The sequence below is a fragment of the Enterobacter cloacae complex sp. ESBL7 genome (genome assembly GCF_041679625.1).
Classification (GTDB): Bacteria; Pseudomonadota; Gammaproteobacteria; order Enterobacterales; family Enterobacteriaceae; genus Enterobacter; species Enterobacter asburiae_B.
The window spans coordinates 690749-806091 of the sequence record NZ_JBGORN010000001.1 but is presented as its reverse complement, the minus strand read 5'-3'; the positions used below and the strand labels follow the sequence as shown (position 1 = coordinate 806091).

Annotated in this window: 96 protein-coding genes and 1 tRNA gene (2 of these 97 running past the window's edge); 42 read left to right on the top strand and 55 right to left on the bottom strand. The window is 55.2% G+C overall.

Annotated features, from left to right (window positions below):
- The 4 genes from ACERY3_RS03835 to ACERY3_RS03820 form a co-directional block, all read left to right on the top strand.
- Nucleotides 1-236: the 3' end of an MBOAT family O-acyltransferase gene (locus tag ACERY3_RS03835; protein WP_373225546.1), read on the top strand. 883 nt of this gene lie to the left of the window's left edge; 236 of the gene's 1119 nt are visible here — the last part of the coding sequence; its start codon lies off the left edge, out of view; the stop codon is at nt 234-236.
- Complete coding sequence (locus ACERY3_RS03830; protein WP_058840871.1) at nt 233-1666, top strand: AMP-binding protein; 1434 nt, start codon at nt 233-235, stop codon at nt 1664-1666. The genes ACERY3_RS03835 and ACERY3_RS03830 overlap by 4 nt, the downstream gene beginning before the upstream one ends.
- Before the next feature lie 17 nt (nt 1667-1683).
- The gene (locus ACERY3_RS03825) at nt 1684-1902 is read left to right on the top strand and encodes an acyl carrier protein (RefSeq protein ID WP_047061519.1); all 219 of its coding nucleotides are present in this window, start codon (nt 1684-1686) and stop codon (nt 1900-1902) included.
- Nucleotides 1903-2152: 250 nt separating this feature from the next.
- Nucleotides 2153-2989 carry an alpha/beta fold hydrolase gene (locus ACERY3_RS03820; RefSeq protein ID WP_032658141.1) on the top strand — a complete coding sequence of 279 codons (837 nt, stop codon included), beginning with the start codon at nt 2153-2155 and terminating at the stop codon, nt 2987-2989.
- Nucleotides 2990-3088: 99 nt separating this feature from the next.
- Here ACERY3_RS03820 and ACERY3_RS03815 read toward each other — a convergent pair.
- Together ACERY3_RS03815 and ACERY3_RS03810 are read right to left on the bottom strand one after the other, a co-directional pair.
- Nucleotides 3089-3176, bottom strand: a tRNA-Ser gene (locus ACERY3_RS03815).
- A gap of 130 nt (nt 3177-3306) precedes the next feature.
- Nucleotides 3307-4935, bottom strand: coding sequence for an ABC transporter substrate-binding protein (locus tag ACERY3_RS03810; RefSeq protein ID WP_087822293.1), 1629 nt, complete (start codon nt 4933-4935; stop codon nt 3307-3309).
- 269 nt (nt 4936-5204) lie between these two features.
- Here ACERY3_RS03810 and yccA point away from each other — a divergent pair, with 269 nt between their 5' ends.
- Nucleotides 5205-5864 carry an FtsH protease modulator YccA gene (gene yccA, locus ACERY3_RS03805; protein WP_023335168.1) on the top strand — a complete coding sequence of 220 codons (660 nt, stop codon included), beginning with the start codon at nt 5205-5207 and terminating at the stop codon, nt 5862-5864.
- A gap of 54 nt (nt 5865-5918) precedes the next feature.
- Here the strand turns inward: yccA and ACERY3_RS03800 are convergent, their stop codons facing one another.
- Together ACERY3_RS03800 and ACERY3_RS03795 are read right to left on the bottom strand one after the other, a co-directional pair.
- A complete protein-coding gene (locus tag ACERY3_RS03800) occupies nt 5919-6395 on the bottom strand; it encodes a hypothetical protein (RefSeq protein WP_033145135.1) in 477 nt (158 codons plus the stop codon).
- Nucleotides 6392-7147 (bottom strand): transcriptional regulator, encoded by a 756-nt coding sequence (locus ACERY3_RS03795; protein ID WP_373225069.1) that lies wholly within the window; start codon nt 7145-7147, stop codon nt 6392-6394. The genes ACERY3_RS03800 and ACERY3_RS03795 overlap by 4 nt, the downstream gene beginning before the upstream one ends.
- A 309-nt stretch (nt 7148-7456) precedes the next feature.
- Here ACERY3_RS03795 and ACERY3_RS03790 point away from each other — a divergent pair, with 309 nt between their 5' ends.
- The 6 genes from ACERY3_RS03790 (at nt 7457) to tusE (ending at nt 13692) form a co-directional block, all read left to right on the top strand.
- Nucleotides 7457-8200, top strand: coding sequence for a fimbrial protein (locus tag ACERY3_RS03790; protein WP_045142968.1), 744 nt, complete (start codon nt 7457-7459; stop codon nt 8198-8200).
- A gap of 75 nt (nt 8201-8275) precedes the next feature.
- Nucleotides 8276-8782: a CS1 type fimbrial major subunit gene (locus tag ACERY3_RS03785; protein ID WP_021240847.1), complete on the top strand. Its 507-nt coding sequence runs from the start codon at nt 8276-8278 to the stop codon at nt 8780-8782.
- Between the two features lie 72 nt (nt 8783-8854).
- Complete coding sequence (locus ACERY3_RS03780) at nt 8855-11572, top strand: TcfC E-set like domain-containing protein (RefSeq protein WP_373225067.1); 2718 nt, start codon at nt 8855-8857, stop codon at nt 11570-11572.
- Between the two features lies 1 nt (nt 11573).
- Nucleotides 11574-12731, top strand: coding sequence for a CfaE/CblD family pilus tip adhesin (locus ACERY3_RS03775; RefSeq protein ID WP_064672239.1), 1158 nt, complete (start codon nt 11574-11576; stop codon nt 12729-12731).
- A gap of 10 nt (nt 12732-12741) precedes the next feature.
- Nucleotides 12742-13293 (top strand): LuxR C-terminal-related transcriptional regulator, encoded by a 552-nt coding sequence (locus tag ACERY3_RS03770; RefSeq protein ID WP_047061513.1) that lies wholly within the window; start codon nt 12742-12744, stop codon nt 13291-13293.
- A 69-nt stretch (nt 13294-13362) separates the two neighbouring features.
- Nucleotides 13363-13692, top strand: a complete 330-nt coding sequence (gene tusE, locus ACERY3_RS03765) for a sulfurtransferase TusE (RefSeq protein ID WP_008499913.1) — start codon at nt 13363-13365, stop codon at nt 13690-13692.
- Here the strand turns inward: tusE and yccX are convergent.
- The 3 genes from yccX to ACERY3_RS03750 are packed head-to-tail and all read right to left on the bottom strand — an operon-like array spanning nt 13689 to nt 15338.
- The gene (gene yccX / locus ACERY3_RS03760) at nt 13689-13970 is read right to left on the bottom strand and encodes an acylphosphatase (protein ID WP_032658146.1); all 282 of its coding nucleotides are present in this window, start codon (nt 13968-13970) and stop codon (nt 13689-13691) included. The two genes, tusE and yccX, sit on opposite strands and share 4 nt — an antisense overlap.
- Before the next feature lie 11 nt (nt 13971-13981).
- Complete coding sequence (locus tag ACERY3_RS03755) at nt 13982-14770, bottom strand: AraC family transcriptional regulator (RefSeq protein ID WP_039261622.1); 789 nt, start codon at nt 14768-14770, stop codon at nt 13982-13984.
- Between the two features lie 10 nt (nt 14771-14780).
- Entirely contained in the window at nt 14781-15338 is a 558-nt protein-coding gene (locus tag ACERY3_RS03750; RefSeq protein ID WP_039261620.1) for a kinase inhibitor, read from the bottom strand.
- Between the two features lie 173 nt (nt 15339-15511).
- On the opposite strand from ACERY3_RS03750, the gene rlmI reads away from it, so the two are divergent.
- Nucleotides 15512-16702: a 23S rRNA (cytosine(1962)-C(5))-methyltransferase RlmI gene (gene rlmI / locus ACERY3_RS03745; protein ID WP_032658151.1), complete on the top strand. Its 1191-nt coding sequence runs from the start codon at nt 15512-15514 to the stop codon at nt 16700-16702.
- 60 nt (nt 16703-16762) lie between these two features.
- Nucleotides 16763-17080: a heat shock protein HspQ gene (hspQ, locus tag ACERY3_RS03740; RefSeq protein WP_008499919.1), complete on the top strand. Its 318-nt coding sequence runs from the start codon at nt 16763-16765 to the stop codon at nt 17078-17080.
- A 37-nt stretch (nt 17081-17117) separates the two neighbouring features.
- Here hspQ and ACERY3_RS03735 read toward each other — a convergent pair whose 3' ends face one another.
- Complete coding sequence (locus tag ACERY3_RS03735) at nt 17118-17531, bottom strand: CoA-binding protein (protein ID WP_028012609.1); 414 nt, start codon at nt 17529-17531, stop codon at nt 17118-17120.
- Between the two features lie 173 nt (nt 17532-17704).
- Here ACERY3_RS03735 and ACERY3_RS03730 point away from each other — a divergent pair, with 173 nt between their 5' ends.
- Together ACERY3_RS03730 and mgsA are read left to right on the top strand one after the other, a co-directional pair.
- The gene (locus ACERY3_RS03730; protein WP_373225065.1) at nt 17705-18367 is read left to right on the top strand and encodes a DUF2057 family protein; all 663 of its coding nucleotides are present in this window, start codon (nt 17705-17707) and stop codon (nt 18365-18367) included.
- A gap of 80 nt (nt 18368-18447) precedes the next feature.
- Nucleotides 18448-18906 carry a methylglyoxal synthase gene (mgsA, locus tag ACERY3_RS03725; protein WP_033145124.1) on the top strand — a complete coding sequence of 153 codons (459 nt, stop codon included), beginning with the start codon at nt 18448-18450 and terminating at the stop codon, nt 18904-18906.
- Nucleotides 18907-18963: 57 nt separating this feature from the next.
- Here the strand turns inward: mgsA and helD are convergent, their stop codons facing one another.
- Nucleotides 18964-21018, bottom strand: a complete 2055-nt coding sequence (helD, locus tag ACERY3_RS03720; RefSeq protein ID WP_373225064.1) for a DNA helicase IV — start codon at nt 21016-21018, stop codon at nt 18964-18966.
- A 123-nt stretch (nt 21019-21141) separates the two neighbouring features.
- Here helD and ACERY3_RS03715 point away from each other — a divergent pair, with 123 nt between their 5' ends.
- Nucleotides 21142-21588 (top strand): YccF domain-containing protein, encoded by a 447-nt coding sequence (locus ACERY3_RS03715; protein ID WP_373225062.1) that lies wholly within the window; start codon nt 21142-21144, stop codon nt 21586-21588.
- A gap of 19 nt (nt 21589-21607) precedes the next feature.
- Nucleotides 21608-23770, top strand: coding sequence for a YccS family putative transporter (yccS, locus tag ACERY3_RS03710; protein WP_033145122.1), 2163 nt, complete (start codon nt 21608-21610; stop codon nt 23768-23770).
- On the opposite strand, the gene ACERY3_RS03705 is transcribed toward yccS, so the two are convergent.
- Entirely contained in the window at nt 23727-24353 is a 627-nt protein-coding gene (locus ACERY3_RS03705) for a TfoX/Sxy family DNA transformation protein (RefSeq protein ID WP_373225061.1), read from the bottom strand. The two genes, yccS and ACERY3_RS03705, sit on opposite strands and share 44 nt — an antisense overlap.
- Nucleotides 24354-24570: 217 nt before the next feature.
- Here ACERY3_RS03705 and sulA point away from each other — a divergent pair, with 217 nt between their 5' ends.
- Both sulA and ompA read left to right on the top strand, forming a co-directional pair.
- Entirely contained in the window at nt 24571-25080 is a 510-nt protein-coding gene (gene sulA / locus ACERY3_RS03700) for an SOS-induced cell division inhibitor SulA (protein ID WP_033145120.1), read from the top strand.
- A gap of 354 nt (nt 25081-25434) precedes the next feature.
- Nucleotides 25435-26490 carry a porin OmpA gene (ompA, locus tag ACERY3_RS03695; RefSeq protein ID WP_023311028.1) on the top strand — a complete coding sequence of 352 codons (1056 nt, stop codon included), beginning with the start codon at nt 25435-25437 and terminating at the stop codon, nt 26488-26490.
- Nucleotides 26491-26553: 63 nt separating this feature from the next.
- Here the strand turns inward: ompA and matP are convergent, their stop codons facing one another.
- Nucleotides 26554-27006 (bottom strand): macrodomain Ter protein MatP, encoded by a 453-nt coding sequence (gene matP / locus ACERY3_RS03690; protein ID WP_032658161.1) that lies wholly within the window; start codon nt 27004-27006, stop codon nt 26554-26556.
- 186 nt (nt 27007-27192) lie between these two features.
- Here matP and ACERY3_RS03685 point away from each other — a divergent pair, with 186 nt between their 5' ends.
- Nucleotides 27193-28953: an AAA family ATPase gene (locus tag ACERY3_RS03685; RefSeq protein WP_373225060.1), complete on the top strand. Its 1761-nt coding sequence runs from the start codon at nt 27193-27195 to the stop codon at nt 28951-28953.
- A gap of 68 nt (nt 28954-29021) precedes the next feature.
- Complete coding sequence (gene fabA, locus ACERY3_RS03680; protein WP_008499931.1) at nt 29022-29540, top strand: 3-hydroxyacyl-[acyl-carrier-protein] dehydratase FabA; 519 nt, start codon at nt 29022-29024, stop codon at nt 29538-29540.
- 71 nt (nt 29541-29611) lie between these two features.
- Here the strand turns inward: fabA and rmf are convergent, their stop codons facing one another.
- The 6 genes from rmf to rlmKL all read right to left on the bottom strand — a co-directional run bounded on the left by rmf (nt 29612) and on the right by rlmKL (nt 37538).
- Nucleotides 29612-29779 carry a ribosome modulation factor gene (rmf, locus tag ACERY3_RS03675; protein WP_013097261.1) on the bottom strand — a complete coding sequence of 56 codons (168 nt, stop codon included), beginning with the start codon at nt 29777-29779 and terminating at the stop codon, nt 29612-29614.
- Between the two features lie 255 nt (nt 29780-30034).
- Nucleotides 30035-30601, bottom strand: a complete 567-nt coding sequence (gene pqiC, locus ACERY3_RS03670; RefSeq protein WP_319875646.1) for a membrane integrity-associated transporter subunit PqiC — start codon at nt 30599-30601, stop codon at nt 30035-30037.
- Nucleotides 30598-32238 (bottom strand): intermembrane transport protein PqiB, encoded by a 1641-nt coding sequence (gene pqiB, locus ACERY3_RS03665; RefSeq protein WP_033145117.1) that lies wholly within the window; start codon nt 32236-32238, stop codon nt 30598-30600. The genes pqiC and pqiB overlap by 4 nt, the downstream gene beginning before the upstream one ends.
- 4 nt (nt 32239-32242) lie before the next feature.
- Entirely contained in the window at nt 32243-33496 is a 1254-nt protein-coding gene (gene pqiA / locus ACERY3_RS03660) for a membrane integrity-associated transporter subunit PqiA (RefSeq protein WP_023311024.1), read from the bottom strand.
- A 13-nt stretch (nt 33497-33509) separates the two neighbouring features.
- Nucleotides 33510-35417: an ABC transporter ATP-binding protein gene (locus ACERY3_RS03655; RefSeq protein WP_033145115.1), complete on the bottom strand. Its 1908-nt coding sequence runs from the start codon at nt 35415-35417 to the stop codon at nt 33510-33512.
- Between the two features lie 12 nt (nt 35418-35429).
- Complete coding sequence (gene rlmKL / locus ACERY3_RS03650; protein ID WP_039261606.1) at nt 35430-37538, bottom strand: bifunctional 23S rRNA (guanine(2069)-N(7))-methyltransferase RlmK/23S rRNA (guanine(2445)-N(2))-methyltransferase RlmL; 2109 nt, start codon at nt 37536-37538, stop codon at nt 35430-35432.
- Nucleotides 37539-37636: 98 nt separating this feature from the next.
- Here rlmKL and ACERY3_RS03645 point away from each other — a divergent pair, with 98 nt between their 5' ends.
- Nucleotides 37637-38746, top strand: coding sequence for a YcbX family protein (locus ACERY3_RS03645; protein WP_058840879.1), 1110 nt, complete (start codon nt 37637-37639; stop codon nt 38744-38746).
- On the opposite strand, the gene zapC is transcribed toward ACERY3_RS03645, so the two are convergent.
- Nucleotides 38743-39285, bottom strand: a complete 543-nt coding sequence (gene zapC / locus ACERY3_RS03640; protein ID WP_023311020.1) for a cell division protein ZapC — start codon at nt 39283-39285, stop codon at nt 38743-38745. The genes ACERY3_RS03645 and zapC overlap by 4 nt on opposite strands.
- A gap of 165 nt (nt 39286-39450) precedes the next feature.
- Nucleotides 39451-40461: a quinone-dependent dihydroorotate dehydrogenase gene (pyrD, locus tag ACERY3_RS03635; RefSeq protein WP_058840880.1), complete on the bottom strand. Its 1011-nt coding sequence runs from the start codon at nt 40459-40461 to the stop codon at nt 39451-39453.
- 248 nt (nt 40462-40709) lie between these two features.
- Here pyrD and ssuE point away from each other — a divergent pair, with 248 nt between their 5' ends.
- Genes ssuE through ssuB form a run of 5 tightly spaced genes read left to right on the top strand, consistent with a single transcriptional unit; the run spans nt 40710 to nt 44950 of the window.
- Nucleotides 40710-41285 (top strand): NADPH-dependent FMN reductase, encoded by a 576-nt coding sequence (gene ssuE, locus ACERY3_RS03630; protein WP_058840881.1) that lies wholly within the window; start codon nt 40710-40712, stop codon nt 41283-41285.
- Nucleotides 41278-42240: a sulfonate ABC transporter substrate-binding protein gene (locus ACERY3_RS03625; RefSeq protein ID WP_039261603.1), complete on the top strand. Its 963-nt coding sequence runs from the start codon at nt 41278-41280 to the stop codon at nt 42238-42240. Before ssuE ends, ACERY3_RS03625 begins: the two co-directional genes overlap by 8 nt.
- Complete coding sequence (gene ssuD, locus ACERY3_RS03620) at nt 42237-43382, top strand: FMNH2-dependent alkanesulfonate monooxygenase (RefSeq protein ID WP_039261601.1); 1146 nt, start codon at nt 42237-42239, stop codon at nt 43380-43382. The genes ACERY3_RS03625 and ssuD overlap by 4 nt, the downstream gene beginning before the upstream one ends.
- 9 nt (nt 43383-43391) lie before the next feature.
- Nucleotides 43392-44183 (top strand): aliphatic sulfonate ABC transporter permease SsuC, encoded by a 792-nt coding sequence (gene ssuC / locus ACERY3_RS03615; protein WP_058840882.1) that lies wholly within the window; start codon nt 43392-43394, stop codon nt 44181-44183.
- Nucleotides 44180-44950, top strand: a complete 771-nt coding sequence (ssuB, locus tag ACERY3_RS03610; RefSeq protein ID WP_032658179.1) for an aliphatic sulfonates ABC transporter ATP-binding protein — start codon at nt 44180-44182, stop codon at nt 44948-44950. The genes ssuC and ssuB overlap by 4 nt, the downstream gene beginning before the upstream one ends.
- A gap of 96 nt (nt 44951-45046) precedes the next feature.
- On the opposite strand, the gene pepN is transcribed toward ssuB, so the two are convergent.
- Nucleotides 45047-47659: an aminopeptidase N gene (gene pepN, locus ACERY3_RS03605; RefSeq protein WP_023311014.1), complete on the bottom strand. Its 2613-nt coding sequence runs from the start codon at nt 47657-47659 to the stop codon at nt 45047-45049.
- 254 nt (nt 47660-47913) lie between these two features.
- On the opposite strand from pepN, the gene pncB reads away from it, so the two are divergent.
- The 4 genes from pncB (at nt 47914) to aspC (ending at nt 53824) form a co-directional block, all read left to right on the top strand.
- Nucleotides 47914-49116: a nicotinate phosphoribosyltransferase gene (pncB, locus tag ACERY3_RS03600; RefSeq protein ID WP_047061505.1), complete on the top strand. Its 1203-nt coding sequence runs from the start codon at nt 47914-47916 to the stop codon at nt 49114-49116.
- 166 nt (nt 49117-49282) lie between these two features.
- Nucleotides 49283-50683: an asparagine--tRNA ligase gene (asnS, locus tag ACERY3_RS03595; RefSeq protein ID WP_033145107.1), complete on the top strand. Its 1401-nt coding sequence runs from the start codon at nt 49283-49285 to the stop codon at nt 50681-50683.
- A gap of 605 nt (nt 50684-51288) precedes the next feature.
- Nucleotides 51289-52449, top strand: a complete 1161-nt coding sequence (locus tag ACERY3_RS03590) for a porin (RefSeq protein ID WP_039261591.1) — start codon at nt 51289-51291, stop codon at nt 52447-52449.
- A 184-nt stretch (nt 52450-52633) separates the two neighbouring features.
- Entirely contained in the window at nt 52634-53824 is a 1191-nt protein-coding gene (gene aspC / locus ACERY3_RS03585; RefSeq protein WP_033145106.1) for an aspartate transaminase, read from the top strand.
- A 48-nt stretch (nt 53825-53872) separates the two neighbouring features.
- Here the strand turns inward: aspC and ACERY3_RS03580 are convergent, their stop codons facing one another.
- The 7 genes from ACERY3_RS03580 to cmoM all read right to left on the bottom strand — a co-directional run bounded on the left by ACERY3_RS03580 (nt 53873) and on the right by cmoM (nt 64510).
- On the bottom strand, nt 53873-54520 hold the full coding sequence (locus ACERY3_RS03580) for an MBL fold metallo-hydrolase (protein WP_058840884.1): 648 nt from the start codon (nt 54518-54520) through the stop codon (nt 53873-53875).
- A 20-nt stretch (nt 54521-54540) separates the two neighbouring features.
- The gene (locus ACERY3_RS03575; protein ID WP_033145104.1) at nt 54541-55092 is read right to left on the bottom strand and encodes a YcbK family protein; all 552 of its coding nucleotides are present in this window, start codon (nt 55090-55092) and stop codon (nt 54541-54543) included.
- Between the two features lie 174 nt (nt 55093-55266).
- Nucleotides 55267-57090: a L,D-transpeptidase gene (gene ldtD, locus ACERY3_RS03570; RefSeq protein ID WP_058840885.1), complete on the bottom strand. Its 1824-nt coding sequence runs from the start codon at nt 57088-57090 to the stop codon at nt 55267-55269.
- A 178-nt stretch (nt 57091-57268) separates the two neighbouring features.
- Nucleotides 57269-61720: a chromosome partition protein MukB gene (gene mukB / locus ACERY3_RS03565; RefSeq protein ID WP_058840886.1), complete on the bottom strand. Its 4452-nt coding sequence runs from the start codon at nt 61718-61720 to the stop codon at nt 57269-57271.
- Nucleotides 61720-62424: a chromosome partition protein MukE gene (mukE, locus tag ACERY3_RS03560; RefSeq protein WP_008499954.1), complete on the bottom strand. Its 705-nt coding sequence runs from the start codon at nt 62422-62424 to the stop codon at nt 61720-61722. Before mukE ends, mukB begins: the two co-directional genes overlap by 1 nt.
- Nucleotides 62405-63727, bottom strand: coding sequence for a chromosome partition protein MukF (gene mukF / locus ACERY3_RS03555; RefSeq protein ID WP_033145101.1), 1323 nt, complete (start codon nt 63725-63727; stop codon nt 62405-62407). The genes mukE and mukF overlap by 20 nt, the downstream gene beginning before the upstream one ends.
- 3 nt (nt 63728-63730) lie before the next feature.
- On the bottom strand, nt 63731-64510 hold the full coding sequence (gene cmoM / locus ACERY3_RS03550; RefSeq protein WP_023311004.1) for a tRNA uridine 5-oxyacetic acid(34) methyltransferase CmoM: 780 nt from the start codon (nt 64508-64510) through the stop codon (nt 63731-63733).
- A 124-nt stretch (nt 64511-64634) separates the two neighbouring features.
- On the opposite strand from cmoM, the gene elyC reads away from it, so the two are divergent.
- Nucleotides 64635-65414 (top strand): envelope biogenesis factor ElyC, encoded by a 780-nt coding sequence (elyC, locus tag ACERY3_RS03545; RefSeq protein ID WP_058840887.1) that lies wholly within the window; start codon nt 64635-64637, stop codon nt 65412-65414.
- Here elyC and ACERY3_RS03540 read toward each other — a convergent pair.
- The 13 genes from ACERY3_RS03540 to ACERY3_RS03480 all read right to left on the bottom strand — a co-directional run bounded on the left by ACERY3_RS03540 (nt 65391) and on the right by ACERY3_RS03480 (nt 80319).
- Nucleotides 65391-66284 carry a YcbJ family phosphotransferase gene (locus ACERY3_RS03540; protein WP_047651301.1) on the bottom strand — a complete coding sequence of 298 codons (894 nt, stop codon included), beginning with the start codon at nt 66282-66284 and terminating at the stop codon, nt 65391-65393. The genes elyC and ACERY3_RS03540 overlap by 24 nt on opposite strands.
- A 142-nt stretch (nt 66285-66426) precedes the next feature.
- A complete protein-coding gene (gene kdsB / locus ACERY3_RS03535) occupies nt 66427-67173 on the bottom strand; it encodes a 3-deoxy-manno-octulosonate cytidylyltransferase (protein ID WP_373225059.1) in 747 nt (248 codons plus the stop codon).
- On the bottom strand, nt 67170-67352 hold the full coding sequence (gene ycaR / locus ACERY3_RS03530) for a protein YcaR (RefSeq protein WP_006174474.1): 183 nt from the start codon (nt 67350-67352) through the stop codon (nt 67170-67172). Before ycaR ends, kdsB begins: the two co-directional genes overlap by 4 nt.
- 45 nt (nt 67353-67397) lie before the next feature.
- Nucleotides 67398-68627 carry a winged helix-turn-helix domain-containing protein gene (locus ACERY3_RS03525; protein ID WP_058840888.1) on the bottom strand — a complete coding sequence of 410 codons (1230 nt, stop codon included), beginning with the start codon at nt 68625-68627 and terminating at the stop codon, nt 67398-67400.
- 44 nt (nt 68628-68671) lie between these two features.
- Nucleotides 68672-69649, bottom strand: a complete 978-nt coding sequence (lpxK, locus tag ACERY3_RS03520; RefSeq protein ID WP_058840889.1) for a tetraacyldisaccharide 4'-kinase — start codon at nt 69647-69649, stop codon at nt 68672-68674.
- On the bottom strand, nt 69646-71394 hold the full coding sequence (msbA, locus tag ACERY3_RS03515) for a lipid A ABC transporter ATP-binding protein/permease MsbA (RefSeq protein WP_033145094.1): 1749 nt from the start codon (nt 71392-71394) through the stop codon (nt 69646-69648). The genes lpxK and msbA overlap by 4 nt, the downstream gene beginning before the upstream one ends.
- A 36-nt stretch (nt 71395-71430) precedes the next feature.
- On the bottom strand, nt 71431-73695 hold the full coding sequence (locus tag ACERY3_RS03510; protein WP_058840890.1) for a ComEC family protein: 2265 nt from the start codon (nt 73693-73695) through the stop codon (nt 71431-71433).
- Nucleotides 73696-73910: 215 nt separating this feature from the next.
- The gene (gene ihfB / locus ACERY3_RS03505) at nt 73911-74198 is read right to left on the bottom strand and encodes an integration host factor subunit beta (RefSeq protein ID WP_008499965.1); all 288 of its coding nucleotides are present in this window, start codon (nt 74196-74198) and stop codon (nt 73911-73913) included.
- Between the two features lie 170 nt (nt 74199-74368).
- Complete coding sequence (rpsA, locus tag ACERY3_RS03500) at nt 74369-76042, bottom strand: 30S ribosomal protein S1 (RefSeq protein WP_014169387.1); 1674 nt, start codon at nt 76040-76042, stop codon at nt 74369-74371.
- Nucleotides 76043-76153: 111 nt separating this feature from the next.
- Entirely contained in the window at nt 76154-76837 is a 684-nt protein-coding gene (cmk, locus tag ACERY3_RS03495) for a (d)CMP kinase (protein WP_013097305.1), read from the bottom strand.
- A gap of 185 nt (nt 76838-77022) precedes the next feature.
- Nucleotides 77023-78306, bottom strand: a complete 1284-nt coding sequence (aroA, locus tag ACERY3_RS03490) for a 3-phosphoshikimate 1-carboxyvinyltransferase (RefSeq protein ID WP_029739498.1) — start codon at nt 78304-78306, stop codon at nt 77023-77025.
- 69 nt (nt 78307-78375) lie between these two features.
- The gene (serC, locus tag ACERY3_RS03485; RefSeq protein ID WP_058840891.1) at nt 78376-79464 is read right to left on the bottom strand and encodes a 3-phosphoserine/phosphohydroxythreonine transaminase; all 1089 of its coding nucleotides are present in this window, start codon (nt 79462-79464) and stop codon (nt 78376-78378) included.
- A gap of 162 nt (nt 79465-79626) precedes the next feature.
- On the bottom strand, nt 79627-80319 hold the full coding sequence (locus ACERY3_RS03480) for a DUF421 domain-containing protein (protein WP_023310994.1): 693 nt from the start codon (nt 80317-80319) through the stop codon (nt 79627-79629).
- Nucleotides 80320-80446: 127 nt separating this feature from the next.
- On the opposite strand from ACERY3_RS03480, the gene ycaO reads away from it, so the two are divergent.
- From ycaO to pflA, 4 genes are all read left to right on the top strand, one after another.
- Nucleotides 80447-82207 carry a 30S ribosomal protein S12 methylthiotransferase accessory factor YcaO gene (ycaO, locus tag ACERY3_RS03475; protein WP_373225055.1) on the top strand — a complete coding sequence of 587 codons (1761 nt, stop codon included), beginning with the start codon at nt 80447-80449 and terminating at the stop codon, nt 82205-82207.
- Nucleotides 82208-82613: 406 nt separating this feature from the next.
- Nucleotides 82614-83471 carry a formate transporter FocA gene (gene focA, locus ACERY3_RS03470; protein WP_008499974.1) on the top strand — a complete coding sequence of 286 codons (858 nt, stop codon included), beginning with the start codon at nt 82614-82616 and terminating at the stop codon, nt 83469-83471.
- 51 nt (nt 83472-83522) lie between these two features.
- Nucleotides 83523-85805 carry a formate C-acetyltransferase gene (gene pflB / locus ACERY3_RS03465; protein ID WP_029739495.1) on the top strand — a complete coding sequence of 761 codons (2283 nt, stop codon included), beginning with the start codon at nt 83523-83525 and terminating at the stop codon, nt 85803-85805.
- A gap of 204 nt (nt 85806-86009) precedes the next feature.
- Nucleotides 86010-86750: a pyruvate formate lyase 1-activating protein gene (gene pflA / locus ACERY3_RS03460; protein WP_373225053.1), complete on the top strand. Its 741-nt coding sequence runs from the start codon at nt 86010-86012 to the stop codon at nt 86748-86750.
- A 35-nt stretch (nt 86751-86785) separates the two neighbouring features.
- Here the strand turns inward: pflA and ACERY3_RS03455 are convergent, their stop codons facing one another.
- The 10 genes from ACERY3_RS03455 to lrp form a co-directional block, all read right to left on the bottom strand.
- Nucleotides 86786-87307, bottom strand: a complete 522-nt coding sequence (locus tag ACERY3_RS03455; protein ID WP_023310990.1) for an anti-virulence regulator CigR family protein — start codon at nt 87305-87307, stop codon at nt 86786-86788.
- 123 nt (nt 87308-87430) lie between these two features.
- Entirely contained in the window at nt 87431-88579 is a 1149-nt protein-coding gene (locus ACERY3_RS03450) for an MFS transporter (RefSeq protein WP_048979716.1), read from the bottom strand.
- 275 nt (nt 88580-88854) lie between these two features.
- Nucleotides 88855-89718, bottom strand: coding sequence for a dimethyl sulfoxide reductase anchor subunit family protein (locus ACERY3_RS03445; protein ID WP_033145086.1), 864 nt, complete (start codon nt 89716-89718; stop codon nt 88855-88857).
- A 1-nt stretch (nt 89719) separates the two neighbouring features.
- Entirely contained in the window at nt 89720-90337 is a 618-nt protein-coding gene (locus ACERY3_RS03440) for a DMSO/selenate family reductase complex B subunit (protein ID WP_021240882.1), read from the bottom strand.
- 10 nt (nt 90338-90347) lie between these two features.
- Nucleotides 90348-92792 carry a dimethylsulfoxide reductase subunit A gene (gene dmsA, locus ACERY3_RS03435; RefSeq protein ID WP_373225051.1) on the bottom strand — a complete coding sequence of 815 codons (2445 nt, stop codon included), beginning with the start codon at nt 92790-92792 and terminating at the stop codon, nt 90348-90350.
- Nucleotides 92793-93003: 211 nt separating this feature from the next.
- Nucleotides 93004-94296 carry a serine--tRNA ligase gene (gene serS / locus ACERY3_RS03430; RefSeq protein WP_008499983.1) on the bottom strand — a complete coding sequence of 431 codons (1293 nt, stop codon included), beginning with the start codon at nt 94294-94296 and terminating at the stop codon, nt 93004-93006.
- A 92-nt stretch (nt 94297-94388) separates the two neighbouring features.
- The gene (rarA, locus tag ACERY3_RS03425; RefSeq protein WP_033145084.1) at nt 94389-95732 is read right to left on the bottom strand and encodes a replication-associated recombination protein RarA; all 1344 of its coding nucleotides are present in this window, start codon (nt 95730-95732) and stop codon (nt 94389-94391) included.
- Nucleotides 95733-95741: 9 nt separating this feature from the next.
- Nucleotides 95742-96356 (bottom strand): outer membrane lipoprotein chaperone LolA, encoded by a 615-nt coding sequence (gene lolA / locus ACERY3_RS03420; RefSeq protein ID WP_023310983.1) that lies wholly within the window; start codon nt 96354-96356, stop codon nt 95742-95744.
- A 128-nt stretch (nt 96357-96484) separates the two neighbouring features.
- The gene (locus ACERY3_RS03415; protein WP_058842106.1) at nt 96485-100195 is read right to left on the bottom strand and encodes a DNA translocase FtsK 4TM domain-containing protein; all 3711 of its coding nucleotides are present in this window, start codon (nt 100193-100195) and stop codon (nt 96485-96487) included.
- A 135-nt stretch (nt 100196-100330) separates the two neighbouring features.
- Entirely contained in the window at nt 100331-100825 is a 495-nt protein-coding gene (gene lrp / locus ACERY3_RS03410; protein WP_000228469.1) for a leucine-responsive transcriptional regulator Lrp, read from the bottom strand.
- Between the two features lie 544 nt (nt 100826-101369).
- Here lrp and trxB point away from each other — a divergent pair.
- From trxB to infA, 5 genes are all read left to right on the top strand, one after another.
- Entirely contained in the window at nt 101370-102338 is a 969-nt protein-coding gene (gene trxB, locus ACERY3_RS03405; protein WP_058842107.1) for a thioredoxin-disulfide reductase, read from the top strand.
- A gap of 114 nt (nt 102339-102452) precedes the next feature.
- The gene (cydD, locus tag ACERY3_RS03400; RefSeq protein WP_221702549.1) at nt 102453-104219 is read left to right on the top strand and encodes a cysteine/glutathione ABC transporter permease/ATP-binding protein CydD; all 1767 of its coding nucleotides are present in this window, start codon (nt 102453-102455) and stop codon (nt 104217-104219) included.
- Complete coding sequence (gene cydC, locus ACERY3_RS03395) at nt 104219-105940, top strand: cysteine/glutathione ABC transporter ATP-binding protein/permease CydC (RefSeq protein ID WP_048979707.1); 1722 nt, start codon at nt 104219-104221, stop codon at nt 105938-105940. The genes cydD and cydC overlap by 1 nt, the downstream gene beginning before the upstream one ends.
- A gap of 45 nt (nt 105941-105985) precedes the next feature.
- Nucleotides 105986-106690, top strand: coding sequence for a leucyl/phenylalanyl-tRNA--protein transferase (aat, locus tag ACERY3_RS03390; protein ID WP_373225045.1), 705 nt, complete (start codon nt 105986-105988; stop codon nt 106688-106690).
- A gap of 284 nt (nt 106691-106974) precedes the next feature.
- The gene (gene infA / locus ACERY3_RS03385) at nt 106975-107193 is read left to right on the top strand and encodes a translation initiation factor IF-1 (protein WP_002211347.1); all 219 of its coding nucleotides are present in this window, start codon (nt 106975-106977) and stop codon (nt 107191-107193) included.
- A 171-nt stretch (nt 107194-107364) separates the two neighbouring features.
- On the opposite strand, the gene ACERY3_RS03380 is transcribed toward infA, so the two are convergent.
- Nucleotides 107365-108891, bottom strand: coding sequence for an aryl-sulfate sulfotransferase (locus ACERY3_RS03380; protein WP_373225044.1), 1527 nt, complete (start codon nt 108889-108891; stop codon nt 107365-107367).
- A gap of 22 nt (nt 108892-108913) precedes the next feature.
- Nucleotides 108914-110467: a bifunctional UDP-sugar hydrolase/5'-nucleotidase gene (locus ACERY3_RS03375; RefSeq protein ID WP_373225043.1), complete on the bottom strand. Its 1554-nt coding sequence runs from the start codon at nt 110465-110467 to the stop codon at nt 108914-108916.
- Nucleotides 110468-110589: 122 nt separating this feature from the next.
- Here ACERY3_RS03375 and ACERY3_RS03370 point away from each other — a divergent pair, with 122 nt between their 5' ends.
- Complete coding sequence (locus ACERY3_RS03370) at nt 110590-111864, top strand: hypothetical protein (protein WP_373225042.1); 1275 nt, start codon at nt 110590-110592, stop codon at nt 111862-111864.
- A 144-nt stretch (nt 111865-112008) separates the two neighbouring features.
- Here the strand turns inward: ACERY3_RS03370 and ACERY3_RS03365 are convergent, their stop codons facing one another.
- From ACERY3_RS03365 to clpS, 3 genes are all read right to left on the bottom strand, one after another.
- Entirely contained in the window at nt 112009-112461 is a 453-nt protein-coding gene (locus tag ACERY3_RS03365) for a hypothetical protein (protein WP_058842115.1), read from the bottom strand.
- A 467-nt stretch (nt 112462-112928) separates the two neighbouring features.
- Nucleotides 112929-115208 carry an ATP-dependent Clp protease ATP-binding subunit ClpA gene (gene clpA / locus ACERY3_RS03360; RefSeq protein WP_023335109.1) on the bottom strand — a complete coding sequence of 760 codons (2280 nt, stop codon included), beginning with the start codon at nt 115206-115208 and terminating at the stop codon, nt 112929-112931.
- A 27-nt stretch (nt 115209-115235) separates the two neighbouring features.
- Nucleotides 115236-115343 carry the 3' portion of an ATP-dependent Clp protease adapter ClpS gene (gene clpS / locus ACERY3_RS03355; protein WP_006174393.1) on the bottom strand. 213 nt of this gene lie beyond the right edge of the window, so 108 of the gene's 321 nt are visible here — the last part of the coding sequence; its start codon lies beyond the right edge, outside the window; it ends in the stop codon at nt 115236-115238.

Below are 115343 nucleotides of genomic sequence, written 5' to 3'. Positions count from 1 at the left end.
TTTGCACCTTATTCTGCATGGGGGCATGGAATGGCCTGGAACGCCATTACGTCATCAGCGGCGCGCTGTTTGGCGCGATTTCCGTCGCTCACAATATGCTGCTGTGGTCAGCCAAACGCAGCCCGGCATTGCACCGCGGCCTGCAGTATCCGGCCGTTGCGTTTTTAGGGCGAATTCTGACGCTGGGAAGCGCCGCGGGATCCCTTTACATCTTTAGTGGAATGTCACCTCTATGAAAAATCACTCCGATCTTCAGGAACTGCAGGATTTCTTACGTGCGGCATTGTGCGATCCCGCCTCCCCGCAGCAGCTGGCCATCAGCGGCAGCGACGAAGCCTTAAGCTGGCTACAGCTTTCCGCTGCCGTGACGGACTGGGCGCAGCGCTTTCAGCGCTGCCAGCCTGTTGCCGGTACGCCGGTCGTATTGTACGGTCACCAGCAGGCCGAGTTCGCCGTGGCGATTTATAGCTGCCTGCTGCACAACATTCCGTACATCCCGGTGGACTGCATCTATCCGCAGGAGCGCCTCCGGGAGATCTGCCATCTGGCCAGCGCCCCTTACTATTACGACGTCGCGACCCGGCAGTTCATCGCCACCGGGGAACCGGGCAAGGTACTGGAGGAGCAGGATCTGGCCTACATCATGTTTACTTCAGGCAGCACCGGTAAACCTAAAGGCGTACAGATTGGGCGTGAAAGCGTATGGCACTTCATGAAATGGGTCAGCCAGGACTTTTCACTGCCGGAAAAACCGGTCCTGATGAACCACGCGGTATTCAGCTTTGACCTCTCCCTGATCCCTTTGCTGGCGAATCTGGCGATGGGCGGACACATCGTGCTGAACGCCAAAGAAGACATTCAGAAAGAGAACTGGCTGGAGCGACTGAAAAGCAACGCGGTCTCCGCCTGGGTTTCCACCCCTTCTTTTGCATACCAGCAGCTGCTTTCCCCGCAGTTCAACAGCGAGTATTTGCCCGCACTCAACGTCTTTATCTTCATTGGTGAAGTGCTCAATAAAGCGCTGGTTAAACAGCTTCGCCGCCGCTTCCCGCAGGCCAAAATCATAAACTCCTATGGCCCTACGGAAGCGACGATTGCGACGACCGTGGTTGAAATCACGGATGCGATCCTGAACAGCGACAGCGCCGTGCTGCCGGTGGGGGTCATGATGCCTGAGAGCAAAATGGAAATTTCCGCCGACGGCGAGCTGATTATCTGGGGTAAAAACGTCATGCGCGGCTATCTCGGCCTGCCGCAGGAGAACGCGGCGAAATTACTCCGTCGGGAAGATGAAGCGTTTCGCGGCTACCGGACCGGCGATCTAGGCTATGAGGCGGGGCTGATCTACTGTCAGGGCCGCAACGACAGCCAGGTCAAACTGAACGGCTACCGTATTGAAATCAACGAGATCGAGAACCGCCTGCTGGCCATGTCCGGCATCAACGAAGCGGTGGTCCTGCCGCTGATGAAATCCTGCGGAAGCGTGCTGCGCATTGCCGCGTTCTGCGTGACGGATATGGCGCCGGACACCATCAAAACGTCGCTGTCGAAGGTCGTTCCGCACTATATGGTGCCTTCACAAATTATCGTAAAAGACGCTTTGCCGCTGAATCCTAACGGCAAAATTGACCGCAAGCTGCTGGACGCTTACGCCCGCACAAATTAATGACTCCAGGAAAAATTATGGAACAAGAAATTCTCGCCCTGTTCGAAAAAGTGTTATCCCGTAAGGTGGGCTTTCACGATGAACTGATTGAATCCGACATTCTCGACTCCATCCTGGCGGTCGATATGGTGCTGGAAGTGCAGGACATTTACGGCTGCATGATCCCACCAACTGACGTGGCGACGGTGCTAAAAACCCCGGCGGACCTGGCCCGCTATATTGAAGAAAACCGCTAAACGCCCCTGCGGTTAATGCTGCCCTGAAGGCTCAGGAGGATCTCTCCGGAGCCTTCATTCGTTCCCCCTCCCCCTGAACGCTGTCCTGCCCCTTTCACAGGAATGAAACCGACTGCTTTTACTATTTCTCCTACACTTTAGGAGTACTGTCGGTACGGGAAACAGAAAAAAGCCAACTTAATTAAGGCATTAATGATTCGCTGTGCGCTCAGCCGGGGAACGTTTTGCCTTTAACAGAGGAGTCTGCGGTATGGCATTCGTAACAACGAAAGACGGCGTCAATATTTACTACAAAGACTGGGGCCCAAAAGAGGCTCAACCCATCGTTTTCCACCACGGCTGGCCGCTAAGTGCCGATGACTGGGATAACCAGATGCTCTTCTTCCTCGCTGAAGGCTATCGCGTTATCGCTATCGATCGTCGCGGTCACGGGCGTTCGGACCAGGTGAGTGAAGGCCACGATATGGATCATTACGCGGCCGACGCGTCGGCCGTGGTTGAAAGCCTGGACCTGCGCAATGCCGTGCACGTCGGTCACTCCACCGGCGGCGGACAGGTCGCCCGCTATGTTGCGCAGTACGGGCAACCGCAGGGGCGCGTCGCCAAAGCGGTGCTCGTCAGCGCCGTCCCGCCGCTGATGGTCAAAACGGACAGTAACCCCGGCGGAACGCCCATCGAGGTTTTCGACGGCTTCCGCAAAGCGCTGGCGGCTAATCGCGCCCAGTTTTACCTCGACGTCGCCAGCGGCCCTTTCTACGGCTTTAATCGGGATGGCGCGGACGTTTCACAGGGCACGATTCAAAACTGGTGGCGTCAGGGAATGATCGGCAGCGCCAAGGCCCACTACGAGGGGATTAAGGCGTTTTCAGAGACCGACCAGACGGAGGATCTAAAAACCATCACGGTTCCCGTTCTGGTGTTGCAGGGCGATGACGATCAGGTCGTGCCGTATAAGAATGCAGCCCTGCTGCAGGACAAGCTGCTGGCGAACAGCGTACTGAAAATTTATCCGGGCTTCCCCCACGGGATGCATACCACGCACGCGGATACTATCAACGCGGACATTCTGGCCTTTATCCGCTCTTAAACGTCGCCTTTATTGCCGGGTGGCGCTGCGCTTGTGTGAGGCGGATCGGCAAATCCAAAAGAAAAACCCCAGGTTAACGAGTAACCTGGGGTTTATATCTGGCGGAAGCGCAGAGATTCGAACTCTGGAACCCTTTCGGGTCGCCGGTTTTCAAGACCGGTGCCTTCAACCGCTCGGCCACACTTCCTAAGTGAGGCGAACTATAAACACCTCACCGCGAGCTGTAAAGAGTGGCTGCACTCGTTCGCTGTAAAAATAGTCAAAACGTGTTTAATCGGTTGAACTGACGACACATCGACGATTTTATCAGCACAGGCCTAGTGTTTTTTGATGTACATGTCTTTCGTGAAATAGTACCCCAGCTTATCCGGCGTAAATCCGCCTACCCACGGTTTCACCAGGTGCGTGCGGACGTAGTGATAAACCGGAATAGCCGGCACATCACGCCCCAGCAGATCTTCCGCCTGCTGGTAGAACTTACCCCGCTCTTCCGCTGATTTGGCTTTTGCGGCATCGAGCAGCGCCCGATCGTATTCCGGATTGCTGTACTGGCTGGTGTTTTCGCTGTCTCCCGTGCGGAAGTTGTTCAGGAAGGTCGCTGCATCGTCGTAATCGGCAATCCACGCGTACCGCACCGCATCAAAGTTGTGGGTGTGCATGGTATCCAGCATGGTTTTCCACTCCTGGTTTTGCAGCTTTGCCTCCACGCCAAGGTTTTTCTTCCACATGGAGCTGGCCGCAATCGCGATGCGCTGGTGCGATTCAGAGGTGTTGTAGAGCAGGTTGAAGCTCAGAGGATGGCTGGCGTTATATCCGGCCTCGTTCAGCAGCTTTTTCGCCTCGGCGATGCGCTTGTCCAGCGGCCAGCTGGCGTAATCCGGGTTCTGTAACTTCACGCCGCCAATATCCGGCTGGCTGATGAGCCACGCCGGGCGCTGCCCCTGCCCTAATACTTTTCCGGCAATGATGTCTTTATCCAGCGCCATGTTCAGCGCCTTACGCACGCGCGCGTCGTTGAACGGCGGCCGGGTGGTATTGAATTCGTAGTAATAGGTCGCCAGCTGAGGTGAAACGTCCAGCTCGCTGCCCAGGGTTTTCTTGAGCTGGGCAAACTGGTTTATCGGCACCGTATACACGATATCAATTTCGCCCGCCTTATAGCGGTTCACGTCCGAGGCCTCGGACGTGATGGGCAGGTAGGTGACTTTGTTAATCACGGTATGCGCGTTATCCCAGTAGCGCGGGTTGCGCTCCGCCACGATGCGTTCGTTGACCACCCACTGCGACAGCTTATACGCCCCGCTGCTGACGAAATGCTCCGGCTTGGTCCACTTATCCCCGAAGCGGCCAATCAGCACTTTATCCACCGGCACCAGCGACGGGTGCGCCAGCATCGCCAGGAAGGCCGCGTTTGGCTGCGTGAGCGTCACTTCCAGCGTAGTGTCGTTAATCGCTTTTACGCCCAGCGTATCGGGCGCTTTTTTCCCCTGAGCAATATCGGCCGCGTTGACGATATGCATGTTGCCCGGATAGCTGGCATACGGCGAAGCCGTTTTCGGATCGATCAGGCGCTGCCAGCTCCAGACCACATCCTCAGCGGTAATCGCCGTGCCGTCGCTCCAGGTGATGCCCGGGCGCAAATGGAACGTCCAGACGGTGTTGTCCTTGTTCTCCCATTTTTCCGCCAGTCGCGGTTGGACTTCGCCTGTTGGGGAGACGCTGACCAGCCCTTCGAATAAATCGCTGATAATATTGAATTCGACATCGCTTTCGACTTTATGCGGGTCGAGCGAAGCCGGTTCACTGCCGTTGTTTCTGACCAGTTCCTGTTTGTCGGCCAGCGCGGTTCCTGTCGGCACGTTAGCCGCCCAGGCTGCCGTGCTGGCGCACAGGATCCCTGCGGTTAACAAAGAGAGCGTAAAGTGAGTGCGTGTTTGTGGTTTCATTTCCTTCGCCTTATAGTCTGTTTTATGACGATCCGGAAATAACTCTTAGCGTTCGAATGGTAATAACGCAATATTTTTCAGTAACCTATAAGAGCTTGATCTGGTAAATTGTCGCAAACCGCTGTTCATACTGGCGAAACGGATTTCTGCAGAAGAAATAACCGCCTCCAGCGCTAACGTGCTGAGTAAAGATGGGTAAAACCACTTTGAGACTGGCGTGCCGTTTCCTATTCTTTCCACTAATTACATCTGTCATAAGAGAGTGACTCATGGATCGTATAATTACTTCTTCACGCGACCGCACATCGCTACTCAGCACCCACAAGGTGCTGCGCAATACCTATTTCATGCTCAGCCTGACGCTGGCTTTCTCGGCGATCACCGCCACCGCCAGCACCGTGCTGATGCTGCCGTCTCCGGGGCTGATCCTGACGCTGGTGGGTATGTATGGTCTGATGTTCCTGACCTACAAAACCGCTGACAAGCCCGTCGGCATTCTGTCCGCGTTTGCCTTCACCGGCTTCCTGGGCTACATCCTGGGGCCGATGCTGAATGCGTATCTGTCTGCCGGTATGGGCGATCTTATCGGCATGGCGCTGGGCGGCACCGCGCTGGTGTTCTTCTGCTGCTCGGCCTACGTGCTGACCACGCGCAAGGACATGTCCTTCCTCGGCGGTATGCTGATGGCGGGTGTTGTGGTAGTGCTGGTGGGCATGGTGGCAAACATCTTCCTGCAGCTGCCTGCCCTGCATCTGGCAATCAGCGCCGTGTTTATTCTGATTTCTTCAGGCGCGATCCTGTTTGAAACCAGCAACATCATTCGCGGCGGCGAGACGAACTATATCCGCGCCACCGTGAGCCTGTATGTGTCGCTGTACAACATCTTCGTCAGCCTGCTGAGCATCCTGGGCTTCGCCAGCCGCGATTAAGCACAACGGATACGAAAAAGGAGAATGCCTGTGGCATTCTCCTTTTTTTATGCCCTACTCACCCCGGCAAATATAGGTGGGATAGCGCCGGTCCTGAATCAGCCACACGGAAGGCGAGAGTTCAGAGATCGTCAGGTAGTAGCGTGCGGTCGGATTGGCGAAGCTACCCCACTGAGCATCAGGCGTATTGTCATTGTGCCGACGCCAGGTTTTGGTGTAGCTCAATACGATGACGTTATCATCGTCCCGCTGCTGCCAGGTAAAATCCACATCCCTGTCAACGATCAAACATTGCCCGCCAGCCCTTGCCGCGCCTTTATAGGTGGTCAACCCGGTACCGTCCCGATGAAAATAGAACTGGGCAACGGTATTGACCTTCACTTCACTGGCTTTTCCCTCATTGCGCGTGAAATTAAATTCAGTGCTGCAGGCCAGCACATCCTTTTTACCCACGCTGCCGGAATAGTAAAAAAATGCCAGCGAACAACCAACCAGTACACCGCCCACGCCAAAAAGAAGTTTTATTTTCATTTTTGTGCCCCGCTTTTATAACGTATGGTTTTACACAGGCTGGTTTTGCTGACCGGACAGGCACCAATAAACACCTCATCTGCAGCGGAAATAGTAAAGCGGGCGCTGAAATAATAAATGTCGTACGCCTCACGTTCGCACGCTACGTTATTAGCCTCCAGCCGCTCCGCTAATTTCGATAGCACCAGCGGTCTTCCGTGATCGTTGATAATCCAGATGCTGCAACGCGCGATTTTTTCCTTAACTGGCCTGAGTTTCGCCGGAACGTAAATCCCCTGCTGTCGGCTAAAGTAGAGACTCGTCCCCAGCGCAGCGACGATCAATACGGCCACAATCGCCCATTTTTTCATGGAGGCGCGTTGAGGCTTTACTTCTTGCGGCGCGAACGAGGGCTGCGGATCGACGGATGGAATATTCTCTCCGGGCTGAAAAATCACCTCAGCATCAAAACGAAATCCGTAACGGGGCACGGTCACGATAAATTCGTGCCCCTCTCCCAGAGACTGGAAGCTTTTACGTAATTCGCTTACCGCTTTATTGAGATTATTTCCCGATGGCGTAAAGCCAAATTCCTCCCAAACGCGAGTGATCAATTCCTCCCGACTCAGGTCGTGCCCTTTATGTTTTATAAATTCCTGCAAAAGCCGCACGGCTGGCGCCGAAAGCGTTAATACAGATTCTGGTTGTCCAACAAGACTTATTGCATGTGCTTCAGGATCGAATAACAACGAATTATTGCATATAAAAAACATCTTTTATTCTCGGCTGTTACCGCATGCTTTTTTAATCCCTGGTACATCGACATGAAAACCGCCTCCTGATCTGCTTATTTTTTCATCAGAAGGAATTTTCTTCCTATCCCTGGCCGCGGTATTTTCGCTTAACTATACAACCTTAAAGACAGAAAAGCAGGATAAAAACCTGTATTTAACGAGTTAATTAATACAAATTTTCACAAACCGCTGTTCTGGTTAAAGTTTCCCTGCCCTGAAGCAATACGAAAGCAGACGGTGTCCTGGTGTTAACGCGCCGCCGATGAACTCAGAGCAGGCAGACTGAATGTGAAACAGAAAAATAGAGTGAACATGACAACCGCCTTTTATGTCGCCGCGCTGTCATTGCCATTTTTCTCAGAAATGGCAATGGCCAATATGAGCGTGTACCCCATGGAACTGAATGTGGACAGGTCCGGTGCGGCGCAAATTAAGGTAGCGTCGAAAACGGATGATATTCAGTTCATTCGGGTGAGGCAAAAGAAAATTCTTAATCCCGGCACGGCCCAGGAAAAAGAGATTGATGTGGCCTCGTGGAAAGAAGGCGGCGTTGTTGTCACGCCCGAAAAATTTGCCCTCGCGGCAGGCGCCATGCGCGTCGTTCGTCTGGTATCGCTTACGCCACCGGAAAAAGAGACCACCTGGAGAGTCTATTTTGAAGGAGTAAAGCAGCCTGACAGCATTATTCCCGGCAAGGCAGAAAGCCCGGCTGCGACGGCGACATTGGGCGTCAATGTGATCTGGGGCGCCCTGATCCACCTCGCCCCGGAAAAAAGTGTGGTTTCACTCTCGATAGACCCTCGCAGGGGCACGTTAAAAAACAACGGTACGCTGCGCGTGCCGCTGAGAGAGATCGGTATTTGTGACGCAGATTCGTCGTGTAAATGGGTGAAAGAAGACGCGACGATTTATCCGGATACCGAACGGAAATTAAAAACGCTCACAAATACACAAGGCCAGAAATATAAATTCCGCTACTTCAACTGGGTGAATAAAACCGCTGAAGAAGCTGATTTACCCGTCGTGCAATAACACGACGTTACCGTAAAGACCCCAAAGGGTTTGTTTAAAGAGCCAGGGTGCTCATTTGTAAATATGGAGATATCAATGCGTAAGTACTTTAAACCTCTGATGATTGTTGCCGCGATGACCACGTCCGTTAGCGCGCTGGCGATCCAAAAAGATATTACCGTCAACGCCAGCGTTGATTCACAGCTGGACATGACCCAGGCCGATAACACGCCGCTGCCGGCAAGCATCGATATGCAGTATCTGCCTGGCCGCGGTCTGGAAAGCTATCGCCTGAATACCAAGGTGTGGTCTAACTCCGCCACCAGCAACGTGAAAGTCCGTCTGGTAAGCGCCGCGAAGCTGGCAAACGCCGACGGTGCTGAGACCATCCCAATGACGGTGAAGTTGGGCGACAAAACCCTCTCTACCGCCGATGTGGAATATACCGGTACCGAACTGTTCCCGGGAAGCATTGAAAACGGTTCAGCGGTACTGCCGCTGACCATTTCTCAGACCACCAAAGGCATTCTGAAAACCGGTCAGTACAGCGGCGTTGTCAGCCTGATGCTGACGCAGGCGACTACCACGGAAGGCGGTGCGTAACACCACAGCACCTAAGGAATAACGTCAGAGGGTGCCCACCCTCTGACGTCAGGATGATGTCGAGGCTCGTTCATGGCGTTTCACAGAAATACTCTCCTCTTTGTTGCTTTGTTACCCGCATCCATCCAACTCGCCTGCGCCGGGATGGCCGTCCCGGCAGGTTTTGAAGATCTGGCTAAAACGCAGCGCCTGTGGACAGAGGTCAACCTCTACGGCGAGTCGCTTGGACTTTTTGAAACGGATATCACGCTTGAAACGGTCAGTTTTGTCGCACCTGAAACCGTGGTTGCGGCCATCAAACGTCGGTTTAACGACGACCCTGCTCTCGTTGGCACCGTGTCTGCCGCGCTGGCCGTTCCGCTTGCCCGTAACGGCAACCTGGCCTGCAGCAGCAACGGCTCCGCAGCGGGCTGCGATTACATTGATACCGACCGCGCGGCCATTATCTATGATGAGAATAACGCCCGTATTAGCCTGTTTTTGGACAAGAAATTTCTGCCTAAAGCCACCGCGGAAAATCAGTGGTATCAGCCCACGCAGGACACCGAAAATGCGCTGATCCATCAGCAGAATATTAACTTCGTTGCCGACAGGGATTATCAGTCGGCTACCGTGCAGGGCAACGGCGCGCTGGCGCTCACGCAGGACGGCTATGTTAATCTCGACTGGACCTGGCTGGGACAGCGTTCACGGCGTCAGCAGCAGCAGGAAATCACCGTCAACAACGCCTGGTTCCGCCAGGATATCCTGCGTCAGTACTATGTCCAGCTGGGCGAGATGGATACCCGCGATCTGTTCAGTAATGCCGGCGGGAATATCAACCTCAGCCAGCTGCCGCTGGGCAAAATTCGCGGTCTGCGCACGGGTTCAACACGGGCGTGGATTAATCCGGTTCAGCAGTCAAAGGGAACGCCTGTCACCGTACTGCTTTCCCATGACGCGCGTATCGACGCCCGCCGTGGCAATCAGCTGCTGGCCAGCTTTTATCTGAATGCCGGGGCGCAAACCCTCGACACGCGATCGTTTCCGGACGGGAGCTACACCGTGACGCTCTCCATCTATGAAAATAACCGGCTGACGCGTACCGAGCAGGTGCCGTTTACCCGAACCGGCATTACGCCATTTGACCGCGTCGAGTGGTTCCTGCAGGCGGGTGAAACCGACAATAGCGATCGGAACGAAGAACGCAGCGCGGTTGCGCAGGCGGGTGTGCGCCTGCCCGTCACCCCGACCCTGGCGCTGACCAGCGGAGCAACGATAAAGAAAAACCAGCGTTTCCTGGAAAATGCGCTCGACTGGAGCCGGGGCTTCAACGCGGGCCCGATCGACGGCGTGCTGAGTACCCGGTTTAGCTACCTTTACGGCAGCGAAGGCCAGCGCGGCAATATTCAGCAAATCAGCTACAACGACGGTTTTTCGCTGAGCCTCTATCGCAACGCGCTATCAGCGGAAAACTGCAACACCCGAAGCGCGGGGTTTGACGCCGTGAACGGCTGCTATCGCACCCTCTCGGTGATGTTTTCCGTCCCTGTCGGGGCCTGGTATGCGAGCCTCGGATATTCGGATAACCGCAACGAAGGACGGTACGTTTCACGTCGGGAGCTCCCGGACAGCGACGATCGCCACGATGCGGGTTTGCCGTGGGAATCGGTCTATATGACCCGCTCGCGCTCGCGCGCCTGGCAGGGAGGGCTGAGCAATGCCTTTAGCACCCGAGGCCTCAACATTAACAGCAGCATTAACCTGTTCATGCGTCACGATGACGCCCGCGACGGCAGGGACAAAGGCGGCTACCTGAGCGTGAGCCTGTCCATGGCGCATAACCGTCAGGGTGATGCCTCGAGCTATACCTCTATGGGCGCGACCTGGCAGCACCAGCAGCATGAAAAAAATCAGCTGAGCTACAACGTGGCGCATAACTGGTACGCCGATGCACGCGGCGAAAACGAGTATGGTCTGAGCGCGTCGGGCATTAACAGCGACTCGCTGAATACCTCAGCCTATACGCGCCAGGGCGGGCGATACGGCAACGGCAGCCTGACCGTCAGCGACGCCTGGGATCGTCAGGACAGGCGCCATACGCTGAGCAGCAGCGGCAACTACAGCTCGACCCTTGCGCTGTCGCGTTCTGGCCTGTGGCTGGGACGCTGGAGCGACGGTCGTCCTGCTTCCGCCGTCGCGGTTAACGTTGCCACACCGGAAGATACCCAGGCTCCTAGCGTTGCCGTGTCGCTGGATAACAGCGGGAGCGCAGACATTCCGGGCAATAACCGCGCCCTCTTCGCAGTGCCGGGCTACCAGCAGACAACGTTGACGATTAACGAATCGCTGGACGTGTCCCGGGGAGCCAGCAGTGAGATCACGCAAGGTTCAGGCAGCAGAACGCTGTTTATGGTGCCTGGCAAACTGCTGCGTCGGGATGTGCAAACCACCGCAAGCTACACCTGGCTCGGCCAGTTAACCGACGAGCGTCATTCGCCGTTTATCGGTGGCGTGCCGCTGAACGTTAACGGCTGGAGCGATCTTGGCAATGGCGGATTCAGCGCCCAGAGCGATGCCCTGCTGCATAACCTCTACCTGGTGCGCCAGCAGCAGTTTTATCAGTGCGAACTCAACGTGAAAAGTATGCGCGACGTGGTGCGCTATGTCGGCTCAATTCCTTGCCGGGAGTTAACCTTCTCCGCCCTGCCGGATGCCGTCCAGCAGCAGGCGCAGCTGATGCTCGCCGGACGATCGGTACTTGCCGGTCCAACTGCAATGAACGCCGACAACCTCACTAAAGGGAAATGATGTGATTAAGTGCTTCTTTATATTACTGTTCTTAAGCCTGTGGACAGGCCAGGCGCTGGCGGGCGCCCCTGCGGGACGAAACACCAGCGTTGGGATCAGCTTCGATCGTACGGCACCGCCTGCGCGTTTCGATATCTGGTTTCATGAATCGGGCGGCTATGACCTCGCCGACCCGCAAAAGTGGGGACGTAATACCCTGACCTGTGAGTCCCGAACTGATACCACGAATGGGGCCTGCATGAACTCACCGGTCTGGTTCTCAGCTAACCCGGCCGCGCCCTATGCCATCAATTTACGTTTCACGCATGCCCTCACCAGCAAGACGGTGGATATCAAGGTATATGGCGATCACTACATGTTTATCAACAATAAAGTCTTTACCTTCGCCAGTTTTGTCACAGGGGGAACGGGCGATCTCAGCGCCTGGAACAGAGAGCCCTATTTCGATTTCTATATTGTGAAAAGCGAACTGGATAAGCTCGCCCTGCCGGGGATCTGGACCGCAACGCTGAAGCAGAACCTGCGTCAATGGGGGAGCGCCGACTGTGGCGGAAACTTCAATGACGTCAACGTCGGATGCCCTGGCTACCTCACCATCGCCAGGTGGCAGGCAAACATTCGCATTGAGGTGGTCGATCCGGGTAATCAGCAGATTTATCTGCCGGCATTTCCGCACTCAACGCCCATCGTTAACCTCAACCTGACCAACTTCCCGGGGCGGCCGGGAGGTAGTGAGATCCAGGGTGAAAACTCGCTGGATATGTGCCTGTACGACGGCAAAAACAGCACCAGCACCCGCGCCTATCTTCGCTTTGAAGATGACGGACTCCCCTCAGCGGATCGTGCCGAAGGCGCGTTTTCTATCAGGCGACGCGGCGGTAGCCAGACCGATGCGCGGGATCGTCTCGATTATCGGGTCTCCGTCACCAATCCAATAACAGGCGCAACCGAAGCCGTCGCGAACGGTAAAACCCTGGTCTGGCAAGGCACGAACGATCCGCAGCATCTGCGTCAGGTCGTGCTGCCCGGCGGACGCGAGAGCGTATTGTGCATTCCTGCCCCTATTATCCTGAAAACCCCCGCGTTTGCCGCCAGCAGCAAAAACGCGGGCGACTATACCGGCACGCTGCGCGTTATCTATACGCCCAGCACGTTATAACGAGGTCACCGTGAGTTACGCTATTCTCGACAATAATCGATTTTACGCCGAAGGGTTGCGCTACGCGCTGCTGCGTCGGGGCGTTCAGCCAGAGGTCCAAAGCGACACCGTGCAATGGCAGCCAGCGCTGCTTACCCGCCGCGTGGTTGTCGTACGCTGCCGTTTTTCCGTGGCGGGTACGCATCAGGCATTGATAAACATTTTGCTCAGACTGGAAGCCGCCCGCTGGCAAGGCAGCCTGTATCTGGTCTGCAATGAAAAGGGGTGGGCGCTGGCGACGCATTTACGCAAGCGTTTCAGTACGTTGACCCTTTATATCATCGATGACCGGATCGCCGTCGCTGATGCGGCATATTTGCTGGCAAAAGAGCCTCGCCGCGTCCGAAGTCTTGACTGCTGTCTTACCGGCCTTGAATTCAACGTGCTCGATCTGATGCTTACCGGCTTGCCGGTACGCCACATTGCCATCGTGACGCGTATGTCTGAGAAGCAGGTTTCGACCCATAAATGCAACGCGCTGAAAAAGCTTAATGCCAACAATCTGCTGCAACTGCTCCTGTAGGGCACGGCTTATCCTTCGGCGGCTTTTTTGCTACACTGTCGCCGTTTTTTTCACAGACGACAGAAGATTATGTTCATTTTTGCAGGCCAGGAAATTGAGACCGATAGCGAAGGCTATCTGAAAGATACGACGCTCTGGAGCGAGCCGCTGGCGGAGAAAATTGCGGAAAACGAAGGGATTACCCTCTCCCCCGAACACTGGGAAGTGGTGCGTTTTGTTCGCGAGTTCTATCTTGAATTCAACACCTCTCCGGCGATCCGCATGCTGGTCAAAGCCATGGCCAATAAGTTCGGCGAAGAGAAAGGCAACAGCCGCTATCTGTATCGTCTGTTCCCGAAAGGCCCGGCAAAACAGGCCACCAAAATTGCCGGCCTGCCTAAGCCGGTGAAGTGTATTTAATACCGAATCCCGAAGTTTACGTATTCCCGCCCGGGTTGATGCGGTTCCGTTAACACCTTATCAACCCGTGCGCTGCGCGGCCCGCCCGCTTTCAGCCACGCCACCAGCTTGTCGACCTGCTCCGCTTCGCCGCAGGCGACCACCTCAACGCTGCCGTCGTCCCTATTTCGCGCGTATCCCGTGAGCCCAAGCTCAACCGCTTCGCGCTGGGTGCTGTAGCGGAACCCCACGCCCTGAACAACGCCGTGAACCCAGGCAATAATGCAGACTTTGGACATTTTTCTTCTCCTTAACGTAGCGTTTTCGGCAAACAGCCATAGTGCTGCCGGAAACGGGCGGTGAAACGAGAGCTGGAAAGATACCCACATTGTAATGCGATTTCGCCAATCGGTAATCGGGTTGACTGGAGCTGTGACAAAGCAACGGCCATCCTCACCTCCTCCACGATCTGGCGAAAACTCTGCGACTCTTCACGCAAGCGTCTGCGCAGCGTCGGCACGCTTAAGGCCAGACGGCTGGCAACGTCCTGCGCGGTCCAGTCTCTGGCGGGCGACAGCATAATGAACTGCCGCACCTGCTCGGTCAGGTTACTGTTGCGCTCAACAAGCAGCGGACCCGCCACGCCATCGTGCAGCAGGGCCAGCAAAAGGCCGAAAGCCTGATGCTTTTGTAGCGCCTCCGGTAAATCCTGACGCACGGCGTGCAGCAGATTGTCCCACATAAACGCCAACCCCTCGCTCAGCGGGGCGCAGAGCGAATGCAGCGTCGTGCGCGGCCAGGATTTCAGGTAATGCGCCTTAAACTCGGCGACGATCTCCGGGGATAACATCAGCAAATCCGAGTGAAACAGACCGTTTACAGGCTGATTGATAATCTCCATCGCCGTATTGGCCGGGATAATGATGAGCTCATCCCGTGTCGCCTCCAGGCGGTTATCATCCTGAACTATCACCTTAGTGCCGTGAGTGATATGACAAATAGCCGGAAAAAAGAGCTTAACCTGGTGCAGGCGATGCATTTTGCTGGCAGTCACTTCACCCGCGGTAAGATGGTTATGTCGAAAATGAAACTCCTGCACCCTGCCATCCTTATCTGCTGTAGGTTGCTGTTAACTGAGCCTTTGCCAGAACGTGACTATTGAGCATAAAACCGACCAGCGCGCCGCTGGCATTGTTGTCGACGGGCAGTTTATCCACGTCCAGGGCCCAGACGGTAATCTGATAGCGGTGAGGCTTGTCCCCTTCGGGTGGACATGCGCCGCCGAATCCAGAATAGCCGAAATCATTACGCCCCTGCACAACGCCGGCAGGTAATTTCTCGCCGTTCGGGTTACCGGCATCAGCGGGCAGCGTCATTGTCTTCGCCGGAATATTGGCTACGGTCCAGTGCCACCAGCCGCTGCCGGTGGGCGCATCCGGGTCATATACCGTGACGGCAAAACTTTTCGTACCGGCAGGCGGATTTTTCCATGCCAGCTGCGGTGAGATATTCCCACCGTGGCAGCCAAATCCCTCAAATACCTGCTGTTGCGCCAGCCGCCTTTCGCCGGAAATATCCCGGCTGGTGACGTCGAAAGGCGTTGTTGCTAAAACCTGAAAACTCATCGCCGCCAGAGCGGCTATGGCTATCACACTGCGCTTTTTCATGGGTGCTCCCTCTGCTGTACCGGAAGCCCTACTGTAAAGCCTGCTGCAATGCCGGAATGTGCCTAAGCGATTTAATTTTGTGCCGAAACGCTCAACGGTATCCGCAGATGATTGCGCCTTGCTGAATGTGGTAATCTACGCGCCATTTCCTGAAATCGACAGAACAGCAAATTATGAGTGTACGTTTAGTGTTAGCCAAAGGGCGCGAGAAATCATTACTGCGCCGTCATCCCTGGGTCTTTTCCGGCGCGGTTGCCCGTATGGAAGGCAAAGCCAGCCTCGGTGAAACCATTGATATCGTTGACCATCAGGGGAAATGGTTAGCGCGCGGCGCCTACTCGCCAGCGTCCCAGATCCGGGCTCGCGTCTGGACGTTTGATAAAGATGAAACCATCGACATCGACTTCTTCGTCCGCCGCCTGCAGCAGGCGCAGCAGTGGCGCGACTGGCTGGCAAAACGCGACGGGCTGGACAGCTACCGTCTGATTGCCGGTGAGTCCGACGGCCTGCCGGGCGTGACCATCGATCGCTTCGGTAACTTCCTGGTGCTGCAGCTCCTGAGCGCCGGAGCGGAATACCAGCGCGCCGCGCTGATTAGCGCGCTGCAAACGCTATTCCCGGAATGCGCAATTTACGACCGCAGCGATGTGGCGGTGCGCAAAAAAGAAGGCATGGAGCTGACTCAGGGACCCGTAACGGGCGAACTGCCACCGGCCCTGCTGCCGATTGAAGAGCACGGCATGAAGCTGCTGGTGGATATTCAGGGCGGGCACAAAACCGGTTACTACCTCGACCAGCGCGACAGCCGTCTGGCTACGCGTCAGTACGTTGCCGACAAACGCGTGCTGAACTGCTTCTCCTATACCGGCGGTTTTGCCGTTTCGGCACTGATGGGCGGCTGTGCCCAGGTAGTGAGCGTGGACACGTCGCAGGAAGCGCTGGACGTGGCAAAACAGAACGTCGAGCTCAACAAGCTGGACTTGAGCAAAGCGGAGTTTGTACGCGATGACGTGTTCAAGCTGCTGCGTAAATATCGCGACCAGGGCGAGAAGTTCGACGTCATCGTGATGGATCCACCAAAGTTTGTGGAAAACAAAAGCCAGCTGATGGGCGCGTGCCGCGGGTATAAAGATATCAACATGCTGGCTATCCAGCTGCTGAACCCGGGCGGGGTTCTGCTCACCTTCTCCTGCTCCGGCCTGATGACCACAGATTTATTTCAGAAAATCATCGCCGATGCCGCAATAGATGCTGGCCGTGATGTACAATTTATAGAGCAGTTCCGTCAGGCAGCCGATCACCCCGTGATTGCTACCTACCCGGAAGGACTGTATCTGAAAGGGTTTGCCTGTCGCGTCATGTAACTTGAAAAGAGAAATATTGCCCGCACATAACGTGTAAGTCGTATTTCCCGGGAGGTGACTATGATTGCCAGCAAATTCGGTATCGGCCAGCAGGTCCGCCACACTTTGCTAGGGTATTTGGGTGTGGTCGTGGATATCGACCCGGAGTATTCCCTTGATGAACCGTCAGCAGACGAGCTGGCGGTGAACGCAGAGCTTCGCGCCGCGCCCTGGTACCATGTGGTAATGGAAGGTGATGATGGACAACCCGTTCACACCTATCTGGCCGAAGCGCAGCTGAGTAGCGAGCTGCAGGAAGAGCATCCGGAGCAACCCACAATGGATGAACTTGCTCAGACTATCCGCAAACAGTTACAGGCTCCGCGCCTGCGGAACTAAGCGTGTAAAAAAAGCCCGATGAACGGGCTTTTTTTTATTACTTCGCCAGCCCCAGACGGGGGATGTCGATCGCCGGACAGCGATCCATGACGACCTTCAACCCCGCATCCCGCGCCAGCACGGCGGCCTGCTCGTTAATCACGCCCAGCTGCATCCACAGCGTTTTCGCCCCTACGGCGATAGCATCCTGCGCCACTTCCCACGCCGCCTCGGAATTACGGAAGACATCGACCATATCAATTTTTTCCGGCACGTCCGCGAGCGTGGCGTAACCCTGCTGACCCAGCAATGTTTTCCCCGCCACTTTTGGTGAGACCGGGATAACGTGATAGCCCTGATCGAGAAGGTATTTCATCACCCGATAGCTTGGACGATCGGGTTTATCGCTCGCGCCCACCAGCGCAATGGTACGCGTGGATGTCAGAATCTCGGCAATATCGTTCTCTTTCATGGCTTTTCTCCTGGCTTTTTTAAAAGTGTACGCCAAACCGCACATCTCAACCATCCATCCCATACAGATGCATGAGGGCAAAACGGCGAAATATGTCTATATGTTAGTAAACGTGATTATCGAAAAATTTAGATACATTAATGCGGCGACAGGATTTCTGACGGGAGCCTTCTATGAAAACCGGTATTGCCACTGCCCTGATTGCGTTAGTGATGCCGGTCTGCGTTTTTGCTACCACGCTCCGGCTCTCTACCGACATTGATCTTCTTGTACTGGACGGAAAAAAGGTCTCCAGCTCGTTATTGCGCGGTGCAGACAGCATCGAGTTAGATAACGGGCCGCATCAGCTGGTCTTTCGGGTAGAAAAGTCGATCGGTCTGGCTAATCACGAGCAACGGATGTACATTTCCCCGCCGCTGATCGTCAGCTTTAATACCCGGCAAATCAGTCAGGTGAACATCACCCTGCCTCGCCTTGAAACGGAGAAGGAATCTGTGGCCTTCGACGCTTCACCCCGCGTTGAACTGCTGGACGGGAATGCGATGCCGATTCCGGTGAAGCTGGATATTCTGGCGTTAACGACCTCGCCGAAAGGCCCGGATTACGAGGCCGCGACCCAGACCTATAACAAAGCGGGAAAACGCGCATCGCTTCCGCAGTTTGCCACCATGATGGCGGATGACAGTACGCTTTTATCCGGCGTCTCTGAACTGGACGTTATTCCTCCCCAGTCCCAGACCCTCACGGAACAGCGCCTAAAATTCTGGTTCCAGCAGGCCGATCCCGACACGCGGGCCCGGTTTTTACAATGGGCAAAACAACAACCTTCATCATAAGCCACATTTTTTACGCCTTTCTCTTGCAGCGTCAGACGGTTCCCGTCATCGTGTAGTCAGTTAACCTGATGGATATGATTATGGAACTGACAACACGCACGCTGCCTGAGCGCAAACACATTGCTCTTGTGGCGCACGATCACTGTAAACAAATGCTGCTTAACTGGGTTCGCCGCCATCAGCCTTCGCTGGAAAAGCACGCCCTGTCGGCGACCGGCACAACCGGTAACCTGATCCAGCGCGAAACGGGTCTGCAGGTGAATGCCATGCTGAGCGGCCCGATGGGCGGCGATCAGCAGGTCGGCGCGCAGATTTCCGAAGGGAAAATTGATGTGCTGATCTTCTTCTGGGACCCGCTGAACGCGGTTCCGCACGATCCGGATGTTAAAGCGCTGCTGCGCCTGGCGACGGTGTGGAATATTCCGGTGGCGACAAACCTGTCGACGGCGGATTTCATCATCGAATCGCCGCAGTTTAACTCGCCGGTTGATATCCTTATTCCGGACTATCAGCGTTATCTTTCCGATAGACTGAAGTAGCTTTTTTGCCGGGTGGCGGCTACGCCTTACCCGGCTACAAAATCTTGCCTGACATCGTTATGGCTTACGCGCCACCGGCACATCAATATTCTTCAGGATATCGACAAACACGGATGGCTCCTCTTTATTGAACAGCAGCCACACGCGATGCCGCGCGCGGGTGATGGCCACATACAGCAAACGCCGCTCTTCGGCATCCGGGAAGTCTTCCGGCACCGGCAGCAGGGCCTCTTCCATCACCGACTCGCGGGCCGGGGCCGGGAAACCGTCGCTCCCCTCTTTCAGCCCCACCACAATCACATAGTCAGCCTGCTGCCCTTTGCTGGCGTGAATTGTCATAAATTCAAGCTGCAGTTTCGGCCAGCGGGTGGCGGCTTTTTCCAGCGCCGCGGGCTTAAGGTGATGGTAGCGCGCCAGCACCAGAATACGTTCATCGGGCTTCGCGTAGCCGCTGAGCTTGTCCAGCAGCGGCTCCAGCTGGTCATCTGCAAGCAGGGTGACGGCTTTTTTATCCCCTGGGCGCAAGCTATTGAGCGGCTTGGCCAGCTGATGCGGGTTTTGCTGGATAAAGCGGTTGGCGATCTCACCAATGCGTGAATTGAAGCGGTAGGTGGTGTCCAGATCGCTGCGATCCCCTTCGCCAAAATAGTGGTGGAACGCGGTCGTCAGGGAGAGCTGCGCCCCGCTGAAGCGATAGATGGCTTGCCAGTCGTCACCCACCGCAAACAGCGACGTATGTTTATTTTGCGCCCGTAGCGCCGAGAGCAGTGCGGCACGCTGCGGAGAGATATCCTGGAACTCATCCACCAGAATGTGTTTCCACGGGCTGACAAAACGTCCCTTTTCAAGAATGATGATGGCCTGATGGATTAAACCGGAGAAATCGACGGCATTTTCCTCTTTCAGCGCGGTTTTCCAGGCTTTCAGCAGCGGAGCCATCAGCTTGACCCGCTTCGAAAACAGATCGCGGATCGCCTCAGGCGCGCTTTCAATCATCTCTGCCTGCGATCCGCCGTGCATTCGCATCAGGCTGACCCAGCGGTCAAGTCGCGAACCCAGCCGACGTGCCAGCTTATCGTCCTGCCAGAAGCTGCCCTCTGGCACCTCCCAGCTGAGCTCCTCCTCCAGCCACTGACGCCACCCTTTCGCCTGCGCTTTTTTCTCACTGCACTGCTGGCGCCACGTTTTGATGAACAGCGCCTGACGCGCCTGCGCGTCGTTTTCCAGCTTACTGATTGAAGGCACTTTTTTACTGCCCTGCTGAATAATATGCAGCGCAAGGGCATGGAAGGTCCTGGCCGTGATATCCCGGGTGTGCAGACGCTCCTGGATACGTTCGTCCATCTCCTGGGCAGCCTTGCGGCCAAAGGCCAGAAGCAGAATTTGATCGGCTACCGCTTCTCCGGTCGTCAGCAGCCAGCCGGCACGCGCCACCAGTACCGACGTTTTACCGCTACCGGCCCCGGCCAGCACCAGCAGCGACTGCTCGCCGTTGACCACCGCGCGCGCCTGGGCCGGATTGAGCGGTGAAGATTCCACCGTACTGAAAAAGTCGGCGTATTGGGTGAGCATGGCGTCCGTCCAGGCCTGGTTATGGGCGAGACGGCTTTTATCCTTATCATTCAGCCACGCCTGACACTGCCGCCAGGCGTCGCGACAGTTGTCAAACTCGTCGAGACGCGTCACGGAGAGCGGCAGCGCCGAGAGTGCCTGTCGGATCTTTTGCTGCAGCCCGGCGGTCTGCTGACGGGTCAGCCACGCGTGTTGTGCGTTGCTCTGCGCGATATCGTCCAGCACCTGCTGGAGCACCTGGGCGGCAATTACGCTCATATCCTGGCTCCACTGCTGCCAGAGTGCGTTCAGGTGATGATGGAAACGCTGGGTTTCCGACCACTCGGTGCCGTGAAGACGCACGACTTTATCGTCAGGCAGAACGAACTCCAGCTCGCCCCACACCAGCCCGCGTTTACAGTGGATAGCCAGAAGCTGATTAAACGGAATAAGGTATTCGTGGCGTTCCCCGGAGACTTTCACCCCGGCATTAAGGAGAACCACCCTGTCGTAAGGGTGTTGCGCCAGGCGTTTGCCTAACGAGGTTGCTTTCAGTTCCATGTTCCGCCAAATCCACGAAGAGATAATTTACCTGACAGTTTAACTGCCAGTTTTAAGGTGCTCCAGCCTAAAAAAACGTTACAATCATTGGGCGTTAATTTTATCGAAAGGAAGTGAGGGTTTATGCGTACCGTTCTGAATGTGTTGAATTTTGTGCTGGGCGGTTTTGCCACCACCCTTTCCTGGCTTTTTGCCACGCTGGTGAGCATCGTCCTGATTTTCACGCTTCCCCTGACCCGTTCCTGCTGGGAAATCACAAAGCTCTCCTTAATCCCCTACGGGAATGAAGCTATCCACGTTGACGAGCTCAATCCGGAGAGCAAAAACGCCCTGATGAATACGGGCGGAACCCTGCTGAACATACTGTGGCTGATTTTCTTCGGCTGGTGGCTGTGCATCATGCATATTTTTGCCGGTGTTGCACAGTGCATCACGATTATTGGTATTCCGGTGGGGATAGCGAACTTTAAGATCGCCGCCATCGCCCTTTGGCCCGTCGGTCGCAGGGTTGTTCCGGTAGAAGTGGCCCAGGCGGCGCGTGAAGCAAACGCGCGTCGTCGTTTTCAGTAAATAAGGACCGGCCGCGTTTATGCTAAGCCCACTGCTTCGCCGTTATACCTGGAACAGCACCTGGCTATACAACGTCAGGATATTTATCGCGCTTTGCGGCACGGTTGCCCTGCCCTGGTGGCTGAATGATGTCAAGCTCACCATTCCGCTTACGCTGGGGGTGGTGGCCGGGGCGCTGGCGGACCTGGACGATCGTCTGGCCGGGCGTTTACGTAACCTGGTCATTACGCTCGTCTGCTTTTTCATTGCGTCAGCGTCCGTTGAGCTGCTTTTCCCGTGGCCCTGGCTGTTTGCCCTGGGCCTTACGCTCTCAACCAGCGGGTTTATTTTGCTGGGCGGCCTCGGGCAGCGCTATGCCACCATCGCGTTTGGTGCATTGCTGATCGCCATCTACACCATGCTGGGCGTTTCCCTGTACGACCAGTGGTACCAGCAGCCGGTTCTCCTGCTGCTGGGCGCCATCTGGTATAACCTGCTGACGCTAACCGGTCATCTGATCTTCCCGGTTCGCCCGCTGCAGGATAACCTTGCCCGCAGCTTTGAGCAGTTAGCCCACTATCTGGAACTGAAATCCCGGCTGTTCGACCCGGATATCGAGGAAGAAAGCCAGGCTCCGCTCTACGATCTGGCGCTGGCAAACGGCCAGTTGGTCGCCACCCTTAACCAGACAAAGGCCTCTCTGCTTACCCGTCTTCGCGGCGATCGCGGTCAGCGCGGAACGCGAAGGACCTTACACTACTATTTTGCCGCCCAGGACATTCACGAACGTGCCAGCTCCTCGCACGTTCAATACGCGGCCCTGCGCGAGAAGTTCCGCTACAGCGACGTGATGTTCCGCTTCCAGCGCCTGCTGTCCATGCAGTCTCAGGCGTGTCAGCAGCTCTCGCGGTCTATTCTGCTGCGCACGCCCTATCAGCATGACCCCCGCTTTGAACGCGTATTCAGCCATCTTGATGCGGCGCTCGACCGCGTTCAGGCCAGCGGAACGTCACCGGAACACATCAAAGCGCTGGGCTTTCTGCTGAACAATCTGCGGGCGATTGATGCTCAGCTGGCGACCATTGAGTCCGAACAGGCGATGGCGCTGCCGGGCAGTGAGGTGGAAAATCAGCTTGCTGATGACAGCGTGCACAGCGTTAGCGATATGTGGCTGCGTCTGAGCCGCAACTTTACGCCGGAGTCGGCACTCTTTCGCCACGCGGTGAGAATGTCGCTGGTGCTGTGCGTGGGGTATGCCTTTATCCAGATAACCGGGCTCCACCACGGCTACTGGATCCTGCTGACCAGCCTGTTCGTCTGCCAGCCGAACTATAACGCCACCCGACACCGTCTTGCGCTGCGTATTATCGGCACGCTGGTCGGCGTCGCGATCGGCCTTCCGGTGCTCTATTTTGTGCCCTCCGTTGAAGGTCAACTGATTCTGATTGTGATCACCGGCGTGCTGTTCTTCGCGTTTCGCAACGTGCAGTACGCCCACGCCACCATGTTCATCACGCTGCTGGTGCTGCTCTGCTTTAACCTGCTGGGTGAAGGGTTCGAAGTCGCCCTGCCCCGCGTGATCGATACCCTGATTGGCTGCGCGATTGCCTGGGCTGCGGTCAGCTTTATCTGGCCGGACTGGCGTTTCCGCAATTTGCCGCGCGTGGTAGACAGGGCAATGAACGCCAACTGTCGATACCTTGACGCAATCCTGGAGCAGTACCACCAGGGGCGCGATAACCGCCTGGCTTACCGGATAGCCCGTCGCGACGCGCACAACAGTGACGCAGAACTGGCCTCCGTTGTCTCTAACATGTCAACGGAGCCTCGCGCCACGGCGGAGATTCGTGAGACTGCGTTCCGCCTGCTCTGCCTGAACCATACGTTCACCAGCTATATTTCGACGCTGGGCGCCCACCGTGAGAAACTCACCAACCCAGGCATTCTCAACCTGCTCGATGACGCCGTCTGCTACGTTGATGACGCACTTCATCACCGACCGGCCGATGAGCCGCGCGTTCAACAGGCGCTGGATGAACTGGCTCAACGCATTGCGCATCTTGACCCTGGAAACGACAGCAAAGCGCCGCTGGTGCTTCAGCAAATAGGCCTGCTTATCGCTCTGCTGCCTGAAATTTGCCGGCTGCAACAGCAAATCGCTACCTGGAGGAGTGATTCTCCTGTGGCTCAGGCAGCGCATTAAACCACTCCGTCAGCTCCCGGCGAATGCCTGCCGGGAGTGCCGCCTCATGCAGCCCCTCGATAGCCCCTTCCAGTGCGAAGAGAACCTTAATACCGAGCGCTTTGTTTTTTGCCCGCATCTTCAGCCAGCTCGCTCTGGCACCCAGCGCCCGCAGCGTTTCCTCATTGGTGATGCCAGCTTCAAAGAGCAAGACTTCAAGCTGAAAGGTCAGGTTTGGCAGATCCTTGAGTCGGTTTCGTTGATGGCGCTGATAGCGCTCTTTTCTTGCCGCACTGAGCGCAAACGAGGAGAGCTGAAGCAGGCGCTCTCTGTCCTGCCATAATCCGTCATCCACACGATAATAGTTGAGCAGCACCGGGCGGCCTCGCTTCATCAACGTCAAAAAAGAGGAGGCATTTTTTGCACAGTATTTCGCACTCTCCTCACAGGCGCGAAGATAAAGCTCTCCGTCTGACACCATGGCAAAAACCGCATCATCCACCGCCAGGGTATAGCCTCCAAACAGCGCGCGATGATGAATCTCGCCCAACGGGGAGAGATATTCCTGGGATTTATAAATCCGTTCATAAGATATCTTTTTCATGATATTTCCCTTCAAAATCATAAAGTAACAACGAAATTTCTTACTAGCGGATCCGTTAGCAGGAAAATAGGCAACTTATCGCCGATGAGCAAGATGATTTTTCGAGGGACATCAACATTGAATGAATTTTGCGAGTCGCTTTCCGAAAATGAGGTTGATCTTTATGCATACAGGGGTTACTGTATATTCATACAGTAACTACAGGGCTGGAATGAATATGCACACTTCAGGCTATGCAAATCGCTCAACCTCTCTCTCTTCTACCGCAGGCAATGTCGCGCAGAATTCCGTCGAGCGTGTTTCCACGGGGCTTATCAGTGAAGTGGTTTATCGTGAAGACCAGCCCCTGTTGACGCAACTTCTGTTGTTGCCGTTATTACAACAGCTTGGTCAGCAATCGCGCTGGCAGCTTTGGCTCACGCCTCAGCAAAAACTGAGCCGTGAGTGGGTTCAGTCCGCAGGCCTTCCGCTTACTAAGGTCATGCAAATTAATCAGCTCCCGCCGTGCGATACCGTTGAGTCGATGATCCGCGCGTTACGCACCGGAAATTACAGCGTGGTGATTGGATGGTTACCGGAAGAATTGACGGAAGAGGAACATTTCCGTCTGACTGAAGCAGCCGAAGAAGGGAATGCGATCGGGTTCATTATGCGTCCGGTTCGCTCGGATTCTTACCGCAGAGGACAACTTTCTGGGCTAAAAATTCACTCAAATTTGTATCATTGAGTGAAATTAAGATTTTTCCTGGAATTTTTTTTGACCACAAGATGGCATTAAAGTTCCCGGCCTGAAAATTGCGGCAAGGCTTGTCTGGTGCGGTTCTCCTTTATTTTATTGCACAAAATTCGTTCGAAAAATGTTAAATAATCGGTATACGGAACTTTTTTTTTCATATGCCTGACGGACTTCACACTTGTAAGTTTTCAGCTACGTTGTAGACTTTACATCGCCAGGGGTGCTCGGCCTAAGCCGAAGATATCGGTAGATTTATATTTGACCACGCCCCCCGGTGAAGGATTTAACCGTGATTCTCTCCTGAGACTTTCATGGCGAATTTTGGATGATAACGAGGCGCAAAAAATGAAAAAGACAGCTATCGCGATTGCAGTGGCACTGGCTGGCTTCGCTACCGTAGCGCAGGCCGCTCCGAAAGATAATACCTGGTATGCAGGTGGTAAACTGGGCTGGTCTCAGTTCCACGACACCGGCTGGTACAACAGCAGCCTGAACAATGATGGCCCAACTCACGAGAGCCAGCTTGGTGCAGGTGCGTTCGGTGGCTATCAGGTTAACCCGTATGTTGGTTTTGAAATGGGTTACGACTGGTTAGGTCGTATGCCATACAAAGGCGACACCATTAACGGCGCTTTCAAAGCACAGGGCGTTCAGCTGACCGCTAAACTGGGCTACCCAATCACTGACGATCTGGACGTGTACACCCGTCTGGGCGGCATGGTATGGCGCGCAGATTCCAGCAACAACATCTCTGGTGACAACCATGACACCGGTGTTTCCCCAGTATTCGCTGGTGGCGTTGAGTGGGCTATGACCCGTGACATCGCTACCCGTCTGGAATACCAGTGGGTTAACAACATCGGCGACGGCAACACCGTTGGTGTTCGTCCAGACAACGGCATGCTGAGCGTAGGTGTTTCCTACCGTTTCGGCCAGCAGGAAGAAGCAGCTCCAGTTGTTGCTCCAGCGCCGGCTCCAGCTCCAGAAGTACAGACCAAGCACTTCACTCTGAAGTCTGACGTTCTGTTCAACTTCAACAAAGCGACTCTGAAACCAGAAGGCCAGCAGGCACTGGATCAGCTGTACACCCAGCTGAGCAACCTGGATCCTAAAGACGGTTCCGTAGTGGTTCTGGGCTTCACCGACCGTATCGGTTCTGACGCTTACAACCAGAAACTGTCTGAGAAACGTGCTCAGTCTGTTGTTGATTACCTGATCTCTAAAGGTATCCCAGCTAACAAGATCTCCCCACGTGGTATGGGCGAATCTAACCCAGTTACTGGCAACACCTGTGACAACGTGAAAGCTCGCGCTGCACTGATCGACTGCCTGGCTCCAGATCGTCGCGTAGAGATCGAAGTTAAAGGCATCAAAGACGTTGTAACTCAGCCAGCGGCATAAGTTATCGTCTTATAAAAAAACCCCGCCATGCGGGGTTTTTTATTGTCTGAAGAAAAGAAAAATCTATTTTTTACCCAACAGAGCCTGAAGGTCGTTCTTAAGCGTCGACATCTGGTTGGCGTACTTCTCTTTATGTTCGGCATCCTCGATCAGCTGCACGATGGTTTCCGACAGCGTTTTGCCCCGTCGTTGTGCCAGCCCAGCCAGGCGTTGCCAGACCACGAACTCCAGGTCGATTGATTTTTTGCGAGTATGCTGATGCTCAGCATTAAAATGCCGTTTGCGTCGCGCGCGGATAGTTTGCTTCATCCGGTTTAACAGCGCAGGATTGATGTGTTTCTCAATCCAGCCGTTAACCTGTACCGGTTCATTTTCGAGGGTCAGCAAAATATCCACGGCTTCTTGCGCAGCGCTGGCTTCGACGTAGCAGGTGATCAGCTCCCCTTCACGGTGCTTTTTGACCAGGTACTTCCATTTCCAGCCGCTTTCGAGATTTTCCAGTTGTTGATATTTCATTGCGATCTCAGTGTTACCACGTAACTCTGTTCAGAATATCAGTTTTTTAGCAATCTGCTGAAAAGAAATCATATCCTGTGAGTGAATGCAGCCAATCGCCCTGTCGAAATCCCCGATCCTGCTTGGGTACAGCCCCCCGCTTACGGTATACTCCACGCTTTTACATCTGACTAAAAAACATCAACTTTGACCATTACGAAACTTGCATGGCGTGACCTTGTTCCCGATACCGAAAGTTACCAGGAACTGTTTGCACAGCCCGAACTCGCAAAAGAACACGAATTCATCCTTAGCGATACGCAGCCTCGTTTGCATTATGCGCTGGAGCAGGTGTTAAGCCCATGGGCAACAGCGCCCTTCATGCTGCTCAAGGCCCCGGAAGAAGCGGAATACCTGACGCTGCTCGGAGATGCCGTGCGCCAGCTGAAGCCGGAAGCGAACGCAGTTTTTGGCGGCCAGTATCGTATTGCGGGACATGATGTCACTTTCGAACCAACGGCGCAGGCCGATGGCCGTTTTGCCGTTAAAGGCGAAGTGATTACCGCTAACTGGGTCGAGGCGGAACAACTCTTTGGTTGTCTGCGCCAGTTTAACGGCGAACTTTCGCTGCAGCCGGGGCTGGTTCATCGCGCAAATGGCGGTGTTCTCATCATCTCACTGCGCACCCTGCTCTCGCAGCCGCTGCTGTGGATGCGTCTGAAAACTATCGTCAACCAGCAGCGTTTCGACTGGGTCGGCTACGACGAGTCTCGTCCTCTGCCTGTCTCTGTTCCGTCTATGCCGCTGTCGCTGACCGTCGTGCTGACGGGCGACCGCGAATCGCTGGCGGACTTCCAGGAAATGGAGCCGGAACTGGCTGAGCAGGCGGTGTATAGCGAATACGAAGACAACATCCAGATTGCTGACGCCGACGATATGGCGCAGTGGTGCCAGTGGGTGATGGCCGTTGCTGAGCGTTTTGCGCTGCCAACCCCTGCGGCTGACGCGTGGCCGGGCTTAATCCGCGAAGCAGTACGCTACACCGGTGACCAGGAAACGCTGCCGCTTTGCCCGCTCTGGATCGGCAAACAGCTGCGTGAAGTGGGTGTGATTAGCGGTAACGGGGAGTTCACCGGAGAACAGCTCACTCAGATGCTGGCTCAGCGTGAGTGGCGAGAAGGCTATCTTGCCGACCGTATGCAGGATGAAATTCTGCTGGAACAAATTCTGGTGGAAACCGAAGGCGAACGCGTCGGGCAGATCAACGCCCTGTCGGTGATTGAATTTCCTGGCCATCCGCGCGCATTCGGGGAGCCGTCCCGTATCAGCTGCGTTGTGCACATTGGCGATGGCGAGTTCACCGATATTGAACGAAAAGCCGAGCTGGGCGGCAACATTCACGCGAAAGGCATGATGATCATGCAGGCGTTTTTGATGTCAGAGCTGCAGCTTGAGCAACAGATCCCCTTCTCCGCCTCGCTGACGTTTGAGCAGTCCTACAGCGAAGTGGATGGCGATAGCGCCTCTATGGCCGAGCTGTGCGCCTTAATCAGCGCCCTGGCGGAAGTGCCCATCAATCAGAACATCGCGATCACCGGTTCTGTGGACCAGTTCGGTCGTGCACAGCCAGTGGGAGGCCTCAACGAAAAAATTGAAGGCTTCTTCTCTATCTGTCAGCAGCGCGGTTTAAACGGCAAACAGGGTGTGATTATTCCTGCTCCCAACGCACGCCATTTGAGCCTCAGTCAGGATATTCTGGATGCGGTTGAGCAAGAGCAATTCGCCATCTGGGCCATCGAAGGGATTGAGGATGCGCTACCCTTACTGACAAATCTGGTTTGGGATGGCGAAGGGCAAACTACCCTGATGCAGACTATCCAGGAGCGCATAGCTCAGGCGACACAGCAGGATGCTCGTCATCGTTATCCATGGCCGTTACGCTGGCTGGGCTGGTTTAGTTCGAACTGATCGGACTTGTTCAGCGTACACGTGTTAGCTATCCTGCGTCCTTCACTAAAATAAGGCTTACTGAGAACATGGTAGATAAACGCGAATCCTATACAAAAGAAGATCTTCTTGCCTCTGGTCGCGGTGAACTGTTTGGCGCTAAAGGCCCACAGTTACCGGCCCCGAACATGCTGATGATGGACCGTGTCGTGAAAATGACCGAAACCGGCGGCAACTTCGATAAGGGTTACGTAGAAGCAGAACTCGATATCAACCCGGACCTGTGGTTCTTCGGTTGCCACTTTATTGGCGATCCGGTAATGCCTGGCTGTCTGGGCCTGGATGCCATGTGGCAGCTGGTTGGCTTCTATCTGGGCTGGCTGGGCGGCGAAGGTAAAGGCCGCGCGCTGGGCGTGGGCGAAGTAAAATTTACTGGCCAGGTACTGCCTACAGCGAAAAAAGTGACCTATCGTATTCACTTCAAGCGCATCGTTAACCGCCGCCTGATTATGGGCCTGGCAGATGGCGAAGTGCTGGTCGACGGTCGTCTGATCTATAGCGCAAGCGACCTGAAAGTTGGCCTGTTCCAGGATACTTCAGCTTTCTAATCGTGCTTTTGGCACCCCCAGAAAGGCGAAACCTCCGCATTGCGGAGGTTTCTTTTTTGAAAGAGACGTTATCAGGCTATGAGTGCCCTGTCGCCGATGGCTTCTCGCCAGCCTCCAAGCCATTGTGACCTTTGATTTATCGTCTGATAAGGACACATTTCTTTAGAACGTCCAGCGATGCCGGCCTGATAACCACGTTGATGAGCCCGTTCCAGGCGATCTCGTTTCTGTCTCTTCATGCCTCGTTTCCCTCATTCTTTTGTCTGGTGGAAAGAAAACAGTGTCTGCACTAAATGCACAGGCACAGATAACGAATACCCCGAATTAGTCGCATCGTCAATGTTCAAAATTCATACGGGTGTCATATTTGTGAGCTAGCTGGAAGTTCATTTGTACAAAAATTGTGACGTGGCACAAGTAACAAACTGAAGTGAAAACGAAAAAAAACCGCAATCAGCGAGAGGCCAACTGCGGTTTTTGATGATGAATTTTACTTATGGCAGCCGGGAAATTTCTCTCGCGATGCTGGCCGACTCCTGTGCCCAACCCTGAGCCAGGACTTTCACCATTTCGTCATAGCCATCTTTCTGCTGCTTCAGCTCCAGATGGAAAGGACGCTTAATCAGCTGCCCCTGATGGTTCAGCAACCACTCCCCGCTAATCACCACCGCACCGTCATAGCGGCCGTGGAAGCCCGTAACCGTGACGTTAAGCGTATCCTGGTCGTTACCCAGCGGCTGCGACGCGACAACCCAGCCCGGAAGCTGACTGCCCAGATTGGCCACCAGCGTGTTGCGCAGCTGCTGATCCAGCGGGCTGGCCCACAGGTTGTTCGTCGCAATCACGTATTTAACCTCGCTGGTCTGATAGACCACCCCGTTTCCTGCCAGATAATCCGGCACGGCAACCTGCTCAACCCACAGCTGACGGTTTCCCTGGCTGGCCGTGCTTTGCCCACCGCTGTGGGTAGCCACAGGCAGCTGATAGTAACTTTTATTATCTACCCCTGAACTGCACGCCGTTAACAGCAGAGCGCCAACCATCAATAGCCACTTTTTCATTCTTTTGCCCTCTTCGGCTCAGGATCCTTTTTATCTTTCGCTTCGAACACCAGCGCGTTGCTCTTCTCGTTGAGCGTTTTCAGCACCGGCTGCAGTTCACGTAAGACCTGATCAAGACGCTGCATATCTGCCACCATCTTGTTGTAGGCCGCTGAACCCGGCTGGAAGCCCTGCATACTGCGGTTCAGCTCACGCAGCGTTTTCTGCATATCCTGCGGCAGCTGCTGCATACTCTGGCTCGCCGTGATCTTGTTGATGTTATCCAGCGTGGTTTGCAGACGACGCATCGTTGCCTGGCTTTCGCTCAGCGAGTTCGTCGCCGCTTCAATCATCGGATTCAGCGGCAGATTGTTGATCTTATCCAGCGTCTCCATCAGGCGCTGTTGGATCTGAGCCAGACCGCTGCTCACCGTTGGGATGATCTTGTAGCCACCGAATTCACGAATACCGGTAATCGGCGGTGCTTTCGGGTAGAAGTCCATATCCACATACAGCGCACCGGTCACCAGATTACCCGTCTTCAAGGAACCTCGCAGACCACGGTCCATCAGTTGACTGATATGGGTGGCAATATCCTGATTCTCGCCAATCTGGTTAAGCAGACGTTCCGGCTCGATGCGGATCAGCACCGGAATACGATAATCATCGTCCAGCATCTGGCTCAGGCCCGGAACAAAGAACGGAACTTGCCCAACCGTACCAAGACGAATACCACGGAACTCAACGGGCGCGCCCGGCTGCAGGCCGCGGACGGAATCTTTGAAGAACATCAGGAAGTCGATGTGATCGGTATAAAGCGCGTCCTGAATGCTTCGCTGATCGTCAAAGAGTCTGAACGCCGTTTTCTCGGCAACCGGCTGCCCCAGATCCTGCCCTTCCGGCACATCAAAGCTCACCCCACCGCCAAACAGCGTGGTTAAGGAACCCATTTCTACGCGCATCCCCGCCGACGTAAGATCGACCGCGATCCCGCTGTCCTTCCAGAAGCGAACGTTGCTGGTCACCAGACGATCGTTTGGCGCATTGATGAACAGCTGATAGCTGATGGTACGCTTTTGCGCATCGAAGGTGCTGGTTTCAACGGAACCGACGCGGTAGCCGCGGAACAGTACCGGGTCACCCGCCGTAAGCTGGCCCGCTTTTTTGCTGTCGAGGATCACGCGGATACCCTTGGCATCAGGCGGCGCAAGCGGCGGTGAGTCGAGAAGCTGATATTGCCCAGGCTGGCTGCCCTTCGTGCCGGGCTGCAGTTCAATGTAGGCTCCAGAGAGCAGCGTCCCTAAGCCGCTGATCCCTTCGCGCCCCACCTGCGGTTTAACCACCCAGAAAACGGAATCGCCATGCAGCAGTTTTTCCATGCCGGCATTAAGGCGCGCCTTAATCTCCACATGGGTTAAATCGTCGGTCAGGGTTGCGCTTTCGACCACGCCCACGTCCACGCTACGGCTTTTGATGGTCGTTTTACCGCCCTCAATCCCCTCGGCATTGGTGGTTATCAGCGTGACTTCCGGTCCCTGATGGCTGTAATGATAAAACAGGATCCATGCACCGATCAGCGCGGTCACGATGGGGAAAATCCACACCGGCGACCAGTTTTTGACCTTCTGCACTTTCGCCTCTCCACTCTTATTTTCCATGCTCTTACTCTTCCTCATGGCTTGATTCAGGCTCACGATCCCACGATAAACGAGGGTCGAAGGTCATGGCCGCAAACATGGTCATAATCACGACCAGTGCAAACATTAAAGCCCCCATCGCGGGATAAATACTCATCAAACCGCCCATCCGCACCAGTGCAGAGAGAACGGCGATGACAAACACGTCAATCATTGACCAGCGTCCGACAAACTCGACCACTTCATAAATCAGGTGCATGCGTTCGCTGTCGCGTTTTCCATGACCCTTCGCATCCCAACAGAGCCAGGCGATGGCGATCATTTTTAAGGTTGGCACCATAATACTGGCGATAAAGATCACGCCGGCGACAGGATAGGAACCTTCGCCCCACAGCAGGATCACCCCGGCGAGGATCGTCGAGGGCATTTTATCGCCGAGCAAATCGGTGATCATGATCGGTAGAATATTGGCAGGCAGATACAGCATGATGGAGGTGACCAGCAGGGCCATCGTCCACTGAAGGCTATTTTTACGGCGTACGTGACCTTTCGTTTCGCAGCGCGGACAAACGTCGAGATCGGCGGGCAGCACGGCGGTGCAGCACGGGCAGGAACGCAGCCCCTGACGAATGCCGGGCACGCCGACTTTTACCGTCTGCGCAAGCGTCGGTGCCGGGGCGATATCATCCCACGCCCAGCGTCTGTCCACGCACTGGAAAGCACGCAGCTGCAGGACACAGTACAGGCACCACGGAATAAAGCTGCTGCCGATCCCCACATCGCCGTACGCCATGAGCTTCACGAAACTGACCAGAATGCCCGCCAGAAAGATTTCAGCCATGCCCCAGCTTTTGAGCTGAAAAAGGATACGCGCGAGCCGGATTTTCAATGATGAGGGCATCCTGACGCGGTTGACCAGCAATAGGATAACGACCAGGCAAAAAGCCGGGACTATCTGGACAAACAGGAGAAAAAAGGTGCCGAGGCTGGCGTAATCTTCCGAGAACATCACGCCCGGGATTTCAAGCAGATCCACCTGGCTGGTTATCCCTCCCACCTTCATATAGATGAAAGGGAAGAGATTGGAGAGCAGCAGCATGAACAATGCTGCCAGAGCGTAAGCAGTGGGACGCTGCCGCGGCGCGTCCCACTCGGTTGTCAACGTTGCGCCGCAACGTGGACACAGGGCTTTATGTCCGTGACCAAGCTCTGGCAACGCCACGAGCATATCGCATTGCGAGCATAAAATATGCCTGTCGGCATGGTGCTGGTCACACATATGTTATCCCTGTCTATGCGCCGTTTTTCAGAGACTCAAGGTACTCCCAGCGCTCAAATGCTTCTTCCAGGGCTTTTTCAGCCGCGGACAGTTCAGCCAGTACTTTCTGAGTATAGTCATGCGATTGGGTAAAGAATGATGCATCAGCAACCTGTTTTTGCAGATCCTCAAGCGCGGCCTCCAGCTCTTCAAGACGCTGCGGTAGCCCCTCCAGTTCGCGCTGCAGGTTATAGCTTAGTTTAGCCGAGGTTTTCTTGACAGTTTCTGCTTTTGTTACAGCAGGTTCTGAACTTATTTTGGACTTTGACTGTTTCTGCGCCAGAGACTGCGATTGCTGCCCTTTTGCATCGTGATAACCGCCTACGTATTGTCCAATTCGCCCTTCACCTTCGAAGATCCAGCACTCGGTCACGGTGTTATCCACGAACTGACGATCGTGGCTAACCAGCATCACGGTCCCCTGATAACCGTCAATCAGTTCTTCGAGCAATTCCAGCGTTTCGACATCCAGGTCGTTCGTTGGTTCATCGAGAATCAACAGGTTACTTGGTTTCAGGAACAAACGCGCCAGCAGCAGACGATTACGCTCTCCGCCAGATAACGCACGGACTGGGGTCATCGCACGTTTCGGATGGAACAGGAAGTCCTGCAGATAGCCCAGCACGTGGCGCGGCTTGCCGTTTACCATTACCTCTTGCTTGCCTTCGGCGAGGTTATCCATCACCGTGCGGTCCGGATCCAGCTCCGCGCGGTGCTGGTCGAAGTAGGCCACTTCCAGCTTAGTCCCACAGTGAATGCGGCCGCTGTCGGCCTGCAGCTGGCCCAGCATCAGCTTCAGCAGCGTGGTTTTACCACAGCCGTTCGGGCCGATAAGCGCAATTTTGTCGCCGCGCTGCACCTGGGCGGAGAAATCTTTCACCAGCACTTTGCCATCAACCTGATAGTTGACGTTTTCCATTTCAAAGACAATCTTGCCGGAACGGGACGCTTCTTCCACCTGCATTTTGGCGCTACCCATCACTTCACGGCGTTCGCTGCGCTCACGGCGCATTGCCTTCAGAGCGCGCACGCGGCCTTCGTTACGGGTACGGCGGGCCTTGATGCCCTGGCGGATCCACACCTCTTCCTGCGCCAGCTTGCGGTCGAACTCCGCATTCTGCAGCTCTTCCACGCGCAGGTTTTCTTCTTTCTCCAGCAGATAGGTGTCGTAATCGCCAGGATAGGTGACCAGCTTGCCGCGGTCGAGATCGACAATACGCGTCGCCATGTTGCGAATAAACGAACGGTCATGCGAGATAAAGATGATGGTGCCGCTGAAGGTTTTCAGGAAACCTTCCAGCCAGTCAATCGCTTCGATATCCAGGTGGTTCGTCGGTTCGTCCAGCAGCAGCACCTTCGGCCCGCTGACCAGCGCGCGGCCCAGGGCCGCTTTACGCAGCCAGCCGCCGGAGAGGGCCGACAGCTCCATGTCCGCTTCCAGACCAAGCTGGGCCAGAACCTCGTTAATGCGGTTTTCAAGCTGCCACAGACCGTGGTGATCGAGCATCTCCTGCACTTTCGCCAGTTCGTTGAGGTTCTTGTCGCTCGGGTCGGTCATCACCAGATGCGAAATCTCGTGATAGCGCTTCAGGTATTCGGCCTGCTCAGAAATGCCTTCCGCCACGAAATCGTAAACGCTGCCTGTCACGTGACGCGGCGGGTCCTGCTGGAGGCGGGAGACGATCAGATCCTGCTCGTACACGATGCGGCCGTCATCCAGCCCCTGTTCACGGTTGAGGATTTTCATCAGCGTGGATTTACCCGCGCCGTTACGGCCCACCAGACAGACGCGCTCGTTATCTTCGATATGCAGCTCTGCATTATCGAGAAGCGGCGAGTCGCTGAAAGAGAGCCACGCGCCGTGCATACTAATTAAAGACATTTATTTTTCCTTTCAGGCCGCGGTAATCAACCAGCAGTTATGAATTTGACGGTTACGGGCAAAGTCCTGAGACAGCGTTTTTTGGCTGATTTCTTGTGCTTTCAGTCCCAGGGCTGCTAAGCCGTCATGATCCATACGGAAGCCGCGTTTGTTGTTCGAGAACATAATGGTGCCGCCCTTACGCAGCAGGCGCTTCAGGTCGGTCATCAGGCGCAGGTGATCGCGTTGAACGTCAAAGCTATCCTCCATGCGCTTGGAGTTGGAGAAGGTCGGCGGATCGATAAAGATCAGGTCGAACTGCTCGTCGGTATCACGCAGCCAGCCCAGCACGTCGGCCTGCATCAGTCGGTGCTGACGTCCGGTCAGCCCGTTAAGACGCAGGTTGCGCTCCGCCCACTCCAGATAGGTGCGGGACATATCCACCGTGGTGGTGCTCCGCGCACCGCCCAGACCCGCATGCACGCTCGCGCTGCCGGTATAGGAGAACAGGTTGAGGAAATCTTTGCCCTTGCTCATCTGGCCCAGCATGCGACGCGCGATACGGTGGTCGAGGAACAGGCCGGTATCCAGATAGTCGGTCAGGTTCACCCACAGGCGAGCGTTGTATTCGCCCACTTCGATAAAGTCACCCTTCTCGCCCATCTTCTGATACTGATTTTTTCCTTTCTGACGCTCGCGGGTTTTCAGCACCAGCTTGTTTGGCGCAATGCCGAGCACGGCGATGGTGGCCGCGATAACGTCCAGCATGCGCTGACGCGCTTTTTGCGCATCAATGGTTTTCGGTGGCGCATATTCCTGAATCACCACCCAGTCCGCGTAGCGGTCAACCGCCACGTTGTACTCCGGCAGGTCGGCGTCGTACAGGCGGTAGCATTCAATCCCTTCCTGCTTCGCCCATTTTTCATATTTTTTCAGGTTCTTGCGCAGGCGGTTGGCATAATCTTCCGCCACGCCGGATGGCTTACTGTCCGCCGCTTTCTCCGCAAGATGGTAGTTTTTCTGCACGCAGTCCAGCGGGCCGTTTTTCGCCTTAAACTGGCGATCGGCACGCAGCTGCAGGCAGCTCAGCAGCTCCGGCGAGGCGCTAAACAGCGACAGGTTCCAGCCGCCGAAGTAGTCCTTCATATTGCGGCCCAGCAGGCTGTGCAGGGCAATCAGCGCCGGCTCGCTGTCCAGACGCTCGCCGTATGGCGGGTTGCTGATCACGGTACCGTACGGACCTTTTGGCAGCGGGTTGGTCAGATTCGCCACGTCTTTCACCTCGAAGGTGACCAGCTCGCCGATACCGGCGCGACGGGCGTTGCTGCGCGCGCGTTCGATTACGCGCGGGTCGCTGTCCGAACCGTAGAAGTGGGAGGTGTACTCCGCCAGACCTTTACGCGCGCGGGTTTGCGCGTCGTCTTTGACCTCTTTCCAGAGCGCTTCGTCGTGCTGGGCCCAGCCTTTAAAGCCCCAGTGACCGCGATGCAGGCCCGGCGCGCGGTCGGTTGCCAGCATGGCCGCTTCAATCAGCAACGTACCGGAACCGCACATCGGATCGAGCAGCGGCGTGCCCGGCTGCCAGCCGGAGCGCATCACAATAGCGGCGGCCAGGGTTTCTTTAATTGGCGCCATACCGGTACGATCGCGGTAGCCGCGCAGGTGCAGGCCTGCGCCGCTCAGATCGAGAGAAATACTCGCCGTGTCACCGTTGAGCCAGACGTTAATACGCAGATCCGGATTTTCGCGATCGACGTTTGGACGTTCCTTATTTTTACGCGTGAAGCAGTCCACAATGGCGTCTTTTACGCGCAGGGCACCGTACTGGCTGTTGCGGATCTCGTCGTTCACGCCGTTGAAATGCACCGCAAAGGTGGCATTGGGCGTGAAGATCTCTGTCCAGTCGATCATCTGTACGCCGGTATAGAGGTCCAGGTCGCTATAGACCTTGCACTCCTTCATCGGCAGCATGATGCGCGACGCCAGACGGCTCCACATCAGGCTCTGGTAAATAAGCCGCGTGTCGCCCTCAAAATGGACACCACCCTGAACCACCTGGCACTCTTGCGCGCCCAGGCTTTCCAGTTCAGTTTTTAACAGCTCTTCCAGCCCACGGGCCGTACTGGCAAACAGAGAATTCATATGGTCACTTTTACTCTTAGAAAATTGTCGCGCATTATAGCTAATATGGCGTGTATGTCATAAAGTTGAAGGCTTATTTTCATTTGTGGGAGTGTGCAGTGGCGACGTTATCCAGGCTTTTTATTCATCCGGTGAAATCCATGCGCGGCATCGGCGTCTCTCACGCGCTGGCCGACATGAGCGGATTCGCCTTCGATCGTATTTTTATGGTCACCGAGCCTGACGGCACGTTCATTACCGCACGCCAGTTCCCGCAGATGGTTCGCTTTACCCCTTCCCCGCTTCATGACGGTTTACACCTTACCGCGCCGGACGGTTCCAGCGCGGTCATTCGCTTTGCTGATTTTGCGCCGGTCGATGCGCCAACGGAAGTGTGGGGCAATCATTTTACCGCGCGAATCGCCCCGGATGAAATTAACCGCTGGCTGAGCGGTTTCTTCTCCCGCGACGTGCAGCTGCGCTGGGTAGGTCCTGAACCGACGCGTCGCGTGAAGCGCCACGACGCCGTTCCCCTCTCCTTCGCCGATGGTTTCCCGTTCCTGCTGACTAACGAAGCCTCGCTGCGTGATTTACAAGTCCGCTGCAAGGCCAGCGTTCAGATGGAACAGTTCCGTCCGAACCTGGTGGTCACGGGCGCCGACGCCTGGGAAGAAGACACCTGGAAAGTGATCCGCATCGGCAGCGTCATCTTTGATGTCGTAAAACCCTGCAGCCGCTGCATTTTCACCACGGTGAGCCCTGAGAAAGGCCAGAAGCACCCTTCCGGCGAACCGCTGAAGACGCTGCAGTCGTTCCGCACCGCACAGGATAACGGCGATGTGGATTTCGGCCAGAACCTGATCCCGCGCTCCAGCGGCGCAATCCGCGTCGGTGATGAGGTAGAAATTCTTGCCCGAGGACCTGCAAAAGCGTACGGCTCAGGTCAGGAAGAAGAAATGGTCGACGTTGTGACAAATGTCGCTTCTGCGGTAGATATTCACTGGCAGGGCAACGTCATCCGTGGCAACAACCAGCAGGTATTACTGGAGCAACTGGAGCAGGCAGGTATTCGCGTACCCTATTCCTGTCGCGCAGGCATTTGCGGATGCTGCCGCATCAGGCTGGTGGATGGAGAGGTTAGTGCGCTGAAAAAATCGGCAATTGGAAATGACGGCACAATTCTGTGCTGTAGCTGCATACCGAAAACGTCCGTACAGCTGGAAGCTTAAACCGCCTGTTCAAGGCTGAAGGAATCTACGCGCAGCTGCGGCTTCAGCCTGTCGTTCATCACTTTAATGGCATCGCCAAGCTGCATCGTCCGCCCGGCAATGGTTACGCCGGGCTGTGCCAGCAGGCAGAGTGCAGCATTTTCGCCTGGCTCAACCACCAGCAGGCTCACCTCTTCTGCGGTATCGCTCAGATTGACGCTGGCCGCATCACCCGTTGCCGGGGTCCAGCTCATACCATGCGCAAGAAAATGCCAGCTTTTTGGCATTTGCGGTTTCAGGAAGCGGATAGCCACCAGCGCATTTAATACCAGCTCGGCACGCTGCTCTTTAGAGAGCACCAGATCGCGGCATTTTTCTTCAAAGGAGAAATAAAGCGCCGCATCGTCAACGCAAAAGCCCGACGGGGAAAATGCATCCGGGGTTAACATTCGGCGGGCAAAACGAGAACGAAACAACATGCCATTGGCTAAATCGAGCATCATTCGGTCATGCTCGTCGCAAAAATACCAGCGCCAGTTATCGTCAGGTTTAATTCGCATGTGTCTCTCCCGTCCCCAAACGTCCTGTACTAAAAATGTCCTGTTTGCCGCCTCGTTTATAACACCATTAATAAAAGACTATAATGACTAAATAAGCAACAGTGACGGAATATAAAACAACCAGGGCTGGAAATAAAGCCCTGGTTGTCTGATTAAGAGAAAAGATTAGATATGAGTAACGATTTCTTTAATCAGCGGCGGTCCTTTAAAAATAAAGCCGGAATAGATTTGCACCAGTGACGCACCTGCCGCCATCTTCTCGCGCGCAGCAATCACTGAGTCAATGCCGCCGACGCCAATAATCGGCAGACGTCCTTTTAATTCCGCAGACAGGGCGCGAATAATTTCGGTGCTTTTTAATTGCACCGGACGTCCACTTAACCCACCCGCTTCGTCACAGTTTTTCATTCCCTGCACGAGGGAACGATCGAGAGTGGTATTGGTCGCAATAACACCATCAATATTATGGCGAACCAAACTGTCGGCAACCTGGATCAATTCTTCAGGAGAAAGATCCGGGGCGATCTTAACCGCGACCGGAACATATTTATGGTGGATCGTCTGGAGTTCATTTTGTTTATTTTTAATGGTACTCAGAAGATCGTCCAGCGCTTCGCCATATTGTAAGGAACGCAGACCCGGAGTATTGGGTGAAGAAATATTCACCGCAATATAACCGGCATAGGCGTAGACTTTTTCCATACAAATCAGATAGTCATCTTTACCCTGCTCTACCGGCGTGTCTTTATTTTTACCGATATTGATGCCTAATATTCCGTCAAAATGGGCTTTTTTTACGTTCTCAACCAGGTGATCAACACCGAGGTTATTAAAGCCCATGCGGTTGATCAGCCCTTCGGCTTCAACCAGGCGGAACAGGCGCGGCTTGTCATTTCCCGGCTGCGGGCGCGGCGTGACGGTACCGATTTCAATGGAGCCAAAGCCCATCGCGCCCAGGGCATCAATGCACTCGCCATTTTTGTCCAGACCGGCCGCCAGACCCAGCGGATTCTTAAAGGTCAGACCCATGCAATGCACAGGTTTTTCCGGCACATTCTGACGCACCAGAGCGGCCAGCGGCGTTCCGGTAATACGACGTAATTGCTGGAATGTAAATTCATGAGCGCGCTCAGGGTCGAGCTGGAAAAGGGCTTTACGAACGAAGGGGTAGTACATGAACTCTCCTGGATTCCCGGTGTGCAAACCGGGAGGGGATTATGGGCGATCCACGCGCGAAAGGGAATTGACCTGCGGCAAAAAATCAGCGTAAAACGCAATCGTTTACCTCCCAGTCTATTTCTTATGCACTTTTTCGCATTTTAATTGCAGATAAATCATTTAGTGGAATAACCGCGCGGTGTCACACTCCTGAAAATTGTTATGAATGTTAGATAAAAGCAAACAATTGGTTATAAGGAGGAAGTATGCGCGTCATTACCCTGGCCGGAAGTCCACGATTCCCTTCGCGCTCCAGCGCCCTGCTGGAATATGCCCGCGAAAAACTCAATGCCCTGGATGTGGAAGTGTGCCACTGGAACCTGCATAACTTCGAACCTGAAGATCTGCTCTACGCCCGCTTCGACAGCCCAGCGCTAAAAACGCTCATCGAGCAGCTTAACGGCGCTGACGGCTTAATTGTGGCCACGCCTATTTATAAAGCCTCTTTTTCCGGGGCGCTGAAAACCCTGCTCGATCTGCTTCCGGAGCGCGCCCTGGACGGCAAAGTCGTGCTGCCGCTGGCAACGGGCGGTACGGTTGCCCATTTACTGGCCGTGGATTATGCCCTGAAGCCGGTGCTGAACGCGCTGAAAGCGCAGGAGATCCTCCACGGCGTTTTCGCAGATGACTCCCAGGTTATCGATTATCAACATAAACCTCATTTTACGCCGAACCTGCAAACCCGCCTCGATACTGCCCTGGAAACCTTCTGGCACGCTCTGCACCGCCGGGATATCCAGGCGCCGGCATTTGGTCAGTCTCAAGGAGTCGCACATGTTTAAAACGTTAACCCGCATCGGCCTGGCAGGTCTGATGGCGCTTACCTCGCTGGCCCATGCCGCAGAAGCGGCTCCGGAAAGTTTACGTATTGGCTATCAGAAAGGCAGCGTCAGCATGGTGCTGGCGAAAAGCCATCAGCTTCTGGAAAAACGCTTCCCGGACACCAAATTCTCCTGGGTGGAGTTCCCGGCTGGCCCGCAGATGCTGGAGGCCCTGAACGTCGGCAGTATCGATCTCGGCAGCACGGGTGATATTCCGCCGATATTCGCCCAGGCGGCGGGAGCGGACCTCGTCTATGTTGGCGTTGAGCCGCCCAAACCGAAGGCCGAAGTGATCCTGGTGCCTGAAAACAGCGACATTAAAAGCGTCGCCGACCTCAAAGGGCATAAAGTGGCTTTCCAGAAAGGTTCCAGCTCGCACAACCTGCTGCTGCGTGCCCTGCAGGAAGCCGGACTCAAGTTCACTGACATTCAGCCCGTTTACCTGACGCCTGCCGACGCGCGCGCCGCGTTCCAGCAGAAGAACGTTGATGCCTGGGCCATCTGGGATCCGTACTACTCCGCCGCATTGCTGCAGGGCGGCGTTCGCGTGCTGAAAGACGGTACCACACTGAAGCAGACCGGCTCGTTCTATCTGGCCGCGCGTCCTTATGCGGAAAAGAACGGCGCATTTATTCAGGGCGTACTGGATACCTTTACCCAGGCCGATGCGCTGACCCAGACCCAGCGTCAGGAGAGCATTGCCCTGCTGGCGAAAACCATGGGCTTACCTGAGCCGGTGATCGCGAGCTATCTCAACCACCGTCCGCCGACCACCATTACGCCCGTAGACGCGCACGTCGCCGCGCTTCAGCAACAAACGGCTGACCTTTTCTATCAAAACCACCTGGTGCCAAAACAGGTCACTATTCGCGAACGCATCTGGCAGCCCGCAGGCAAAGAAGGAGCTAAATCATGAGTCTGAATCTTTTCTGGTTTTTACCCACCCACGGTGATGGACACTATCTTGGTACAGAAGAGGGCTCGCGCCCGGTTGACCACGGCTACCTGCAGCAGATTGCGCAGGCGGCGGACCGAATCGGTTTCACCGGAGTGCTGATCCCGACCGGACGTTCATGTGAAGATGCCTGGCTGGTGGCCGCGTCGATGATCCCGGTAACCCAGCGTCTGAAGTTCCTGGTTGCGTTACGCCCGAGCGTTGTCTCCCCTACCGTGGCGGCGCGTCAGGCGGCAACGCTGGACAGGCTGTCCAACGGTCGCGCCCTGTTTAACCTGGTGACGGGCAGCGACCCGCAGGAGCTGGCGGGCGACGGGGTGTTCCTCGACCATACCGAGCGCTACGAAGCCTCCGCCGAGTTCACCCGCGTCTGGCGACGTCTGCTGGAAGGTGAAACCGTCACCTTTGAAGGCAAGCATATTCACGTTCGTGACGCGAAGCTCTACTTCCCACCGGTGCAGCAGCCGCGACCGCCGCTCTATTTTGGCGGATCGTCGGACGTAGCCCAGGATCTGGCGGCAGAGCAGGTCGATCTCTATCTGACCTGGGGCGAACCGCCTGAGCTGGTGAAAGAAAAAATTGCCCAGGTACGCGCTAAGGCGGCCGCCCATGGCCGCAAGGTGCGCTTCGGTATTCGCCTGCACGTGATCGTGCGTGAAACCAATGAAGAAGCCTGGCAGGCCGCTGACCGCCTGATCTCCCACCTGGACGATGAGACCATCGCCAGGGCGCAGGCCGCGTTTGCGAAAACCGACTCCGTCGGACAGCACCGAATGGCGTCCCTGCACAACGGCAAGCGCGAGAACCTGGAGATCAGCCCGAACCTGTGGGCGGGCGTTGGCCTGGTGCGCGGCGGTGCGGGCACGGCGCTGGTCGGCGACGGACCGACCGTAGCCGCCCGGATTAATGAATACGCAGACCTGGGTATCGACAGCTTTATTCTCTCCGGTTATCCGCATCTGGAAGAGGCGTACAAGGTGGGCGAGCTGTTATTCCCGCATCTGGATGTCGCCATCCCGGAGATCCCGCAGCCGCAGCGGCTTCAGCTTCAGGGCGAAGCCGTGGCGAACGAGTTTATTCCACGCAAAGCCGCACAGAGCTAAGGAGTGACTATGTCTGCCACCTCCCAAAAATGGCTGCTGCGCGCCGCGCCGTGGTTTTTACCCGTCGGCATTGTGGCTATCTGGCAGCTCGCGTCGTCCACCGGCTGGCTGTCGAGCCGCATTCTGCCCTCTCCGGAGGGCGTCGTAGAAGCGTTCTGGTCGCTGAGCGTGAGCGGCGAGCTGTGGCAGCATCTGGCGATCAGCTCCTGGCGCGCCGTGATTGGGTTTTCCATCGGCGGCAGCATCGGTCTGGTTCTGGGCTTGATCAGCGGCCTTTCCCGCTGGGGCGAGCGGCTGCTGGATACCTCCATTCAGATGCTGCGCAACGTGCCGCATCTGGCGCTGATCCCGCTGGTTATCCTGTGGTTTGGGATTGATGAGAGCGCCAAGATCTTCCTCGTGGCGCTGGGCACACTGTTCCCGATCTACATCAACACCTGGCACGGCATCCGCAATATCGATCGCGGTCTGGTCGAGATGGCGCGCAGCTACGGCTTATCGGGTTTTTCCCTCTTTATTCACGTGATTCTGCCGGGCGCCCTGCCCTCCATTATGGTCGGGGTGCGTTTTGCGCTCGGCCTGATGTGGCTGACGCTGATTGTGGCGGAGACCATCTCGGCCAACTCAGGCATTGGCTACCTGGCGATGAACGCCCGCGAATTCCTGCAAACGGACGTGGTGGTGGTTGCCATCATTCTGTATGCCCTGCTCGGCAAACTCGCCGACGTCAGCGCCCAGTGGCTGGAGCGCAGCTGGCTGCGCTGGAACCCGGCCTATACCCTTCAGGAGGCGAAAGCATGAATACTGCACGACTGAACCAGGGAACGCCGTTACTGCTGAACGGCGTGACCAAACGCTACGGCGAAAACACCATTCTTAACGGGCTGGATCTGCATATTCCCGCCGGACAATTTGTGGCCGTTGTCGGGCGCAGCGGCGGCGGCAAGAGTACCCTGCTACGGCTTCTGGCCGGCCTGGAAGCCCCCAATGGCGGTGACATTCTGGCAGGAACGACGCCGCTTTCGAATATTCAGGACGATACCCGCATGATGTTTCAGGATGCACGCCTGCTGCCGTGGAAAACGGTTATCGACAATGTCGGGCTCGGTCTGAAGGGCAGCTGGCGGGATGAAGCCCGCCAGGCGCTGGCCGCCGTTGGGCTGGAAAATCGTGCGGGCGAATGGCCTGCGGCCCTCTCGGGTGGGCAGAAGCAGCGCGTGGCGCTGGCGCGCGCGTTGATTCACCGTCCGGGCCTGCTGTTGCTTGATGAACCGCTCGGCGCGCTCGACGCCCTGACGCGGATCGAAATGCAGGATTTGATTGGATCCCTCTGGCAGGCGCACGGCTTTACGGTACTGCTGGTGACGCATGACGTGAGCGAGGCCGTCGCGATGGCTGACCGTGTGCTGCTAATTGAGGACGGGAAAATAGGTCTGGATCTGACGGTGGATCTTCCGCGGCCTCGTCGCGTGGGCTCGGCAAGGCTGGCGGAGCTGGAAGCTGAGGTATTGGATCGGGTGATGAAGCGCGGGGGGACGGAGTTACAGCGAGCCAAGGCTAATGCCTGATGCCCTCACCCCGGCCCTCTCCCACGGGGAGAAAACACTAAAAACGGCAACCGAGGTTGCCGTTCTGCTTTTACCTGCCCACAGGGCAATTTTTTATTACGCTAAGGCCTTAGCAATCTTCTCGTACAGATCGCCAGACAGGTTCTCCAGCCCTTTCAGCTGCTCAAGCGCGGCGCGCATCTTCGCCTGACGCTTCGCATCGTAGCGTTTCAGACGAATCAGCGGCTCAATCAGGCGCGACGCCACCTGCGGGTTACGGCTGTTCAGCTCGGTCAGCATTTCCACCATGAACTGATACCCGCTGCCGTCTTCGGCGTGGAACGCGGCCGGGTTGCTGCTGGCAAACGCGCCAATCAGAGAACGCACGCGGTTTGGGTTGCTCAGGGTAAAGGAGCGATGCTTCAGCAGGCTGCGCACGTTGCTGAGCGCATCGGCCGCCGGGCTGGTCGCCTGCAGGATGAACCACTTGTCCATCACCAGGCCATCCTGATGCCATTTGTCGTCGTACTCCTGCATCAGCGCATCGCGGCACGGCAGTTCGGCGGCAACGCTTGCGCCCAGCGCGGCCAGGGCGTCGGTCATGTTATCAGCTTCGTGATACTGCTTGCTCACCAGGGTGTTCGCCAGCTCGGTTTCGCCAAACGCCAGATAGCGCAGGCAGGTATTGCGCAGAGAACGTTTACCAATGTCCGCGTGCTCAACGCGATAAGCATCAAGCTTGTTGGCGTTATAAATGGCGAGGAACTCATCGGCCAGTTCTGCCGCCAGCGTACGGGTCAACGCTTCACGCACCGCCACGATGGCAATCGGATCGATGATGTCAAACAGCTCGGCGATTTCCGTCGCTGACGGCAGGGTCAGAATTTCAGCGGCCAGCGCCGGGTCAATCTTCTCATCCAGCAGGATCGCGCGGAACGCATCAGCAACATGGACAGGCAGCGACAGCGGCTGGCCCTGCTGATGACGGTTTACGTTGAGCTTGATGTAGGTTGCCAGCAGGCTTTGCGCCGCATCCCAGCGGGAGAAGTCGTTACGCGCGTGACGCATCAGGAACGTCAGCTGCTGATCGCTCCACTTGTATTCCAGCTTCACCGGCGCAGAGAATTCACACAGCAGCGCAGGCACCGGCTGGAAGTAGACGTTATCGAAGATAAAGGTCTGCTCGGCCTGAGTCACGTTCAGCACGTGGTGTACCGGGTGGCCGCCCTTCTGGAGCGGAATGACTTTGCCTTCGTTATCGTACAGCTCAATGCTGAACGGAATATGCAGCGGATATTTCTCTTCCTGCTCCGCCGTCGGCGGCGTGCGCTGGCTGATGGTCAGGGTGTACTGCTCGGTTTCCGGATTGTAATCGTCTTTGACGGTGACAACCGGCGTCCCGGCCTGGCTGTACCAGCGGCGGAAGTGAGAGAGATCGACATTAGAGGCATCTTCCATCGCCTGCACAAAATCGTCGCAGGTGGCCGCGCTGCCGTCATGACGCTCGAAGTACAGCTGCATCCCTTTCTGGAAGTTCTCCTCGCCCAGCAGGGTGTGGATCATGCGGATAATTTCAGCGCCCTTCTCGTACACCGTCAGGGTGTAGAAGTTGTTCATCTCGATGACTTTATCCGGACGGATCGGGTGCGCCATTGGGCTGGCATCTTCCGCAAACTGCAGGCCACGCATGGTGCGCACGTTGTTGATGCGGTTCACCGCGCGTGAACCCAGATCGGAGCTGAACTCCTGATCGCGGAAGACGGTCAGGCCCTCTTTCAGGCTCAGCTGGAACCAGTCGCGGCAGGTGACGCGGTTACCGGTCCAGTTGTGGAAATATTCGTGGCCGATAACGCGTTCGATATCGAGGTAGTCTTTGTCCGTTGCGGTATCGGTACGCGCCAGCACGTATTTGGAGTTAAAGACGTTAAGGCCCTTGTTCTCCATTGCGCCCATATTGAAGAAATCGACGGCGACGATCATATAGATGTCGAGGTCATATTCGAGGCCGAAGCGCTCTTCATCCCACTTCATGGAGTTGATGAGGGAGGTCATCGCCCATGGCGCGCGGTCAAGGTTGCCGCGGTCAACAAACAGCTCCAGCGCCACCTCGCGGCCTGAGCGCGTTTTGAAGGTGTCGCGCAGCACGTCGAAGTCCCCCGCCACCAGCGCAAACAGGTAGCACGGTTTCGGGAAGGGATCCTGCCACTGCACCCAGTGACGGCCATTCTCCAGCTCGCCTTCGCCTACGCGGTTACCGTTAGAGAGCAGGAAGGGATACAGGGTTTTATCGGCGATGATTTTGGTGGTGAAGCGCGCCAGGACGTCCGGACGGTCGAGATACCAGGTTATGTGGCGGAACCCTTCCGCTTCACACTGGGTACACAGCGCCACGCCCGACTGGTAAAGCCCTTCCAGCGCGGTGTTGGCGGCTGGGCTGATTTCATTCACGATGCGCAGCGTAAACTGTTCCGGCAGGTTGTCGATGACCAGCTGGTTGTTTTCTTCTTTATAGTCTGACCAGGCTTCATCATTAATATGCAGGGAGACCAGCGTCAGGTCTTCACCATCCAGACGCAGCGGCACCGCAGTTGCGCTATGGCGCGTCACCTGGCTCACCGCCGTGACAACGGTTTTAGTGGCATCCAGGTCAAAAGTCAGATCGATTTCGCTAATCAGGTAATCCGGCGCACGGTAGTCGTGGCGGTATTTGGCTTGTGGCTGTTGTGTCATAGAAAACCTTATGCATCGTTTGTCGAGTAACGTTTCAATATATTCCTGTTGCGCAAATCGCGCTATGCAGAATGTTCATCTTTTCAGGGTCAAAACCTTTTTTTGCTACATTTGTATAACACGGGGCACAAAATGCCCTCGACCATAAAACGCGCTTATGTTGTGATCGGGGTTCAATAAATCACTAAACAAGGTATACTCCGGAGTTGTTTATTGTACTAAACGCTCCTGTGAGAGGATGCTACTGCGCACCTATGACTCAATTCGCTTCTCCAGTTCTGCATACGTTGCTGGATACCGACGCGTATAAACTGCATATGCAGCAAGCCGTTTTCCACCATTACTATGACGTTCACGTCGCGGCGGAATTCCGCTGTCGTGGCGACGACTTGCTCGGTATCTACGCAGACGCCATTCGTGAACAGGTCGATGCTATGCAGCATCTGACGCTGCAGGACGAGGAATATCAGTGGCTTTCTGGCCTGCCTTTCTTCAAAGCCGACTACCTGAACTGGCTGCGCGATTTCCGCTATAAGCCGGAGCAGGTCACCGTGCTTAATGATAACGGCAAGCTGGATATTCGCCTTGAAGGTCCGTGGCGGGAAGTGATCATGTGGGAAGTGCCGCTTCTGGCGGTGATCAGTGAACTGGCTCACCGCTACCGTTCGCCGGAAAAAGGCGTCGAGCAGGCGGTTGCCGCGCTGGAAAATAAACTCGCAGCCTTCTCCACGCTGACCGAAGGGCTGGACATGTCCCGCTTCCGCCTGATGGACTTTGGCACGCGTCGCCGTTTCTCGCGTGACGTTCAGGAGGCCATCGTTAAACGTCTGCAGCAGGAGCCGTGGTTCGTGGGCACCAGCAACTACGATCTGGCACGACGCCTCAGCCTGACGCCAATGGGCACCCAGGCGCACGAGTGGTTCCAGGCGCATCAGCAGATCAGCCCCGATCTGGCTAACAGCCAGCGCGCGGCACTGGCCGCATGGCTTGAGGAGTACCCGAATCAGCTAGGGATCGCCCTCACCGACTGTATTACGATGGATGCTTTCCTGCGCGACTTTGGTCCCGAGTTCGCTGAACGTTACCAGGGGTTACGCCACGACTCCGGGGATCCGGTTGAATGGGGCGAGAAAGCCATTGCCCATTACCAAAAACTCGGCATTGACCCGATGAGCAAAGTGCTGGTCTTCTCGGATAATCTCGACCTGGCGAAAGCGGTCGACCTCTATCGCCATTTCAATACCCGTGTGAACCTGAGCTTCGGGATTGGTACCCGTCTGACCTGCGATATTCCTCAGGTAAAACCTCTGAATATCGTCATCAAACTGGTGGAATGTAACGGCAAGCCGGTGGCAAAACTCTCCGACAGCCCGGGTAAAACCATCTGCCATGACAAAGCGTTTGTCCGCGCATTGCGTAAAGCGTTCGACCTCCCCTTGATCAAAAAAGCCAGTTAAGCGCTTACGGGAGCCTTTATGGCTCCCTTCTTCTTATTTATTTCTCAATTCTTCTCTTTTGACTGCGAAATTTACTTGTCTGATAGCGGATGGCAGGTAACATAGATATCCCCCCATAAGGGTGGACAAGTGTTTATTTTTTCCGACTATTAACAGAGAGAATATTATGAGCGTTGTGCCTGTAGCCGACGTACTCCAGGGCCGTGTCGCCGTTGACCAGGAAGTCACCGTGCGCGGATGGGTGCGTACCCGCCGAGATTCTAAAGCTGGCATCTCCTTCCTCGCCGTCTATGACGGTTCCTGCTTTGATCCTGTACAGGCCGTCATTAATAATTCTCTGCCCAATTACAATGATGACGTTCTGCGACTGACAACGGGTTGCTCCGTCATTGTTACCGGCGTGGTTGTGGCCTCACCGGGTCAGGGCCAGAGCTTCGAAATTCAGGCCACTGCGATTGAAGTCACCGGCTGGGTTGAAGATCCGGATACCTATCCGATGGCGGCAAAACGCCACAGCATCGAATATCTGCGTGAAGTCGCCCACCTGCGTCCGCGTACCAACCTGATTGGTGCGGTGGCGCGCGTGCGTCATACGCTGGCGCAGGCGCTGCATCGTTTCTTCGATGAGCAGGGTTACTTCTGGGTGTCTACCCCACTGATCACCGCGTCCGATACGGAAGGTGCCGGTGAGATGTTCCGCGTCTCGACGCTGGACATGGAAAACCTGCCGCGCACGCCTGAAGGTAAAGTGGACTATGACAAAGACTTCTTTGGTAAAGAAGCTTTCCTGACGGTATCTGGTCAGCTCAACGGCGAAACGTATGCCTGCGCGCTGTCTAAGATCTACACCTTTGGCCCAACCTTCCGCGCCGAAAACTCCAACACCAGCCGTCACCTGGCGGAATTCTGGATGCTGGAGCCTGAAGTGGCGTTCGCCAACCTCGACGATGTTGCTGGCCTGGCGGAAGCCATGCTGAAGTATGTGTTCAAAGCGGTGCTGGAAGAGCGTCCTGACGACATGAAATTCTTCGCAGAACGCGTAGACAGCGATGCTGTAGCGCGTCTGGAGCGTTTCGTCTCTGCCGACTTTGCGCAGGTGGACTATACCGACGCGGTCGCGATCCTCGAGAAATGCGGTGAGACGTTCGAGAACCCGGTTTACTGGGGCGTTGACCTGGCGTCTGAACACGAACGCTATCTGGCCGAGAAGCATTTCAAAGCGCCGGTTGTCGTTAAAAACTACCCGAAAGACATTAAGGCCTTCTATATGCGCCTTAACGAAGACGGTAAAACCGTGGCAGCGATGGACGTTCTGGCGCCGGGCATTGGTGAAATCATCGGTGGCTCTCAGCGTGAAGAACGTCTTGATGTGCTGGACGCCCGTATGGAAGAAATGGGCCTCAACCCCGCTGACTACAGCTGGTACCGCGATCTGCGCCGTTACGGTACCGTACCGCACGCCGGTTTTGGTCTGGGCTTCGAGCGTCTGATTGCCTACGTTACCGGTGTTCAGAACGTACGAGACGTGATCCCGTTCCCACGTACTCCACGTAACGCCAGCTTCTAATCGGTAAAAGACTGAAATGGCCAGCAGATGCTGGCCATTATTTTATTCTGTTTTGTCAGTTTTCGTCAGCGCAAAGTCAGCGTCTTTAAACCTTCCCCCCGTCACAACCACTACCTGTTACGTTTTGTTTCCGCGAAATATCCAGCCACAAAAAATAACCCCATTCTTATTGCGATTATTACACCCTTAGGCGATAGCACAAATTTCAACCACTTTTACAGCCATCCGGAAGGCCTTTTGCAGTCATAAGAAAAAACGAGCCGTTTAAGGTCTGTTTATACGAATCGCCTTTATCTCAATTAATCATAAGGAATTCATATATATAGGATAGACCTTGCTGTTTAATTCGCCAGGGTGTTCTGAAGTTTGAGATGGTTCACAAAGTTCCGAAAAATACATATTTGGTTACACATATTTTCTTTCGGTTACTTAATCTTGAGAATTGTAGCACTTTCAGGCTAGCGAAACGCTTCGCCGAATGGAAAGATGCCTGTCAGATACATAAAGACACCAAACTCTCATCAATAGTTCCGGAAATATTTATTGACAGAATTTATTGACGGCAGTGGCGAGTGTCATAAAAAAACCAATGAGGGTAATAAATAATGATGAAGCGCAATATTCTGGCAGTGGTAATCCCTGCCCTGCTGGTAGCTGGTGCAGCTAACGCTGCAGAAATCTATAACAAAAACGCTAACAAGCTGGACTTCTACGGTAAAGCTGTAGGTGAGCACATCTGGACCACCAACGGTGACACCAGCAACGAAGATACCACCTATGCCCGTATCGGCTTCAAAGGTGAAACCCAGATCAATGATCAGATCACTGGTTACGGTCAGTGGGAATACAACATGGACGCGTCTAACGCAGAAGGTTCTCAGGGTACTAAAACCCGTCTGGCATTTGCTGGTCTGAACTTCGGCGACGCGGGCTCTCTGGACTACGGTCGTAACTACGGCGCTATTTATGACGCGGCAGCATATACCGATATGCTGGTAGAATGGGGCGGCGACGCATGGGTTGCGACTGATAACTTCATGAACGGCCGTGCTTCTGGCCTGTTGACCTACCGTAATAAAAACTTCTTCGGCCTAGTTGATGGCCTGAGCTTTGCCCTTCAGTATCAGGGTAAAAACGAGCGCAGCAACGCTGTTGCTGCAACTTACACCGACAATGGTCAGCTGATCAACGTTGGCCGCGGCGGTAACGGCGCTAAAGGTAATGGCGACGGCTTCAGCTCCTCTGTTCAGTACGAACTGGGCGAAGGCTTCGCGCTGGCAGCGGGTTATGAAACTGCTGACCGCACCAACGAGCAGGTTGCCGCTGGCAACTCCGCTGATTGGGCAAGCGCAGGCGGCGATCGTGCGGAAGCATGGTCCACTGCAGCGAAATACGATGCGAATAACATCTATGCAGCGGTTCAGTATGCTGAAACCACTAACATGACGCGTGAAGCTGATAACAACTTCGCGAACAAAACTCAGAACATCGAAGCCGTTGTTCAGTACCAGTTCGACTTCGGTCTGCGTCCATCCCTGGGCTACGTCCAGTCTAAAGGTAAAGACCTGAAAGCACGCGGAACCTTCACCGGTGGCGATGCTGACCTGGTGAAATACATCGAAGTGGGTACCTGGTACTACTTCAACAAGAACATGAACGTGTACGCTGCGTACAAATTCAACCTGCTGGACGACAATGCCTACTCTGAATCTGCTAAGCTGGCAACTGACGACCAGGCTGCAGTTGGTATCGTTTACCAGTTCTAATCAGTACACCACTTTGTTATATGCTTAATGAACAGGGCTTCGGCCCTGTTTTTTTATGCGTGACAGAAAATAATGGCGACTTTTGAAAAGCCGCACGCTTTTCGTCGCAAACGGTTGGCATTTTGTAAATCTACCGTTAACCTGATAGCGGATTTCACTTCTGTAATCACAATGGAACTTCGTCATGTTTGAGAACATTACCGCCGCTCCTGCCGACCCTATTCTGGGCCTGGCCGATCTGTTTCGTGCCGACGACCGCCCTGGCAAAATCAACCTGGGTATTGGTGTATATAAAGATGAAACCGGCAAAACTCCGGTACTGACCAGCGTTAAGAAAGCTGAGCAGTATCTGCTGGAAAACGAAACCACCAAAAACTACCTCGGTATTGATGGTATCCCTGAGTTTGGTCGCTGCACCCAGGAGCTGCTGTTCGGTAAAGGCAGCGCAATTGTGAGTGACAAACGTGCCCGTACAGCACAGACCCCAGGCGGTACCGGTGCGCTGCGCGTAGCGGCGGATTTCCTTGCGAAAAACACCTCTGTTAAGCGCGTATGGGTGAGCAACCCAAGCTGGCCGAACCACAAGAGCGTGTTTAACTCTGCGGGTCTGGAAGTGCGTGAATATGCATACTACGACGCGGCAAACCACTCTCTCGACTTTGACGGCCTGCTGGCGAGCCTGAGCGAAGCGCAGGCAGGTGACGTGGTTCTGTTCCACGGCTGCTGCCACAACCCAACCGGTATCGATCCGACGCTTGAGCAGTGGCAACACCTGGCGAAGCTGTCCGTTGAAAAAGGCTGGCTGCCGCTGTTTGACTTTGCCTACCAGGGCTTTGCCCGTGGTCTGGAAGAAGATGCCGAAGGCCTGCGCGCGTTCGCAGCCGTTCACCAGGAGCTGATTGTCGCAAGCTCGTATTCCAAGAACTTCGGTCTGTACAATGAGCGCGTGGGTGCCTGTACGCTGGTTGCCGCTAACGAAGAGACCGTCGATCGTGCGTTCAGCCAGATGAAATCGGTTATCCGCGCTAACTACTCTAACCCACCGGCACACGGTGCGTCTGTTGTTGCCACTATCCTGAGCAACGATGCGCTGCGCGCTATCTGGGAACAAGAGCTGAACGATATGCGTCAACGTATTCAGCGCATGCGCCTGCTGTTTGTGAACACACTGGCTGAGAAAGGCGCGGACCGCGACTTCAGCTTTATTATCAAACAGAACGGCATGTTCTCGTTCAGCGGCCTGACCAAAGAGCAGGTTCTGCGTCTGCGTGAAGAGTTTGGCGTGTACGCCGTGGCCTCTGGCCGCGTGAACGTTGCTGGCATGACGCCTGACAACATGGCGCCACTGTGCGAAGCGATTGTCGCCGTACTGTAATTTGCGTCCATAAAAAAGCCTGCGTTATGCAGGCTTTTTTTATTCTGGTTACCAGACAGGCATCTCATCCTGAAGGAACGGATTATGGAGCCGTTCGTAGCCCAGCGTCGACATCGGACCGTGTCCAGGGATAAACGTAACGTCATCGCCCAGCGGCAATAACTTTTGCTTAATCGACTGAATCAGCTGCCCGTGATCGCCGCGCGGAAAATCGCTGCGTCCTACGCCACCTTTGAAGATCACATCGCCGGAAATCAGCAGACGGGACTGGTCATCAAAGAAGACGATATGGCCTGGCGTATGCCCAGGACAATGCAACACCTGTAAAGTCACATTCCCTACGTTAACGCGCTCTCCTTCGTTCAGCCAGCGATCGGGCGTCAGGGGCTGACACTCATCAAGGCCAAACATGCGGCTTTGGGCGGGTAACCCCTGCAGCCAGAACTCATCTTCTTTTTCCGGACCGACGATCGGCACACCGTAGTGTTTAGCGAGTTCAGCCGCTGCACCCACATGGTCGAGGTGACCGTGCGTCAGTAAAATCTGCATGAGCGTCACGCCGCTGTCGGCGACTTCCTGCTTGATTTTCTCAGCGTCACCGCCGGGATCGACAATCGCGGCCAGTTTAGTCTGTTCGCACCAGATCAATGAACAATTCTGGGAGAACGCGGTAACCGGAATAATACGATAGTTCATACTGCTCCTGTGTTTCGTTATTACCAGTGCCGAACCGGACCGGTATCAATATGCACAAAGTTGCTGCTGGGGTAATATCCTACACCACCTGCGCGCATAGATAACGCGGCTTTGCGAATATTGGCTAACGAAACGCCTTCAATATGGAAATCCATTGCCTGTCCCTTCGTGTGATAGCTTTTTTTGGCTACCCCGCGACTGTGGGCGCGCAGTTCATTATTGGTATCAATCGAACGATAGCCAGAAATGAGCTGCACCGGCCTGCTGGTGCCCAGCAGGCCCTGAAGGCGGAAAATCTGATCAAACAGTCCTGGATCGATGGCTTTTATTTTATTCGCGCGGAAATCACGGAAAAAATGGTTAAGTCTTGCTAATTCATCCTGAATATAGCCTCTGCCATCGAAAAACTCCGCTTTTAGCGACTCACCGGTATGCAGGTTGTTGAGCGTTAAAACTCGCGGACGAGGTGTCGAGAGGGTGGCAAATGCTGGCGTCGGCAAGATGGCCGCTGCGCCAAGCGCAACACCACCTAACGCCAGCAGTTTGCGGCGATTAGCGTCAAATTTGTCCATGATAATCAGGTCTACAGGTAAAAGAAATCGTAATATGCTTAGCGCACGAAGGGCACCTTAACTGGCAAAACCAGGTACGTCAAGGCGCCCAACCCCAGTGAATACGCGGCTTACAGCGATATTGCCCCCTATTCACCCTAACTTACGACAATCATTTTTCCCGAACTGCTTCATTTACCTGATTAATTGTTCCGCTTTTGGCAAAATTTGTGCGCCGGATCGCGCGGTGAGATCATAATTGTAAATATCTGTACGATACTGGGTACGCCCGTCCTCACCCACAAATGCCGTCAGATAGTAAAGATTGACCGGAATATTGTGGCGAATATTCACGTAACGCGTATCCCCCTGCTTCAGGGCATCCGAGATACGCGTGTCGTTCCAGCCCGCATCCTGCAACAGCATATTGGCCAGCTCTGAAGCTTTGTTCACGCGCACACAGCCAGAACTCAGCGCGCGCGTATCTTTCTGGAACAGATTGTGGTTCGGCGTATCGTGCAGATAGATCGCTTCTGAACTCGGCATGTTGAATTTGTAGCGCCCTAAAGAGTTATGCGCTCCGGGAGCCTGCTGGAAGCGGAACGGCAGATTCGACGCTGTGATGGTCGACCAGTCGACCATATAAGGATCGATGGCCTCTTTACTGTTCCATCCACGCATCACCGTGTAGCCATGACGCTCCAGATAACCCGGATCGTTCCAGACTTTCGGCAGAATGTCTTTACGCGCCAGCGTCGGCGGTACGTTCCACGGCGGGTTAACCACCACGTTATTCAGCGCGCTGCTCATCATCGGTGTTTTACGATCCGGACGCCCGACAATCACGCGCGACGCCAGCACTTCGCTGCCGTTCTGGTAATAGACCAGGGAATACGCCGGGATGTTAACCATAATTCCGGTAGAGAGCGTTCCCGGCAGCAAGCGCAAACGCTGGATATTGAGCGCCAGCACCCCTGCCCGCTGCGCTGGCGATACGTTCAGCCAGTCGCGCGTCGTCTGGCCAATGACGCCATCGGCCCCCAGCCCCTGAGCGGCCTGGAACTGTTTAACGGCCGCAACCAGCTCGCGATCGTAAGCCGCGGGTTTGTTGCTCAGGGCAACGGCTTTCTTCTCTTTAACTGGCGCTGACGGGCTGACGGCGACGTTTTGTGGATCGTCACCCGGGAGAACAATCTTTGGCCCGCCGTCAAGAAGACCGGAACGCGTCAGGATCTCGCGCAGGGCGGGCACATCGCTGCTCCACTGCCCCGGACGCAGCGTCGCGGTGCCGCGCATCTGCGGCCATGGACGCGTGTCCCCAACCAGCGCGAGAAGCGACTGGTGCAGAGTGGCATAGTGTGGATGCGCCGGTGCCAGGCTGGCAATAAAGCGCGGCAGTTCGCCATTGTCCAGCGCGAGCTGCCACTGGTTAATCACCGACAGCGCCGGCGTCGCCAGCTTGTACGGCTTATCGCTGTACAGCCAGCGGTTGCCATTGACCGGAATACCCGCCACGAACTGCAGGTAGCCCATCATGGCATCGGAAAGCACCACGTCACGCGCCTGCCCGGTGACGGCAGGATCGGTTAACAGCTCAACCCACTTTGTAAACTGCGGCTGAAACCCTGCAATCGCGACTTCCGCCAGCTGCTGCTGGAAGGCGCGCACGGCATCGCGGTTTTCCCACATCGGTTTCATATCGCGGGCAGCATAGAGGAGCGTGAGCTGGTTGATATAGACAGGCGTGTAGCCTGACGGCAGCTCCGACTGCAGCTGCTGACTGAGCGATTCTGCGTCGATGCCTTCCGGCAGCGGTTTAATTCCGGCCATGATAGCCGTCGCCGGAGACTGCTCCAGCGGCTGGGACAACGACGTTGGTTGAGCGCCTGTCGTTGCCGAGCTGTCAGTCGGCACAATTTCAGGCTCGTCGGCCTGGGCGGTTAACAGCGGAGCAAACATCACTGCCAGGCATAAACTCAGCGCAGACAGCTGACGACCACATTCTTTCTTTAGCAACATCCCTTGCCCCCTGTTTTCACGACATGCCCATCACGCTGGGGCTTTCTTTCATTATAGGTAGACGGCTAAGCTGTTGCCTTACCTTATGTAAAGAAGTTTAAAGATAACGCAGCCCCAAGCACAAGTTAAGTTTAAAAAAAAAGCGGCGCCAGTGCGCCGCTTCGGGTCAGAAGACGCTTCAGGAAGCGTCCGCCGTGGTTTCCGGCAATGACTCTGGCGGCTGCGGCGCAAAGCCACGCAGCCCCACAACGTGAACGTGTTCGCTGTTCTGGAACACTTTACGCACCAGTTTGTAGGTAGTGCCCTTCTCGGGGCTGATGTTCTCCGGCGCCGCGATAATGAGCTGCATATCGAGACGTTCGCAAAGCTCGAACAGCGTGGCAATTGAGCGGGCATCAAGACGCGCCGCCTCATCCAGGAACAGCAGTCGGCATGGGGAGATGTCTTTGCCGCGCAGGCGGCGCGCTTCATCTTCCCAGCTCTGTACGACCATCACCAGAATTGACATCCCGGTACCGATCGCTTCACCTGTAGAGAGCGCCCCGGATTCCGCACGCAGCCAGCCGTCTGAGCCACGGTTTACCTCAACTTCCATTTCCAGGTAGTTACGGTAGTCCAGCAGCTCTTCACCGATGGTTTGCGGCGTACGTTGCCCCATATCAATCTGCGGGTTCAGGCGCTGATACAGCTTCGCCAGCGCTTCGGAGAAGGTCAGACGGTTGCTGTTGAACAGATCCTGATGCTGCTCGTGCTGCTCTGAGAGCACTTCCAGCAGCGTCGCGTGGGCCTCACGCACGTTGACGTTGAGGCGCACGCTGTTCACCTGGCCAAACGACACGCTCTGCAGACCCTGGTTCAGCTGGCGGATACGGTTCTGCTCGCGCTGAATGGTTTTACGAATAATGTTCGCCACGCTGCGGGAGCTGATCGCCAGCTTCTGCTCGCGGGAGGTCAGTTCTTCCGTCAGACGGCCCAGCTCGATTTCCATCTGTTCGATGGCTTCAACCGGATCGTCGGTACGGATGATGTCCTGACGAATACGCTCGCGCAGGTGCTGGTAAACCGCCACGAAGAACTGAATTTTACGTTCCGGACGTTTCGGATCCTCCGACATGCGCAGCACGTCGCGCAGGTGTTCGTTATCCGCCACCGCCAGACGCAGCGCACCCAACGCCTTATCCGACATGGAGCGCAGCTCATCGGCAGAGAGATACGCCAGCTCGCGGCGGTGCAGACGACGCTCAACGTTATTGTCTTTCACCATGCGCATCACCGCGCACCAGCCCGCCTTGGCGGTCACGACCTGCTCGCGCATTTCGTGATAGTCGCGTTCCAGCTTGCGCAGGCGACGGGTCAGGTTATCCATTTCGGCTTCGCAGAAGGTCAGCGCTTTTTCCAGCTGATTGCGACGCGCGCGGTTATTGCTGAGCTGCGAATGCAGCTCGTCACGACGAATACGCGCGCGCTCTTCTGCCCCGCTGTCGGCACGAACGCCGATGTCCTGAAGCTCTTTCTGCAGATCGTTTAACAGCTCTTTCTTGGTGTCGAAGGAGCTTTTCAGCGAGGCTAGCACCTGGTTGTACTGGTTCAGCTGAGCGGAATGGCTGCGCATTGCTTCGCGGGCGCGAGTACGTTCCGCCTCCGCCTGCTCAAGGCGCTGACGCAGTTTTTCGTTCAGATCGCTGTTACCGCTCAGCATTTCAGCCGAATCGGAGTAGCCAAAGTGGGCCCGACGCTGCACCACTTCCGTCAGGGCAAACGCCTGCTGACGCGCTTCGCGCTGCACCTGCTGCGACCAGGCATAATCTTCTTTTAACTGCTCGAACTGTTCCGGGTCGCTCTGCAGGACAGACACGACGGGCTCCAGCTTCGCCAGCTGATTGCCGTGCTGCTGAACGAAACGCGCGGCTTCCTGCGCTTCATCCAGACGCTCCTGGATCTCATCCACGCGGTCAGCCAGCGTGTCATCCGCCAGCAGATTCAGGCGCGGCAGAATGCGGTTAAGGGCAGCGACGCCCTCTTTCGCCTGTTCAAACTGAACGCGACTCTGCTGGTTATCGCTTTCATGGCTTGCAATCGCACGTTCCAGCTCGCCACGGCGGGTATTGAGCTTGCGGATTTCGGCTTCCGGATCCGCGTCAAACGCTACGGCGAGATGGCTGCCGATAAAGCGGCTGAACGACTGGTGCAGACGCTGGGTTTTCTGCACGTCAAACGACAGGGTCGCAAAACGTTCAGACAGCGTTTCACGCTCGGCGTGCAGGCTCTCGATGCGGCTTTCGCGCGCGGCGCGGCCAAACAGCGGCAGCTCCGGGAAGCGGGAATAACGCCACTGACGGTCGGCAATTTTCACCACCACCGCTTTTTCCAGCTCGTCGACGCTGAATACGCTGTCATCGAACGACTGCGGATCCCCTTCGATCAGGTAGAGATCTTCCGGGCAATCTTCCAGGCCGGCAAGCTGCTCAGAAATCAGCGACAGATCCGGGACCACAATCGCGTTGCGGGATGGACCGTACAGCGCGGAGAAGTACGGGGCATCATCGAGGCCAACGTCGTCATAAATCTCGGACAGCAGCACGCCGCCAAAACGCTCCGCTAGCGCATTCAGGCGTGGATCTTCTGACCCGCCCGGCTGGCTTAAGCGCTCAATTTCTTCATCGACGTCGCGCTTGCGGGCGCCCACTTCATCACGCTCAACGATGGCTTCACGTTCGCGCTCCAGCAGCTGCTGCAGGTATTCGGTCACTTCCTGACTGGATTCGAACTGCTCGCCGCACTGCTCGCTGAGCTGGTTCAGGCTGCTTTGAGCCGCCAGCCAGACCGGCGCACGCTCCAGGAGCGTCTTCGAACGGGACTGAATCTGCTCCAGCTCCTGACGCAGGGTCATACGCTGTTCGCTGGCGTTTGATACGGTATCGGACAGGGCCGCAATACGCGCTTCCAGCTCCTGATGCAGGGCTTCAAGCTCGTCAAAATCGTAATTTTTTCCCTGGCGCTTGCAGAATTCCGCCAGCAGACGCTCGGCTTCCTGCTGCTCGCGCAGGCGCTGCTCCAGCTCGTTCAGACGCATACGCAGCGGCTGAACCTGCTCGGCCAGATGGCGCTGGTTCACACCGTCGCGCAGCAGTTCACGGGCAACGTCCCAGGCTTCGTTACGCGCCAGCGGGCCGTTAATCGCGACTACCAGCTGATAAGCCTGCTCAAACTGGCTGTGCGCCGTTTGCGCGACGCTCATTTTCTGTTCGAGGGAGAGCAGTTTCTCGGTGGCTTCCTGCTCTTTGGCCTGGAAGGTATCCAGCCACTCGTCGGCGCTGTCCGGCGTCAGGTCAGGCAGATGGCACAGCTCTTTTGCACGCTGTAATGCCTGCAGTGCCTGGGTGTACTGAATCGCTCGCGTCTGCTGCACGTCGAGTGCCTGCTGGTAATCGGCAAGCTGGCTTTTCAGCTCATCCACTTCCAGCTCGGCCGCTTCGGCACGGGCTTCGTTCTCTTCCTGCATGTCGGCGGCTTCAGCCACCACTTCATTCTGCTCTTCGAGACGAATCTGCAGCTCATCGAGGTCCGCTTCATAGCGCTCGATTTTTTCCTGCTGACGCAGCGCGGTCTGCACCAGGTTCAGGTGATCGCTGGCGGCCTGGTAATCGGCTTCCAGGTCGCCTTCAGCACCGTTGTGCTCGCCCAGCTCTCGCGCCATTTCAACGTGCTTGTACTGCTCGGCCACCAGCTGTTTACGGGAGGTAAACAGCTCGCGACGGTATTCTAATGCCTGATCGAGATGCACGCGGCGCTCGTTGGCGTGGCGCATGTAGTCCGCCGCCACGTAGTTGGTGGCTTCGCTGATCAGGTGTTTAAACAGGTCGCGGTCAGACTGGGTAACGCGAATCGCTTCCAGCGTCATGCGGTTTTCGCGCAGCGCCGCTTCCATATCCTGGAAGGCCTTACGCACGCCGCTGTTTTCCGGCAGCAGGTAGTCGCGCAGGGAGCGGGTAATCGCGCTGGAGATACCGCCGTACAGAGACGCTTCGATCAGGCGGTAGTATTTGCTACGGTCTGATGCGGTGCGCAGACGACGCGCCACCACGCCCAGATCGAACATCAGCGAGTGGTAGTCGGTAATCGAGTTGAACTGCTTGAACTGTACGCCTTCGATGGCTTCAAGCTTGTCTTTCAGCTCCTGCAGCGTCAGCACGCGCGCCTGGCGTTCGTTCAGGGTTTCCGTCAGCAGCGCCGTCGGCTGCACGGAGGTCGGCAGACCCTGGATCGCAAACGGCTTGATATCCACTTTACGGTCGCGACCGGCGACCTGCTGCAGGCGCACGCCCACTACCACACGCTGATGACGGGAGTTAATGACGTCCAGAACCGAATAACAGACGCCGGCCTTCAGCTTACCGTGCAGACCTTTATCACGGGAGCCGCTTGTGGCACCCGCTTCGGTGGTGTTACGGAAGTGAAGCAGCGTCAGATCGGGGATCAGCGCCGTAACAAAGGCCGCCATGGTGGTGGATTTACCCGCACCGTTACCGCCGGAGAGCGTCGTGACCAGCTCATCCAGATCGAACGTTCGGGCAAAGAAGCCGTTCCAGTTAATCAGCGTCAGTGAGCGAAATTTACCGCGTTCAATCATTACTCTTCCTCCCCGCTATCCGGCAGATTCTCTTCATGCTCGTCATTGAGCTGCAAATGGTTTTCCACCGGCATCGCTTCACCGTCGCGGATCATGCGAAGCTGCGCTTCACGCGCGTCATCGCCCGCGCGCACGTCGGCGCCGAAGCGGAAGACAGATTCCGTAATGCGGAATTTGCTGCTGTCGTGGCCCATAAACCAGACCATCCCCAGACGGCGCAGACGGTTCAGGGAAGAGCGAACTTTTTCCTGTAATTTCTGACGGTCAAGATCCGACCCCGTGGAGCGGTTGTTCACCAGCTTCAGCAGCTTGCTTTCATCTGCCAGCGTCAACAGCTCGTCGTAAAGTTCCTGCTGGGTGAAGATCCCTTCATTCGCCAGACGTTCCGGGCTGAGGTAGAGGTAGCAAAGAATTTTGCCAACCATCATATCCAGCTCGGAGAGCACGGAACGCGGGATCAGCGTCGTGGAGCGCGGACGCAGGTAGAAAAACCCTTCCGGCGCGCGGATAAGTTCCACGTTATAGCGTGCGTAAAACTCTTCCAGGTACTCCTGGAAGTCCATCAAAAAGGCGTGATTATCCAGCTCGTCTAATCCAATGTGACGACCGGCACGCAGCTGGCTGTCCAGCGCCGGAAATAACGGATTCGCCAGCGCCTGTGCCAGCTTAACTGGCATCACTTGTTCAATATTTGTCAATGACATGCGCCTGTACCTTGGCTCCGTAATCGTTGATTGGCTGCCACTTCGGCGGCAGGCCGGTGAAATCTGCTTGCGCGACGCCCAGGCGCACCGCCTGGTCTACCACAATGCGGGCAATGTCGAAGTGGCGCGCGCGTGGATATTGCGCCAGATAGTCGCGCACCACGAGCCCAAGATCCAGCGGCACTTGTCTGGTTTTGTAGACAGCGAGCTGTTCTTCGATCATCGCCGCAAGCTGCTCGCGAATCTCGTTAAATTCTTCGTATTCCAGATCCGGCGGCAGTTCACCGGTCACCTCTTCATCGCGCAGCGCCATCTCTTCGTCGCGCATATCCAGCAGACGATCGGCATTGGCGTAGGTCAGCGCCCACGGCGCATCGAAATAGGTCTGCACCGACTGACGCAGACGCTGAGCAAAGACGCGGTTTTTATCCATATCAATCGCGGTACGGATAAATTTATGCACGTGTCGGTCATAGCCGATCCACAGGTCGATCGACTGCTGGCCCCAGCTGATAATGCGATCGAGTTTGCTCTGCAGATCGAACACCAGGCGGTCGACAAAATGCAGATCGTCGTGTGCCAGCGTCGCATCCTGGATACGCAGCAGGTTAGCCTGCAGCTTGTCTCCTGCGGCTTCCAGCGTATCCTGGAGCTCACGCAGCGTGCCGGAGGTTTCTGACAGCAGAAGTTCACAGCTGGAGATGGCCGCTCGCCAGTCTTTATTCAGCAGCTGGGCGATATCGTCTTTCACCTGCTGCTGCTGTTCGTCCATCAGGCGCTGGGTGAGATCGATACTGTCGAAAATCTCGGCCACCGAATATTTCAGCGGCGCGTAGACGTTACGGTGCCAGTGGAATTCGTCACCGTTTTCATCCGCCGCGTCGGCGGCGCGCTTAAGCTCACCCGCCACGATCGAGAGCTGCATGGAAAGACGCAGCGTGGAAAATTCACGCTGGCGGATGTAGTAATCGGTGATGCCGATGCCCAGCGGCGTCAGGCGATAGATGGCGTTTCCTTCCGCCTGCTCGCTGGTAAAGCGGTTCAGCAGACGTTGACGCACCATATCGTTGATTGCGTTGTTGGCACGCACGCTAATGGTTTCGCTGGTTTGCTCAAACGCATCACTGACATGGCGGAACGCATCCACCAGTTCACCCTCGCTCATTTCACCGTCCAGCCGTTCGCCGTTCAGCGTGGCAACCGCCAGCAGGAAAGAGAGTCTGTCTACCGGCAGCGAGATGGAGAAATCGTTTTTCCTGGCCCAGGCAACCAGTTCGGGGACTGTCTGGGAAAATTCACTCATAGGTTATCCTTGCATCTGCGGCTTGTGCGCGGTGACGTGAATATAGCGGCCAAGGCTGATAAAAGGCTCCTGACGGCAATACCGCGTTTCTAATTCTGTTAAGGTGTCAAAACAGTCACGCTGTTTGTGTTTTTCACGCAGATAATCATGAAACACCCTGACGCCCGTCTTCCCGACTATCTGCCAGCCAATCGCTTCCAGCCAGCCATAAACCTGCTGTGGATCGCGCGGATAGTCCGGGGAAAGCGTGCGCTTTTTCTTTTTGGGCATCCCGACCTGCACATAGTCGAAGTTTCCTGCAACCATGTTGTGCATCAGGAAGCCGTTAGCATTGTAGAACATCAGCGACAGCGTGCCGCCCGGGCGCAACATCGACCACAGGGTTTGTAACACGCTTTGCGGATCGGCAACCCACTCCAGCACCGCATGAAACAATATCAGATCAACCTGGGTTTCCAAATGCTGTGCGATGTCCTGAGCGGCGCATTGTATAAAATGCATGTTGTCGCTCACACCTTTCTCTTCTGCAGCACGCGTCGCGCGGGCGACCATTTCAGCAGAAAGATCGCAAAGCGTGACGTGATGACCGCGCTCGGCCATTTTTATCGCCGTCTGCCCTTCACCGCCACCGGCGTCCAGCACGCGCAACGTTTGCCCACCAAAGGTGGCCAGAATGGTGTCCAGATCCTGCCAGAGGATCGTCTGACGGAGCTGCCCTTTCGTGGTGCCATAAATGTTGCGCGAAAACTTTTCCGCGATGTCATCAAAATTGCGATCCCGCATTGGGAGAGTTCCACTCGCTAACTGCAAAACCGCTATTTTGTCACACCCGCGCGGAGAATGAACCTCTCTGGTGTAATATCACGGGTAATCCCCTGCTATATGGTCAAAAAAGGAACCAAAAAGGATGCTTTTTACCCTTAAGAAATACATTGGAGGGATGATGCTTCCCCTTCCGCTGCTGCTCATCATCATCGCGCTGGGGCTGGCGCTAGTGTGGTTCAGTCGCTTTCAGAAGAGTGGTAAAACGCTTATCACGCTCGGCTGGTTTGTCCTGCTGCTGTTGAGCCTGCAGCCGGTCGCGGATGGTCTGCTACGCCCCATCGAAAACAAATACCCAACATGGCAGGGAAATCAGAAAGTGGCGTACATCGTGGTGCTGGGCGGCGGATATACCTGGGATCCTGACTGGGCCCCCAGTTCAAACCTGATCAACAACAGCCTGCCGCGGCTAAACGAAGGCATTCGCCTCTGGCTGGCGAACCCGGGATCAAAAATGATCTTCACCGGCGCGGCGGCCAAAACGAACCCGGTGAGTACGGCTGAAGCGGGCGCCAGGGTCGCAGAATCACTCGGCGTGCCGCGTTCCTCGATTATCATCCTGGACAGCCCAAAAGACACCGAAGAAGAGGCTGCCGCAGTGAAGCAGGCAATTGGCGATGTCCCGTTCTTACTGGTGACCTCCGCCTCACACCTGCCGCGCGCGATGATTTTCTTCCAGAAGCAAGGCCTGCACCCGCTTCCCGCACCGGCAAACCAGATGGCCATCGACGCGCCGCTCAACCCGTGGGAACGGGCGATCCCATCCCCGGCCTGGCTGATGCATAGCGATCGCGTCGGTTATGAGACGCTCGGACGCCTCTGGCAGTGGCTGAAAGGATCGTCAGGCGAGCCAGGGCAAGAGTGATTTTGTTGCCAGATCGAAATTTGCGCGATTAAAACGTCCGGTGTTGACCAGCTGCGCGACTTCGTCCCAGAGCAGGTAAAGCCAGCGCCGCCAGAGAAACGCTTCTGCAACGGGTGCGCGTTGAAGGTAGTGCCACAGTAGACCTTCCGCCGCCCCGCTGTCGCTGAGCCTGAACAGCTCGTATTCGCGCGGAGCCCAGAGCATGATCCCCGGCCCAAGCATCGCCAGAAGCTGATCGCTGCGGGAGTCCTTGAGCATGCTGCGCAGGGTGAAATTACCGTGAATCAGCACGCAGTTGTCATTAAAACCGTCGAATAGCGCCGGTAAGCACTCGCGGGTGCGAAACAGAATACGTTTGTCCTGCATGGTTAAACCGGTATTGCTGAACTGGTTAAGCGTTCCCCACAGCACTTCCACCCGCTGGCGATACCACAGCGGCCACAGGTTTTCCTGAGTGCTGTCGACCGGACCAACAAGCCCGCGGCTATCCTGACGGTGCCAGGCCAGCAGCGCCTCGACAATCTGGTCTTTTAACTGCTCCCAGCGTTCCGGCGTGCGCGCGGGCGCTTCAACGGGCACGCCGCGTAAACGCTCAATCAGCAGCACGTCCGGGCCGGGGTGTTCCTCGTGGGTCATCACGCCGTACACCGTCGGCATACGGACGGTTCCCTCCCGCGCCAGCATCGACATTTTCCATGCCAGCTGCCTGGCAACGCCCGGCGAGGTGAAACTTCTGGCCATCAGCGGCATTGGGTTGCCCTGACTGTCATACAACGACCAAAGCGCGGTATCGGCCTTTTCACTCACGCATTCAACCCGGCTTAATTTCTCACCCAGCAGATGGCTAAGTTCGGCACGCAGCTGTTCCATATGAGATTACCCCCATTAAGACTACTGCTTTTATAATGAGCGTCCTGAAGGGAGATGTCACCCGGAAGAGAACAATTAGGAAAAAGAAAGGGGAATTAGCGAGGGAGAGAACATCCCTCCGACAGGAGGGATGCAGGCGGTATTAGCGCAACTCGGCGCGAACGCGCTCAAGATCTTCCGGCGTATCAACGCCCGTTCCAGGCACTTCGCTGGCAACGGCAACGTGAATTTTTTCGCCGTACCAGAGCACGCGAAGCTGCTCCAGCATTTCGATATGCTCCAGCGGACTCGGCGCCCAGGTAACATACCGACGAATAAAACCGGCGCGATAGCCGTAGATCCCGATATGACGCAGGAAAGTATCACCGATAGACTCTTTAGAGAGCGCAAAGCGATCGCGATCCCACGGGATGGTGGCGCGTGAGAAATAGAGCGCATAGCCTTCGGCATCCATGACCACCTTCACCGCATTCGGATTGAATGCCTCTTCAGCGTGGTGAATAGGCACCGCGAGCGTCGCCATACCGACCTGACGCTGAGCCAGGTTTTCTGCCACCTGACGGATAATCACCGCCGGGATCATCGGCTCGTCACCCTGAACGTTAACGATGACCGTATCATCACTGAAGCCACATTTTTCAACCACTTCCGCCAGACGCTCGGTGCCGGACTGGTGATCGGCGCGGGTCATGCACACCTCACCGCCAGCCGCCTCAACCGCACGGGCGACGTCAGGATGCTCGGTAGCAACAATCACGCGATCGGCACCGGATTCACGCGCACGCTCAAGGACATGCACAATCATCGGCTTGCCGTTGATATCCACCAGCGGTTTACCCGGAAGACGCGTTGAGGCATAACGCGCAGGAATAATGACAACAAAACTCATGGTTTGCTCTCTTCTGCCACCAGGGAACGAGCTTCATTTTCCAGCAGCACCGGAATGCCGTCACGCAGCGGGAAAGCCAGGCTGTCCAGCTTGCAAATCAGCTCCTGTTTGTCCTGGCTGTAGTAGAGTTTGCCGTTGCATACCGGGCAGGCAATAATTTCAAGTAAACGGTGATCCATAGTTCCTCCGTATGGGTAATCGCTAAAGCTTAACACATTCCCTTTTCAGGGAGTGCCTGTTTCCCAGCCACTTCGACAGGATGTAAACAGTCCGTCGGGCACCCGGCCCAGCGTCACGTCGCGAGCACCCTGCCAGCGCGCGAATTCGCTAATGGCGAACGTTAACCCTTTTTCCAGGCTCGCCGTCACCCTGACGCCCTCTTCCAGATAAAGCGCAATAATTTCAAGCGTGCCGGTCTTGCGGTGCATTTTGGCGTCCATACGCCCGACCAGTTGCCCCTTATGCAGCAGCGGGAGAACAAAGTAACCATACTGGCGCTTTGGCGCTGGGGTATAACATTCCAGCCGGTAGCTAAAATCGAACAGCTGCTCGGCGCGTTTTCTGTCCCAGACGACCGGGTCGAAAGGCGACAACACCGCACTGTGGGTTGCCTGAAGTTTCCCCTCCAGGGCCAGAGGAAGTAGCGGGAGGAGATCCGCATGCAGCCACATTTCGCCCAGCGTTTCCACCGTGACGGGGATGACGCGCTGTTCGCGTTGCCAGATGTCCAGCAGCGGTATCAGTGCGGGCTGGCGAAGGCGGTAATAGTCTGCCAGCCATTGCGTGCGGAAAATCCCCAGGCTGCGGGCGCTGTTTTCGAGCATGATGGCCTCGGCCGCCTCCTGGGTAAGCAGGTCACGCTCGTCGTCCCAGTGCGGCATCACGCGATGCGTCAGGTCGTAGACGCGCTGAAAATTACGCCGCTCAATCACCATGACTTTGCCAGAGGTAAATAGCCCTTCGAGATGACGTTTATGCGGCTTCCACTCCCACCAGCCGCTGGTGCCTTTGCGCGGGTGTTCAAAATCGGCGGAGCGTACGGGACCGTTTTCCTGAATATGCGCGATAAGCTGCTCAATTTCGGCAGCATGTTCCAGCATCCACGCCTGACGGTATTTCCAGCCCATCTTTTCTGGAGCAAGCATACGGTGGCGAACCAGGGCGAAATCGCTGCGGGGCAGGAAGCAGGCTTCGTGCGCCCAGTACTCCATTAACTCCCCCTTGCTGAGCGCCTCATCCAGCCACTGTGAAGGATAATTCCCCAGGCGGCTAAACAGCACCAGGTAAGGGCTTCGCGCCACGATGTTAATGGTGTCGATTTGAAGCAGCGACATGCGCTGGACGGTCGAGAGAATATCGGCAGGCTGCGCGCGGCGGCGGGGCTTTTTAAGCAGCCCCTGCGCGGCAAGGTGTAAATGACGTGCGGCTGAAAGCGAGAGTTGCGGTAAAGACATGCGTTATCCTGTCAGTCAAAGCGCCACCAGAACCGCGTAGGCCTTTACTGCACCAACGCAATCAGTTCCTGGAGCAAGTGTTCCGGCTGCTCGCCGCTGAGTTCAGCGTCAACCGGCAGATACCACCAGTTATCTTTCGCAAAGGCACGGCATTTTACCGCATCTTTTTCGGTCATGATCAGAGACTGCCCGGGTACGGTCAGGGCGTCTACCTGCCCTTCCACCAGCGCCTGATGGTCGGCCAGCGGAACGCGTTTTTCCAGCCGGGCACCACAGTGTTCCAGCGTCGCGAAGAAGCGCGGCGGATGGCCAATCCCCGCCATCGCCACCGGTGAAGGCAGCTCAGCAACCGCCCGGCGTTCCCCCGTCACCAGATTGATCGCCAGGCCTGGCTGCAGGTACATCGGGATTTCACCCGCTTTTGCCTCACCGCCGTTCACAATCACCGCATCAACGGACTTAAGACGCGAAGCGCGTTCGCGCATAGGGCCGGCCGGCAGCCACCAGCCGTTACCGAAGCGGCGAACCCCGTCGATGACCACAATCTCTTTATCACGCGCCAGGGCGTAATGCTGCAGGCCATCGTCAGTGATAATGATTTGTACCGCGTGTTCGGCAAGCAGTGCCTGAACGGCGTCGCTGCGCACCGGGGAGACCGCAACCGGCGCGCCGGTACGCTGGAAAATCAATACCGGCTCATCACCCGCTTCGGCAGTTGTGGTTTCCGCCTTCAGCAGCAGCGGATAACGCGCCGCTTTACCGCCATATCCGCGCGATACCACCCCCGGGCGGATACCGCGTTTTTGCAATTGCTCCACCAGCCAGATTACCACCGGCGTTTTACCGTTGCCGCCCGCCGTAAGATTACCGACCACCACAACCGGAACCGGCGCGCGCCAGGCACGTTTCAGCCCCAGACGGTAAAGCAGACGGATAATGCCGCTCACCAGGCCGTATAGCCAGGAGAGCGGCAAAAGCAGCAGCCATAGCGGAGATTCACCGGACCAGATGCGTGCAATCATTCGCCAAACTGCATCTTATGAAGCTGGGCGTAAACGCCGCGGTGTTCCAGCAAATCAGCATGGCTTCCGCGTTCAACAATGATACCGTCCTCAACCACGACGATTTCGTCAGCCTGCTCGATAGTCGACAGACGGTGCGCAATCACCAGCGAGGTACGGTTCTTTTGCAGCTCATCCAGGGCAGACTGAATAGCGCGTTCAGATTCCGTATCCAGCGCTGAGGTCGCTTCGTCCAGAATCAGGATCGGGCTGTCGCGCAGCAGCGCACGCGCAATGGCGATACGCTGACGCTGACCGCCGGAGAGCAGCACCCCGTTCTCACCGATTATCGTATCCAGACCGTTATCCATCTTGTTGATAAAGTCCATTGCGTAGGCCATACGCGCGGCGTTCTCAATCTGCTCGCGGCTGTATTCATCCGTGCGCGCATACGCAATGTTGTTTGCCACAGTATCGTTGAACAGGTGCACGTTCTGGGAAACCAGCGCCACCTGGTTACGCAGCGACTGCAGGGTATATTCCCGCAGGTCATGACCGTCCAGGAGGATCTCACCTTCGTTAATATCGTAGAAACGGGTGATCAGGCTGGCAATGGTCGATTTACCCGAGCCGGAACGGCCCACCAGCGCCACGGTTTTACCCGCCGGAATGGACAGGTTGATATTACGCAGCGCCGGCGTTTCACGTCCAGGATAGGCGAAAGTGACATTGCGAAATTCAACGTCGCCACGGGCGCGCTCAATCTCGCGTGTACCTTCATCTTTTTCCTGTTCGGAATCCAGAATGCTGAACAGCGTCTGACAGGCGGCCATCCCGCGCTGGAACTGGGCATTCACGTTCGTCAGGGATTTCAGCGGACGCATCAGTGCAATCATAGAGGAGAAGACCACGGTGATGGTACCCGCCGTCAGCGTCTCCATGACGCTAGGGAAGCTTGCGGCATACAGGACGAATGCCAGCGCCAGTGACGCTATCAGCTGAATAATCGGGTCAGAGATGGAAGAGGCCGAGACCATTTTCATCCCCTGCAGACGCATTTTATTGCTGACTTTATCGAAGCGTTTGGTTTCGACGTCCTGACCGCCAAAAATCAGAACTTCTTTATGCCCTTTCAGCATCTGTTCCGCGCTGGTCGTCACCTGCCCCATCGTGTTCTGCATATTTTTACTGATATTGCGGAAGCGCTTTGAGACGACGCGGATAGCAATAGAAACTATCGGTGCCAGAACGATAAGGATGATCGACAGCTGCCAGCTGTAATAGAACATCATCGCGAACAGGCCGATGATTGACGCACCCTCACGCACAACGGTGATCAGTGCGCTCGAGGACGAGGAGGCAACCTGCTCTGAGTCGTAGGTAATACGGGACAGCAGCGTCCCGGTAGACTGCTTGTCAAAGAACGAGACCGGCATGCCCATCATGTGGCTGAACAGGCGACGGCGCATGGTCATCACCACTTTCCCTGATACCCAGGAAATACAGTAGCTGGAGATATAGCTGGTGATGCCGCGTAAGATCATCAGTCCGATAACCACCAGAGGCATCCATAGCAACACTGAGCGATCCGTTTTACCAAAACCGTCGTCCAGTAACGGTTTGAGAAGCGATAGCATAAAAGTATCGCTGGCTGCGTTGAGGATTAACGCTACTCCCGCCACGATCAGGCCTGTTTTAAAGGGCGCAATCATCGGCCAGAGTCGGCGGAAGGTTTGCCACGTGGAGAGATCTTTGTCGTTATGCATTCAAAAAACCAGCATTCGTTGAAATAGCCGCATATTCTACCCGTTATCGACGGGCTCGCCAAACCACTGATGATACCAAACGGGTAAAAATTGCTCTCGCAAGCGCCGGATTTGCCAGTGATGTTGCGAGAATGTCACCGATATTTGTCCAGAATGAGGGGTATCGTGCCAGATGTACCCCTCTTTTCGATAGCGTCGAACAACTTTTGCCGACGGGAATCGCCATGCGTTATAGCGGGCCGCTGAATCCAGGGCGATCTGACCTTCCACCCGCTGTACCAGCGGCAATGACGACGAAGTATTGCTGCCATGATGGGGCACCTGTATAAGCGTGGACGTCAGATAACGCCAGTAATGGCTAAGCATAGCCTGTTCCGCTTGCGCTTCAATGTCCCCTGTTAGCAGAACACTCTGCTCACCGTCGTCCACCTTGACCACGCAGGAATGGTTATTTCCCTGAGCCGGGTAATTTTCGGGGGGCCAGTGGACGGTGAAGGAGAGTCCCTGCCATTTCCATCTCTGCCCGCGAAAACAGGGGCGATGTCCCGTCTGGCGCAATGGGCTTCTTACCCACGCGTCAGGCCACGCTTTTTGCAACGATGCGAGTCCTCCCGCATGGTCGAGGTGCTCATGACTGAGAATAACGCCTTCAGGCCGCAGGTGATGCCAGCGAAGCCACGGGATAATCAACCGCTGCGCGCTATCCCCGCCCGACCAGGCGAGCCCGGTATCATAGAGAATGGCTTTCCCCTGCCGTTCAATGACCATCGCCAGCCCCTGCCCCACATCCAGCATATGCAGCGTCCAGCTCTCGCTTTTTTCCGTTCGCCAGAGAGGAAATGTCAGTAAGACACTTCCTGCCAGACAAACGGCTGGAAGGGTTTTCCAGGCACGAAAGCGCCAGCCGATGATGATAAGCCAGGGCAGTAATGTCATGTACTCCCAGCGTTGGTCGACATTTTGCCAGCCGTCAGGCAGGCGCATGAGGAGCCAGAACAGCCCCGCAAGTGACTTATCGGCTGCGAACCATACGACGCTTTCCAGTGCCGCCAGCGGTAGGAGATGAAGCAGCATACCGAGCAGGATCAGCGGCACGGAGACAAACGTCACCAGGGGAACGGCAAGGAGATTCGCGACCAGGGAGGAGATGCTGAAGCCATGGAAAATCAGAACCTGTAACGGCATCAGCAGCATCAACATGCCCAACTGCAGATAGATCAGGTTCAGCAGCGGCCGTAGACGTCGTGCCCTGCGCCAGCCAGGAAGAGGCAGCCACTGAAACCAGAAAATCAGCGCGGCGACGGCAAATGCAGACAAGAGCAGACTCTGCGAGAGTATGGCTAAGGGATCGCTTATCAGGATTGCCGCGATACAGCAAACCCACACCTGCCAGGGAGACCATTGTCGGGCAGCGATCCGCAACATTGCAAGCACAGCAAGCGCGATGACCGTTCGTAGCGCAGGAGGCTGCAGACCGGTAAGCCAGGCGTAGAAAGCGGCAAAGCATAACCCGGCCAGAAGAGGCATTTGCCAGTGGATCCGGTGGCTGGGTAATAAAAACTGGAGCCCACGTGCGAGTAACCAGGCGAGGGATGCCGCCAGCGCGATATGCAGTCCCGAAATAGCCATCAGATGCAGCGTCCCGGTTTCGCGCATCAGGTCTTGTATTTCCCGGGGCATATCCAGACGTTCACCCATTCCCAGTCCGAGGATAACCGCCCCCCATCGGTAAGCAGAAAGGCGGTTTTGCAGTGACATGAGATATTGCGCTCGCAGGCTGCAGCGTCCATCAACGAGTTCCGCACGGGTGAAACGCCCGCTCAGCGTTTGATGGCGGGCAAAAGCGCTGCGCTGAGAATCATAACCGCCGTCGTTCAGCTCGCCGTGGGCAGGCCTGAACCTGAGCGTCATGGTCCAGCGCTGACCGGCACACGCTTTCTGTGGCAGATAATTGCCATACAGCGTTATGCCGGTAGAGGCCCACCAGCGCTTGCCATCAACGCTAAGAATGTTTCCCTGATGCTGCGTTGCGCCATCTGTGGCGGCGATCGCTACCTCAGCCTGCACGGCCCCCGTGGTTAAATGCTGCATCGGCCAGACGCTCTCCTTCGCAGCCAGAATACCCCACACGCAACATAACAGCGTGATACCCGCATACTTCAGTCGTACGTTTCGCCGTGCGGCCAGCACGATCCCGCCAACAATCATTATCCACACGGTGTGACGTGATGGCAGTTCAGGTAACCAGAGTAACGGGGCTATCGCCAGAATGGCGCAGATACTAAGCGCGGGAATTCCCATTGCTACCTCCCTGTTTCAGAGGGGCAGTATGTAATCAGGTAGAAGGAATTGTCAGATGGTAAGAATGCGTTTTACAGCGCGAGCTGTGCTGTTTTTATCGGTTTGCAGAAAACGAAACGGAAAAATGCGGGGCACCTTCAGAATGAAAGCGACAGAGACAAAAAAAGCACCCGCAGGTGCTTTCTTTCGAACCCAGTTTAACCGACTGGCTAAACTCAGTTACCGTAAATATTGGCGCGATCGCGCAGTTCTTTACCCGGCTTAAAGTGTGGAACGTACTTACCTTCCAGCTCGACTTTATCGCCAGTTTTCGGGTTACGCCCGGTACGTGGAGCACGATAGTGCAGAGAAAAACTACCGAAACCGCGGATTTCAATGCGCTCGCCCTGGGCAAGAGTGGAGGCCATATGCTCCAGCATCTCTTTTACGGCATCTTCCACTGCCTTGGCAGGGATATGCGGTTGCTGACTGGCAAGTCTTTCAATCAATTCTGACTTGGTCATGATTCCTCCGGTTCCTTTCAAACCAATTAGCTGAACAGCTCATTAAACAAGGGCGGCCGTAGCCGCCCTTTGTTATTGATTACAGGACGAATCCTGCAATCTGTCAAGTTTGCTCCTCATCCTTCACGCTGTAAATGCGTTACAGCGCAAATGATGCTGAGAACCTGATATTACTCGCCTTTAGCTGCTTTGAAAGCTTCAGCCATTGCGTTGTTAGAGAAGTTTGCATCTTCCTGTTTGTTAACAGTTGCGATTGCATCTTTCTCATCAGCTTCGTCTTTAGCACGAACAGACAGGCTGATTGCACGGTTCTTACGGTCAACACCGGTGAACTTAGCTTCAACGTCGTCGCCTACGTTCAGAACCAGAGTGGCATCTTCAACGCGGTCACGTGAAGCTTCAGAAGCGCGCAGGTAACCTTCAACGCCGTCAGCCAGTTCTACGGTTGCGCCTTTAGCGTCAACTGCAGTCACTTTACCGTTTACGATTGCGCCTTTCTTGTTCAGTGCAACCCAGTTGTTGAACGGATCTTCTGCGAGCTGTTTAACGCCCAGGGAGATACGCTCACGCTCTGCGTCAACCTGCAGAACAACTGCAGCGATTTCGTCGCCTTTTTTGTATTCACGAACTGCTTCTTCGCCTGCAACGTTCCAGGAGATGTCAGACAGGTGAACCAGGCCATCGATGCCGCCGTCCAGGCCGATGAAGATACCGAAGTCAGTGATAGACTTGATTTTACCTTCAACACGGTCGCCCTTGTTGTGGGTTTCCGCGAACTGCTGCCATGGGTTGTTTTTGCACTGTTTCAGGCCCAGGGAGATACGACGACGTTCTTCGTCGATATCCAGAACCATCACTTCCACTACATCACCAACGTTAACAACTTTGGATGGGTGGATGTTTTTGTTGGTCCAGTCCATTTCGGAAACGTGCACCAGACCTTCAACGCCTTCTTCGATTTCAACGAAGCAGCCGTAGTCAGTCAGGTTGGTTACGCGACCAGTCAGTTTAGTACCTTCTGGGTAACGCTTAGCGATAGCTACCCATGGATCTTCGCCCAGCTGTTTCAGGCCGAGGGATACACGAGTACGCTCGCGGTCGAACTTCAGCACTTTAACAGTGATTTCGTCGCCCACGTTCACGATTTCGCTTGGGTGCTTAACGCGTTTCCACGCCATGTCGGTGATGTGCAGCAGGCCATCAACGCCGCCCAGGTCAACGAATGCGCCGTAGTCAGTGAGGTTCTTAACGATACCTTTGACTTCCATGCCTTCCTGCAGGTTTTCCAGCAGCTGATCGCGTTCTGCGCTGTTTTCGGATTCGATAACGGCACGACGGGAAACAACAACGTTGTTACGCTTCTGGTCCAGCTTGATTACTTTGAATTCAAGCTCTTTGCCTTCCAGGTGCAGAGTGTCACGAACTGGACGAACGTCTACCAGAGAACCTGGCAGGAACGCACGAATACCATTCAGCTCAACAGTGAAGCCACCTTTAACTTTGCCGTTGATAACACCGACCACAGTTTCAGCTTCTTCGTAAGCTTTTTCCAGCGTGATCCATGCTTCGTGACGTTTAGCTTTCTCACGAGAAAGCAGGGTTTCACCGAAGCCGTCTTCTACTGCGTCCAGAGCAACGTCAACTTCGTCACCTACCTGGATTTCCAGCTCGCCCTGGGCGTTTTTGAACTGCTCTGCCGGAATGGCGGACTCAGATTTCAGACCGGCGTCAACCAGTACTACGTCTTTGTCGATAGCAACAACAACACCGCGAACGATGGAACCCGGGCGGGTTTCGATTGTTTTTAAGGATTCTTCAAACAGTTGAGCAAAAGATTCAGTCATGTTTAATCTTCAGGTTAATATTAACGTCCACCTGGCTCCGTGCCGGATGGGGTTGTTTCACATACCCGCCGTCAATCCATTGCAGCGGGGGTACTGCTAAATCGGTCGCGATTACGCGAGTGCCAGTTTTTGGCGCGCATATTGTAGCGCTTTTTCAATCACTTGCTCAATAGTTAAACTGGTTGAATCCAGAACTAATGCATCTTCTGCAGGAACAAGTGGGGCGACGGCGCGGTTACGATCGCGGTCATCGCGCTCTTTTATCTCGGATAAAAGGCGATCAAAGTTAACACTAAACCCCTTTTCCTGCAACTGAAGCATGCGGCGTTGAGCACGTTCTTCCGAAGAGGCGTCAAGAAAAATTTTCACTGGCGCATCAGGGAATACCACCGTTCCCATATCGCGTCCGTCAGCGATCAGCCCCGGGGCTTCACGGAACGCGCGCTGACGACGTAACAGCGCCTCGCGAACGCGCGGGAACGCCGCGACCTGAGAGGCCGCATTAGCTACTTCCTGCGTACGGATTTCGCCGCTCACGTCTTCCCCTTCAAGGATGACTTCCAGGTTGCCATCGGTCGATACGAAACGCACATCCAGATGCGCAGCCAGCGGAACCAGCGCTTCTTCAGACGCGACATCCACATGGTGATGCAGCGCGGCCAGCGCCAACACGCGATAGATTGCTCCCGAATCTAAAAGATGCCATTGCAATGCTTCCGCCATCGCTTTGCACAGAGTACCTTTCCCTGCGCCACTCGGCCCATCAATGGTGATTACCGGGGCAACTGCCGTCATCTTTTTCTCCTTAAATAAGGCATACCGTTTACATGAACGCCGCGCATTATACGCGCCAACGTGCGCAACTGTTACCTTTGCGTGCAAATTACGGAATGATTGAAGCAGAGTGTAGAAGAAATGAGCGGAGGTGTTCGTAATGAAGCGTAAGGAAATGCCGCATCGGGCGATGCGGCAATACGTTATCAGGCCAGCGTGCTAATGCGTGCCAGCTGTTCGAAGTAGTCCGGGAAGGTTTTCGCGGTACATTTCGGGTCAAGAATCGTTACAGGCGTATCTGACAGCGCCACCAGCGAGAAGCACATCGCCATGCGGTGATCGTTGTAGGTGCCGATTTCCGCAAACTGCAGTTTTGCCGGAGGGGTCACGCGAATGTAGTCTTCGCCCTCTTCCACCTCGGCACCGACTTTTCGCAGCTCGGTCGCCATCGCGAACAGGCGGTCCGTCTCTTTTACGCGCCAGTTGTAGATGTTACGCAGCGTGGTAGTGCCTTTGGCAAACAGCGCCGCCGTGGCAATGGTCATCGCCGCATCCGGAATATGGTTCATGTCCATGTCGATGGCGTTCAGCTCGCCGTGGGTACAGGAGATGAAGTCATCGCCCCAGGTGACAATGGCGCCCATTTTTTCCAGCACGTCCGCAAAACGGATGTCGCCCTGCACGCTGTTACGGCCAATACCGGTCACTTTTACCGTGCCGCCTTTAATCGCACCCGCGGCCAGGAAGTAGGACGCGGATGACGCATCCCCTTCAACCAGGTAGTTGCCCGGAGACTGGTACTGCTGCGCCCCGCGCACCACGAAGCGCTGATAAGACTGGTTTTCCACCTCAACGCCGAAGGTTTTCATCAGATGCAGCGTGATATCAATGTACGGTTTGGAGACCAGCTCACCTTTAATGGTGATAACCGTATCCTGCGGTGCCAGCGGCGCGGTCATCAGCAGTGCCGTCAGGAACTGGCTGGAGACGCTGCCGTCCACCTCGACGTGACCGCCGGTAAAACCGCCGCGCAGACGCAGTGGCGGATAGTTTTCCTGCTCAAGATACTCAACCTGCGCGCCGCCCTGACGCAGAGCATCCACCAGGTGACCAATCGGACGCTCTTTCATGCGCGGCTCGCCGGTCAGCACAATGTTGTTGCTACCCAGACACAGGGCTGCCGCCAGCGGGCGCATCGCGGTACCGGCGTTGCCCAGAAACAGCTCAAGCTCTTCGCCCGAGCGCAGCGCGCCGCCGTTGCCGGTCACTTCGCAGCGGGTACGATCGTCGGAGAGAGTGTAATGAACGCCCAACGCTTTCAGCGCATTGAGCATATGGCGCACGTCATCGCTGTCCAGCAGGTTTGTGAGGACGGTGGTGCCGTTTGCCAGAGCTGCCAGCAGCAGAGCGCGGTTCGAGACACTTTTTGAACCAGGCAGATTGATGGTGCCATCTACCCGCGCGATAGGTTGTAACGTCAGGGATTCCATGAAAACTAAACTCTCAACTCAACATAATAAAAACCCCGCAGGGACGCTGCGGGGGTGAAAAACAGCAAATTAACCGTGACGACGTTCGAAGTCGATCATGAAATCCGTCAGGGCCTTAACGCCTTCCAGCGGCATCGCGTTATAGATGGAGGCACGCATGCCGCCAACGACACGGTGACCTTTGAGCGCATGCAGGCCTGCCGCGAAGGACTCTTCCAGGAACACTTTGTCCAGGCTGCTGTCCGCCAGCTGGAACGGCACGTTCATGCGGGAACGGTTCGCTTTCGCCACATCGTTGCGGTAGAAATCGCTCTTGTCGATTACGCCGTACAGGAGTTCGGCTTTCTGCTGATTCACCTTGTCCATCTGCGCCACGCCGCCGTTTTGCTTCAGCCATTTGAAGACCAGGCCGGAGAGATACCAGGCAAACGTTGGTGGGGTGTTGAACATCGAATCGTTATCGTTCAGCACGGTGTAATCGAGAATCGACGGACAGGATTTATGTGCTTTACCCAGCAGGTCTTCATGCACAACGACGATAGTCAAACCGGCCGGGCCGATATTTTTCTGCGCGCCCGCATAGATAACGCCGTAGCGGCTGACATCAATTGGCGCAGACAGAATGGTGGAGGAGAAGTCGGCGGCAACCACGACATCGCTACCGAAGTTTGGCGTCTCGTCGATGGCAATCCCGTCAATGGTTTCGTTCGGGCAGTAGTGCAGATACGCTGCGTTATCGGAAAGCTGCCACTCGCTCATTGGCTTCACGGCGCGCAGACCGTCAACGGTCACTTTGGCGTCGATAACATTCGGCGTGCAGTATTTATGCGCTTCTTTAACGGCGCTTGCCGCCCAGTAACCCGCGTCAACGTAGTCAGCCGTGGTATTGTCACCGAGAATATTCAGCGGAACGCCTGCAAACTGGCCGCGTCCACCGCCGTGACAGAACAATACTTTGTAGTTCGAGGGAATATTCAGCAGATCGCGAAAATCCTTTTCTGCCTCTTCCGCCACCTGAATAAACTCTTTACCACGGTGGCTGATTTCCATCACCGACGTACCGAGACCGTTCCAGTCACAGAGTTCCTGTTGAGCCTGTTTAAGCACGTCTGCCGGTAACATTGCCGGACCTGAACTGAAATTAAAGACTTGAGCCATTTCCCCTCACCACGCTAAAAGCCATAAGTTATAACTGTGGATATCGGTTTTATCATTCAGTGACACGCGCCGCAATGTCTAAAACTTATGACCCGCGAAATGTGCCCCGCGTCACACAAAACAATCTGCCGCCTCGCCAGGACAAAACCGACAAAATGGCTGTCAGGTGATGCGTTTGGCCCGGCTAACCTTCGTCCATTCCGGATTTGCACAGCGGGGGCATAATTGACGATCCCCCGGCTGCATCGCGACAACATGGCTACATCTTACGCAAGCATACTCGCCTGATTCCGGTACCGTTCTGAAACGCTCAATGAGCATATCCGGCAGGATACACAGTCCCGGCTTCACCTCGTCGTCAGAATAGTAATAGACGCTGATCTGCCCGTTGGTTTCCATGATCGCCAGACGCACCTGCCCGAGCTGTTCAACGCTGTTCAGACGAAGCTCCATAAAGAACTCAAACTCGGTCATATTGGCGCTTTGTACATTTTCCCAGGCCAGCTGTCCGTCCTCGACGATAACGACCGGCTTCCCTTCAAGCAGATCTTCCAGCTTTTCGCTTTTCGACATCAGCCACATGACAAGACGGTAAAGTAGCGCCAGTGAGACAAAAACGATAAACACCGGCACCATCGGCACGTCGTCATAAAAGGCGACGTCACCCGCCGCCGAGCCCAGCGTCAGGATGATCAACACCTCAAAGAGCGACATCTGCCGCACGCCTCGGCGGCCGGTGATTTTAAGAAACAGGAAGACGAGGACGAAGGTATACAGGCTGCGCAGCGCCACTTCGCCCAGAAATTCAGGAGGAACTTTATCAAACGCCATCCGCTGGAGATCAAATGCTTTCATTTTTCTATGCCTTAACAGTCAGTTACTGCCACTAAGCATAGCCCAGCCTTTTATTTTCGCCGAAGATAGCACCCGTCACGCAAAACCCGTATCATTGCGCGCTTTACGTACGATAAAAGTGAACGCCATGACTCAAACGTTTATCCCCGGCAAAGACGCCGCTCTGGAAGATTCCATCGCTCGCTTCCAACAGAAACTGACCGACCTGGGTTTTAACATCGAAGAAGCCTCCTGGCTCAATCCGGTACCTCACGTCTGGTCCGTGCATATTCGCGATAAAGACTGTGCCCTGTGCTTTACCAACGGTAAAGGCGCGACAAAAAAAGCGGCACTGGCCTCTGCGCTGGGTGAGTATTTTGAGCGTCTGTCCACCAACTATTTCTTCGCTGACTTCTGGCTGGGCGAAACCATCGCTAACGGCCCGTTCGTTCACTATCCAAATGAAAAATGGTTCCCGCTGACCGAAGATGACGAGCTGCCGGAAGGTATTCTCGACGCGCGCCTGCGTGCCTTCTACGATCCAGACAGCGAACTGACCGCCAGCATGCTGATCGATCTGCAGTCCGGAAACGACGATCGCGGTATTTGCGCCCTGCCCTTTACCCGTCAGTCTGACGAGCAGACCGTCTATATCCCGATGAACATCGTCGGCAACCTGTATGTATCCAACGGCATGTCCGCCGGTAACACCCGCAATGAAGCGCGCGTGCAGGGTCTGTCTGAAGTCTTCGAGCGTCACATCAAAAACCGCATTATTGCCGAATCCATCAGCCTGCCTGAAATTCCGGCAGACGTGCTGGCGCGCTACCCGGGCGTAGTGGAGTCCATCGCCAAGCTGGAAGCCGAAGGTTTCCCAATCTTTGCCTATGACGGCTCGCTGGGCGGTAAGTATCCGGTTATCTGCGTCGTGCTGTTTAACCCGGCCAACGGTACCTGCTTCGCCTCATTCGGCGCGCACCCTGACTTCGGCGTGGCGCTGGAGCGTACCGTTACCGAGCTGCTGCAGGGCCGTAGCCTGAAAGATCTCGACGTCTTCACCCCGCCAACGTTTGACGATGAAGAAGTGGCCGAGCATACCAACCTTGAAACCCATTTCATCGACTCCAGCGGTTTAATTTCCTGGGATATGTTCAAGCAGGACGCCGACTATCCGTTCGTGGACTGGAGCTTTGCCGGGACCACGGAAGAAGAGTTCGCCACGCTGATGGCGATCTTCAACGCGGAAGATCGGGAAGTTTATATTGCCGACTACGAACATCTTGGCGTCTACGCGTGCCGCATTATTGTTCCAGGCATGTCCGACATCTACCCGGCTGAAGATCTGTGGCTGGCGAATAACAGCATGGGCGCGCACCTGCGCGAAACGCTGCTGGCTCTGCCGGGCAGCGAGTGGGAGAAAGAAGATTATCTGAACCTGATCGCCCAACTGGACGAAGAAGGCCACGATGACTTTACCCGCGTACGCGAACTGCTGGGCCTGGCGACCGGTAAAGACAACGGCTGGTATACCCTGCGCATCGGTGAGCTGAAAGCGATGCTGGCCCTGGCGGGAGGCGATTTGGATCAGGCCCTGGCCTGGACCGAGTGGACCATGGAATTCAACCAGTCTGTCTTCTCTGCCGAACGCACCAATTATTACCGCTGCCTGCAAACCCTGTTGCTGCTGGCCCAGGAAGAGGATCGCGAGCCGCTGCAATACCTGAACGCTTTCGTGCGTATGTACGGAGCTGAAGCCGTTGAAGCAGCCAGCGCGGCCCTGAGCGGCGAAGCGCCGTTCTATGGCCTGCAGGCTGTTGATAGCGATCTGAAAGCCTTCCCGGCGCATCAGTCGCTGCTGAAGGCCTACGAAAAGCTGCAGAAAGCAAAAGCCGCTTACTGGTCAAAATAAGCGCAGATAACATTACCAGCAGTAGGCGTATTCAATCGTCTGGGCTATATTACGGGGCAATTTCATTGCCCCGTTTTTTATTTTCTTCGGCAATGACTGTTGATTGTAATAATAAAGTTAAACATGGGTAAATATAATAATATTTACCCGGGCTTTACTGTTACTTTTTATGGTAAATACTCCATATTAATTAACTGCGTCAGGGGTGGCTGAACGAAAAAATTCAACTCTTTTCATAACTTTTAAAATTTATTTTTATAAGGATAATCAAATACTTACTCCGCATTTGCTGTAAAACCATACACACTGCGGGCCTATAAGCCAGGCGAGATATGATCTATATCAATTTCTCTTCTATAATGCTTTGTTAGTATCTCGTCGCCGACTTAATAAAGAGAGAGTTAGTGTGAAAGCTGACAACCCTTTTGATCTTTTACTCCCTGCTGCGATGGCCAAAGTTGCCGAAGAAGCGGGTGTCTATAAAGCAACGAAACACCCGATGAAGACGTTCTATCTGGCGATCACGGCTGGTGTGTTCATCTCTATCGCTTTCGTCTTCTACATCACCGCCACCACCGGTACTGCCGGAATGCCTTTCGGCATGGCCAAACTGATTGGCGGCATTTGCTTCTCACTGGGTCTGATTCTCTGCGTCATCTGCGGCGCCGACCTGTTCACCTCAACGGTGCTGATTGTCGTGGCAAAGGCCAGCGGAAGAATTACCTGGGGTCAGCTGGCACGCAACTGGCTTAACGTCTACGTGGGTAACCTGGTTGGCTGTCTGCTCTTTGTTTTGTTGATGTGGCTTTCTGGCGAGTACATGACCGCCAACGGTGGCTGGGGCCTTAACGTCCTGCAAACCGCCGACCACAAAATGCACCACACATTTATCGAAGCCGTTGCTCTCGGCATCCTCGCTAACCTGATGGTCTGCCTGGCTGTATGGATGAGCTACTCGGGTCGTAGCCTGATGGACAAAGCCTTAATTATGGTTCTGCCGGTTGCGATGTTTGTTGCCAGCGGCTTTGAGCACAGTATCGCGAATATGTTCATGATCCCAATGGGCATTGTCATCCGCGACTTTGCAAGCCCGGAGTTCTGGACCGCAGTTGGTTCATCCCCGGAAAGTTTCTCTCACCTGACTATTATGAATTTCATTACTGATAACCTGATCCCTGTCACTATCGGGAACATTATCGGTGGGGGTCTGTTAGTTGGGTTGACATACTGGGTCATTTACCTGCGTGGCGACGATCATCATTGATGGTTTTCTCAGGCAGTAAATAAAAAATCCACTTAAGAAGGTAGGTGTTACATGTCCGAGCTTAATGAAAAGTTAGCCACAGCCTGGGAAGGTTTTGCGAAAGGTGACTGGCAGAATGAAGTAAACGTACGTGACTTCATTCAGAAAAACTATACCCCGTATGAAGGTGACGAATCCTTCCTGGCTGGCGCAACTGACGCGACCACCAAGCTGTGGGACAGCGTAATGGAAGGCGTTAAACTGGAAAACCGCACTCACGCGCCAGTTGATTTTGACACCTCCGTTGCTTCCACCATCACTTCTCACGATGCTGGCTACATCAACAAAGCCCTTGAGAAAATCGTTGGTCTGCAGACTGAAGCACCACTGAAACGCGCAATCATCCCGTTCGGTGGTATCAAAATGGTTGAAGGTTCCTGCAAAGCGTATAACCGCGAGCTGGACCCAATGCTGAAAAAAATCTTTACCGAATACCGCAAAACCCACAACCAGGGTGTATTCGATGTTTACACCAAAGACATTCTGAACTGCCGTAAATCTGGCGTTCTGACTGGTCTGCCAGATGCGTATGGCCGTGGCCGTATCATCGGTGACTACCGTCGCGTTGCGCTGTACGGTATCGACTTCCTGATGAAAGACAAGTACGCGCAGTTTGTTTCCCTGCAGTCCGATCTGGAAAACGGCGTAAACCTGGAAGCGACTATCCGTCTGCGTGAAGAAATCGCTGAACAGCACCGCGCGCTAGGTCAGATCAAAGAGATGGCAGCAAAATATGGCTGCGATATCTCTGGTCCGGCTACCAACGCTCAGGAAGCTATCCAGTGGACCTACTTCGGCTACCTGGCCGCAGTTAAGTCTCAGAACGGTGCAGCAATGTCCTTCGGTCGCGTATCCACCTTCCTGGATGCGTACATCGAACGCGACATCAAAGCAGGCAAAATCACCGAGCAAGACGCTCAGGAAATGATTGACCACCTGGTCATGAAACTGCGTATGGTTCGCTTCCTGCGTACTCCTGAATACGATGAGCTGTTCTCTGGTGACCCAATCTGGGCAACAGAATCAATCGGTGGTATGGGCGTAGACGGCCGTACTCTGGTAACCAAAAACAGCTTCCGCTTCCTGAACACCCTGTACACCATGGGTCCTTCTCCGGAGCCGAACATCACCGTTCTGTGGTCTGAAAAACTGCCTCTGAACTTCAAGAAATTCGCGGCTAAAGTGTCCATCGATACCTCTTCTCTGCAGTACGAGAACGATGACCTGATGCGTCCGGACTTCAACAACGACGATTACGCTATCGCTTGCTGCGTAAGCCCAATGGTTGTTGGTAAACAAATGCAGTTCTTCGGTGCGCGTGCAAACCTGGCGAAAACCATGCTGTACGCAATCAACGGTGGCGTTGATGAAAAACTGAAAATGCAGGTTGGTCCTAAGTCTGAGCCGATCAAAGGCGACGTTCTGAACTTCGACGAAGTGATGGAGCGTATGGATCACTTCATGGACTGGCTGGCTAAACAGTATGTCACTGCGCTGAACGTAATCCACTACATGCACGACAAGTACAGCTACGAAGCCTCTCTGATGGCGCTGCACGACCGTGACGTTGTCCGCACCATGGCGTGTGGTATCGCTGGTCTGTCCGTTGCTGCTGACTCCCTGTCTGCAATCAAATATGCGAAAGTTAAACCAATTCGTGACGAAGACGGCCTGGCTGTAGACTTCGAAATCGAAGGTGAATATCCGCAGTTTGGTAACAACGACTCTCGCGTTGATGACATGGCGGTTGACCTGGTAGAACGTTTCATGAAGAAAATTCAGAAACTGACTACTTACCGTAACGCTATCCCGACTCAGTCTGTTCTGACCATCACTTCTAACGTTGTGTATGGTAAGAAAACCGGTAACACCCCAGACGGTCGTCGTGCTGGCGCGCCATTCGGCCCAGGTGCTAACCCAATGCACGGTCGTGACCAGAAAGGTGCGGTTGCCTCTCTGACTTCCGTTGCTAAACTGCCGTTTGCTTACGCGAAAGATGGTATTTCTTACACCTTCTCTATCGTGCCAAACGCGCTGGGTAAAGACGACGAAGTGCGTAAAACTAACCTCGCGGGTCTGATGGATGGTTACTTCCACCACGAAGCGTCCATCGAAGGTGGTCAGCACCTGAACGTGAACGTCATGAACCGTGAAATGCTGCTCGACGCGATGGAACACCCTGAGAAATATCCTCAGCTGACCATCCGCGTATCTGGCTACGCAGTACGTTTTAACTCCCTGACTAAAGAACAGCAGCAGGACGTTATCACCCGTACTTTCACTCAGTCCATGTAAGTGGAATTGACTGAAATCACGCGTTAAAAAGCGTACAATAAAGGCTCCACGTCAGTGGGGCCTTTTTAGCACCCTCTCCACCTCAGTCTCTTTTGTCCGCTATCTATACTCTATGGATATCAGCCAAAACAGACTTCAACACAGCCGGCTTTGAGCTGTGCATACTCAGGCCCCGGACGGGCCGATGCTGGAGATATCACCGCAATGTCAATTATTGGTCGCATTCACTCCTTTGAATCCTGTGGCACCGTCGATGGCCCGGGTATCCGCTTCATCACCTTTTTCCAGGGCTGCCTGATGCGCTGCCTGTACTGCCATAACCGTGACACCTGGGATACGCACGGCGGTAAAGAAGTGACCGTTGAAGACTTGATGAAAGAGGTGGTGACCTACCGCCACTTTATGAACGCGTCCGGCGGCGGCGTCACCGCATCCGGGGGTGAAGCCATTCTGCAGGCTGAATTTGTCCGCGACTGGTTCCGCGCCTGCCATAAAGAAGGCATTCATACCTGCCTCGACACCAACGGCTTCGTACGCCGTTACGATCCGGTTATCGACGAGCTGCTTGAAGTGACCGATCTGGTCATGCTCGATCTTAAACAGATGAACGATGAGATCCACCAGAACCTCGTTGGCGTCTCAAACCACCGCACGCTGGAATTCGCCAAATACATTGCCGATAAAGGCATCAAAACCTGGATCCGCTACGTGGTGGTTCCCGGCTGGTCAGATGACGACGACTCCGCGCACCGCCTGGGGGTATTTACCCGCGACATGGGCAACGTCGAGAAAATCGAGCTTCTGCCCTATCACGAGCTGGGTAAACATAAATGGGTGGCAATGGGCGAAGAGTACAAACTCGATGGCGTGAAGCCGCCGAAGAAAGAGACGATGGAACGCGTCAAAGGTATTCTTGAACAGTACGGCCACAAGGTGATGTATTAAAGAAAAGCCCGGTGAAAACCGGGCTTTTTTATATTCTATTTAAAGACGCCGTTAATAACGGACGTCACGATGGCTGTACTCAGCGCAATTAAGACCAGGTCGTCTCCGACCACGCGCCATTCATAGCCAGGGTAGGAAGGAAGCTGACCCAGCATTGAGGCCGGCACGGTTTTCTTCGCAATGCCCGGAGGCAACGGTTTACCGCGCGCCAGGTTTTTCGCGATACCCGGAGGCAGAGAGTCATAGCCCGTTAGGCCATAATTCAGCGCCAGATGGCGGGCATGATCGAAGCTCACGCGAGCGTCGACATCGTTACCGACATCTTTACTGCTTTTAAAGCTTTTATCCGATTTTCCAGGGTTATCCTGACCGTTATTTTGCTTATTGCCATGGTTACCAGAATTTCCGTTACCATGATTACCGCCATTACCTTGCCCGCCACCGTTTCCGTGACCACCGCCATTCCCGTTTCCAGGATTAGCCATGACCGGAGCCGTTGCAAACGTTAGAGACAACACTACGGCAAGTGCGGTAGTGGAAAAACGACGAATAGACATGATTGCTGCCTTATAGTGGTAGGACTCACATGAATTATCGCCTGGCGCAATAAACAAACAATAAGTAAAACTCTTAGTTGTGACAGGGACAAAAAAGCCTGTCATCGACAGGCTTTTAATTAATCAGGCATGAGCCACGGGCGTTGGGTGTTCTCCCACTTTGCGCAGCAGCATTAAGAGATAAATAAACGATACGCTGGCGATCATGATAAACAATAAATTATCAGAGTAATTCTGCATCAGCATCGCGGTAAACGTCGGCCCTAATAAGCTGCCGATGGTATAGCTCAGTAACAGCGCCTGGTTCATTGCCACCAGCTGGTGATGTTCAACTTTCTCACAGGCCCAGGCCATCGCGACCGGATAGAGCGTAAAGCCGGCGGCCCCGAGAATAAACAGCGCAGGCGCCATCGCGGCGTTGCTGAGCATGGCAAGGCATCCCATGATGACCACAAAGACCTGAACGCGCAGCACCAGCAGACGGCCGAAACGATCCGCCAGACGGCCAATCGGCCACTGCCCGACGATCCCCGCACTCACCATGACCGCCATCCAGAAACCAATTCCGGAATCGCTGACGCCCTGATGATTCAGATAGAGCGGCATCAGGCCGTAGAGCGAGCCCAGTACAATCCCCGAGATAATGCAGCCGTTAACGCCCAGGCGTGCCTGACGGAGTCTGAGCATCGGCCAGACGTGGGTCGATTCCTGATGCTCGCTGTTCTGGTTCACAATACGCGTGAAGAGCAGCGGCAGGATCGCGGCGAGCACCATGCCCGTTACCCACGGCAGAACGCTCATCAGGTCGGTTGGCAGCTTGCTGACCATCAGTTGACCCAGCACGGTGCCGACGTAATAAACCATCATATAGGCTGCCAGCAGGCGTCCACGGTTGCGCGAAGTGCCGCTGCACATCAGCGCGCTTTCAACCACCACCCAAATCATCGCGCAGCCTACGCCTGCGATAAAGCGCCATGCCATCCAGCTCCAGAAGCCGACCATCAGGCCCAGCCCGGCACACCCGGCGGCGAAAATCAGCGAAGCCAGATAATAGCTGCGATTAAAGCCAAAGCGCTTAATCAGGCTCCCGGTCATTAGCGTACCCAGCAGGTTCCCGGTAAAAAAGGACGAGCTGACCATACCCACCTGCCAGGTCGGTAAGTTTTCATGGGCGAGCCACAGCGGGACGAGCGTATTTAACACTGCGATCGCCAGGGTCAACAGAAGCAGGCCACAGAGCAACAGAAGCACTGGCCGGGTATAGGTGGTCATGGATTAAAAACCGTGAGGAAGTTCAGATTTCGTGCGCATCATGCCACTGGCACAAACAAAGTCAATCCACTGACTTAGCCGCCTCGCACAATATGTTCCCTGTCGATTTAAAAAACTTATCCTGCTAATGCCACGCCTGCTGTAGATATTAATTATGTGTCTGTTTTTATTTATTAATGGGCGAAATTAAAACAAAACGACAGTCGAAAAATTTCATGATCGAAAAAAGAAAAAGCCGGGCACTCAGGCCCGGCTTGATATAACTCAATGCAACGTTAACTGGCGATAGCCATACCTACGGTCATATGCAACCCGTAGAACACACCGCGGCCAATCAGTTCACCCGCCAGGACCAGCACAAAGGCCAGTGACAGCAGCGGCAGCGCAGGCTGATAACCTTTGAGCTGAGGAGCAATCCAGAATACCAACGCAGCGACCAGCAGAACGATGCGCCAGGCCATCAGAGAACCGTAGTCCGGCACCAGGGCAGAAGCCTGCTGGATAGAGCTGTGAATGGTTGCCAGTTCTGCCCCCTGCATCAGAGCGACCATCGCACTCACCACCAGCGCCAGCAGCGAAACAGCCGGCAGCAAACGCATTGCCCACCCGTCTACGCCCGCCACGCGCAGCAGCAGGTAGCCCAGCAGCGGCCCGCCGATAAACATCGTCAGGAAGAAGCTCATCGGCGTCCAGACGCTGTACCAGGTTGGAACGGTATCGATGGTGTTATAGACGCGCACCATCATCCACACGAACACCACGCCCAGCACCATGGTCACGATCAGCCACAGGCTGCGCAGACCTGCAGGCAACTTCTTCATAGCGGCCAGCAGCCAGCCCAGCCCACCGACGGCAAAGAAAATTGCCCCGCTGGCAATCTCGTTACTGAGGGACGATGCCCCCACGCGGTTCAAAGAGTTAAACGCGCGCATCGGCGAACCCAGGTGCAGCGTAGAGGCTATAAAGCCAATCCCCATCAGCACCCACAGGCCAAACATGCTCAACACTAAACGCTGCTGCTGTTCAGCGTTGAGGTTCCCTTTTAACAGCGCCAGCGCGAGCACAATGAAACCGCCCGCCACGCACTGGCCAAAGACCGTGAAGATCATCAGCGGCCATTCATGCCATCCACTTCCCATCTCACACCTCCTTCGGATTTGCCAGGTAGCCGGTGGTGTCACCTGTAGGACGGCTGTTGGCGTTAGGTTTAATCACAATGCTCGGCTTCGTGAAGTGCGCAGACGGCAGCGGTGCCACTGCGGCAAGCTGACCGTGTTTTTGACGCAGTTCTTCAATCGGGCCGAAGTCCAGCGCGCGCAGCGGACAGGACTCGACGCAAATCGGCTTTTTGCCGTCCGCCACGCGGGTGTGGCAACCGTCGCATTTGGTCATATGACCTTTGGCGGCGTTGTACTGCGGCGCGCCGTACGGGCACGCCATGTGGCAGTATCGGCAGCCGATGCAGACATCTTCGTCCACCACCACAAAGCCGTCTTCACGCTTGTGCATCGCCCCACTCGGGCAGACCTTGGTGCAGGCCGGATCTTCACAGTGGTTACAGGCAATCGACAGGTAATAGGCAAAGACGTTCTGATGCCAGACGCCGTTATCTTCCTGCCAGTCGCCCCCGGCGTATTCGTAGATGCGGCGGAAGCTGACGTCCGGGGTCAGGTCTTTGTAATCTTTACAGGCCAGCTCGCAGGTTTTGCACCCGGTGCAACGGCTGGAATCGATAAAAAATCCATACTGGGTTGTCATCGGCTACTCCTTAAACCTTTTCAACCTGGACAAGGTTTGTGTGGGATGGGTTGCCCTTCGCCAGCGGCGACGGACGCTGCGTGGTCAGCACGTTAATACTGCCCGCCTGGTCTATGCGGTTGGCATCAGGGCTGTACCAGGCCCCTTCCCCCAGCGCCACCACGCCTGGCATCATGCGCGGCGTCACCTTAGCTTCAATGTGAACCTCGCCGCGGCCGTTGAAGATACGCACGCGATCGCCATTGCTGATGCCGCGTGCTTTGGCATCCATCGGGTTGATCCACATCTCCTGACGGCAGGCGGCCTTGAGTACGTCGACGTTACCGTAGGTGGAGTGCACACGCGCTTTGTAGTGGAAACCGGTCAGCTGCAGCGGGAATTTCGCCGTCAGCGGATCGTTATAGTTTTCAAAACCTGGCGTGTAGATCGGCAGCGGATCGATAACGTCCCCTTCCGGCAGCTCCCAGGTCGACGCGATTTTTGCCAGCTCTTCTGAGTAGATTTCGATTTTGCCCGACGGCGTGGTCAGCGGGTTCGCCTGCGGATCTTCACGGAACGCTTTGTACGCCACGTGGTGCCCTTCCGGATCGCGCTGTTTGTACATACCCTGCTTACGGAAGGTATCGAAATCAGGCAGGTCAGGGACCGCCTTACGGGAGAGTTCATGCAGATGGCGCATCCACCCTTCCTGAGTACGCCCCTCGGTAAACTGCTGCTCAACGCCAAGACGTTTCGCCAGCTCAGAGGTCATCTCATAAATGGTTTTACACTCGAAGCGCGGTTTAATCGCCTGGTCGGTAAAGATCACATAGGACATATTGCCGCAGGAGGCGTCCAGCGCGAAATCCATCTGCTCAGAGGCGGTGCAGTCCGGCAGCAGGATATCGGCGTATTTCGCCGAGGAGGTCATGTGGCAGTCGATGACCACAATCATCTCGCACTTCTTGTCATCCTGCAGGATTTCATGGGTGCGGTTGATTTCGGAGTGCTGGTTGATGAGACAGTTACCGGCATAGTTCCAGATCATCTTGATCGGCACGTCCAGCTTGTCCTTGCCGCGCACGCCGTCGCGCAGGGCGGTCATTTCAGGACCACGTTCGATCGCATCGGTCCACATAAACATGGAGATGCTGGTCTGAACAGGGTTATCCAGCGTTGGCATACGTTCAAACGGCACTTCATACGAGCCTTCACGCGCGCCGGTGTTACCGCCGTGAATACCGACGTTGCCGGTCAGAATGGAGAGCATGGAGATGGCGCGAGTCGCGATTTCGCCGTTCGCATGGCGCTGCGGTCCCCAGCCCTGGCTGATGTAGGCCGGTTTGGCCGAGCCAATCTCACGCGCCAGCTGAACGATACGCTCGGGCGGAATACCGGTGATGGTGGACGCCCACTCGGGTGTTTTCGCCACGCCGTCGCTGCCCTGCCCGAGAATATAGGCCTTGTAATGGCCATTTGCAGGCGCGCTGGCTGGCAGGGTTTTCTCGTCATAGCCGACGCAGTATTTATCCAGGAAAGGCTGATCGACGAGGTTTTCTGTGATCATTACCCACGCAAGCGCCGAGACCAGCGCTGCATCGGTACCCGGACGGATTGGGATCCACTCGTCTTCACGTCCGGCGCCGGTGTCGGTATAGCGCGGATCGATAATGATCATGCGGGCATTGGATTTGGCGCGGGCCTGTTCGAGGTAATAGGTTACCCCGCCGCCGCTCATGCGGGTTTCGCCCGGGTTGTTACCGAACAGGACGACCAACTTACTGTTTTCGATATCGGACGGGCTGTTGCCGTCCGCCCAGCCGCCGTAGGTGTAGTTGAGGCCAGCAGCGATCTGCGCGGAAGAGTAGTCGCCGTAGTGGTTAAGATAACCGCCGCAGCAGTTCATCAGGCGCGCCACCAGCGTTTTACCCGGTGGCCAGGAGCGGGTCAGCGTACCGCCGAGCGTCCCGGTGCCGTAGTTCAGGTAGATGGATTCGTTGCCGTACTCTTTGATAAGGCGCTGCATATTGGTGGCGATAATGTCGTAGGCTTCATCCCAGCTAATCCGCTCGAACTTCCCTTCCCCACGCTTACCGACGCGCTTCATCGGATATTTCAGGCGGTCCGGATTATACACGCGACGACGCATGGAGCGGCCGCGCAAGCAGGCGCGAACCTGATGTAACCCATCGTAGTTATCGTCCCCGGTATTGTCGGTTTCGACATATTTTATTTCGCCATCCACCACGTGCATACGCAGCGGACAACGGCTACCGCAGTTTACGGTACAGGCACTCCACACCACTTTTTCCGGAGCTGAGGCTGGGGATAGTGCATCAGCCGCTGAGACCAGTCGGGTAAAAGGAAGCGTGAAGGCGCTGCTGGCTACGGCCAGGCCGCCTATTGCCGTGGTTTTCATCAACCCACGGCGAGTGACCTCGGCAGCCATTAATGCTTCAGGCGCGTTGATTTTCATAGAGACTCACTTTGGTTGCTCACAAAGAAAAGAGTGGCGGCGCAAACCGCTATGTAGTTTTATATACAACGAATTTCTACGTAATCAGCTTTTTATGCTGACTTTCATTCGGAGGAGTATTACTACTTTAGAGGGAGGGGGTATTGCGTCGTGTCAATTCAGAGGCATAAAAAAAGCGCCCAAAGGCGCTTTTTTGTTGTGAGGCAAAGAATTAGCCGATGTACTGCTGGCCTTTCATGTATGGACGCAGCACTTCAGGGATCTCAATACGACCGTCTGCCTGCTGGTAGTTTTCCAGCACGGCAACCAGCGTACGGCCCACAGCCAGACCAGAACCGTTCAGGGTATGCACCAGACGGGTTTTCTTGTCAGATTTGCTGCGGCAGCGTGCCTGCATACGACGCGCCTGGAAATCCCAGACGTTAGAGCAGGAGGAGATCTCACGATAGGTGTTCTGCGCAGGCACCCACACTTCAAGATCGAAGGTTTTGCAGGCGCCAAAGCCCATATCACCGGTGCACAGGGCCATACGACGGTACGGCAGGCCCAGCAGCTCCAGCACTTTCTCAGCGTGGCCGGTCATCTCTTCCAGCGCGTCCATGGACTCTTCAGGACGGACGATCTGCACCATCTCAACTTTGTCGAACTGGTGCATACGGATCAGACCGCGCGTGTCGCGACCGTAAGAACCTGCTTCAGAACGGAAGCACGGTGAATGTGCCGTCAGCTTAATTGGCAGGTCGTCTTCATCGATGATCTCATCACGCACGAGGTTAGTCAGCGGCACTTCAGCGGTTGGGATCAGCGCGTAGTTGCTGCTGTCTGCTTCCTCGTCCAGCGGACGGGTATGGAACAGATCGCCGGCAAATTTCGGCAGCTGGCCCGTACCGTACAGCGTATCGTGGTTGACCAGATACGGCACGTAGGTTTCGCTGTAGCCATGCTGCTCGGTGTGCAGATCCAGCATGAACTGCGCCAGTGCGCGGTGCAGATGGGCAATCTGGCCTTTCATCACCACAAAACGGGAGCCGGTCAGCTTAACCGCTGCCGCAAAGTCCAGGCCCGCGTGCATTTCGCCCAGCGTCACGTGATCGCGCACTTCGAAGTCAAACTCACGAGGCGTACCCCAGCGTTTCACTTCAACGTTGTCGTTTTCATCTTTGCCGACAGGCACGCTGTCGTCAGGAATATTCGGGATAGCCAGGGCAATATCACGAATCTCGGCCTGAAGAACGTCCAGCTCAGCTTTTGCCTGATCCAGTTCTTCACCCAGTTTGTTCACTTCCAGGCGTAATGGCTCAATATCTTCCCCGCGCGCTTTCGCCTGGCCGATGGATTTCGATCGAGAGTTACGCTCTGCCTGCAGATTTTCAGTTTGTACCTGCAGTACTTTACGACGCTCTTCAAGAGCGCGCAGCTTATCTACATCCAGCTTAAAGCCCCGGCGTGCCAGTTTTTCAGCGACTGCGTCTGGCTCATTACGCAGCAGATTGGGATCGAGCATGCTTATCCTGTGCTTATCGAATTAAAATAGGAAAATGTGACCACAGCCTGCGGCCACAAGGATACATTGCCAACATTACCGCAACGATTGAACTAACGGTAGCGTTTTATAGGGCTATTTTGATCCTGTCCGGCGAGCCAGGTGAGCTTTTCACCAATCTTGCCTTCAAGACCTCTGTTTGTGGGGTGATAATAGCGCGTTTGTGCCATCTCCTGCGGGAAATATTCCTCTCCGGCAGCGTAGGCATTGGGTTCATCATGAGCGTAACGGTACTCCTGCCCATACCCCATCTCTTTCATCAGTTTGGTCGGCGCGTTACGCAGGTGAACCGGCACATCGTAGTCAGGACGTTCACGCGCGTCGGACATCGCCGCTTTAAAGGCGGTATAAACCGCATTGCTTTTCGGCGCGCAGGCCAGATAAACAATCGCCTGCGCAATGGCACGTTCGCCTTCCGCAGGTCCAACGCGGGTGAAGCAGTCCCAGGCCGACAGCGCGACCTGCATGGCGCGAGGATCGGCATTGCCGACATCTTCTGACGCAATCGCCAGACAGCGACGCGCGACATATAAAGGATCGCCGCCCGCAGTGATAATGCGCGCGTACCAGTAAAGCGCCGCATCCGGCGCGCTGCCGCGCACGGACTTATGCAGAGCCGAGATCAGGTCGTAAAAACGGTCGCCTTTGTTATCGAAACGCGCGCTGCGCTCCCCCGCAATTTCGGTGAGCAGTTCCGGTTTTAGCACCCGCTTCCCGGCATCGTCGATTTCGGCCATATCGGCCATCATTTCCAGCGTGTTCAGCGCACGCCGCGCATCACCGTTGACCAACTCGGCAATCGCACGACGCGTGTCGTCAGGCAGAACGATATCCTGCCCGCCGTAGCCGCGCGCTTTGTCGTCCATCGCTTGGGTGAGAACCTTTTCGATATCTTCGGTGGTCAGCGATTTGAGCAGGTAAACGCGCGCGCGGGAAAGCAGCGCCGAGTTCAGTTCAAACGATGGGTTTTCGGTGGTCGCGCCGATGAAGAAGATCGTGCCGTCTTCAATATGCGGCAGGAAGGCATCCTGCTGGCTCTTGTTGAAGCGATGGACTTCGTCCACGAAGAGGATGGTACGCCGCCCGGCATTGCGGTTCTGCCGCGCACGCTCGATCGCCTCACGGATCTCTTTCACGCCGGAGGTGACCGCCGAGATACGTTCAACGTCCGCGTTGGCATAGCGGGCGATCACTTCTGCAAGCGTGGTCTTGCCGGTACCAGGGGGTCCCCAGAGGATCATGGAGTGAAGATGCCCGGCCTCAATGGCGCGCGGCAATGGCTTACCGGCAGCCAGCAGATGCTGCTGGCCGATGTACTGCGCTAAATTTTCTGGCCGCATACGAGCGGCCAGAGGTTGAAACGCGTTATCTGAAAAATCGAGCGACAGATTGCCCACTCACGCCTCTTACTTATTGCGTTGGTCGTCCACCGTTACGCCCTGCGGCGGGGTAAAGGTGAATTTCGATGCATCAACGGCGCCGTTCTGCTGAGACTTGAGCTGGTAGCTGCTGCGCTGATCGTCCTGCTCAACCGCGCCGAACTGATTAATCGTACCGTTGGTGCTTACGTTAATGGTGAACTGCTTCAGGTTGCCGTTACTGCCTTTCGGCGTCAGGACAAACTCGTCACCCGTCTGTTTAATATTGTACTGCTGCCAGTCGCTGGACTGGTTACGGGCAATCAGCATAAACGGCGTATTGCTGGTGGCATCTTTCAGCCAGGTCGCCGTTGCCTGCTCAACGAACGGGTTGAAGAACCATAAGGTTTTACCGTCAGAGACCAGGATGCTTTCATCAGGCTGGGTCATGTGCCAGTTGAACAGATTCGGGCGTTTTACCCACAAATCTCCCTGACCTTCCTGCACCGCATTGCCGCTGCCGTCCGTCACTTTTTGCGTGAAGCTGGCGTGGAAGCTGCTTACTTTATCCAGTCGGCTTTTAAGGTCGCTGGCTGCATCAGCCCAGACGCTGCTGGCGACAAAACTGGTGAGTAATGCACAGGCGATGGCGATTTTTTTCATTGTTATTCCTTAAAATACGTCTTCCCGATATGGGGTTTCCGTCTTCTATTCTGGACCTGCCCGAAGGCAGGCGACAGAAGAAAATGCTTAATTTTGGCTGATTTACCCTTCTTTGCAATCGCTAAAGGTTAATCAAACGGCGGCGGTGCCAGCACCTCGCGGTTACCGTTATGCCCCTGCTCGCTCACAATACCCTGCGCTTCCATCTGCTCGATGATGCGCGCCGCGCGGTTATAGCCGATGCGGAACTGACGCTGCACGCCAGAGATGGACGCTTTGCGTTTTTCGGTAACGAAGTTAACCGCCTGATCGAATAACGGATCCAGCTCTTCGCCGCCGTCGAAGCCACCGCCGCCGCCTTCGCTTTCCGTGTCGCTGGTAATACCGTCAACGTATTGCGGACGACCGCGCGCTTTCCAGTCCTGCACGACGGCGTGAACTTCCTCATCGCGGACGAACGCACCGTGGACACGCACCGGAGAGGTAGAGTTCGGGCCGGAATAGAGCATATCACCCATACCCAGCAGCGACTCTGCGCCGCCCTGGTCAAGAATGGTACGGGAGTCAATTTTACTGGATACGGTAAAGGCGATACGCGTCGGAATGTTCGCTTTGATAAGACCAGTGATAACGTCCACGGAAGGACGCTGGGTCGCCAGCACAAGGTGAATACCGGCCGCACGCGCTTTCTGCGCCAGACGGGCAATCAGCTCTTCTACTTTCTTACCGACGGTCATCATAAGGTCAGCGAATTCATCGACCAGCACGACGATATAAGGCAGCTTTTCCAGCACCGGATGCTGGGCATCCATGCTGTCACCCGGCTTCCAGTAAGGATCAGGGATCGGACGCCCCATGCGCACAGCCTGGGCAATTTTCTCGTTATAACCGGCCAGGTTACGCACGCCCAACGCAGACATCAGCTTGTAGCGGCGTTCCATCTCGTTGACGCTCCAGCGCAGGGCGTTGGCGGCGTCTTTCATGTCGGTGACCACTTCGGTCAGCAGATGCGGGATGCCTTCGTAGACCGACAGTTCGAGCATTTTCGGGTCGATCATAATGAAACGCACATCTTCCGGCTGCGCTTTATAGAGCATGCTGAGGATCATGGCGTTCACACCGACAGACTTACCGGAACCGGTGGTACCCGCTACCAGCAGGTGAGGCATTTTGGCGAGATCGGCCACGACCGGATCGCCAGCGATATCTTTACCCAACACCACGGTCAGCGGGGACGGGTTATCGCGGAATTTGGTGTTATCCAGCACTTCACGCAGGTAGACGGTCTGACGTTTCTTGTTCGGCAGCTCAAGGCCAACGTACGGTTTGCCCGGTATCACTTCCACCACACGTACCGCCACGGTCGAGAGAGAACGCGCCAGGTCGCGGGACAGGTTGGAAATACGCGCGGCTTTAACGCCAGGCGCCAGGTTCAGTTCAAAACGGGTGATCACAGGACCCGGCGAGTAGTTCACCACGTCCGCCTTGATGCGGAAGTCAGCCAGACGCGCTTCAACCAGACGCGCCATCTGCTCCAGCGCGAAGGTATCGACCGGCTCCACTTCTGACGGCGGAGGCGTTAACAGATCCAGCGACGGCAGCGGAGTGCTTGGACGCTGCAGCGGACGGCTGTCACCGTTACGCATCAGCAGCGGGTGAATCAGACTTTCCTGCGGCTGAGGCGCAGGCTGCTGGAACTGCGGCGGCTGTGGTGGCTGCTGCGGTTGCTGAACAGATTGATGCGGCTGCGCATACGGCTGCTGAACAGGCTGCTGCGGCTGCGCGTAGGCCTGTGGTGCTGGCTGCTGGCGCACAGGTTCCGCTTCCGGCATCACGCTCGGGGTAAATAAAGGCTCGCTAGGGCCATCATCCACCAGATCCTTCATCGGCGAGAATTCAAAATCAGACAGCGAGAACGGATTTGCACCAGCCGGTTGTTCACCGGAATAGCGCTGCTGCTGGGTGGCGGCGAACTGGCGCGCCAGTTCTGCTTCAGCCGCGTCCTCTTCGTCTTCCAGCATTGGTTCATCGTGCTGGTATTCATCACCGTAGCGCTGATTCTGCTGCGCGGCGAACTGACGGGCCAGCTCGTCCTGCTGCATTTCATCGGCGTCATCTTCGTACTCAGGCTCGCGCGCTTTCTCTTCCGCCATACGCTGGGAAGGCAGCTTGATGCCATAAGAGGCAAGCTCACGGCGGGTTGGAACGCGAACGCGGTTAGGGCGAGGCAGTTGCGGACCAATCCCCTCTTTCACCTGAGGACGTGGCGCGCCACTGGTTGCCAGGCTAAAAACAGGTGCAGCCACGGCAGCGGCCGCGGCAGCCTGCTTCACGCTTTCCGCTACGGGTGCGACTGCAGGCGTCGGGTCGATCGGTGGAACGGAAACAGAAGGCGCTTTCGTCACCGGCTCCTGCACCGGTTCAGGCACAGGCTGGTACCAGGCCGCCAGCTGCTCGCGTTCACGCGCACGGCGCTCTTCAACTTCTTCAAAATAGTACATCGGTGGACGAGAGGGTTTTACCTCTTCCACGATTTCAGGTTCAGGCTGCGGCTCTACATAAGGCTGCACAGGTTCAACCGGCTCAGGCACATACTCCTGATAAGGTTGGGCCACAGGCTGTTCATAGTGCGGGTAATCTTGCGGTTCATACGCAGGCTGCGGCGGCTGATAAGGCTGCTGCCACTGCTCCTGCTGCACAGGGATGTAGCTTTCAGGTTCAGGCGCGATAACCGGCTCCGGCGTGTGAACGCCTGGCGCAGTCTGCCAGTCAACCTGAGGCTGCTGAATAACGGATTCCGGCGGCGAAACCGGCGCGGATGGCATCACGGCGTCGACAGGCGCGGCATACGCCTGCGCAGCGGTCGTCGCGGCTGCGGCGGCTGCAACCGGCTCGGTAACCGAGTGGCCATTTAACAGCGGATCGTATTCGTCGAAGTCACCCGGAGTGGCCCGGCTGCCGGAGAAGAGCACATCGTCAGGATCGACGGCGACACCCGCAGCGCGATACGCCACCTGCTCGTCTTCATCCATGCGTTTACCGGAGAAGAGCGCCGCATCGGTTTTACGACCCAGCGGGTTGGCAAATTTCTCAGCAACACGCTGGCGACGCGCCAGCGCGCCGCGCAAAATACGCGCACGACGAGACTCGCGACGCTGCACAGGCGCGTCATCTTCCTCTTCATCTTCGTACTCGTCTTCATCAACCCACGTATCGTCACGGCGAGTACGGTTGCTGGCGAAGGTCAGAATGGTGAGGATAAAACTTCCGATCTTCTCGGCAATGCTCACCCAGGACCAGCCGGTAAACAGCGTCAGCCCGGCCGCCCAGATACAGAGCAGCGCCAGCGTGCCGCCGCTGCTGTGCAGCATCGGCTGCAGCGCAGAACTGAGTAAACTGCCGATCACTCCGCCAGAGGCGAAGTACCAGATATCATCCGCATTGATTGCCGCCAGCCCGCACGAGGTGAGGATCAGCGCCAGCGCGCCAATCAGGCGCAGCGACACGGCAAAATAGTCGATGTAATCATCGTTCTGACGATGACGCCACGCAAACCAGCATCCGCCAATGATAATGACGGGAAGGGTGTAGGCCATCACACCGAAAATGAAGAACAGCGTGTCCGCAAGCCAGGCACCGGGGACACCGCCTAAATTATGGATAGGCTCATGCCATGCAGTTTGTGACCAGCTGGGATCTGAGGGGTTGAAACTGAGTAAGGCTGCCATCAGCCAGACGGCAAAAAGGGCAATAACAATCAGCAAAGCCTCGAGGAGACGACGTCCGCTGCTTAGCTTCGATAGTGTGACTTCTTTGTCTTCAGTGTATTCCTGGCTCAAAAAAGGCTCTCCAGGTATCAGGCATATCCTGCCTTTTTGCTAAAACGGACAACAGCGCCGGGACTCCCCGGCACTGTTGCTGTATGGATTAACAGGAGTGTAATCAAACTACGCTGATTTTGCACCTGTTCCGTGTTAGCGCGTCTTAATAACCAGACGATTGCTCTGTTTGACCTCTTCCATCACCACATATGTACGGGTGTCGTTCACGCCTGGCAGACGCAGCAGGGTTTCCCCCAGCAGCTTACGGTAGGCGGACATATCAGGCACACGGGTTTTCAACAGGTAGTCGAAATCACCGGACACCAGATGACACTCTTGAATTTCTTCAAGTTTTTGTACAGCGGCGTTAAATTGCTCAAACACATCCGGCGCACCACGATTCAGAGTAATCTCAACAAATACCAGAAGTGAGGCATCCAGATAATGCGGGTTCAGCAGAGCAGTATAGCCCTGAATGAAACCCTGTCTTTCCAGTCGGCGCACACGCTCAAGGCACGGCGTCGGGGAAAGTCCCACACGTTTTGAAAGCTCGACGTTGGAAATACGCCCATCCTTTTGCAATTCATTAAGAATGTTACGATCGATACGGTCGAGATCTTTGCCAGGGCGCTTCTTGCTATCTACCATTATTATTGTCTCTCTGTATTCCTTCCCTACTCCTGCCTGGACCCTGTGCACATCACTGTTCAGAGCCTGTACCCGTTAGTCATCACATCGCCTGGTTTTGTATTAGACGCGATGCGGATTCGGGTTCTGTTGGTAAGAAGACCGTTGCCCGAAGGCAGTCACCGACATCACGCATGGCGTCTGTCCACGCCATGCGTAGATTTCACTGACCCGGTAAAAATGGCATTTACGTGCATGCCTATGCGGCATACGGTTAACGCGGTTTTTTTTCTTCCTTGAATGTTTTCGCAAAAGCGCAGGGGATTGTCAAAGCAAAACATCGTTTTTTAGTACAACATGCCGGATATTCATTACGGCAGGGTATTAATCCTCATTTTATTGCCTTACAAACGACCGGTTTTCAGGCGAAAGCGTTATGTTATAGCGCCTCATTCATCGCCCGTGGCTATTACACAGATTGATATCAAAATTGCTGCGCTCTTTTTTTACGACAACAAATTCCCTACAATCCAGCCAAATGTCTGCCAACAACAATGGGGATCTCATGGGCACGGCCAAACACAGTAAGCTGCTAATCCTTGGTTCTGGACCTGCGGGATATACCGCAGCGGTCTATGCTGCACGCGCTAACCTGCACCCGGTACTCATCACCGGCATGGAAAAAGGCGGTCAGCTGACCACCACCACCGAAGTGGAAAACTGGCCAGGGGACCCGAACGACCTGACCGGGCCGCTGCTGATGGAACGTATGCACGAGCATGCCGCTAAATTCGAAACTGAAATTCTGTTCGACCACATCAATAAGGTCGATCTGCAGAACCGTCCGTTCCGCCTGACGGGCGACAGCGGCGAATACACCTGTGACGCGCTGATCATCGCCACCGGCGCCTCTGCCCGTTACCTCGGTCTGCCATCCGAAGAAGCGTTCAAAGGCCGCGGCGTCTCTGCCTGCGCAACCTGTGACGGTTTCTTCTACCGCAATCAGAAAGTCGCGGTCATCGGCGGCGGCAACACCGCAGTGGAAGAAGCGCTCTACCTGGCGAACATTGCCTCTGAAGTGCACCTGATCCACCGTCGCGAAACCTTCCGCGCGGAGAAGATCCTGATCAAACGTCTGATGGATAAAGTGGCAAGCGGCAACATCGTGCTGCACACCAACCGTACCCTGGAAGAGGTGACGGGCGACCAGATGGGCGTTGCCGGTCTGCGTATCCGTGATACCCAGAACACCGATAACGTCGAAACGCTTGAAGTGGCGGGTCTGTTCGTGGCGATCGGTCACAGCCCGAACACCGCGATCTTCGACGGTCAGCTGGAGCTGGAAAACGGCTACATCAAAGTGCAGTCCGGCATTCACGGTAACGCGACCCAGACCAGCATCCCGGGCGTGTTCGCGGCTGGCGACGTGATGGACCATATTTATCGTCAGGCGATCACCTCTGCTGGCACCGGCTGTATGGCCGCGCTGGACGCTGAACGCTACCTCGATGGGCTGGCTGAACAAACTAAATAATCTTTACAAGTCAGTAACAAACGTAAATAAAGGCGGCGATAAGTCGCCTTTATTGTCTCCCCGTTGTAACATTGCGCTGCCCAATTTCTAATAACGTCACCTGCAAAGTACGCAATGGAAAAAACCCGTCAACAAGAGTTAACACGCTGGCTGAAACAGCAAAGCGTTATTTCCCGCCGCTGGCTTACGATTTCCCGTCTCCTGGGGTTCGTTAGCGGTCTGTTGATTGTTGCCCAGGCATGGCTGCTGGCCCGCATTCTTAATCACATGATCATGGAGAACATCCCGCGCGAAGCGCTGTTGCTGCCTTTTATTGTCCTGATCCTGATTTTTATCCTGCGCGCCTGGGTGGTGTGGCTGCGTGAGCGCGTCGGTTTTCACGCCGGACAGCATATCCGCTACGAGATCCGCCGTCAGGTGCTGGATCGCCTTCAGGAAGCCGGGCCCGCGTGGATCCAGGGTAAACCGGCCGGTAGCTGGGCGACGCTGATCCTTGAGCAGATTGACGATATGCACGACTACTATGCGCGCTATCTGCCGCAAATGGCCCTTGCCGTCTTCGTTCCGCTGCTGATCGTAATCGCCATCTTCCCGGTGAACTGGATGGCTGCGCTGATTCTGATGGGCACCGCCCCGCTGATCCCGCTGTTTATGGCGCTGGTCGGCATGGGGGCAGCGGATGCCAACCGCCGTAACTTCCTGGCATTGGGTCGCCTGAGCGGCCATTTCCTCGATCGTCTGCGCGGCATGGAAACGTTACGCATTTTTGGCCGCGGTGAAGCGGAAACCGAAAACATTCGCCTGGCATCGCAGGACTTCCGTCAGCGCACCATGGAAGTGTTACGCCTTGCCTTCTTGTCCTCCGGTGTACTGGAATTCTTTACCTCGCTGTCGATTGCCCTCGTGGCGGTCTACTTCGGCTTCTCCTATCTCGGCGCGCTGGATTTCGGCCATTACGGCACGGCGGTAACCCTTTCTGCCGGCTTCCTGGCGCTGATCCTGGCCCCGGAGTTTTTCCAGCCGCTTCGCGATCTGGGAACCTTCTATCACGCCAAAGCGCAGGCGGTTGGCGCAGCCGATAGTCTGAAAACGTTCCTGGAAACGCCGCTGGCACACCCGGAGCGGGGTGACGTGACCCTGAATGCTAAAGACCCCGTGACGATTGAAGCGCAGGACTTTTCTATTCTGTCACCCGAAGGCAAAGTGCTCGCGGGTCCGCTGAATTTTACCTTACCTGCCGGACAACGGGTGGTGCTCGTCGGCACCAGCGGTTCCGGGAAAAGCTCGCTCCTGAATGCGCTATCCGGCTTTATGGCCTACACGGGTTCACTGCGGATCAACAAAACCGAACTGCGTAACCTCGATCCAGACGCCTGGCGTAAACAACTCAGTTGGGTAGGACAAAACCCGCAGCTTCCAGCCTCTACGCTGCGTGAAAACGTCCTGCTGGCGCGCCCGGACGCGCGTGAAGATGAACTGCAATCGGTGCTCGACCGCGCCTGGGTCAGCGAGTTTCTGCCGCTGCTCCCGCAGGGGGTAGATACCGTGGTCGGCGATCAGTCCGCCGGGCTGTCGGTCGGACAGGCGCAGCGCGTGGCCGTTGCCCGCGCGTTGTTGAATCCTTGTCAGCTGATGCTGCTGGATGAGCCCGCCGCCAGCCTGGACGCGCACAGCGAACAGCGCGTAATGGAGGCCCTGAACGCCGCCTCCCGGCAGCAAACCACCCTGATGGTTACCCATCAGCTGGAGGGGATTGCCGACTGGGACCAGATCTGGGTCATGGAGAACGGCCGTATTGTTGAGCAAGGCGATTACGCCTCTCTCGTTGCCGCCCAGGGACCGTTTGCCGCCCTGCTGGCGAACCGTCAGGAGGACATCTGATGCGTGCTCTGCTGCCTTATCTTGCGCTCTATAAACGCCACAAATGGATGCTGACGCTGGGGATTGTGCTGGCGATTGTCACGCTGCTCGCCAGCATTGGCCTGCTCACGCTTTCCGGCTGGTTCCTGTCGGCCTCGGCCGTCGCGGGCTTTGCCGGTTTATACAGCTTCAACTATATGCTCCCGGCTGCGGGTGTTCGCGGTACCGCCATCACGCGGACTGCCGGACGCTATTTCGAACGGCTGGTCAGCCACGACGCCACTTTCCGCGTGCTGCAGCACCTGCGCATCTACACCTTCAGCAAACTGCTGCCCCTCTCCCCTGCCGGGCTGGCGCGTTTTCGTCAGGGTGAGTTACTTAACCGTGTCGTTGCGGATGTCGACACGCTGGATCACCTTTACCTGCGCGTGATTTCCCCGATCGTGGGCGCGTTTGTGGTGATTGTGGTGGTCACGCTGGGGCTGTCTGTTCTGGATGTTTCCGTTGCGCTGACGCTGGGCGGGATCATGCTGCTGACGCTCATCATTCTGCCGCCGCTGTTTTACCGCGCCGGGAAATCCACCGGGGAAAACCTGACGCGCCTGCGCGGGGACTACCGCCAGCAGCTCACCTCCTGGCTTCAGGGGCAGGCAGAGCTGACGATTTTTGGCGCCAGCAAGCGCTATCGCGCCCGCATGGAAAGTACGGAGCTTAACTGGCATGAGGCCCAGCGCCGCCAGTCGGAGCTGACGGCCTTCTCTCAGGCGCTGATGATGTTAATCGGCGGCGTGGCGGTGATTGCCATGCTGTGGCTGGCTTCCGGCGATGTCGGGGGGAATTCACAGCCGGGTCCACTTATTGCCCTTTTCGTCTTCTGCGCGCTGGCGGCGTTTGAGGCGCTGGCCCCGGTAACGGGCGCCTTCCAGCATCTGGGCCAGGTGATCGCCTCTGCCCTGCGCATCACGCAGATTGCCGAGCAGGAGCCTGAAGTCACGTTCAGTGCCGGGCAGACCGCGGTACCAGAGCAGGTTGCGCTGACGCTTGAAGATGTCACCTTCGCCTATGACAAACAGGCGCAGAACGCGCTGGACGGTATTAACCTTTCTGTTAACGCAGGTCAGCGGATGGCGATCCTCGGCCGTACCGGCTGCGGTAAATCGACGCTGCTGCAGTTGCTGACCCGCGCCTGGGATCCGCAGCGCGGACAGATTCGTTTTAATAACACGTTGCTGACCGATTTCAGCGAGCAGGCCCTGCGCAAGACGGTGAGCGTCGTTCCGCAGCGCGTGCATCTGTTTAGCGCCACCCTGCGCGATAACCTGCTGCTGGCCGCGCCAGAGGCCTCTGATGATGCGCTTCGCGCCGTGCTGGAGCAGGTCGGGCTGCAAAAACTGCTTGAGGACGACGGGCTAAACAGCTGGCTGGGCGAAGGCGGCCGTCAGCTGTCCGGCGGTGAACTGCGCCGTCTGGCAATTGCGCGCGCGCTGCTGCACGATGCGCCGCTGATGCTGCTCGACGAACCCACCGAAGGGCTGGATGCCACAACCGAGAGCCAAATCCTTGATTTGCTGGCGAATGTCATGACCGGCAAAACCGTGCTGATGGTCACACACCGCCTGCGCGGACTGGCGAGTTTTGATCGGATAATTGTGATGGACAACGGACACATTATTGAGCAAGGTAGTCACGCAGAGCTGTTGGCGAAACAGGGTCGCTACTACCAGTTTAAACAGCGTCTGTAGACTATATTTGTAGCGTCCTTACTCGCGTACTGGAGTTTTGCTGTCATGCGCCTGGTCCAGCTTTCTCGTCATAACATCGCGTTCCCTTCTCCGGAAGGGGCGCTGCGTGAGCCCAACGGGCTGCTGGCCCTCGGCGGTGACCTCAGTCCCGCTCGACTATTAATGGCGTACCAGCGCGGTATCTTCCCCTGGTTTTCCCCCGGCGATCCGATTTTATGGTGGTCGCCCGATCCGCGTGCCGTGCTGTGGCCAGCGCAGTTTTACGCGAGCCGCAGCATGAAGCGTTTCCATGCGAAATCACCCTACCGCGTCACCCTCAATCACGCCTTTGGTCAAGTCATTGAAGGCTGTGCCGAAGACCGCTATGAAGGGACATGGATAACCCGCGATATCATTACCGCCTACCACCAGCTCCACGAGCTTGGCTACGCCCACTCTATCGAGGTGTGGGAGGGCGGAGCACTCGTCGGCGGCATGTACGGCGTGGCGCAAGGTACCCTATTTTGCGGCGAGTCGATGTTCTCTCGTGCGGTTAACGCCTCGAAAACCGCGCTGCTGGTCTTCTGCGAGGCGTTTGCCCAGCGCGGCGGACGCCTGATCGATTGTCAGGTGCTCAACGAGCACACGGCCTCGCTGGGTGCTGTTGAAATCCCGCGACGCCAGTACATCGAACATCTCGATACCAGCCGTCAGGAGAAGCTTCCGCGCGACTTCTGGATACCGAGAACGCTCTTTATGCCCAATGCCTAAATGTTTTCCGCATATTTTTTGTGAGGGTGTTATAATTATGCCGCAGAGTAGCTTCTGCCTGTTGCCCCGCCGCCGTTTGGGACCCTCGCTTCAGATAACGTCCTGACGTTTATCCTGTTGTCTCCCCTTTACGAATGCGCTTCCTGTTCGGTTGTACCGTGACGCTTGGGCAATGCGCCGAAACTGTTTTGCTGCGTTTTAATCGCGCAATTCTTTACTTAATTGATGAATTTCGGCATTATCTTGCCGGTTCAAAACTTGGTAGTGATACCCCAGAGGATTAGATGGCCAAAGAAGACAATATTGAAATGCAGGGTACCGTACTTGATACGTTGCCTAATACCATGTTTCGCGTAGAGCTGGAAAACGGTCACGTGGTAACTGCGCACATCTCCGGTAAAATGCGCAAAAACTACATCCGCATTTTGACGGGCGACAAAGTGACTGTTGAACTGACCCCGTACGACCTGAGCAAAGGCCGCATTGTCTTCCGTAGTCGCTAATTGTTTTCGCCTGTAATGGCAGATGAATATTAAATAAGGCCGGGATTTTCCCGGCCTTACTTTTTTGTGCTGCAGGTTATTATTTGAACAATTATTTTTGCCGTTCGATACAGCGTCAGGGCTGTCTGTTCGACAGCAATGCCCTTTTAATGGCTGTATCTTGCTATGCTATCAGCCGTTTGCCACCTGATAACCTATATTTATCAAAGCATCAAGCTCGTCTTTTGCAAACAACCTTGCCCGGTAGCATTCACCAGGGAACTCTGGATAGCCATCCATCGAGCAAATCAGATCGTAGATTGTGGCAATAATATGGCCTGTTGCATCGCTGATAAAGAAAGAGCGTGCGTGGTTGGTGTAGATGCCATAGTAGTCACCATAATCTATTGCTGCCCCCATAAAATCAGTGATCTGAGGAACACGATCGGAGGGTAACTGGATAATGCTACCTGCCTGGGTTGCTGTATTGGCGACGAGATCAACAGCATAGAACATGACTCTCGCAGGATCGGTTTTGTAAGAATCAGCCGTTGAATCACGTGTAATATCTCGAGTAACCGCATTGCCTTCATTATCAACGCAGGAGCGATTATCAAAGAGCGAAAGAACAAATTTTCCTTCAGTCTCATTTCTTAACCCAGCAAAAGCGCTATTTTTAGTGACGAATACGGTATGAGCGCCATTTTCAAAACTCTCAATACCGGAAGTATCTATCTGCGTAACGCCCTGTCCTGCTGCGAAATTACCGTTAAATCCCCCGGTATTAATACTCCATAATATCTTGCCGTCGGCAGGAGAAATACCAAACGTCAGGCCTGCAGAGCGAGTATGGACAACAATCGCTTCAGCATTTGCCTCACCCGCGGGGATCCAGGAAAGCGAGTTAAGGTGAGCATCGTTTGTGGGGCTATTATTCAGGATCTGAGTATTATCAAATGCACGAGTATAATTTTTTGCCCACAGCATCACGCCTGTCTTTTCATCAAATTTTAAAATTGATGCGTCCTGTCTCATCGTGTTGGTCGAACGGTCCGGGTTATCATTACCAATCATGAAAAGATTATCGGCGGAATCCCAAATCAGGTCGTGGGTGTTAGCATAGCGGTTACCATCGCGGTCACGTAAATCAAACTCCAGAATCTCGTTGCCCAAAATATCGATTTTGAAAAAGCGTCGCCCATACCAGTGTTCATCTTCATCACTGCCGATATAGAAATAACCATTATGCGTTTTCAGCATCTGATTACGGTAGGGCTGAGCATAATAGCAGCGAAGATCGCCGTTCCGGTCGTAGCCATCACAATTGGTAGTCATTAACCAACTGTTTCCCCATACGGTCGTGAAGTTAGCGGGATCCGTTTGCTCAATATCGATATGGAAAATCGTCCCATCGCGGTAGAGTTGTTCCTGTGTGCTTACCTGGATGGTTTGATTAAAAACTTCCACTCCGCTAAGGTTTTTAAAGACAACCTGCACCTGGTTAAGGTAGTTTGCATACAGTCCAATAACCGGGATTTTTATCTCAGGTAAAGAGACAATGTCATTTGAAGAATACGTAAAGTCTAAACTTGTCGTGCTAGTCGATCTTCCCAGTACCGTATAGGAATATGTTATCGCCTCATCAATTATAAACTTCAGATAGACCGCAAGCTGGTTGTTAGCAGGGGCGAGTTCCATTCCAAGATAGGTAATTGCCATATTATTCACCTGTTGTTAATTATTACTGTGTAACTTCTTTTACTCGCATCTCATTCACCTGTTGGGGAATGATCTTATTTCCTTTCACCAGATAATCAATAACCGCATTGGAAAGGTTATATCCACCTTTTACCTGTTTGTTCTGACCATCAATGAATGCAGTAAAGCCATCACCACCAGGGGCAAGGAAACTATTTGTCGCTACGCGATAGGTATCAGAGTCTACAATTGGCTTGCCATTAAGCGTAAGTAGCACAACGCGTTGCCCGACAGGTTTATGTTGGTCGTAGCGCATCTCCAGTCCTTTCGACATCTGCAAAACACCGTTAGTGAGTGACGCACTATGCTCCATAAGATTTCGTAAGGATTTCCCATTCAAATCCATTACGGTAAGCTCATTTGGAAACGGGAACGCGCTAATAACATCGCCGAGGGTTATCGGACCGGCATTCAAATCAGCCCGCAGACCACCTGAATTAGTGAGCGCCAGTTGCGCATCAGGCGCAGCAGCAAGCATTGCATCGGTAAATAAATTGCCCAGCGAAGATGATTCCCCGTAGGCGCGCGTAAGCGTAACAGGCGTCTCTCCAACTTTTTGGCGAACCGTTTCGGAGAGCTTTTTATTCCAGCTATCAATAACACTCTGAGTTGCCGGATCGGGTTTCCATTCATCAGCGTAAAGGGTTTTAAGCTCGAAGCTTTTTATTTTGTTGTGATGTTTTTTTAGATCCACATCCAGGACCAGCTTACCAATATCAACCCCACCGCTGTCAGTCGAAAGCACCAGCGTGTTACCTACTTTAAGCGGCTCCGGCGTCCCAACATGCGCATGTCCGGTAATCAGAATATCCAGTCCTTTCACCTGCTTCGCCGTCTGGATATCCTTATCAAGGGCGCGTTTGACATCAGTAGTGCCGATACTGGACTGGCGTGCGGGGAAACCTTCATGCATGAGTGCAACGGTTATATCTACTTTTCCACGTAGTTCATCCAGATAACGCTGGAGATATTTCACCTCGTCACGCGCTTCAATACCCTGACGCATTGACGATGAAACGGTATCATCGAAAGCGAATACGCCATGCAACCCCATGACCCCAATTTTAACGCCATCCTTTTCAAGGATTGCATACGGCTTATTCCAGAAAAGCACATTACTATTTTTATAAAACACGTTACCTAACAGTATCGGGAATTTAGCCTGACTGAGCTGTACCAGCGTATTATCCCAACCATGGTCGAACTCATGATTGCCGACAGACGCAGCATCAAATGACATTGTATTCATAATATCTATGATTGCCCGTCCTTTTGTCAGGCTGCTAATGTACGGGCCGGTAAAGTAATCTCCAGCATCGAAATAAAAAGTAGCCTTATTCTTTTGCTTTTCTTGCTTAACGTAAGTTGCAATGTTTGCGAAGCCACCGACAGCTCTTTTACCTTCTGCAACATAAGGGAGTTTATAGGGCTCAACATGTGCATGCAGGTCATTGGTATAAATGACGGTAACGTCCTGCGCTGGACTTAGCGAAGCATATCCCGATAGTAATAAAACCGCGATTACTGTTTTTTTCATTTTTTAACTCTCGAATTAAAGAAAGAATTTCATTATCGATTAGCAAAAAACAGATTTTGTGAACCTTCTCACGACATATGGAAAAGGGAGACGCGAAAATTTACGACTAACAGAATCAGTTGGTGAAGCACATGGAATCCGCTCCAAAAATAGATCTCAATGTTTGTAAAAGTTGGTCATGTCCAAATCTCGGAATACCAGATGCGAATGATTATGTTTTTCCTGTTTATCGTCTGGGCTACGCTGCTCTTGAATGTCAAAAATGTGGCAGTCTTCCTCCACTGTTTAATACAAAAGAATGTGACGAGTGGTTCAGTCAATTCATGCAACGAAAATTAGGACATACAGGACAAGGTTGTCCCCGCTGTTTTACAGCTCACATCATTCGCTATGGATACACAAAAGCCAGAACACCCCGCTTTCAATGTTGTAGCTGCCGTTATGTATTTACTCCTCACTATGACAATGCTGTAGGCCGGAATAAAAATATCACCCTTCTTTCCCAGCTCGAACAAGGGGTGCACTCTGGTGAAACGACAAACAAAAGGGTCCTTGCGCAAGCGGTTAACGGTTTCGAACACGATCTGCATGTTTCATTCCCTGCGCTAACAAGGGTGTCAACAACAACAATGGTTATACCGTTTCAGGGTCATTCTGCGAGGCAGAAACTGTATGTTGTAATCAGTGCCGATGCTGACTCCGGCAAAATTATTCAAGTAACAACCAACTATTGCGACTGGAAGGCAGGTGATTCATTGCTCTATCAGGGTTCTAAGTCTTTCCCTTCTTCGATACTACCGTCGAGCGATACCGATCTTATTCGGGAGCAAGAGATGCAATTTCTTAAACGGAGCCAATTTGATGAAATTCAGTACGGTAGTGCCGAGCTTAAGCGAAACGACCGGGGAAGCATGGTTCGTCCTGTCATTACCATACACAGTCATTTCCAGCGATTAAAACGACGCTTCCCGGGTGTAACCGATCATTATCTCGCCCATGAGTGCGTTTTGCGCGGCGGGGCTATAACGGCCTGGTCAACAGAAGTCCGACTTGGGAAAACCGATCTTTGGTTTGTGTCTGAAAATATTGAAAACGCCAACCTCTCTGACAAAGCATTTTGCCTTACTGGTAGCTGGAAAATGGGATGGTGGAAAAATGTGTGGCAGCGTTGGGATAATGGCGAGATATGCAAGATGATTGGCCTGCTGACCGGACAGCAAAGTACAGCGGAACCCGCGTTGATTTCACTTGCATCCTGCACTGCATTTGCTGTCTGGCTGAAATCCCATCCATGGTCATTACAGTGTCATAACTTTGGGGCGCGGGTAGTGAGCCAGCATTTAGTGGGTCTTGGCTGTATTTATAACCAACAGATAAAGGAAAATTCAGGCAGTTAAGGGCTACATAACGCGAGCTGTACGGCAGCGAACTGCACTATTTTATTGTCATCAAAAGTTATTAACATCTTCCTGTTACACCCACTTTTCCGAAGATTAATCCATTTGGCGTCAGAGGAACTCGCCCGACGCCTCGGATCGACGTCAGGAAATAATGTGAATTACCGTTTTTGCACTTTGAGGTGCAACGACATCTGCGGCCATCGAATGCGTTATGTCATGCAGCAGTCCCATCAGGTGCGGCAACATATCGCGGTCGAAATGCGATACCAGCAGTATGTGGTTTAACGCCCGACAGTAATCACACTTTGTTTCGGTATCTTCCAGCAGCCACTCTTTTTGTCGCGGTTGTTCCGCTTCGTCCTCAAATTCCACCACCTGAAAATCACGCATTGATTCTGTGAGGCCAGCTTTCATTTCTTCCAGATACGCACCCAGGCAGCGGCAAACGGGCTGCGTTTGTGGGAGTGATGTGCAGTCGAGGAGGATTTCAGTGAGCAGTTTGCAGCGCTCTGCAAGGGTTGGGAGATCGGGATTGAGGGAGAGTTCGCTATAAAGCTGGGAGATAGACTGGTTTTCCATAATCATAATTTCCATATTAGATGCTGAAAACTACCACCAGAAACGCCAACTTCGGGTGGCAGACTGAACCGGTTTGGCGTACCGACCATATGGAAAATCGGCGCTTCAAAAGAAGCCCCGGTTCAGCCCACCATATTTGAAGGTACGGATTATACCGCAGCTAACAAAAGAGTGAACGAAACCAGTGACATTGCTGTGAGCAACATCTTTCCATATGTGTGTAATCAGGACGCCAATCCTGACACCTGATTTTGCAAGTGCGCCGCCATTTTATTACTGTGGATTTATCCAGCAACTGACTTCGAAAGAAACTGGAAAGCGCCTCGCAAAATTCCTCTGTGGTCTGTTGCCCTCACCCCAACCCTCTCCCACAGGGAGAGGGAGAAAACCCTAAAAACGACAACACTGTTGTCGTTTTGCTTTTACCCTGGCAGGCATAAAAAAACCGGGCAAATGCCCGGTTTTTTACATTAACGTTTAACTCAGTGAGCCGCTTCCGGCTTGTGCTTCGCCGCACTCTGGAAATCATACGTCAGTTCGTTCTTCGCCTGATCCAGCGCCACGGTCACCTGACCGCCGTCCACCAGCGAGCCAAACAGCAGCTCGTTCGCCAGCGGTTTCTTCAGGTTATCCTGAATCACGCGCGCCATCGGACGGGCACCCATCGCACGGTCGTAGCCTTTCTCGGCCAACCAGTTGCGGGCCTCCTGGCTCACTTCCAGCGACACGCCTTTCTGATCCAGTTGAACCTGCAGTTCGACTATGAACTTGTCCACTACCTGGTGGATCACGTCGGTAGACAGGTGATCGAACCAGATAATGTTGTCCAGACGGTTACGGAACTCCGGCGTGAAGATCTTCTTGATCTCCTCCATCGCATCGGTGCTGTTATCCTGGTGGATCAGGCCGATGGATTTACGCTCGGTTTCACGCACCCCGGCGTTGGTGGTCATCACCAGCACCACGTTGCGGAAGTCCGCCTTGCGCCCGTTGTTGTCGGTCAGCGTCCCGTTGTCCATCACCTGCAGCAGGATGTTGAACACGTCCGGGTGTGCTTTCTCGATTTCATCGAGCAGCAGGACCGCGTGCGGATGCTTGATCACCGCGTCGGTGAGCAGGCCGCCCTGGTCAAAGCCCACGTAGCCCGGAGGCGCACCAATCAAACGGCTGACGGTGTGACGCTCCATATACTCGGACATATCAAAGCGCAGCAGCTCAATGCCCAGCGCTTTGGAGAGCTGAACCGTCACCTCGGTTTTCCCTACGCCGGTCGGGCCAGCGAACAGGAAGGAACCGACAGGCTTGTGGTCATGCCCCAGCCCGGCGCGGGCCATCTTGATCGCTTCGGTTAAGGCCTCAATGGCTTTATCCTGACCAAAGACCAGCATTTTCAGGCGATTGCCGAGGGTGCGCAGCGTGTCGCGGTCGCTCTGAGAAACGCTCTTCTCAGGGATACGCGCGATGCGGGCCACCACGGACTCAATATCCGCCACGTTAACGGTTTTCTTACGCTTGCTGGCCGGCATCAGGCGCGCACGCGCCCCTGCCTCATCAATCACGTCAATCGCCTTATCCGGCAGATGACGGTCGTTGATATATTTCACCGCCAGCTCCACCGCCGCACGTACCGCTTTCGCGGTGTAACGCACGTCGTGGTGCGCTTCGTACTTCGGCTTCAGGCCGTTGATGATCTGCACCGTTTCCTCGACGGACGGTTCGGTCACGTCGATTTTCTGGAAGCGGCGCGCCAGCGCACGGTCTTTCTCAAAGATGTTGCTGAACTCCTGGTAGGTCGTGGAGCCAATCACGCGAATCTTGCCGCTGGAGAGCAGCGGTTTGATCAGGTTCGCGGCATCCACCTGGCCACCGGAGGCAGCACCTGCACCGATGATGGTGTGGATCTCATCGATAAACAGGATGCTGTTGGTGTCCTGCTCCAGCTGTTTCAACAGCGCCTTGAAGCGTTTTTCAAAATCACCGCGGTATTTGGTGCCCGCCAGCAGCGAGCCGATATCCAGCGAGTAGATGGTGCAGTCGGCAATCACTTCCGGCACGTCACCCTGCACAATGCGCCAGGCAAGCCCTTCGGCAATCGCGGTTTTACCCACGCCTGACTCACCCACCAGCAGCGGGTTGTTCTTGCGGCGACGGCACAGCACCTGGATCGCGCGCTCCAGCTCTTTATCGCGACCAATCAGCGGGTCGATACCGCCAACGCGAGCAAGCTGGTTAAGGTTGGTGGTGAAGTTTTCCATACGATCCTCCCCGCCTGCTTGCTCTTCATTGTTATTGACCTGATTGCTGGAATCCGATGCCTGGTTAGGCTCGTCTTTGCGCGTTCCGTGAGAAATAAAGTTAACCACGTCGAGGCGGCTGACTTCGTGTTTGCGCAGCAGGTAGGCAGCCTGTGACTCCTGCTCGCTGAAGATGGCGACTAAGACGTTTGCGCCAGTCACTTCGCTACGCCCGGAAGACTGGACGTGGAATACCGCGCGCTGCAGCACGCGCTGGAAGCTGAGCGTCGGCTGCGTGTCGCGCTCTTCTTCACTGGCTGGCAGCACCGGTGTGGTTTGTTCGATGAAGGCTTCGAGTTCCTGACGTAGCGCCACCAGATCCACGGAGCAGGCTTCCAGCGCTTCGCGGGCAGATGGGTTGCTAAGCAGTGCGAGCAGTAAATGCTCGACGGTCATAAACTCATGTCGGTGCTCACGCGCTCTGGCGAAAGCCATGTTTAAACTGAGTTCCAGTTCTTGATTGAGCATAGGCACCTCCCCCAATTTTATGCCTTATCAGGCCTTTTCCAGCGTACACAGCAACGGATGCTCGTTCTCCCTCGCATAGTCGTTCACCATCGCCACTTTGGTTTCCGCCACTTCGGCTGTGAAGATGCCGCAGAT

Bases quoted from the DNA above. Each gene is read 5' to 3' on its own strand.
- ACERY3_RS03800 (WP_033145135.1), bottom strand. From the start codon at position 6,395: ATGAAAATAAAACTTCTTTTTGGCGTGGGCGGTGTACTGGTTGGTTGT.
- pncB (WP_047061505.1), top strand. From the start codon at position 47,914: ATGACTCAATTCGCTTCTCCAGTTCTGCATACGTTGCTGGATACCGAC.
- ihfB (WP_008499965.1), bottom strand. From the start codon at position 74,198: ATGACCAAGTCAGAATTGATTGAAAGACTTGCCAGTCAGCAACCGCAT.
- ACERY3_RS03365 (WP_058842115.1), bottom strand. From the start codon at position 112,461: ATGGAAATTATGATTATGGAAAACCAGTCTATCTCCCAGCTTTATAGC.
- ssuE (WP_058840881.1), top strand. From the start codon at position 40,710: ATGCGCGTCATTACCCTGGCCGGAAGTCCACGATTCCCTTCGCGCTCC.
- ssuD (WP_039261601.1), top strand. From the start codon at position 42,237: ATGAGTCTGAATCTTTTCTGGTTTTTACCCACCCACGGTGATGGACAC.
- pflA (WP_373225053.1), top strand. From the start codon at position 86,010: ATGTCAATTATTGGTCGCATTCACTCCTTTGAATCCTGTGGCACCGTC.
- ycaR (WP_006174474.1), bottom strand. From the start codon at position 67,352: ATGGATCACCGTTTACTTGAAATTATTGCCTGCCCGGTATGCAACGGC.
- pqiC (WP_319875646.1), bottom strand. From the start codon at position 30,601: ATGAAAAAGTGGCTATTGATGGTTGGCGCTCTGCTGTTAACGGCGTGC.
- mukE (WP_008499954.1), bottom strand. From the start codon at position 62,424: ATGTCATTGACAAATATTGAACAAGTGATGCCAGTTAAGCTGGCACAG.
- ACERY3_RS03820 (WP_032658141.1), top strand. From the start codon at position 2,153: ATGGCATTCGTAACAACGAAAGACGGCGTCAATATTTACTACAAAGAC.
- ACERY3_RS03590 (WP_039261591.1), top strand. From the start codon at position 51,289: ATGATGAAGCGCAATATTCTGGCAGTGGTAATCCCTGCCCTGCTGGTA.
- ssuC (WP_058840882.1), top strand. From the start codon at position 43,392: ATGTCTGCCACCTCCCAAAAATGGCTGCTGCGCGCCGCGCCGTGGTTT.
- sulA (WP_033145120.1), top strand. From the start codon at position 24,571: ATGCACACTTCAGGCTATGCAAATCGCTCAACCTCTCTCTCTTCTACC.
- elyC (WP_058840887.1), top strand. From the start codon at position 64,635: ATGCTTTTTACCCTTAAGAAATACATTGGAGGGATGATGCTTCCCCTT.
- cmk (WP_013097305.1), bottom strand. From the start codon at position 76,837: ATGACGGCAGTTGCCCCGGTAATCACCATTGATGGGCCGAGTGGCGCA.
- ACERY3_RS03575 (WP_033145104.1), bottom strand. From the start codon at position 55,092: ATGGACAAATTTGACGCTAATCGCCGCAAACTGCTGGCGTTAGGTGGT.
- mukF (WP_033145101.1), bottom strand. From the start codon at position 63,727: ATGAGTGAATTTTCCCAGACAGTCCCCGAACTGGTTGCCTGGGCCAGG.
- zapC (WP_023311020.1), bottom strand. From the start codon at position 39,285: ATGCGAATTAAACCTGACGATAACTGGCGCTGGTATTTTTGCGACGAG.
- ACERY3_RS03450 (WP_048979716.1), bottom strand. From the start codon at position 88,579: ATGACCACCTATACCCGGCCAGTGCTTCTGTTGCTCTGTGGCCTGCTT.
- matP (WP_032658161.1), bottom strand. From the start codon at position 27,006: ATGAAATATCAACAACTGGAAAATCTCGAAAGCGGCTGGAAATGGAAG.
- dmsA (WP_373225051.1), bottom strand. From the start codon at position 92,792: ATGAAAATCAACGCGCCTGAAGCATTAATGGCTGCCGAGGTCACTCGC.
- ACERY3_RS03580 (WP_058840884.1), bottom strand. From the start codon at position 54,520: ATGAACTATCGTATTATTCCGGTTACCGCGTTCTCCCAGAATTGTTCA.
- cmoM (WP_023311004.1), bottom strand. From the start codon at position 64,510: ATGCGGGATCGCAATTTTGATGACATCGCGGAAAAGTTTTCGCGCAAC.
- ACERY3_RS03730 (WP_373225065.1), top strand. From the start codon at position 17,705: ATGAAAACCGGTATTGCCACTGCCCTGATTGCGTTAGTGATGCCGGTC.
- cydD (WP_221702549.1), top strand. From the start codon at position 102,453: ATGGAAAAAACCCGTCAACAAGAGTTAACACGCTGGCTGAAACAGCAA.
- lrp (WP_000228469.1), bottom strand. From the start codon at position 100,825: ATGGTAGATAGCAAGAAGCGCCCTGGCAAAGATCTCGACCGTATCGAT.
- hspQ (WP_008499919.1), top strand. From the start codon at position 16,763: ATGATTGCCAGCAAATTCGGTATCGGCCAGCAGGTCCGCCACACTTTG.
- ACERY3_RS03785 (WP_021240847.1), top strand. From the start codon at position 8,276: ATGCGTAAGTACTTTAAACCTCTGATGATTGTTGCCGCGATGACCACG.
- yccX (WP_032658146.1), bottom strand. From the start codon at position 13,970: ATGTCCAAAGTCTGCATTATTGCCTGGGTTCACGGCGTTGTTCAGGGC.
- ACERY3_RS03735 (WP_028012609.1), bottom strand. From the start codon at position 17,531: ATGAAAGAGAACGATATTGCCGAGATTCTGACATCCACGCGTACCATT.
- rlmKL (WP_039261606.1), bottom strand. From the start codon at position 37,538: ATGAATTCTCTGTTTGCCAGTACGGCCCGTGGGCTGGAAGAGCTGTTA.
- msbA (WP_033145094.1), bottom strand. From the start codon at position 71,394: ATGCATAACGACAAAGATCTCTCCACGTGGCAAACCTTCCGCCGACTC.
- infA (WP_002211347.1), top strand. From the start codon at position 106,975: ATGGCCAAAGAAGACAATATTGAAATGCAGGGTACCGTACTTGATACG.
- tusE (WP_008499913.1), top strand. From the start codon at position 13,363: ATGTTCATTTTTGCAGGCCAGGAAATTGAGACCGATAGCGAAGGCTAT.
- trxB (WP_058842107.1), top strand. From the start codon at position 101,370: ATGGGCACGGCCAAACACAGTAAGCTGCTAATCCTTGGTTCTGGACCT.
- ACERY3_RS03750 (WP_039261620.1), bottom strand. From the start codon at position 15,338: ATGAAAAAGCGCAGTGTGATAGCCATAGCCGCTCTGGCGGCGATGAGT.
- rlmI (WP_032658151.1), top strand. From the start codon at position 15,512: ATGAGTGTACGTTTAGTGTTAGCCAAAGGGCGCGAGAAATCATTACTG.
- ACERY3_RS03510 (WP_058840890.1), bottom strand. From the start codon at position 73,695: ATGGGAATTCCCGCGCTTAGTATCTGCGCCATTCTGGCGATAGCCCCG.
- ACERY3_RS03380 (WP_373225044.1), bottom strand. From the start codon at position 108,891: ATGGCAATTACCTATCTTGGAATGGAACTCGCCCCTGCTAACAACCAG.
- fabA (WP_008499931.1), top strand. From the start codon at position 29,022: ATGGTAGATAAACGCGAATCCTATACAAAAGAAGATCTTCTTGCCTCT.
- rmf (WP_013097261.1), bottom strand. From the start codon at position 29,779: ATGAAGAGACAGAAACGAGATCGCCTGGAACGGGCTCATCAACGTGGT.
- mukB (WP_058840886.1), bottom strand. From the start codon at position 61,720: ATGATTGAACGCGGTAAATTTCGCTCACTGACGCTGATTAACTGGAAC.
- ldtD (WP_058840885.1), bottom strand. From the start codon at position 57,090: ATGTTGCTAAAGAAAGAATGTGGTCGTCAGCTGTCTGCGCTGAGTTTA.
- ACERY3_RS03795 (WP_373225069.1), bottom strand. From the start codon at position 7,147: ATGTTTTTTATATGCAATAATTCGTTGTTATTCGATCCTGAAGCACAT.
- lolA (WP_023310983.1), bottom strand. From the start codon at position 96,356: ATGAAAAAAATCGCCATCGCCTGTGCATTACTCACCAGTTTTGTCGCC.
- ACERY3_RS03655 (WP_033145115.1), bottom strand. From the start codon at position 35,417: ATGTCTTTAATTAGTATGCACGGCGCGTGGCTCTCTTTCAGCGACTCG.
- aroA (WP_029739498.1), bottom strand. From the start codon at position 78,306: ATGGAATCCCTGACGTTACAACCTATCGCGCGGGTAGATGGCACCATC.
- yccA (WP_023335168.1), top strand. From the start codon at position 5,205: ATGGATCGTATAATTACTTCTTCACGCGACCGCACATCGCTACTCAGC.
- pqiA (WP_023311024.1), bottom strand. From the start codon at position 33,496: ATGTGTGACCAGCACCATGCCGACAGGCATATTTTATGCTCGCAATGC.
- ACERY3_RS03625 (WP_039261603.1), top strand. From the start codon at position 41,278: ATGTTTAAAACGTTAACCCGCATCGGCCTGGCAGGTCTGATGGCGCTT.
- aspC (WP_033145106.1), top strand. From the start codon at position 52,634: ATGTTTGAGAACATTACCGCCGCTCCTGCCGACCCTATTCTGGGCCTG.
- mgsA (WP_033145124.1), top strand. From the start codon at position 18,448: ATGGAACTGACAACACGCACGCTGCCTGAGCGCAAACACATTGCTCTT.
- asnS (WP_033145107.1), top strand. From the start codon at position 49,283: ATGAGCGTTGTGCCTGTAGCCGACGTACTCCAGGGCCGTGTCGCCGTT.
- serS (WP_008499983.1), bottom strand. From the start codon at position 94,296: ATGCTCGATCCCAATCTGCTGCGTAATGAGCCAGACGCAGTCGCTGAA.
- pepN (WP_023311014.1), bottom strand. From the start codon at position 47,659: ATGACACAACAGCCACAAGCCAAATACCGCCACGACTACCGTGCGCCG.
- ACERY3_RS03540 (WP_047651301.1), bottom strand. From the start codon at position 66,284: ATGGAACAGCTGCGTGCCGAACTTAGCCATCTGCTGGGTGAGAAATTA.
- pyrD (WP_058840880.1), bottom strand. From the start codon at position 40,461: ATGTACTACCCCTTCGTTCGTAAAGCCCTTTTCCAGCTCGACCCTGAG.
- ACERY3_RS03830 (WP_058840871.1), top strand. From the start codon at position 233: ATGAAAAATCACTCCGATCTTCAGGAACTGCAGGATTTCTTACGTGCG.
- lpxK (WP_058840889.1), bottom strand. From the start codon at position 69,649: ATGATTGCACGCATCTGGTCCGGTGAATCTCCGCTATGGCTGCTGCTT.
- helD (WP_373225064.1), bottom strand. From the start codon at position 21,018: ATGGAACTGAAAGCAACCTCGTTAGGCAAACGCCTGGCGCAACACCCT.
- ACERY3_RS03715 (WP_373225062.1), top strand. From the start codon at position 21,142: ATGCGTACCGTTCTGAATGTGTTGAATTTTGTGCTGGGCGGTTTTGCC.
- ACERY3_RS03810 (WP_087822293.1), bottom strand. From the start codon at position 4,935: ATGAAACCACAAACACGCACTCACTTTACGCTCTCTTTGTTAACCGCA.
- ACERY3_RS03375 (WP_373225043.1), bottom strand. From the start codon at position 110,467: ATGAAAAAAACAGTAATCGCGGTTTTATTACTATCGGGATATGCTTCG.
- rpsA (WP_014169387.1), bottom strand. From the start codon at position 76,042: ATGACTGAATCTTTTGCTCAACTGTTTGAAGAATCCTTAAAAACAATC.
- pflB (WP_029739495.1), top strand. From the start codon at position 83,523: ATGTCCGAGCTTAATGAAAAGTTAGCCACAGCCTGGGAAGGTTTTGCG.
- ACERY3_RS03455 (WP_023310990.1), bottom strand. From the start codon at position 87,307: ATGTCTATTCGTCGTTTTTCCACTACCGCACTTGCCGTAGTGTTGTCT.
- ACERY3_RS03480 (WP_023310994.1), bottom strand. From the start codon at position 80,319: ATGAAAGCATTTGATCTCCAGCGGATGGCGTTTGATAAAGTTCCTCCT.
- aat (WP_373225045.1), top strand. From the start codon at position 105,986: ATGCGCCTGGTCCAGCTTTCTCGTCATAACATCGCGTTCCCTTCTCCG.
- ACERY3_RS03705 (WP_373225061.1), bottom strand. From the start codon at position 24,353: ATGAAAAAGATATCTTATGAACGGATTTATAAATCCCAGGAATATCTC.
- cydC (WP_048979707.1), top strand. From the start codon at position 104,219: ATGCGTGCTCTGCTGCCTTATCTTGCGCTCTATAAACGCCACAAATGG.
- ACERY3_RS03825 (WP_047061519.1), top strand. From the start codon at position 1,684: ATGGAACAAGAAATTCTCGCCCTGTTCGAAAAAGTGTTATCCCGTAAG.
- ompA (WP_023311028.1), top strand. From the start codon at position 25,435: ATGAAAAAGACAGCTATCGCGATTGCAGTGGCACTGGCTGGCTTCGCT.
- ACERY3_RS03445 (WP_033145086.1), bottom strand. From the start codon at position 89,718: ATGGGAAGTGGATGGCATGAATGGCCGCTGATGATCTTCACGGTCTTT.
- ACERY3_RS03780 (WP_373225067.1), top strand. From the start codon at position 8,855: ATGGCGTTTCACAGAAATACTCTCCTCTTTGTTGCTTTGTTACCCGCA.
- serC (WP_058840891.1), bottom strand. From the start codon at position 79,464: ATGGCTCAAGTCTTTAATTTCAGTTCAGGTCCGGCAATGTTACCGGCA.
- clpA (WP_023335109.1), bottom strand. From the start codon at position 115,208: ATGCTCAATCAAGAACTGGAACTCAGTTTAAACATGGCTTTCGCCAGA.
- ycaO (WP_373225055.1), top strand. From the start codon at position 80,447: ATGACTCAAACGTTTATCCCCGGCAAAGACGCCGCTCTGGAAGATTCC.
- ACERY3_RS03525 (WP_058840888.1), bottom strand. From the start codon at position 68,627: ATGTCTTTACCGCAACTCTCGCTTTCAGCCGCACGTCATTTACACCTT.
- kdsB (WP_373225059.1), bottom strand. From the start codon at position 67,173: ATGAGTTTTGTTGTCATTATTCCTGCGCGTTATGCCTCAACGCGTCTT.
- yccS (WP_033145122.1), top strand. From the start codon at position 21,608: ATGCTAAGCCCACTGCTTCGCCGTTATACCTGGAACAGCACCTGGCTA.
- ACERY3_RS03440 (WP_021240882.1), bottom strand. From the start codon at position 90,337: ATGACAACCCAGTATGGATTTTTTATCGATTCCAGCCGTTGCACCGGG.
- ssuB (WP_032658179.1), top strand. From the start codon at position 44,180: ATGAATACTGCACGACTGAACCAGGGAACGCCGTTACTGCTGAACGGC.
- pqiB (WP_033145117.1), bottom strand. From the start codon at position 32,238: ATGGAAAATAAGAGTGGAGAGGCGAAAGTGCAGAAGGTCAAAAACTGG.